Source organism: Planctobacterium marinum, assembly GCF_020687805.1.
In the GTDB taxonomy this organism is placed as follows: Bacteria; Pseudomonadota; Gammaproteobacteria; order Enterobacterales; family Alteromonadaceae; genus Planctobacterium; species Planctobacterium marinum.
Map to the genome: position 1 here is coordinate 57672 of NZ_JAJEWQ010000004.1, position 115343 is coordinate 173014.

General features: G+C 48.6%; 101 protein-coding genes (2 of these 101 cut by a window edge). 50 read left to right on the forward strand and 51 right to left on the reverse strand.

All coding sequences use genetic code 11. The features are described from left to right. Positions 1-96, forward strand: partial view of a cytochrome c oxidase assembly protein gene (locus LJ740_RS13840; RefSeq protein WP_229529702.1) — the end only. The gene continues 465 nt to the left of window position 1, outside the view; only the last 96 of its 561 coding nucleotides appear in the window; its start codon lies off the left edge, out of view; its stop codon occupies positions 94-96. An 11-nt stretch (positions 97-107) separates the two neighbouring features. Then, positions 108-989: a cytochrome c oxidase subunit 3 gene (locus LJ740_RS13845; protein ID WP_229529703.1), complete on the forward strand. Its 882-nt coding sequence runs from the start codon at positions 108-110 to the stop codon at positions 987-989. A 56-nt stretch (positions 990-1045) separates the two neighbouring features. Here the strand turns inward: LJ740_RS13845 and LJ740_RS13850 are convergent, their stop codons facing one another. Then, on the reverse strand, positions 1046-1255 hold the full coding sequence (locus LJ740_RS13850) for a DUF2909 domain-containing protein (RefSeq protein ID WP_229529704.1): 210 nt from the start codon (positions 1253-1255) through the stop codon (positions 1046-1048). Between the two features lie 28 nt (positions 1256-1283). On the opposite strand from LJ740_RS13850, the gene LJ740_RS13855 reads away from it, so the two are divergent. The 5 genes from LJ740_RS13855 to LJ740_RS13875 are packed head-to-tail and all read left to right on the forward strand — an operon-like array spanning position 1284 to position 5098. After that, a complete protein-coding gene (locus LJ740_RS13855; RefSeq protein WP_229529705.1) occupies positions 1284-2000 on the forward strand; it encodes an SURF1 family protein in 717 nt (238 codons plus the stop codon). Further along, positions 1975-2541 carry a hypothetical protein gene (locus LJ740_RS13860; RefSeq protein WP_229529706.1) on the forward strand — a complete coding sequence of 189 codons (567 nt, stop codon included), beginning with the start codon at positions 1975-1977 and terminating at the stop codon, positions 2539-2541. Before LJ740_RS13855 ends, LJ740_RS13860 begins: the two co-directional genes overlap by 26 nt. 10 nt (positions 2542-2551) lie before the next feature. Further along, positions 2552-3529 carry a COX15/CtaA family protein gene (locus tag LJ740_RS13865; protein WP_229529707.1) on the forward strand — a complete coding sequence of 326 codons (978 nt, stop codon included), beginning with the start codon at positions 2552-2554 and terminating at the stop codon, positions 3527-3529. A 4-nt stretch (positions 3530-3533) separates the two neighbouring features. Continuing rightward, entirely contained in the window at positions 3534-4448 is a 915-nt protein-coding gene (cyoE, locus tag LJ740_RS13870) for a heme o synthase (RefSeq protein ID WP_229529708.1), read from the forward strand. Continuing rightward, positions 4445-5098, forward strand: a complete 654-nt coding sequence (locus LJ740_RS13875; protein WP_229529709.1) for an SCO family protein — start codon at positions 4445-4447, stop codon at positions 5096-5098. Before cyoE ends, LJ740_RS13875 begins: the two co-directional genes overlap by 4 nt. Here the strand turns inward: LJ740_RS13875 and LJ740_RS13880 are convergent. Further along, positions 5095-6135 (reverse strand): polysaccharide deacetylase family protein, encoded by a 1041-nt coding sequence (locus LJ740_RS13880; RefSeq protein WP_229529710.1) that lies wholly within the window; start codon positions 6133-6135, stop codon positions 5095-5097. The two genes, LJ740_RS13875 and LJ740_RS13880, sit on opposite strands and share 4 nt — an antisense overlap. A 50-nt stretch (positions 6136-6185) precedes the next feature. Between LJ740_RS13880 and LJ740_RS13885 the strand changes: the two genes are divergently transcribed. From LJ740_RS13885 to LJ740_RS13900, 4 genes are all read left to right on the forward strand, one after another. Continuing rightward, complete coding sequence (locus LJ740_RS13885; RefSeq protein WP_229529711.1) at positions 6186-7484, forward strand: MATE family efflux transporter; 1299 nt, start codon at positions 6186-6188, stop codon at positions 7482-7484. A 125-nt stretch (positions 7485-7609) separates the two neighbouring features. Next, on the forward strand, positions 7610-14182 hold the full coding sequence (locus LJ740_RS13890) for a response regulator (RefSeq protein ID WP_229529712.1): 6573 nt from the start codon (positions 7610-7612) through the stop codon (positions 14180-14182). A 23-nt stretch (positions 14183-14205) separates the two neighbouring features. After that, positions 14206-15114, forward strand: coding sequence for a diguanylate cyclase (locus LJ740_RS13895; RefSeq protein ID WP_229529713.1), 909 nt, complete (start codon positions 14206-14208; stop codon positions 15112-15114). 5 nt (positions 15115-15119) lie between these two features. After that, positions 15120-16991 carry a response regulator gene (locus tag LJ740_RS13900; protein ID WP_229529714.1) on the forward strand — a complete coding sequence of 624 codons (1872 nt, stop codon included), beginning with the start codon at positions 15120-15122 and terminating at the stop codon, positions 16989-16991. A 15-nt stretch (positions 16992-17006) separates the two neighbouring features. Here LJ740_RS13900 and LJ740_RS13905 read toward each other — a convergent pair whose 3' ends face one another. Continuing rightward, on the reverse strand, positions 17007-17264 hold the full coding sequence (locus tag LJ740_RS13905; RefSeq protein ID WP_229529715.1) for a hypothetical protein: 258 nt from the start codon (positions 17262-17264) through the stop codon (positions 17007-17009). A 12-nt stretch (positions 17265-17276) separates the two neighbouring features. Beyond that, complete coding sequence (gene nfuA, locus LJ740_RS13910) at positions 17277-17852, reverse strand: Fe-S biogenesis protein NfuA (RefSeq protein WP_229529716.1); 576 nt, start codon at positions 17850-17852, stop codon at positions 17277-17279. Positions 17853-17998: 146 nt separating this feature from the next. On the opposite strand from nfuA, the gene LJ740_RS13915 reads away from it, so the two are divergent. Beyond that, a complete protein-coding gene (locus LJ740_RS13915) occupies positions 17999-20584 on the forward strand; it encodes a M14 family zinc carboxypeptidase (RefSeq protein ID WP_229529717.1) in 2586 nt (861 codons plus the stop codon). Here the strand turns inward: LJ740_RS13915 and LJ740_RS13920 are convergent. Beyond that, the gene (locus LJ740_RS13920; RefSeq protein ID WP_229529718.1) at positions 20565-21269 is read right to left on the reverse strand and encodes a ComF family protein; all 705 of its coding nucleotides are present in this window, start codon (positions 21267-21269) and stop codon (positions 20565-20567) included. The two genes, LJ740_RS13915 and LJ740_RS13920, sit on opposite strands and share 20 nt — an antisense overlap. A gap of 59 nt (positions 21270-21328) precedes the next feature. Here LJ740_RS13920 and bioH point away from each other — a divergent pair, with 59 nt between their 5' ends. The 3 genes from bioH to LJ740_RS13935 all read left to right on the forward strand — a co-directional run bounded on the left by bioH (position 21329) and on the right by LJ740_RS13935 (position 23558). Continuing rightward, on the forward strand, positions 21329-22099 hold the full coding sequence (bioH, locus tag LJ740_RS13925) for a pimeloyl-ACP methyl ester esterase BioH (RefSeq protein WP_229529719.1): 771 nt from the start codon (positions 21329-21331) through the stop codon (positions 22097-22099). A gap of 109 nt (positions 22100-22208) precedes the next feature. After that, a complete protein-coding gene (locus LJ740_RS13930; protein WP_229529720.1) occupies positions 22209-22529 on the forward strand; it encodes a hypothetical protein in 321 nt (106 codons plus the stop codon). 21 nt (positions 22530-22550) lie between these two features. Next, entirely contained in the window at positions 22551-23558 is a 1008-nt protein-coding gene (locus tag LJ740_RS13935) for a putative metalloprotease CJM1_0395 family protein (RefSeq protein ID WP_229529721.1), read from the forward strand. 61 nt (positions 23559-23619) lie between these two features. Here LJ740_RS13935 and LJ740_RS13940 read toward each other — a convergent pair whose 3' ends face one another. The 3 genes from LJ740_RS13940 to LJ740_RS13950 form a co-directional block, all read right to left on the reverse strand. Further along, a complete protein-coding gene (locus LJ740_RS13940; RefSeq protein WP_324255626.1) occupies positions 23620-25941 on the reverse strand; it encodes a Tex family protein in 2322 nt (773 codons plus the stop codon). 110 nt (positions 25942-26051) lie between these two features. Beyond that, positions 26052-26543: a transcription elongation factor GreB gene (gene greB / locus LJ740_RS13945; RefSeq protein WP_229529723.1), complete on the reverse strand. Its 492-nt coding sequence runs from the start codon at positions 26541-26543 to the stop codon at positions 26052-26054. Positions 26544-26892: 349 nt separating this feature from the next. Next, on the reverse strand, positions 26893-27660 hold the full coding sequence (locus tag LJ740_RS13950; protein ID WP_229529724.1) for an FKBP-type peptidyl-prolyl cis-trans isomerase: 768 nt from the start codon (positions 27658-27660) through the stop codon (positions 26893-26895). A gap of 131 nt (positions 27661-27791) precedes the next feature. Here LJ740_RS13950 and LJ740_RS13955 point away from each other — a divergent pair, with 131 nt between their 5' ends. After that, a complete protein-coding gene (locus LJ740_RS13955; protein ID WP_377307066.1) occupies positions 27792-28793 on the forward strand; it encodes a WD40 repeat domain-containing protein in 1002 nt (333 codons plus the stop codon). Between the two features lie 31 nt (positions 28794-28824). Continuing rightward, a complete protein-coding gene (locus LJ740_RS13960) occupies positions 28825-29025 on the forward strand; it encodes a SlyX family protein (protein WP_229529725.1) in 201 nt (66 codons plus the stop codon). Positions 29026-29044: 19 nt separating this feature from the next. Here LJ740_RS13960 and LJ740_RS13965 read toward each other — a convergent pair whose 3' ends face one another. Continuing rightward, positions 29045-29254 (reverse strand): YheV family putative zinc ribbon protein, encoded by a 210-nt coding sequence (locus LJ740_RS13965; protein ID WP_229529726.1) that lies wholly within the window; start codon positions 29252-29254, stop codon positions 29045-29047. A 75-nt stretch (positions 29255-29329) separates the two neighbouring features. On the opposite strand from LJ740_RS13965, the gene LJ740_RS13970 reads away from it, so the two are divergent. Genes LJ740_RS13970 through LJ740_RS13985 form a run of 4 tightly spaced genes read left to right on the forward strand, consistent with a single transcriptional unit; the run spans position 29330 to position 32984 of the window. Next, positions 29330-31234 carry an ATP-binding cassette domain-containing protein gene (locus LJ740_RS13970; protein WP_229529727.1) on the forward strand — a complete coding sequence of 635 codons (1905 nt, stop codon included), beginning with the start codon at positions 29330-29332 and terminating at the stop codon, positions 31232-31234. Beyond that, the gene (locus LJ740_RS13975) at positions 31212-31670 is read left to right on the forward strand and encodes a TIGR02444 family protein (protein ID WP_229529728.1); all 459 of its coding nucleotides are present in this window, start codon (positions 31212-31214) and stop codon (positions 31668-31670) included. The genes LJ740_RS13970 and LJ740_RS13975 overlap by 23 nt, the downstream gene beginning before the upstream one ends. A gap of 24 nt (positions 31671-31694) precedes the next feature. Next, complete coding sequence (locus tag LJ740_RS13980) at positions 31695-32675, forward strand: hydrolase (RefSeq protein WP_229529729.1); 981 nt, start codon at positions 31695-31697, stop codon at positions 32673-32675. A gap of 57 nt (positions 32676-32732) precedes the next feature. Beyond that, entirely contained in the window at positions 32733-32984 is a 252-nt protein-coding gene (locus tag LJ740_RS13985) for a YheU family protein (RefSeq protein WP_229529730.1), read from the forward strand. Here the strand turns inward: LJ740_RS13985 and LJ740_RS13990 are convergent. Genes LJ740_RS13990 through nudE form a run of 4 tightly spaced genes read right to left on the reverse strand, consistent with a single transcriptional unit; the run spans position 32981 to position 35352 of the window. Further along, positions 32981-33361, reverse strand: coding sequence for a VOC family protein (locus LJ740_RS13990; protein ID WP_229529731.1), 381 nt, complete (start codon positions 33359-33361; stop codon positions 32981-32983). The two genes, LJ740_RS13985 and LJ740_RS13990, sit on opposite strands and share 4 nt — an antisense overlap. Before the next feature lie 41 nt (positions 33362-33402). After that, the gene (locus LJ740_RS13995) at positions 33403-33963 is read right to left on the reverse strand and encodes a YceI family protein (RefSeq protein WP_229529732.1); all 561 of its coding nucleotides are present in this window, start codon (positions 33961-33963) and stop codon (positions 33403-33405) included. Next, on the reverse strand, positions 33953-34789 hold the full coding sequence (cysQ, locus tag LJ740_RS14000; protein WP_229529733.1) for a 3'(2'),5'-bisphosphate nucleotidase CysQ: 837 nt from the start codon (positions 34787-34789) through the stop codon (positions 33953-33955). The genes LJ740_RS13995 and cysQ overlap by 11 nt, the downstream gene beginning before the upstream one ends. Continuing rightward, a complete protein-coding gene (gene nudE / locus LJ740_RS14005) occupies positions 34786-35352 on the reverse strand; it encodes an ADP compounds hydrolase NudE (protein WP_229529734.1) in 567 nt (188 codons plus the stop codon). Before nudE ends, cysQ begins: the two co-directional genes overlap by 4 nt. Before the next feature lie 54 nt (positions 35353-35406). On the opposite strand from nudE, the gene yrfG reads away from it, so the two are divergent. Beyond that, positions 35407-36087 carry a GMP/IMP nucleotidase gene (gene yrfG / locus LJ740_RS14010; RefSeq protein ID WP_229529735.1) on the forward strand — a complete coding sequence of 227 codons (681 nt, stop codon included), beginning with the start codon at positions 35407-35409 and terminating at the stop codon, positions 36085-36087. A 1-nt stretch (position 36088) separates the two neighbouring features. On the opposite strand, the gene LJ740_RS14015 is transcribed toward yrfG, so the two are convergent. The 12 genes from LJ740_RS14015 to gspC form a co-directional block, all read right to left on the reverse strand. Continuing rightward, a complete protein-coding gene (locus LJ740_RS14015; protein WP_229529736.1) occupies positions 36089-36838 on the reverse strand; it encodes a type II secretion system protein N in 750 nt (249 codons plus the stop codon). 12 nt (positions 36839-36850) lie between these two features. After that, positions 36851-37339, reverse strand: a complete 489-nt coding sequence (gene gspM, locus LJ740_RS14020; protein ID WP_229529737.1) for a type II secretion system protein GspM — start codon at positions 37337-37339, stop codon at positions 36851-36853. A gap of 13 nt (positions 37340-37352) precedes the next feature. After that, entirely contained in the window at positions 37353-38546 is a 1194-nt protein-coding gene (gene gspL, locus LJ740_RS14025) for a type II secretion system protein GspL (protein WP_229529738.1), read from the reverse strand. Beyond that, positions 38546-39520, reverse strand: coding sequence for a type II secretion system minor pseudopilin GspK (gene gspK / locus LJ740_RS14030; RefSeq protein WP_229529739.1), 975 nt, complete (start codon positions 39518-39520; stop codon positions 38546-38548). The genes gspL and gspK overlap by 1 nt, the downstream gene beginning before the upstream one ends. Continuing rightward, entirely contained in the window at positions 39520-40146 is a 627-nt protein-coding gene (gene gspJ, locus LJ740_RS14035) for a type II secretion system minor pseudopilin GspJ (RefSeq protein ID WP_229530168.1), read from the reverse strand. The genes gspK and gspJ overlap by 1 nt, the downstream gene beginning before the upstream one ends. 10 nt (positions 40147-40156) lie before the next feature. After that, on the reverse strand, positions 40157-40537 hold the full coding sequence (gene gspI / locus LJ740_RS14040) for a type II secretion system minor pseudopilin GspI (RefSeq protein ID WP_229529740.1): 381 nt from the start codon (positions 40535-40537) through the stop codon (positions 40157-40159). Beyond that, positions 40534-41142, reverse strand: a complete 609-nt coding sequence (gene gspH / locus LJ740_RS14045) for a type II secretion system minor pseudopilin GspH (RefSeq protein ID WP_229529741.1) — start codon at positions 41140-41142, stop codon at positions 40534-40536. The genes gspI and gspH overlap by 4 nt, the downstream gene beginning before the upstream one ends. Positions 41143-41170: 28 nt before the next feature. After that, the gene (gene gspG, locus LJ740_RS14050) at positions 41171-41596 is read right to left on the reverse strand and encodes a type II secretion system major pseudopilin GspG (RefSeq protein ID WP_267498292.1); all 426 of its coding nucleotides are present in this window, start codon (positions 41594-41596) and stop codon (positions 41171-41173) included. A gap of 14 nt (positions 41597-41610) precedes the next feature. Then, on the reverse strand, positions 41611-42825 hold the full coding sequence (gene gspF / locus LJ740_RS14055; RefSeq protein ID WP_229529742.1) for a type II secretion system inner membrane protein GspF: 1215 nt from the start codon (positions 42823-42825) through the stop codon (positions 41611-41613). Beyond that, positions 42826-44370, reverse strand: coding sequence for a type II secretion system ATPase GspE (gspE, locus tag LJ740_RS14060; RefSeq protein ID WP_229529743.1), 1545 nt, complete (start codon positions 44368-44370; stop codon positions 42826-42828). It lies immediately after the preceding gene. Between the two features lie 3 nt (positions 44371-44373). Then, entirely contained in the window at positions 44374-46371 is a 1998-nt protein-coding gene (gspD, locus tag LJ740_RS14065; RefSeq protein WP_229530170.1) for a type II secretion system secretin GspD, read from the reverse strand. 68 nt (positions 46372-46439) lie between these two features. Beyond that, on the reverse strand, positions 46440-47381 hold the full coding sequence (gspC, locus tag LJ740_RS14070) for a type II secretion system protein GspC (protein ID WP_229529744.1): 942 nt from the start codon (positions 47379-47381) through the stop codon (positions 46440-46442). Positions 47382-47631: 250 nt separating this feature from the next. On the opposite strand from gspC, the gene hslR reads away from it, so the two are divergent. The 3 genes from hslR (at position 47632) to LJ740_RS14085 (ending at position 50885) form a co-directional block, all read left to right on the forward strand. Continuing rightward, positions 47632-48051, forward strand: a complete 420-nt coding sequence (hslR, locus tag LJ740_RS14075; protein ID WP_229529745.1) for a ribosome-associated heat shock protein Hsp15 — start codon at positions 47632-47634, stop codon at positions 48049-48051. 36 nt (positions 48052-48087) lie between these two features. Next, the gene (gene hslO, locus LJ740_RS14080; protein ID WP_229529746.1) at positions 48088-48963 is read left to right on the forward strand and encodes an Hsp33 family molecular chaperone HslO; all 876 of its coding nucleotides are present in this window, start codon (positions 48088-48090) and stop codon (positions 48961-48963) included. Between the two features lie 377 nt (positions 48964-49340). Next, a complete protein-coding gene (locus LJ740_RS14085) occupies positions 49341-50885 on the forward strand; it encodes a phosphoenolpyruvate carboxykinase (protein ID WP_229529747.1) in 1545 nt (514 codons plus the stop codon). 38 nt (positions 50886-50923) lie between these two features. Here the strand turns inward: LJ740_RS14085 and envZ are convergent, their stop codons facing one another. From envZ to LJ740_RS14100, 3 genes are all read right to left on the reverse strand, one after another. After that, complete coding sequence (gene envZ / locus LJ740_RS14090) at positions 50924-52225, reverse strand: two-component system sensor histidine kinase EnvZ (RefSeq protein ID WP_229529748.1); 1302 nt, start codon at positions 52223-52225, stop codon at positions 50924-50926. Positions 52226-52267: 42 nt separating this feature from the next. After that, a complete protein-coding gene (gene ompR, locus LJ740_RS14095; protein WP_229529749.1) occupies positions 52268-53008 on the reverse strand; it encodes an osmolarity response regulator transcription factor OmpR in 741 nt (246 codons plus the stop codon). Between the two features lie 168 nt (positions 53009-53176). Further along, positions 53177-54079 carry a phosphoribulokinase gene (locus LJ740_RS14100; RefSeq protein ID WP_229529750.1) on the reverse strand — a complete coding sequence of 301 codons (903 nt, stop codon included), beginning with the start codon at positions 54077-54079 and terminating at the stop codon, positions 53177-53179. Between the two features lie 287 nt (positions 54080-54366). Between LJ740_RS14100 and LJ740_RS14105 the strand changes: the two genes are divergently transcribed. Both LJ740_RS14105 and LJ740_RS14110 read left to right on the forward strand, forming a co-directional pair. Continuing rightward, positions 54367-54969 carry a 3'-5' exonuclease gene (locus tag LJ740_RS14105; protein WP_229529751.1) on the forward strand — a complete coding sequence of 201 codons (603 nt, stop codon included), beginning with the start codon at positions 54367-54369 and terminating at the stop codon, positions 54967-54969. Next, positions 54970-55407: a nucleoside deaminase gene (locus LJ740_RS14110; protein ID WP_229529752.1), complete on the forward strand. Its 438-nt coding sequence runs from the start codon at positions 54970-54972 to the stop codon at positions 55405-55407. A gap of 726 nt (positions 55408-56133) precedes the next feature. On the opposite strand, the gene purD is transcribed toward LJ740_RS14110, so the two are convergent. Then, positions 56134-57417 (reverse strand): phosphoribosylamine--glycine ligase, encoded by a 1284-nt coding sequence (gene purD, locus LJ740_RS14115; RefSeq protein WP_229529753.1) that lies wholly within the window; start codon positions 57415-57417, stop codon positions 56134-56136. 269 nt (positions 57418-57686) lie between these two features. On the opposite strand from purD, the gene hemC reads away from it, so the two are divergent. The 5 genes from hemC to LJ740_RS14140 all read left to right on the forward strand — a co-directional run bounded on the left by hemC (position 57687) and on the right by LJ740_RS14140 (position 63808). Next, positions 57687-58610, forward strand: coding sequence for a hydroxymethylbilane synthase (gene hemC / locus LJ740_RS14120; protein WP_229529754.1), 924 nt, complete (start codon positions 57687-57689; stop codon positions 58608-58610). Between the two features lie 3 nt (positions 58611-58613). Further along, positions 58614-59336 (forward strand): uroporphyrinogen-III synthase, encoded by a 723-nt coding sequence (locus tag LJ740_RS14125; protein ID WP_229529755.1) that lies wholly within the window; start codon positions 58614-58616, stop codon positions 59334-59336. Further along, positions 59333-60535 (forward strand): uroporphyrinogen-III C-methyltransferase, encoded by a 1203-nt coding sequence (locus LJ740_RS14130; protein ID WP_229529756.1) that lies wholly within the window; start codon positions 59333-59335, stop codon positions 60533-60535. Before LJ740_RS14125 ends, LJ740_RS14130 begins: the two co-directional genes overlap by 4 nt. Further along, entirely contained in the window at positions 60535-61701 is a 1167-nt protein-coding gene (locus LJ740_RS14135; RefSeq protein WP_229529757.1) for a heme biosynthesis HemY N-terminal domain-containing protein, read from the forward strand. The genes LJ740_RS14130 and LJ740_RS14135 overlap by 1 nt, the downstream gene beginning before the upstream one ends. Positions 61702-61849: 148 nt before the next feature. Further along, a complete protein-coding gene (locus tag LJ740_RS14140) occupies positions 61850-63808 on the forward strand; it encodes a class I adenylate cyclase (protein ID WP_229529758.1) in 1959 nt (652 codons plus the stop codon). 53 nt (positions 63809-63861) lie between these two features. Here LJ740_RS14140 and maoP read toward each other — a convergent pair whose 3' ends face one another. The 4 genes from maoP to LJ740_RS14155 all read right to left on the reverse strand — a co-directional run bounded on the left by maoP (position 63862) and on the right by LJ740_RS14155 (position 67561). Beyond that, complete coding sequence (gene maoP, locus LJ740_RS14145) at positions 63862-64209, reverse strand: DUF413 domain-containing protein (protein ID WP_229529759.1); 348 nt, start codon at positions 64207-64209, stop codon at positions 63862-63864. A 136-nt stretch (positions 64210-64345) separates the two neighbouring features. Next, entirely contained in the window at positions 64346-65854 is a 1509-nt protein-coding gene (locus tag LJ740_RS14150) for a carbamoyltransferase C-terminal domain-containing protein (RefSeq protein ID WP_229530171.1), read from the reverse strand. A 61-nt stretch (positions 65855-65915) separates the two neighbouring features. Continuing rightward, entirely contained in the window at positions 65916-66050 is a 135-nt protein-coding gene (locus tag LJ740_RS23155; RefSeq protein ID WP_267498295.1) for a hypothetical protein, read from the reverse strand. Between the two features lie 104 nt (positions 66051-66154). Then, positions 66155-67561, reverse strand: coding sequence for an aminotransferase-like domain-containing protein (locus tag LJ740_RS14155; protein WP_229529760.1), 1407 nt, complete (start codon positions 67559-67561; stop codon positions 66155-66157). A gap of 108 nt (positions 67562-67669) precedes the next feature. Here LJ740_RS14155 and ccoG point away from each other — a divergent pair, with 108 nt between their 5' ends. The 8 genes from ccoG to nrtS all read left to right on the forward strand — a co-directional run bounded on the left by ccoG (position 67670) and on the right by nrtS (position 73051). Further along, positions 67670-69058, forward strand: a complete 1389-nt coding sequence (gene ccoG, locus LJ740_RS14160) for a cytochrome c oxidase accessory protein CcoG (RefSeq protein ID WP_229529761.1) — start codon at positions 67670-67672, stop codon at positions 69056-69058. Between the two features lie 239 nt (positions 69059-69297). Continuing rightward, on the forward strand, positions 69298-69774 hold the full coding sequence (locus tag LJ740_RS14165) for a YHS domain-containing (seleno)protein (protein WP_229529762.1): 477 nt from the start codon (positions 69298-69300) through the stop codon (positions 69772-69774). Positions 69775-69780: 6 nt separating this feature from the next. Next, complete coding sequence (locus tag LJ740_RS14170) at positions 69781-70107, forward strand: thioredoxin family protein (protein ID WP_229529763.1); 327 nt, start codon at positions 69781-69783, stop codon at positions 70105-70107. A 14-nt stretch (positions 70108-70121) separates the two neighbouring features. Then, positions 70122-70409 carry a BufA1 family periplasmic bufferin-type metallophore gene (locus tag LJ740_RS14175; RefSeq protein ID WP_229529764.1) on the forward strand — a complete coding sequence of 96 codons (288 nt, stop codon included), beginning with the start codon at positions 70122-70124 and terminating at the stop codon, positions 70407-70409. 23 nt (positions 70410-70432) lie between these two features. After that, complete coding sequence (locus tag LJ740_RS14180; RefSeq protein ID WP_229529765.1) at positions 70433-71329, forward strand: DUF692 domain-containing protein; 897 nt, start codon at positions 70433-70435, stop codon at positions 71327-71329. Then, positions 71326-72087, forward strand: a complete 762-nt coding sequence (locus tag LJ740_RS14185; RefSeq protein WP_229529766.1) for an HvfC/BufC family peptide modification chaperone — start codon at positions 71326-71328, stop codon at positions 72085-72087. Before LJ740_RS14180 ends, LJ740_RS14185 begins: the two co-directional genes overlap by 4 nt. Before the next feature lie 240 nt (positions 72088-72327). After that, positions 72328-72846 (forward strand): TlpA family protein disulfide reductase, encoded by a 519-nt coding sequence (locus tag LJ740_RS14190; protein ID WP_229529767.1) that lies wholly within the window; start codon positions 72328-72330, stop codon positions 72844-72846. 19 nt (positions 72847-72865) lie between these two features. Then, a complete protein-coding gene (gene nrtS / locus LJ740_RS14195) occupies positions 72866-73051 on the forward strand; it encodes a nitrate/nitrite transporter NrtS (RefSeq protein WP_229529768.1) in 186 nt (61 codons plus the stop codon). A 36-nt stretch (positions 73052-73087) separates the two neighbouring features. Here the strand turns inward: nrtS and LJ740_RS14200 are convergent, their stop codons facing one another. The 5 genes from LJ740_RS14200 to LJ740_RS14220 form a co-directional block, all read right to left on the reverse strand. Further along, a complete protein-coding gene (locus LJ740_RS14200) occupies positions 73088-74071 on the reverse strand; it encodes a hypothetical protein (RefSeq protein ID WP_229529769.1) in 984 nt (327 codons plus the stop codon). A gap of 15 nt (positions 74072-74086) precedes the next feature. Further along, on the reverse strand, positions 74087-74563 hold the full coding sequence (locus tag LJ740_RS14205) for a DoxX family protein (protein ID WP_229529770.1): 477 nt from the start codon (positions 74561-74563) through the stop codon (positions 74087-74089). A gap of 104 nt (positions 74564-74667) precedes the next feature. Next, positions 74668-75549: an AraC family transcriptional regulator gene (locus tag LJ740_RS14210; protein ID WP_229529771.1), complete on the reverse strand. Its 882-nt coding sequence runs from the start codon at positions 75547-75549 to the stop codon at positions 74668-74670. Positions 75550-75638: 89 nt separating this feature from the next. Next, positions 75639-76118 carry a nuclear transport factor 2 family protein gene (locus LJ740_RS14215; RefSeq protein WP_229529772.1) on the reverse strand — a complete coding sequence of 160 codons (480 nt, stop codon included), beginning with the start codon at positions 76116-76118 and terminating at the stop codon, positions 75639-75641. Positions 76119-76154: 36 nt separating this feature from the next. Next, complete coding sequence (locus LJ740_RS14220) at positions 76155-76697, reverse strand: carboxymuconolactone decarboxylase family protein (RefSeq protein WP_229529773.1); 543 nt, start codon at positions 76695-76697, stop codon at positions 76155-76157. Positions 76698-76806: 109 nt separating this feature from the next. On the opposite strand from LJ740_RS14220, the gene LJ740_RS14225 reads away from it, so the two are divergent. Next, positions 76807-77733 carry a LysR family transcriptional regulator gene (locus tag LJ740_RS14225; RefSeq protein WP_229529774.1) on the forward strand — a complete coding sequence of 309 codons (927 nt, stop codon included), beginning with the start codon at positions 76807-76809 and terminating at the stop codon, positions 77731-77733. Between the two features lie 27 nt (positions 77734-77760). Here the strand turns inward: LJ740_RS14225 and LJ740_RS14230 are convergent, their stop codons facing one another. The 6 genes from LJ740_RS14230 to LJ740_RS14255 all read right to left on the reverse strand — a co-directional run bounded on the left by LJ740_RS14230 (position 77761) and on the right by LJ740_RS14255 (position 86406). Beyond that, complete coding sequence (locus LJ740_RS14230) at positions 77761-78906, reverse strand: alpha-hydroxy acid oxidase (RefSeq protein WP_229529775.1); 1146 nt, start codon at positions 78904-78906, stop codon at positions 77761-77763. A 99-nt stretch (positions 78907-79005) separates the two neighbouring features. After that, entirely contained in the window at positions 79006-80301 is a 1296-nt protein-coding gene (rhaI, locus tag LJ740_RS14235; RefSeq protein ID WP_229529776.1) for an L-rhamnose catabolism isomerase, read from the reverse strand. A 10-nt stretch (positions 80302-80311) separates the two neighbouring features. After that, entirely contained in the window at positions 80312-82504 is a 2193-nt protein-coding gene (locus LJ740_RS14240; protein ID WP_229529777.1) for a bifunctional rhamnulose-1-phosphate aldolase/short-chain dehydrogenase, read from the reverse strand. Between the two features lie 565 nt (positions 82505-83069). Continuing rightward, positions 83070-84566 carry an FGGY family carbohydrate kinase gene (locus LJ740_RS14245; RefSeq protein ID WP_229529778.1) on the reverse strand — a complete coding sequence of 499 codons (1497 nt, stop codon included), beginning with the start codon at positions 84564-84566 and terminating at the stop codon, positions 83070-83072. Positions 84567-84568: 2 nt separating this feature from the next. Next, the gene (locus LJ740_RS14250) at positions 84569-85570 is read right to left on the reverse strand and encodes a transketolase family protein (protein WP_229529779.1); all 1002 of its coding nucleotides are present in this window, start codon (positions 85568-85570) and stop codon (positions 84569-84571) included. Further along, positions 85567-86406, reverse strand: a complete 840-nt coding sequence (locus LJ740_RS14255) for a transketolase (RefSeq protein ID WP_229529780.1) — start codon at positions 86404-86406, stop codon at positions 85567-85569. Before LJ740_RS14255 ends, LJ740_RS14250 begins: the two co-directional genes overlap by 4 nt. A 289-nt stretch (positions 86407-86695) precedes the next feature. Here LJ740_RS14255 and LJ740_RS14260 point away from each other — a divergent pair, with 289 nt between their 5' ends. The 3 genes from LJ740_RS14260 (at position 86696) to ribBA (ending at position 89753) form a co-directional block, all read left to right on the forward strand. Further along, positions 86696-87487, forward strand: a complete 792-nt coding sequence (locus tag LJ740_RS14260; protein ID WP_229529781.1) for a DeoR/GlpR family DNA-binding transcription regulator — start codon at positions 86696-86698, stop codon at positions 87485-87487. Positions 87488-87522: 35 nt separating this feature from the next. After that, entirely contained in the window at positions 87523-88506 is a 984-nt protein-coding gene (locus tag LJ740_RS14265) for a TIM barrel protein (protein WP_229529782.1), read from the forward strand. 119 nt (positions 88507-88625) lie between these two features. Continuing rightward, positions 88626-89753 (forward strand): bifunctional 3,4-dihydroxy-2-butanone-4-phosphate synthase/GTP cyclohydrolase II, encoded by a 1128-nt coding sequence (gene ribBA, locus LJ740_RS14270; protein ID WP_229529783.1) that lies wholly within the window; start codon positions 88626-88628, stop codon positions 89751-89753. A 25-nt stretch (positions 89754-89778) separates the two neighbouring features. Here the strand turns inward: ribBA and LJ740_RS14275 are convergent, their stop codons facing one another. The 4 genes from LJ740_RS14275 to LJ740_RS14290 form a co-directional block, all read right to left on the reverse strand. Beyond that, positions 89779-90654 carry a sugar phosphate isomerase/epimerase family protein gene (locus LJ740_RS14275; protein WP_229529784.1) on the reverse strand — a complete coding sequence of 292 codons (876 nt, stop codon included), beginning with the start codon at positions 90652-90654 and terminating at the stop codon, positions 89779-89781. Positions 90655-90789: 135 nt separating this feature from the next. Beyond that, on the reverse strand, positions 90790-92034 hold the full coding sequence (locus LJ740_RS14280) for an MFS transporter (protein WP_229529785.1): 1245 nt from the start codon (positions 92032-92034) through the stop codon (positions 90790-90792). A 62-nt stretch (positions 92035-92096) separates the two neighbouring features. After that, the gene (locus LJ740_RS14285) at positions 92097-94052 is read right to left on the reverse strand and encodes a glycoside hydrolase family 127 protein (protein ID WP_229529786.1); all 1956 of its coding nucleotides are present in this window, start codon (positions 94050-94052) and stop codon (positions 92097-92099) included. Between the two features lie 349 nt (positions 94053-94401). After that, positions 94402-97908, reverse strand: coding sequence for an alpha-L-rhamnosidase (locus LJ740_RS14290; RefSeq protein WP_229529787.1), 3507 nt, complete (start codon positions 97906-97908; stop codon positions 94402-94404). A gap of 512 nt (positions 97909-98420) precedes the next feature. On the opposite strand from LJ740_RS14290, the gene LJ740_RS14295 reads away from it, so the two are divergent. From LJ740_RS14295 to LJ740_RS14310, 4 genes are all read left to right on the forward strand, one after another. Further along, positions 98421-102029: a family 78 glycoside hydrolase catalytic domain gene (locus LJ740_RS14295; RefSeq protein ID WP_229529788.1), complete on the forward strand. Its 3609-nt coding sequence runs from the start codon at positions 98421-98423 to the stop codon at positions 102027-102029. A 7-nt stretch (positions 102030-102036) separates the two neighbouring features. Next, the gene (locus LJ740_RS14300) at positions 102037-104907 is read left to right on the forward strand and encodes an FAD-binding and (Fe-S)-binding domain-containing protein (RefSeq protein WP_229529789.1); all 2871 of its coding nucleotides are present in this window, start codon (positions 102037-102039) and stop codon (positions 104905-104907) included. 108 nt (positions 104908-105015) lie between these two features. Next, a complete protein-coding gene (locus tag LJ740_RS14305; RefSeq protein WP_229529790.1) occupies positions 105016-106737 on the forward strand; it encodes a DUF5060 domain-containing protein in 1722 nt (573 codons plus the stop codon). 146 nt (positions 106738-106883) lie between these two features. Beyond that, the gene (locus tag LJ740_RS14310; protein ID WP_324255613.1) at positions 106884-107711 is read left to right on the forward strand and encodes a phosphogluconate dehydrogenase C-terminal domain-containing protein; all 828 of its coding nucleotides are present in this window, start codon (positions 106884-106886) and stop codon (positions 107709-107711) included. Positions 107712-107824: 113 nt separating this feature from the next. Here the strand turns inward: LJ740_RS14310 and LJ740_RS14315 are convergent, their stop codons facing one another. From LJ740_RS14315 to LJ740_RS14325, 3 genes are read right to left on the reverse strand one after another with little or no spacing between them, the layout of a single operon-like run. Then, positions 107825-108604 carry a 3-keto-disaccharide hydrolase gene (locus LJ740_RS14315; protein ID WP_229529792.1) on the reverse strand — a complete coding sequence of 260 codons (780 nt, stop codon included), beginning with the start codon at positions 108602-108604 and terminating at the stop codon, positions 107825-107827. Beyond that, the gene (locus LJ740_RS14320; protein WP_229529793.1) at positions 108605-110293 is read right to left on the reverse strand and encodes a GMC oxidoreductase; all 1689 of its coding nucleotides are present in this window, start codon (positions 110291-110293) and stop codon (positions 108605-108607) included. Positions 110294-110302: 9 nt separating this feature from the next. Then, a complete protein-coding gene (locus LJ740_RS14325) occupies positions 110303-110830 on the reverse strand; it encodes a gluconate 2-dehydrogenase subunit 3 family protein (RefSeq protein ID WP_229529794.1) in 528 nt (175 codons plus the stop codon). A 592-nt stretch (positions 110831-111422) separates the two neighbouring features. Between LJ740_RS14325 and LJ740_RS14330 the strand changes: the two genes are divergently transcribed. Together LJ740_RS14330 and LJ740_RS14335 are read left to right on the forward strand one after the other, a co-directional pair. After that, complete coding sequence (locus tag LJ740_RS14330; protein WP_229529795.1) at positions 111423-114362, forward strand: TonB-dependent receptor domain-containing protein; 2940 nt, start codon at positions 111423-111425, stop codon at positions 114360-114362. Positions 114363-114495: 133 nt separating this feature from the next. After that, a protein-coding gene (locus LJ740_RS14335) for a ribulose-bisphosphate carboxylase large subunit family protein (protein ID WP_229529796.1) crosses the window boundary here: on the forward strand, positions 114496-115343 show its 5' portion. The gene runs 412 nt beyond the window's last position; 848 of the gene's 1260 nt are visible here — the first part of the coding sequence; the start codon lies at positions 114496-114498; its stop codon lies off the right edge, out of view.

A 115343-nucleotide genomic window follows, 5' to 3' on the forward strand; every position in this document is an offset into this window, starting at 1 on the left:
CCGGAGCTTCCAAAAAACATTAACTTTTTTACAGTGCAATATACTTTGTATGACGTAACTTCGGATGCGCAAGAAATTGCCATGAACCGTGGTTAAAGGAGATTAAAATGAGTGAACAACAATACGAAAAATACTATGTTCCTGATCAAAGCCCCTGGCCATTTGTGGGCGCTGTTGCCCTATTTTTAATGGCGCTTGGCGCGGGTAACTTCGTCATTGAAATGAAAAAAGGCACTGACGGCAACGGCGCTTTGATGTTGCTGGCGGGATTTGTAGTCTTGCTGGTTATGCTGGTCGGCTGGTTTAAGAATCAGATCGATGAATCCATGTCAGGTATGCACAGTGCCCAGTTGGGACGTTCATACCGGCAGGGGATGTCCTGGTTTATTTTTTCCGAAGTGATGTTTTTCTTTGCATTTTTTGGCGCGCTCTTTTACGCCAGAGTCATTGCTGTTCCCTGGTTAGGAGGTGCTTCAAACAACGCCATGACCAACGAAGTCTTGTGGCCCACTTTTGAAGCAATCTGGCCGCTGGTGGAAACCCCGGGTGGCACAACCACGGAAGCCATGCCCTGGACCGGATTACCCCTTTACAACACTATTATCTTGTTGGTTTCATCAGTTACAGCTCACATCGCACATGTTGCCCTTGAAAAAGGCGAAAGAGGTAAGCTTAAGTTGTTCCTCGGAATCACCATCTTACTGGGTTGTACGTTCCTGTATCTTCAGGTAGTGGAATATATTCACGCTTACCAGGATATGGGGTTAAAACTGGATTCAGGCATTTACGGCAACACCTTTTTTATGTTGACCGGATTCCATGGATTGCACGTAACTCTGGGAACCCTGATGCTGATCATCATGTTTGGTCGGGTATTGAAGGGGCACTTCTCACCCGATAATCAATTCGCTTTCCAGGCCACAAGTTGGTATTGGCACTTTGTTGATGTCGTCTGGGTGTGTTTGTTTGTGTTCGTTTATATTCTTTAAATAAGGCTTGCTGCTCCTGGTTACAGGTATACACAACACCGGTTAACAGGCTCTGTTTAATAAGGGCGGGGATTAGGCGTAATGATCCCCGTCGCCACTGCGATAATCAGCAAGATGATGATAATTGCAGAGGTCATCACTCTTCTACCGATAAATTTCGTCATAGAGCCTTGTCCGGGCTCATTTTTTAACATTATCATCATGGCTCTGAACAGATTGTAAATCATAAAAAGTAAGAGCAGTGCTACAATAATTTTAACGGTCATTCAGTGCCTCTTTTACTGTAAATATTTAATGAGAAAGTTACCCCTTATCCCTACCTTAATCACTTTTATAGCGCTTGTCATCTTATTGAAACTTAGCGCCTGGCAGTTTGCACGGGCACAGGAAAAACAAACGTTGATGGAGCAGGATCTCGCTTCAACTCAACAGGTTTATGGCGACCTGCTGACCGCGCTGGCAGCACCTGGTAACAACAACTTTAAGCGGCTTATGCTTTCCGGAGTTGTTGATAGTGAGCACCTGTTCTATTGGGACAACCGGGTACTGGAAGGCCGAGTGGGATATGAAATCATCGCTCCCGTGAAAACCGCAGCAGGTGATATATTGGTTAACTTTGGATGGCATGCCGATACCGATTTTCGCCGGACATTGCCGCAAATAAATCTGCCTGAAAGGGTGCAGCAATTGCGGGTTGTTCTGTATTTGCCTGGCCTGAACAATCTGATTCAGCAAAGCGAATCTCAGGGCAACTGGCCAGCTTTGATTCAACAACCGGATATTCGGTTAATGGGGCAGTGGCTCAGTCGTGATTTCGTTCCCGTAATGGGGTATGTTGAGCCGACAGAACAGTTTGCACTGGAGAACAATTACCGTCCGGTAACTTTGTCTCCGGAAAAACATATTGCATACGCTATACAATGGTTATTGCTGGCGATTGCCTGCATTCTGGTATTCATCCTGGCATTGAGGAAAAAGTGGAAAGATGAGCGACAACAACAAATCGAATAATCGCAAAACATTAATTATCTTTGTTTTAGTTTTTTTAGTACCGGTTGTACTGGCCTGGTTTGCATTGCAAGGCGACTGGTTTAACAAGGGGGCGACCAACAAAGGTGAATTGCTCAATCCCGCTATCGAAATGCCGGAGTTATTGCGCGGAGAAAAGCCATTTTGGCGCTTAGTGTACGTCTTACCCGCCAATTGTGATGCCCGCTGTAAAAATGCGATTTACAGTCTTAATCAGGTGTGGATAGCCGCAGGAAAAGAGCAGGACCGCATTGTTCCTACTGTCCTGATTATGCCAGACAGTGATACAAACGCGGTGGAGTCGCTTTCCGCTGAGTCACACTTTGTGCTGCTGAACACGCAATCTGACTATTTGGATAAGGTGTTTAAAAAGCAAACCGTTAGTGGTATTTTTATTGCTGATACGCTAGGAAACGTAATTCTTCGTTACCCTCTTAGCTCCGAACAACAACAAGCGGTATTAAATAGCCGCGATATACTTGCCGACTTGAGGAAGTTACTGAAACTTTCCCGAATCGGGTAGAGCCAATTTTATGAGAAATCTCGTCAAAGTTAGTATTTTTCTCGCCCTGGTGGTCATCGTGCTTGGGGCTTATACCCGGTTGTCAGATTCCGGACTGGGCTGTCCAGACTGGCCAGGCTGTTACGGTCACATGGTTGTGCCCAAGGCCGATGATGCGATTGCCAGGGCTGAATCTGCCTTTCCCGACCGGCCTCTGGAAGCCCGCAAGGCCTGGATAGAGATGGTACACCGCTATTTTGCCGGTACACTAGGCTTATTGATTTTGGCGATTGCTATTCTGGCAATTAAAAATCGCCGCCAACATACCCCCGTCAAACTCCCTTTTTTAATCCTGTTGCTGGTAATTTTTCAGGCGGCCCTGGGGATGTGGACAGTGACCATGAACTTATTGCCGGTGGTGGTAATGGGGCATCTGTTAGGCGGTTTTACCCTGTTGTCCTTACTCTTTCTTTTGCATCTCAGGCTGAAACCCTACCGCATCCCAGGGGGAGATCCCAGGGTACGACGTTTTGGTAAATATGCGTTGCTGGGTTTAGCTATTCTGGTGATTCAGATTGCATTGGGGGGCTGGACCTCGGCGAACTATGCGGCGTTAGCCTGCACTGAATTACCCGTCTGCGAAGGGGCCTGGTACGAAAAACTGAACTTTTCCGGTGCGTTTAGTGTGCCGGAAGCAGACAATTACGAATTTGGTGCGCACCCTTATGACGAACGCATGACTATGCATATCGTACATCGCTTTGGTGCCCTGGTGACTTTCATTTATTTATGTTGGCTGGGCGTACGCTTGTACACTGCCGCTATTTCTGACCGTATTAAAAATCAATCAGTGGTGATGATTTCAGTACTGGTCTTGCAGATTGGCCTGGGTGTCTCTAATGTGGTGTTTAGTCTGCCCATAGTGGTGGCCGTGGCCCACAATGCCGTTGCGGCGTTATTACTACTGACACTGATTTTATTGAATTACACACTCTACAGAAAGACCTGAGTTTATGGAAAAAGTAGCGAAAAATGGGTCTCCTGCAAATGCCTGGCAGGGCGCAGGTTGGCGAGATTATTATGAAATGACAAAACCCAAAGTGGTTTTGTTGTTGTTACTGACTGCATTGGTTGGGATGTGCCTGGCCGTAGAGGGGGCGTTGCCTATCGTGCCGTTAGTGGCGGGTCTGTTGGGGATTGGGATGTTGTCCTCATCCGCAGCGGTAATCAACCACGTTGTGGACCGGAAAATCGATGCCAAGATGGCCCGTACCTACAATCGCCCTGTACCGAAAGGCAAAGTAACCCCGCAAAGAGCGCTGATCTTTGCCCTGTTATTGTGCCTTGTCGGGTACGGCATACTGGAAGTGTTTGTTAATCGGCTGACAGCGGTGCTGACGTTTGCCAGTCTGGTGGGTTATGCCTGTATTTATACCATGTACCTAAAGCGTGCTACTCCACAAAATATCGTGATTGGTGGACTTGCCGGAGCGGCACCACCCCTGTTGGGTTGGACCGCCATGACAGGCGAAATTCACGGTAACGCGCTGTTGTTGGTGCTGATCGTCTTTACCTGGACACCGCCGCACTTCTGGGCATTGGCCATTCATCGCGAAAAAGACTATGCCAAAGCCGAAATTCCCATGTTACCGGTAACTCACGGTATTGAGTTTACCAAAACGTCAGTGTTGGGTTACACGGTGCTGCTGGGACTGATATGTCTGATGCCGTACCTGGTGGGCATGACCGGATTGATCTATCTGGTAGGGGCGACATTGCTCAACGTTGCATTTTTGGTTTATGCCTGGAAACTGAAATACGCCGCCAAAGACGAAACCGCCATGAACACCTTCAAGTTTTCTATTCTGCATCTGATGCTGTTGTTCATTGTTTTACTGGTGGATCACTACTTCAAGTTTGTATTATGAAACAACCTGTCTTTTTGGGAAGCATCGCGGTAATCGCGTTAGTCGCTGGTGTCTGGTTAGCGCTGAACATCGCGCCGCCTTCAGTATCTGAACCTGCCTATGCTCAGATGTATCCGGCACCCAGAATGCTGAATGACGGCGAACTGAACGGTCACGACGGTTCCACAATTACGCCGGATTGGTTTAAAGACCAGTGGACTCTGGTGTTTGTGGGCTATACCTGGTGTCCCGATATTTGTCCCACCACCCTGGCTGAACTCAAGCGCATTTACCCTCAGCTGACTAAGTTAAGCGAACACCCTCCGGTCAAGGTCTTGTTTATCTCTGTCGACCCGGGCAGGGATGATACGGCCAGGTTGAAGCAGTACATTGAATTTTTTAATCCTGATTTTTATGCCGCCACGGCGGAGCACAAGCAACTATTCCCATTTATTCGCAGCATGGGCATGGCTTACGCTATTGCAGAAAGCACGGATAAACCCGATTACCTGGTGGATCACAGTGCCTCTATGGTGATTGTCAATCCGGATGGACACGTAATTGGGCGATTCAAGCCGGACCATAAGCCCGGCCAGTTGGCCATCAGTGATGCTCAGCAAATTCTGGCAGATATGCCGCTGATTATGGCCCGTTACCAGGCCAGGGATTAATCCAGCCAATTACCTTCTGCTGTGGCCACAAACCAGGGCTGCGAATGCCAGTAGTATCTTCCTGAATGCGTTTTACTGGGCGCAGTGCAATTGACTCTGGAACGGCCTGGCTTAAGTATCTTGTCGGCTGAAATGCTGACCTGATTACCCTGCCACTCAGTGGCGATTTTATCGCCATTGAAATAACAACTAAACAGCGCGGGATTGAAGTCAGAGGTATCGATTTGCATCTGATATGTTAAGCCAGGTGGCTGATAAAATACCGGGTCGTTGATGGATATTGAGGTTACCGGCATGGCAAGAGACTTCAGTTTGGTTTTCAGCGTTGCCAGATTACTGTAAATACCAGCCGCCGGATAGCGCGGGATCTCCTGCAGATCCGAAACAAATCCTGCTGCACCGGAGTGTTGTGCAAAGCCAATGATATCTAATTCTTTCAGAAGACCTTTCACGTCGGCGTTAAATTCGCCAAAAGGGTAGGCCAGAAACCCCGGGCTATGGCCTATGTGCTGTTTTATTGCCGCTTCGGTATCCAGAATATGTTGCCTGGTTTCGGCCAGCCAACCGGGTTGCCTGGCATTTTGCAGCAGGTGGCGGTGATCCCAGTAATGGTTGGCTATGAGTACTCCGTCTGCGGATAACTGTTTGAGCTCCTCCCAATCCAGATGACTGGGGCCGACACCCACTTCCGAAGGGTTAATAAAAATCGTGTAGGGGAAGCCGTACTTTTTCAGTATCGGGTGGGCGTTTTCTTTGATATTGCGAAAGCCATCATCAAAGGTAATTGCAACGGCATTGTCCGGAAATGGCTGGCGTTTTATCAGGTTGTTCACCAGCTCGTCTAAGCTGATCACCTTGTGGTTTTCGTGCAGATAGGCCATGTGCTGTGAGAACTTTTCCGGGGTAATCGTAGTGGAAGGTGGGGTATCATGGCTGACGTGATGATAAAGCAATATACTGGCGTTCTCATTGGCGGACAGGCCGGTCCATTGAAATACACAGAGTAAAAGCATTGCTATTTTACGTTTTATGGTCATTTGTTGTTTCGCCCCTTAATATTCCTGCTCAGAAAAATAAGAGTAACAGTTTGACTTTTTATTACGCAATACGTTATTTCACCGCATTGGCGGTGCCGATGATTATCAGCAACATTTTCACGCCGTTAGTGGGGTTGGTTGATACCGCGATAGTGGGCCATTTACCGGGTACTCACTTTCTGGCAGGCGTTGCGCTGGGCGGCATCATCATAACCCAACTCATTTGGGTATGCGGCTTTTTGAGAATGTCTTCCACCGGATTAAGCGCTCAGGCATCAGGTCGTGATAACAGCGAAGAAGCCGCTTCGATACTGAATAACGGTATTTTGCTGGCGTTGCTGCTGGGGGTTTTAATCTGGTTGTTAAGCCCGGTACTGTTTCAACTGGGCGAGTATTTTTCCGGCAGCAACCCTCAGGTGGTGTCGGTGGCGCAAGCGTATTTTTACATACGGGTTTTTGCCGCTCCCGTGTCATTGGCAAATCTGGTACTGATGGGATGGCTGTTGGGGCGTAAACAGCATAGTAAAGTGATGTGGATTCAGTTGATCGCCAATCTGCTGAATATTGTTTTGAGTTTGCTGTTGGCCATCGGTTTGTCTATGCATGTCACTGGTGTGGCTCTGGCCACTGTGATCAGTGAATGCGTGATACTGGTGTTGTCTCTGTTGTGGATAGCGAAAATATTTCCACAGTGGCGTCACCATATCTGTCTTTGTCAGAATAAAGTTAAGGCGTTTTTGTCGTTAAATCGCGATGTGTTTCTCAGAAATGTGTTTCTGCAACTCTTCCTGGCGATATTTACCTTTATGGGTTTACAGTTGGGCGAGTTAACCGCGGCTACCAATGCTTTGCTCATGCAGTTTTTTGTTTTGATTGCGCTGGGTCTGGATGGCGTAGCTTATGCTGCCGAAGCGCTGTTTGGCGAAGCGATCGGAAAACAGCAACGCCACAGGGCAAGGCAATGGACGCATATCAGCTTGTTGGTTTCTACCGCGTTTGCGGTGCTTTACACCGGCATTTTTTGGGGATTTTTCTATGAAATCAGCCAATTACTCACCAATTTAACAACAGTAATTCAGAACCTTCAGGCATTTAAAGTCTATATTGTATTGTTGCCTCTTATCGCGCACTGGAGTTTTTTGTTGGATGGCTTATACGTGGGTATGACCAGGGCAAAACCAATGTTTGTTACTATGGTGATCAGCGTAGTGTTGGCCATCTGTTGGCAGCTACTGCACCTGGACGCGATGAGCGCCACCGTGCTATGGCAAAGTTTCATGATTTTTTTACTGGCACGAGGACTGTTGTTAGGGACGCATTTTTACTACCGGATTTATCGCCCATCGTAACAGTCAGGTGCCTGTGTTGAGCTGAACTAAGCCTTTGCCAGACACACAGGTGTCGGCGACGTTGCAAGAATGTAAGTACTGTTCTTTACTTCATAACAGGACAGCAAGGACCAGAGGATATCACTGTGCTATCAGAGCTTGAACAACTGGAAGAATTTACAAAGCTAAGTGGTGATCTGTTTCTCACCCAGGTCAGGGATGCGCAACAAAATCTGTATTGGCTAAAACAGGCCAAAGGAGCAGTGTCTGTTACCCATCATCCTATAGAAATCGAAACCACACAGTCACACGCTTTACCTGATGAGGCCATCGCGCCGGCCAGACGATTTACTGAGGGAGAGGATGTTTTCGCGCTTTACCCCGCAGTGTCAGGTAGTGTGACCTTTGCACAGCTTCTGGAGCAACACACCTGGAATACTGAAGACAAGCTAAGATTAAGTCTTGCCCTGACTGAGTTTTTAACCAGTCTCCATCACCATAACCTGATTTGCGGTTACGTCGACCCGGATACGCTGATCGTGGATGAAACAACATGGGGGGTGACAACAATCAGTAGCTGGCACCTGCTCAATGCAGCGGCCCTGAATAATACTATTTTGGAGACGTTGAAAAACCATGCCAACCTGTTGACGGTATCTCCTGAAATCACCGGGCGTACTGAAAGGCTCCCGGATGTTTCGTCAGACTTGTACTCTCTGGGCACAATTTTCTATCGCATTTTTTTGGGGGAATACCCTTACCAGTATTCTGATCCGCTGACTATGATCCATGCCCACATTGCCCGGCCTGTTGAGTTTGACCCGGGCAAGGTGTTTGCGATACCTGAAATGATATTAACTATTATCAGCAAATTGCTAAACAAGGCACCGGAGAGCCGTTACCGTGATGCCCGGACATTGCAACAGGATCTGCAGGAGTGTTTAAATCAATGGCGGGAAAATGGCGATATTGCGCCTTTTACCATTGCCCGCTCTGACAAAAGTACGGCGTTGTTGTTCCCACAGTTCCTGTACGGCAGAGAGTCTGAGCTGGAACGGCTCAATGATTGGTATGGGGCGCTGTTAAAAAGCCAGCAGATACGCTGTGTTGTGGTGAGTGGCAAAGAGGGCGTGGGCAAATCAGCACTGGTGGAGGAGTTTATCTCCCGGATCACCGACGCGGGCAGTGCCTATGGGCTGGCAGCCGCAGAAAAAGTCACCAGCGCCTGGCAACAGTCGGCAATTCATCGGGTGACAAATAACCTACTGGAAAAATCCCTCTTGCTCGGTGACGAGCATTTGTCCCTGCTGCGCCAACAACTGTCAACCTTACCCGACGACACACTTCAACCACTTTTGACTCTGTTTCCCAGTTTGCAGGTCATTTTAATGCAGGACGCTGAACCGCTGACCGAGGTTGCTGGCCAGTTTGATAAAAAAGTCATGGAACTGTTGTTTTGCCTGTCTGAGGTGATGCACGGCATGATGCTCATTTTTGAAGATGCACAATGGCTGGACAGTATCAGTGAAGACCTCCTGACTGACGTCCTGCGAGCGGCACGCAAAGGACGTTTTGGGGTGCTGTTGTTGTACAGAGAACCAGAGACGAGCTGCGCTTCGGCCACCCCCTTTTGTACTGAACTGCAGAAGCCTGATTCTGAATTACTACAGGTTCCGTTACATCCCTTAACTGCGGAAGCAGCTAAAAACCTGGTTGAAGACACATTCTGGGAGACCAATTTTAGTCTCGAAGAGCTGGCCGACAGGGTATTTCAAAAAACACAGGGAAACCCCTATTTCGTTAAAGTGTTTTTGCAGCAGCTGGTCGACGATGGCGCTATTTTTGAGGACGAAGAGCACATCTGGAATTGGGACCTGGACAAGATCAACGCGTCTCATATTACCGAGAATGTTGCGGATATTGCGATCACCGGATTGTCACAGTGGTCACCGCAGCAGTGTTTTATTCTTAAAGCCGCTTCTTTTTTCTCGGGTCAGATTGACATGGACATCCTGCTCGCCATCAGCGAGTTGAGTAACCGGGCAATTGGAGCCTTTACTGAGGAACTGATTGCCCAGGGTATCTGGCGTAACACTGAAAGCGACGATGGTACAGTTCAATATCAATTCTCCCATTTCAAAATTCAGATGGCCGCCCGACAACTGGAAACGGAGCATGACGAAGCAATGTTCCGAAATTTGCTGACCAAAACCTACCTCAGGATAAAGTCCAAAGCGTGGCTGCGTGACAACGTATTAAACTGGATTGACCTTGTCCCCGATAATCCGGTTAACGAGGGCCTGGCAGATGGTGCTGAATTTATCGATTATTGCTGGCAGGCAGCCAGTCAGGTAACAGATGACGAGCGTCGTTTGGGATATCAGTTACAGGGTATAAATGCGCTGAACCCTGACATCTGGCACAAACAATATACACGCTGTTTTGGTTTGTTTGACGAGGCGATAACACACCTGCTGTTAAAAGAGGACAGTACGCAGGTGGCGCATTTGCTTAACCTGTTAACACAGTTCCGTCTGAATTCGGCTGACAAGTTAAAAGCGGTACTCTGGCAGGTGCACAACCTCACGTTGCAGGCACAGTATCAACAGGCATTCAACACTGGATTGACGGTTGTCGGGGCGATATTCCCGGAGGTTGATTTAGACAATATAAAACAGACGTATTTGCAATGTGAAGCAGACTATCCAACCTCGGCTATCATTGACCTAGCACATCGCCCCTTTTGCGATGAATCGCTGCATTTACACCATTGCCAGCTATTGTCGCTGTTGATAAACGCGGCGAAGGAATTGTCAATTGTGCCATTGATGCAGGTGCTGGCGGTTGCCATTAAACTGTCATTACTCCGGGGAAATTCGACCTATGCGGCACAATTTTTTGCACAGCATGCACTTATTTTAGCCAGGGTTTATCAGCAGTATGAGTCAGCATTTGCCTTTGTGAACGTGGCACAAACGCTGGCACAAAAAAATACGGAAAATAACCGCAGGCAAGCAGAAATCAGCTATTTAAATTATGCCTTTGTTGCTCCCTGGAGCTTACCGCTACTTCACTGTCGCGAGGCGTTGCAGGAGTTGGGCGCTGATAGCTTTGAGCAGGACCAGGGGAGTGTTATTTCGCAGAGTATGCTGTGTAATGCGGTTTACTCAATATTCACTGACAGCGCGTTAGATAAACCAGCGCAGTTGTTTGAATCGCTCGCGGCTTTGCTACAGGAGCAAAATCTGGACGCTGTATCCACGGGAGCGGCACCCTGGCTGGAATTGTTGCGATACCTGAAAGATCCATCACCGGATAGCCCGGACGTAAAGTCGACTGACGAGAAAATAGGTAATACCGCTAACCTGCAAACCCACATGGTTACCCTTGGCTGGCATTTTACCCGGCTATTGCAGGCCTATTGGGATAATGATGCGGTGGCAGCAGTCAACTATGCAACTCACTGGCGAGAGGTGAGTGAGGATTTACTGTGTGTGCCCTGGTTGGTGGATTATATCGCGTTGTCGGGACTGGTATTGCTGCGACAGCCCACAAAGAGAACAACCGAAACTGAGCTGCAAAGTATCGAAAAGCAATTAGCCACCTGGTCAGCCCTGAATCCCGATAATTTTCTGACTCAGTATCAGTTGTTTTGCGCAGAATGGCGGGCCAGTCAAGGTGAAAAAGACGCCTGGTGGCATTATCGTCAGGCGATTCAACAGGCACAGCGGCAAGGACAGTGTCTTTGGTTAGGCCTGGCCAGAGAAGCTTATGCCAGTTACTGGCTGGCTATGGATGATGAGGTACAGGGGTTTGGCCAACTCCAGGCTGCATTGTCCTGCTACCGGCAGTGGCAAGCTCATGGCAGAGTGGCACAACTATCAGGCGAATATCCGCAACTCAGTGATCAGCCGGAACTCCCCACCGGGCAGCCGCTTCCTGCAGCAAAGTCCGAAAAAAACCTCGATTTAATGTCGGTGCTGAAGGCGTCAGAAACCCTGAGTGGCTCCATCGATTTGAACGCGTTTCTGATCCGAATGATGACCATTATTGTGGAAAATGCCGGCGCACAGCAGGGCTGTATATTGTTTCAGGAAGACGACAGTTTCCAGGTTCAGGGAGCGTACCCTAAACCTCTGACGCTGGAACAGGTACCACAAACCTTGCTCAACTACGTGGCCAGAACAAAATTACCTTATGTGGTGGATGATAGTGCTACAGAGCCTAAGCTAACGGCAGCGAATCGCAGTTTACGTCTTTTGCCGCGCTCCATGTTGTTTATTCCGCTTATTGTAGCGGGTAAATTACGCGGCGTGCTCTATTTGGAGCACAGCGATTTTACCGGGTTTTTCACCTCTGACAGAATTGATGTACTGCAATTACTGGCCAATCAGACCGCTATCCTGTTTGACAATGCCAGCCTAAATCAACAACTGCTTATCAATAATCGCGACCTGGAGCGCAAAGTTGATGAGCGCACCATTGAACTGGCTGATGCAAAATTAAAAGCTGAAGAAGCCACGGCCGCCAAATCTAACTTTTTGGCGAATATGAGCCACGAAATTCGCACCCCAATGAATGCGGTAATCGGCCTGTCGAAGTTAGCGCTCAGAAAACAGATAAATCCGGAGCAACGAGATTATCTGGAAAAAATACAAAGTTCTTCTGAGTCGCTTCTGACGTTGATCAACGACATTCTGGATTTTTCAAAAATTGAAGCGCAAAAACTCACCCTGGAAACCATACCTTTTAGTCTGGAAAAATCGCTTCGGCGGGTGGTTAATCTCAATAATCACAAAATGCACGAACAGCACCTGGAGTTTGTTTTGTCGGTGGATAGCCGAATCCCGGACAGTTTAATCGGTGATCCGCTGCGCATTGAGCAAATTATTATTAATCTGGTGAGCAACGCAATCAAGTTTACCCGACAGGGGTATGTGCATTTAAACGTCGCCAGGGTGTCGCAACAGGGTGAGACTTTGGTTCTGGAGTTTAGTGTCAAGGACAGTGGCATCGGCATGAGTGAAGAGCAAACCCGACGCCTGTTTAAATCCTTTAGTCAGGCAGACAACAGCGTTACCCGTCAATATGGGGGAACGGGGCTTGGTCTGGCGATCTGTAAGCAGCTCTGTGAACTGATGCACGGCTTTATTGCGGTAAAAAGTGAACCGGGTATGGGGTCAGAGTTTACGTTTACCATCCAGTTGCAGGTGGCAGCCGGAGATTTGGCCCCGGCCAGTCACACGGATGTGTCGGATTTACATGCGCTGGTGGTGGATGATATGGAAGTTGCACGCGCAGTCATGAGCGATGCCCTGGATGCCCTGGGCATAAAGTCTGATACTGTCTCCAGTGGTGAAGAAGCACTGCAACTGGTCAGCAAAGCAGAAAAAAGACAGCAACCCTACGACATCATCCTGATGGATTGGAAAATGCCCGGTATGGACGGTATCACAGCATCCAGGAAAATCAGGGAGCATATCAGCGGAAAAATACCTCATATCCTGATGATCACCTCCTATGATAAGGAAGCATTGAAAGCAATTGATGTTGATAACATTATCGACCGATACATTGAAAAACCGGTGAATCCGACGGATCTAATCGACGCCATTCAACAGTCATTGGGTGCCAATAGTCGTGATGACGCGGCTCTGTCCGCCAGTGAGCAGATACCTGACTTCAGTCACGCCAGCGTGTTATTAGCCGAAGACAATGAGCTGAATCAACAGGTTGCTTTGGAGTTTTTACAGGAAACCGGCATTCAGGTGGATTTAGTTCAGGATGGTCAGCAGGCAATCAATGCCGTTAAACAAAAGCAGTATGACCTGATTTTGATGGATATTCAGATGCCGGAAATCGATGGTCTGGAAGCCACAAAACGGATCCGGCAATTTAATTCGGACATCCCAATTTTAGCCATGACCGCCCATGCAATGGCAGGAGACAAAGAGCGCAGTCTGGCGGCAGGCATGAATGCGCACATCGCAAAACCTATCAACCCGGTGGAGCTGTACTCAGTGATGAGTGAGTTTATCACCGGTAGTGACATAAAAACCGTGCGTGCGAGCGCGCCCCTGGAGCACCAGGATACGGGTCAGTCGGAAAACGAAAAGTATGCGTTGGCGCTGTTCAGAGAAATTACTGCGCTGGACCTGGACACTGCGTTAGAGCGTATTCAGGGGCGCAGCAAACTGTATTGTAACCTGGTGCAGGATTTTGTCCGGGATTATGACGGCGTCGATGAGCAACTGATGGCACACTTCGCCGCCTCCGAGCGACAGAAAATTTATCGCATTGTCCACTCCCTGAAATCCAACATAGCCTACATTGGGGGATTCAGGCTGTCTCACCGATTGGCTATGATCGAGCCGCGAATTCGGGAAGGGGACGATTTTATTCTGGAACTTGAAAGGGTGATGGCAGAAGTGATGGAGCTGCACAAGGGGTTAGCAGAAAAGCTTCAGCAGGTAGACTTGCATGCCGCGAACTTTTACAGTGAAAATAACAAAGAGGGCAGTTTTTATCCCGAGTCAATGCTACCCTTATTAAAAGCATCGGACTTTTCTGTCGAGGCTAAAATTAAGCAACTACACCAGCAATGCAGTACTGAAGCAGAGCGTCAAATGTTGCATAACATTGATGCACTGATTGCTGAAATGGAATTTGAGGAAGCGGCTGACTTTTTACAAGTGTGGCTGCGGGAAAATAAACGTTAACGGACTGTAGAGCCAGAAAATATATGTTGTCCGATAAGCCAAAAATACTCATCGTCGATGATGAAAAGTCGAATCTGAAGATCCTGTCCGAGTTTCTTGGTGGTGATGGGCAAATCATGCTGGCCAAAAGTGGAAAGCAGGCGCTGGAAAAGGCTGCCAGGGCGTTACCTGACATCATATTGTTGGATGTGGTAATGCCGGATATGGATGGTTTTGAAGTCCTGAAACAGCTAAAAGCCGCGCCCGGCACCCGACTGATCCCGGTTATTTTTATAACAGGATTAACCGATGTAACGTTTGAAGAAAAAGGCCTGGCGCTGGGTGCCAGTGACTATATTATCAAGCCGATACACGAGCAGTTGGTCAGAGCAAGAGTAAAACTGCATCTGCAGTTAGTGAAACAACAAAGGTTGTTAGAGCAGGTGGCCTTAATTGATCCGTTGACGGGCTTATGCAACCGAAGAAAGTATGAAGATGTGTCCAATATTGAATGGCGAGCTGCGGTGCGTTATGGCGGTGACTTCTCAGTGGCGTTGTTAAATCTGGATGGATTTAAGGCGTTTAATGAAATGCACGGTTATGCCACGGGAGACGAGCTACTGATACAAGTTGCCAGCCAATTGGCGCAACAAATACGCCGTGCCAAAGACCTGGTCGCGCGTTTCAGTGGACAGGAATTTGTATTGTTAATGCCGGGTACAGAGCGCCAGGGAGCGCAAACAGCTGCAGAAAAATGCCTCAGCGCCATTAGCGGCCTAAAAATGCCGGGCGGGACGGGCAGAGTCGCTGGTGTAACGGTCTCCGTGGGAGGAGTTACCGCGCGGGCCAGCATGTCACTTACTCTGGATGAGGTTATGTTGAAAGTTCGGCAAAAACTAAATCAGGCACAGCAAGCGGCAGATACTGCCGTGTGCTGGGAACAGGTTGAGTAACGCTTATGTCAATCACTGAGCCTTTGGAAAGACCCAGAATCCTCATCATAGATGACGAAAAGTCCAATCTTAAAATTTTGTCTGATTTACTTAGCTCGGAAGCTGAGGTTGCCGTGGCCAAAAGCGGTACACAGGGTTTGTGGAAAGCCAGCAAACTAAAACCAGATTTAATCTTGCTGGATATCGTGATGCCGGAGATGGATGGTTTTGAGACGCTGAAACAGCTTAAGCAGGATGAACAGTTAAAAGACACCTCAGTTATCTTTATTACCGGTCTGGATACCGTAGACAACGAAAAGTACGGCCTGGATCTCGGTGCGCTGGATTACATCCGCAAACCTTTTAACGGCGCAGTAGTAAAAACCCGCATTGCTACGCATCTGAAATTAATTCGTCAAACGAAGGAACTGCGGGCATTGTCGGTTAAACTCAGAGAGGCGGATCAGGCGAAAAGCCGGTTTTTAGCGAACATGAGTCACGAAATTCGCACGCCGCTTACGGCAATTATTGGCTATACCGAGCTGTTGCAAAATGACGAATTGTCCGGCATGGATAATGACCAGGCAATAGATATCATATCTAACAGTGGTAAGCACTTACTTAATTTAATCAATGATATTCTAGACTTATCTAAAATCGAAGCTAAAAAACTCCAGGTAGAGTGTGTTGAGTTTTGCTTACCTTTACTGCTGGAAGAGCTCATTTCCCTCATTAAACCTAAAATAGAGCAGCACAATCTTGCCTTTGAGTTGGGCCTGCAATTTCCTTTGCCTTCCCACATTGTCAGCGATCCTACCCGCCTGAAACAGGTGTTACTGAATCTGCTAAACAACGCCGTTAAGTTTACTGAAGAAGGCGTGATTCGGTTGCTGGTGGCAGAAAGCGATGGTGCGTTAAAGTTCAACGTGATTGATACTGGCGTGGGTATCAGTAAAGAACAACAAACACGCATTTTTAGTGCTTTTGAGCAGGCAGATGTGTCAGTGACACGGCGATTTGGCGGCACCGGATTGGGCCTTAATATTTCCAAATACCTGGCCCAAAAATTAGGTGGTGACCTGGTAGTCAGCAGTGTCAGCGGTATTGGCAGTGACTTTTGCGCCAGTATCGCGTTGCGCACCGGAGAAAATGCTGAGCCGGTCAGCGACGAGCTTTGCTATGCAAACGTCATTCACTGTCAAAAAGCCCAAAAGCCGGTGCAACCGGTACTGACGGGCAAAGTGTTGCTGGCGGAAGATCAGAAAGAATTGCGTCTGTTGATCACCATGATGCTGCACAAATTGGGACTTGAGGTAGTGGCTGTGGAAAATGGTTTGCAATTACTGGACGAAGCAACAGCGAATTCGTTTGATCTTATCTTAACTGACATACACATGCCCGAGATGGGCGGGGAAGAAGCGGTTACCCGGTTGCAGGAAGCCCACATTGACATCCCAACCATTGCATTAACAGCTAATGCGATGAAACATGAAGTGGAGCAATACATAAGTAAAGGATTTACGGATCATCTCAGCAAACCTATTCAGCGCGAAGAGTTTAGTCGAAAGCTGGCTATGTATTTACCGGAGCTGACACCGCCTTCAGCTGGCAGGTCCTCACATCAGAGTGAAAAAGCGCGTTTTATTGAGCAGTTCAAACGCGATCTGCCGGAGCGACTGGAGGTGATGGAAAATGCGTTCTTTAGTCAGGACTGGCGCCATGTGGCATTGTTGGCCCACAGTCTGAGTTCAACCGCACGTTCCTTCCAGCTGGATGCGATCACCAGGGTGACTGCTGAAATTGAACGTCTGGCAATGGATACTATCGCGGACAGTGAGCACGCCAATGAGCTGGCAGCCGTTATTCTGTCATTAAAAGCGCAACTTGAGGCTGACTGATCGCGCTTGAAACGATTATGGAGAGTCGTCGGTTTTTGATTTGCTGCGAAGAGAAAAGGAAGCTATCAATCGGAAACGCAATATGCCGGTATAGCCATAGATGGCAAAAGCCGCACCAGACAACATCAGTAGCGCTGCGGGGACCTGTAACCAAATCCACCATAAGTAACCGGCAAAGAGCAACAGGCTACCAGCTACAAATTGCATCAACCCCTGAATAAACCGGGTCCAGTACTGGTGCAGTGCAATGCGTTGCTCAGCTGTTAACGACATGCCACCGATAACTCAGTAGTAAGAGTGCTCTCCGGATTCGTGTTCAGTGGCATCTTTAACCCCTTTCAGCTCGGGAAATTGTTGCAGCATTTGTTTTTCAATGCCTTCTTTCAGGGTGACATCCACCATGGAGCAACCATTACAACCACCGCCGAATTGCAATAGGGCAATACCGTCATCAGTAATGTCCATCAACATTACCTGACCACCATGACTGGCCAATTGCGGGTTGATTTCTGATACCAGCATATACTCAATGCGCTCTTTAAGGGGAGCGTTTTCAGCGACTTTTCGGGCTTTTGCATTGGGCGCTTTTAAGGTAAGCTGCGAACCCATTTGGTCGGTGACAAAGTCGATTTCGGCTTCTTCCAGGTACGGGGCACTTTCTAAATCGACAATGGCTTCAAAACCGTCAAAGGGCAAATGTTGGTCGGAATCTTCTACAGCATCCGCCGGGCAATAAGAAACGCCGCATTCAGCCGAGGCAGTACCTGGGTTGATTACAAATACCCGGATGTTGGTGTTTTCCGGTTGAGTTTCCAGTAATTTGCGAAAATGAGCTTGTGCAGACTCGGAAATATTTATCATAACGGGAACCAAAATATAAACTGATGAGAATTCTAACAAAAAATACTTGAGTAAAACACTCAAGTAATCGACTCTTTTAGACAATTTTTGCCTATCGGCAAAGTTTCCCTTATGGTTAAGGCAATGACTTAAAGGCTTAATATTCAATGACAATACGTTTTTTATCCTGTTTCTTTTTACTTCTGGTGACCGGTGCCGCAAGTGCCGATATGTCTCGTATCTACAGCCATGATTTGGAATATCTGCCCAAAGATGTCAGTTATGATCCGGCTATCCCTTTACCTCAGGAGGTACTGGGACACACAGTAGGAGAGTGGCATGTCAGGCATGACCAGTTACTGGCTTATATGACATTGTTGGCTGAAAAGTCGGAGCGGGTGCAATTGCAGGAAATCGGTCGCACCTATGAAGGGCGTAAATTAATTCATTTACATATCAGTAATGCGAAAAACCTGGCTGACATTGAGAGCCTGAGAACCACCCACCTGAAAAACTGGCAATCCCACGAGGAAAAAAGGGATCTCAGTGGTTATCCACTGGTACTATGGATGGGTTACAGCATTCATGGTGACGAACCCAGTGGTTCCAATGCTGCACTGTTGTTGGCCTATTATCTGGCGGCCGCGCAGGGCGAGAAAATCGACCAGCTGTTGGACCAAAGTGTGGTTATTCTTGACCCGTCATTAAACCCGGATGGGCTGGCCAGATTCGCACACTGGGCGAACTCTCACAAAAGTCTGAATCTGGTGTCTGATCCGCAAAACCGGGAACACCGCCAGGGGTGGCCGAGTGCCAGAACCAATCACTACTGGTTCGATTTGAATCGCGATTGGTTATTACTTACTCACCCGGAGTCAAAGGCCCGCATTGAGCAGTTTCACCAGTGGCGGCCCCATGTCTTAACCGACTTTCATGAGATGGGCACCAACAGTACTTACTTTTTTCAGCCGGGAATTCCCTCCCGGACCAATCCGCACACACCACTAAAAAATATTGAACTGACCAATGCCCTGGCCGGATTTCACGCCAAACAAATGGATTCCGACAAGCGCCTGTATTTTACTCAGGAAGCCTTTGACGACTTTTACTACGGCAAAGGGTCTACCTATCCGGATGCTCACGGAAGTGTCGGAATCCTGTTTGAACAGGCCAGCGCCCGTGGACATTTGCAGGAGTCTGAAAACGGTCCGTTGGCCTTTTCACAGGCAATTCAGAATCAGTTTAATTTGTCACTGTCCACTTTTGCGGGTGCCATGGCAAACAAACATGCCATGTTGGATTTTCAGGATAGCTACGGACGTGATACGGCCGAAGAAGCTCTGGACGATGATGTGGCAGGCTTTATGGTAACTCCGGGTGAAGATGCCAGCCGGTTTAGTTATTTTCTGGATGTTTTGCAACGGCATCAGGTGAATATCTATCCACTGTCGAAAAACGTCAAAATTGACGATACCACCTTTGTGGCCGGCGAGAGCTTTTTTGTGCCGGGCAGACAAGCCCAGTACCGCCTGATTAAATCACTGTTCTCAACGCAAAAGCGCTTTAAAGACAATACCTTCTACGACGTATCTAACTGGAATATTGCACTGGCATTCAACTACGATTTCACGCCCATTGAGAAAAGTCGCTGGCGTAAAATTCCATTTATTGCCCAGCCTGTTACACAGTTGCAGGTAAAATCACCAGACTATAATGCTGATGCTGTGGCCTGGGCGTTTAACTGGCAGGATTCTGATGCGCCGGCATTATTGCAGTTTCTGCTGAAAAAAGGGGCTTTGGTGAAACAGTCGGTCAAAGCCTTCACCGGTGTAACGCAGGACGGCGAGTTTATCTTCCAACCCGGTGCAGTGTTGTTACCCATGGGATTGCAGCAACCGGACAATATTGCACAGGAGCTGATCGCCAGAGCGGCGCAGCTTAATGTGAAGTTGCATGGTTTGATGTCCGGCATGACACCACAAGGTGTTGATCTGGGCAGTCGTCACGTTGCCGTAGTCAACAAGCCGGAAATTCTGTTGCTGGGTGGTGCTGGCGTGTCTCAATATGAGGCTGGCGAAGTGTGGCACTATCTGGATCAATATGTCGGCGTTGCTCCTAGTATTATTGACATACAGCGTCTTTCAGGCACCGACCTGAGTCGTTACAGCCACATTATTGCGGTTGATGGCAACTACCGAAGCATCACCGACAAGAGCAATGAAAAAATCAAAGTCTGGCTGGAGCAAGGTGGCGTGTTGATCACGCAAAAGCGCGCTGCAGAGTGGGCCGCAGAGCAAGACTGGTTAAAAGCCAAATTTAAAGACGATGACGCCATTGATGCCGCTTTTGATACCAGCAAGCTGGGGTTTGCCGATCAGGAAGCCTTGTCGGGGAAAAAGCGCGTAGCCGGAGCCGTGTTTAATACCAATGTAGACTTGAGCCACCCCTTATTATTTGGCTTTGATAAGACGACTCTGCCGGTTTTTCGCAATAGTACCGTGATCATGCGCAAAGCCTCGGAGCCCTTTGTAAGTCCGGTTATCTATCAAAAGGCACCATTGTTGGCGGGTTATGCCTCCGATGAAATTGAAAGTCTGATTGCGGATTCATCGATGCTTATTGCCCACACTAAAGGTGATGGCCGGGTGATCGCGTTTTCTGACAATGTCAGTTTCAGAGGTTACTGGCTAGGTACCCGCAGATTGTTGAGCAATGCGATATACCTGAGCCACTTCATTGATGTGGAAGGCTGACCGATAAACTCCACAGGTCAATCTTAATCCCGGGATTGACCTCGGTGAGTCGGTCACAGAGTCGGCGCATGGTGGTTCCCGTAGTAATCACATCATCAAGGATGGCAACGTGGTTCAGCTGGCGTAGCGTTTGTGCCTGAACCACCCGGTACTGTCTGGTGGATACCAGACGGCGTTGTCTGCCATCCAGCCCGGCCTGTGCTTTGCCCACAAAGCGTTTCTGTATGAGCCGCGTTAATACCGGTACAGACAGCGACGAACTCAGATGCTGTGCAATGAGTTCTGTTTGATTGAATCCCCGGCGCCCCCTTTTTAAAGGGTGCAGTGGCACAGGTATTAAGGCTTCCGGGAGCGGCAGGTTGGCATAGCAGCGCTGAATCCTGGTGAGCAGCAACTGACTCAGGCAGTTGGCAATCTCCATTTTATATTGGTATTTCAGCAAACTGATCAGTCTTTGTAATACCCCATGATGTGGACCAATACACAGGGTATCCAGGTGGCTTAATTTGGGGAGATACCGGGAAAACCTGGGTTGTACATTGAGAAAATCAAGGTCTTCTTCAGGGCTTCCAAATGCCGCAATTGTTTGCCGACAAACCTGACAAACCGCATCGCTGCCCGGTTGTTGGCATAAGTAGCAATGGTTGGTGTGTTCACGCATTCGCGTTATTATTTTGGTCAGCATAAAATGTCAGTCCCTGAATAGGCTCAGGGTTCAATATTACACTATCAGCAGGCGCTATTTTGCAGTTAAAAGTACAGGATTTTCACCCTCAACCGCGACTGGTTTTTTTGCATGGATGGGGGGTGAACAGCGGTGTTTTCAGGGGATTACTGCCCCAGTTAAGCGCGCATTATGCCGTGAGATTTATCGATCTGCCGGGGTTTGGTAGCAATAACCACATAGAGGTGCAGGAGCTGAGTTTTGAGCATTACTGCAGGATGCTTATCCCCTGTATTCCGAAAGGTGCAGCGCTGGCTGGTTGGTCGATGGGGGGGCTTGTCGCACAGTATCTGGCATCTCATCCCGAATGCCACGTGCAGCGCCTGGTTGCGATTTGTAGTACCCCCAGTTTTATGCAGGAAAATCAGTGGCCGGGAATTAAACCGCACGTGCTGGAGGGATTTCAGGTGCAACTATTGCAAAACTTTGAGAAAACCCTGGATCGGTTTTTAGCTATTCAAGCCATGGGTAGTGAAACCGCCAAACAAGACCTTAAAACCATCCGGCAACAGGTACACGCTGGTGGCATGGCCAATCATGGTGCCCTGGCACAAGGGTTAGATTACCTGCACAATGTAGATTTGCGCCCGTTACTGCCATCGAAGTTGCCCAAAACCTTGCGTATATTCGGCAGTCAGGACAGCTTAGTGCCCAAAGCCAGCGCGGCACAAATTCAGAGGCTGGACCCTGATGCAATCGTCCACATCATCGATAAAGCATCGCATGCGCCTTTTATCTCCCATCCCCGGCAGTTTTTGGAAATCTTTAATCAATTTATGGCCGATTTTTAGTCAAAAATATTATAACCGCGCTGCAGCTAATCTAAACATAGCCTAATCAAAGGATTTATTTCTTTACTGATTTGTATAATAATTAAACATGAGGTAATAGGAGTAGTGTATGTCTTTTGATGTAAGAAATAGCGTCAATTCCGCTATCTTGTCTGGTGTGTTGGGGGTACAACGTGCCTCAGACAATATCGCCGGGACATCGATTAGTTTGGCGCAAAAACAGGCGTCTTTGCGCACCACCAGTGATTTATTGTCTGATGTGGCAACGCAACAACTGGGTGGCGTGTCGAGGTTATTGCCCTCGGGTGGCGACTCAATGACCGGTGATTTACTGTCTTTGGTGAACAACCTGAATAATGCGCAGGCTTCCACCAAGGTGTTGGATGTTGCCAACGAGACCGTTGGTCGAATCATCAACGAAATCGCCTGATAATTCATATTTGAGCTGAGTATGAATATCGTTACGCCGGTGCCAACAGCTATCCCGTTCACTACATCCAATGTGAACACGGAATCTGCGCGCCGTGATAATGTGCAGCGGGAAGTGATACCGCAATTATCACAACCGGAAAACTCATCGGCAGAAGCCGGTTTGGGTTCAGAATCAGATCGTCTTAAACAATCGGCAAAATCAGCTCAACCCGCCCAGGCACCCACTTATGAACGTCCGGTTGTACAACAAAACCCCAATGCAGACACCAGTGGCTTAAACAATACCGCAGGTGATACACCGGATAATGCTAAGCAGGAAAGTGCCGGTAAAGAAGACGCTGAAGAACGCCAGAAGCAGCAAAAAGAAGCAGCCGATAAGCAGGAACTGGAGCGTCTGAAAACGCGGGATCAGGAAGTTCGGGCACACGAACAGGCCCATGCGGCTGTTGGGGGTCAGTATGCCGGTTCACCCAGCTACGAATTTGAAACTGGACCTGATGGGCAGCAATATGCGGTGGGCGGTGAAGTCTCTATCGATATTTCAAAAGAGTCCGAGCCCGAAGATACGCTGAATAAAATGCAGCAGGTTAAAGCGGCTGCGCTGGCACCCGCTGAACCTTCACCACAGGATTTTCGGGTAGCCAGTGAAGCGACACGTATTGCGGCTGAAGCCCGTGTTGAAATAGCACAGGACGAGATAGAGCAGCAAAAAGACGCCCAGCAGGAAAGTATTGATCGGGTCTTTGGTAGACAAGACAACAGTGCCGCAGAGGCAATTGAAGAGACTATTCCTGAACTGGATGAAATCGTCGACCCAGGTGATGTGGGCGCTCCCACCCGTTCTCTTGAGCGGCCAGAACAATTTGTCGACAATGCCCTGAATGCCTTTTTATCTCAGCAAAATGGTGAGGAAACCGAAATCAACTCACAACGGGACGAAGAGATTACTCAGCGCGCGTTGAGAATCGCCAACTTCTACCAACAAACTTCTACCCCACGTACCGAAGGCTTTCAGCAATTCGCCTGATGGCTCTATTGCAGATGGCCAGGCAAATTGCCCGACCTGATACTGCATCTGATATTACAGACTATTTCTTCGCTTTAGCAAAGGCTTCTGCAAACGCATTGCCCATAGCGCTGTTGCCTGCTTTGTTGTCCTGACGTGGTGCGCGCGTCGGTTTATTGGTGCGCTGTTCATGGCGTTTCTGAGGCTTACCTGCGCCCTGGCTTTGTACCGGTGCTTTGTCGTCCAGGCGCATGGTCAGCGAAATACGCTTACGTGCCACATCCACTTCAGTTACTTTCACCTTGACGATATCACCGGCTTTTACCACTTCCCTCGGGTCAGAAATAAATTTATCAGTGATGCAGGAAATGTGTACCAGACCGTCCTGGTGCACTCCGATGTCCACAAAGGCCCCGAAGTTCGCCACGTTGCTGATGACGCCTTCCAGAATCATACCGGGCTTGAGGTCATTAATGGTATCAACCCCTTCCTTAAACTGGGCCGTTTTAAATTCCGGACGCGGATCGCGCCCCGGTTTCAGCAGCTCTGCCAAAATGTCTTTGATGGTGGGTAAACCAAAATGCTCATTGACGAAGCTTTCCGGCATGATCTTTTTGATAACGTCGGCATTTCCGATCATTTGTCGCACGTCACAACCTGCTTCCTGTTGCATTTGTTCTACAACGGGATAAGCCTCAGGGTGCACCGCTGAGCTGTCCAGCGGCTCACTGCCATTGTTAATACGCAGGAATCCGGCACATTGTTCAAATGCTTTCGGTCCCAGGCGCGCCACTTTAGTGAGCTCTTTGCGGCTGTTGAAGGCACCATTTTGATTGCGATATTCCACAATGTTCTGCGCCAGGGTTTTATTTAATCCGGAAATATTGGCCAGAATTGCCGGTGAGGCCGTATTTAAATCTACACCAACGGCATTTACACAGTCTTCGATAACCGCTTCCAGTGATTGCCCCAACTGACTCTGACTGACATCGTGTTGATACTGGCCAACACCAATGGCCTTGGGTTCGATTTTCACCAGTTCTGCCAGCGGGTCCTGTAAACGTCGGGCAATGGAAACCGCACCGCGCAAGGACACATCCATGTCGGGTAATTCCAGAGAGGCCAGTTCAGAAGCGGAATATACTGAGGCTCCTGCTTCACTGACGATCAGTTTGGTGAGTGTTAAATCAGGCTCGCTTTTCATCAGCTCGGCCACTAACTTATCCGTTTCCCGGGAACCGGTACCATTGCCAATGCTGATCAGTTCTACCTTGTGCTGTCGGCAGATATTGGCCAGAGTCCGCAAGGACTTGTCCCAATGGTTTTGGGGCGCGTGCGGGTAAATAACCTGCGTAGCCAACACTTTGCCGGTCTGATCCACTATTGCTACTTTTACCCCAGTTCGCAAACCTGGATCCAGACCCATGGTAACTCGCGGCCCGGCAGGCGCCGCCATCAGTAAGTCTTTCAGATTGGAGGCAAATACATTAATCGCTTCCAGTTCGGCTGATTCGCGCAATTGGCTGAACAGTTCATTTTCCATGTACATCAGAATTTTGATGCGCCAGGTCCACTGGATTACGCCGGTTAACCATTTACCGGCTGCTTTTTGCGACAGGTGCTGACTGGCCAGGCCGGTATGGTCAGCAATAATGGATTCGCAATAAGAGGTTTTGTCGGATTCTTCTTTTTCCGGGTCGGGTTCCAGAGAAACCTGGAGAAAGCCTTCATTGCGGCCCCGGAACATCGCCAAAGCGCGGTGCGATGGGGTCGTGGTCAGCTTTTCACGGTGCTCGAAATAATCACTGAACTTAGCGGCCTCTTTTTCTTTTCCAGGTACCAAAACACTTTTGATAAAGGCATTTTTTTGCAGGTGTCTGCGTATTTTCTGCAGCAAATCGGCATCTTCGGCAAAGCGTTCCATCAAAATGAATTTGGCGCCGTCCAGGGCGTCTTTGGTGGTGGCTACTGCGTCATTGAGGAATTGTTCAGCCTGTGCTTCCGGGTCTAACGAGGCATCGTTAAACAGTGCGTCGGCTAAAGGTTCCAGGCCGTTTTCGATGGCGATCTGGCCCTTGGTACGTCGCTTGGGTTTATAGGGTAAATACAGCTCTTCCAGCTCAGCTTTTGAAACACAGGCATTGATTTTATCGTTCAGGGTATCGGTGAGTTTGTCCTGTTCACTGATGGATTTAATGATGGCTTCTTTGCGTTCCCACAGTTCCCGCAAGTAGGTTAATCTTTGCGACAGGTTACGCAGTTGTGTGTCATCCAGCCCTTGTGTGGCTTCTTTTCGATATCGGGCGATAAACGGCACGGTTGCGCCGCCATCCATTAACTCTACCGCTGAGGAGATTTGCGTTGCAGAGATGTTCAGTTCCTGACTGAGTTGAGAAAATATAATTTGATTAGCCATGCTTGCTTCCATCAGGGAGTGACATTAATTCGTTAGATATATTCCAGGCAATATGAGGCCTGAGCGCAACTTTACAATGTTATTCGTCGGTTTTCCTGTTATTCGGCTGTCGATTGCTTGTCCGGGTAGTCAATTTCAGTGATATACCAGTGCTTTTTACCTTCCGGTGTCGCAACCACAATCTCATCATCAACACTGTGTTTGGGCAAGGCTCTGGCCATGGGACTGTCTATGGATATCACATCTTTTCGGGCGAATATTTCATCATAGCCAACAATCTGAAACTGGCGTTCATCACCATCGTCGTTTTCTACACTCACCCTGGCGCCGAAGAATACTTTGCCTTCTTGCTGAGGTGCATAGTCGACAATCTTTAATGCTTCCAGGCGTTTGCTCAGGTAGCGTACCCGGCGATCTATTTCCCGTAGTTTGCGTTTGTTTTCTTTGTAATCTGCGTTTTCGCTTCTGTCCCCCAGACTGGCGGCCCAGGTAACTTTCGCGGTAATTTCAGGTCTTTCAGTTCGCCACAGGTAGTCCAGTTCGGCTTTGAGCTTGATGTATCCGGGGCGGGTGATCAAAGGTGTGCGCATGATGATAAATAGTTCGTAAAATTAAATTGTTCGTAAGTTCAATAAGTTGTGTTTTTTGTCCCACAAAAGTGCTTTTTTTCCAGGAAAAAAAACGCTTTTGAGCTAAAGTTATATTAACAAAAACGCTGAAAACGGAGGTATAACATTTTTTATCTCTCTACAGGATTGAACAACAACGACAGTCCTGCAACGTTTTAAATCAGATTCTGCTAATGCAGACTTATTAATATTGCCAGGCGCAATACCATTCGAAAATTCCGATGAGGACGTGGATCGGCAAGGAAAGTCGAACAATAAAAAACTAAAAAAGCCGGGCTGTTGCCCGGCTTTTGCTATTCAAAGTCTAAAATTACTTAGATTCGATAGAAAGCAATTCCACATCAAATACTAAGGTAGAGTTTGGCTTAATTTTGCCAGTAGCGCGCGAGCCGTAGGCCAGTTCGCTGGGAATGTGGAAACGGTACTTAGAACCCACATTCATCAGTTGCACACCTTCGGTCCAGCCTTTGATAACGCGATTGAGCGGGAATACCGCAGGTTCGCCGCGATCATACGAGGAATCAAACACAGTGCCGTCAATCAAGGTACCGTGGTAATGCACCTTAACGGTATCTTCAGCAGAAGGTTTTTCGCCTTCACCTTCTGTCAGGACTTCGTATTGGATACCTGATTCAGTTTCCATTACGCCTTCACGCTGTTTGTTTTCAGCCAGGTATGCCTGGCCTTCTTCCAGTGTTTTTTGACCTTCCACTGCGGCCATTTCCGTCTGCTTTTGCTGTGCAGCGGCTTGCAGGGCCTGGATTAATTTAGTGGATTCTTCGTCGGTTAAAATGGCGTTACCGTCGATGGCGGCCATAAAACCTTGTTTTACATGTTCAGCACTGAAGGTCATACCAAACTCAGCGTATTGCTCTGCCTGTGCTGTTACATATTTACCCATGTTCTCACCCAGGGCGTAGGCTTGTTTTTCTGCTTCAGGTAACTGATTTACCTGTTCAATAGTCATTGTCATTGCTGCTGCCTTATCAGTATTGGCGTTGTTAGAAGATTGTTCCTGTTGACATGCGCTCAACCCAATCACACTAGCAAGTGCTATCAAAAGTGATCTGTTTCTCATGAATTGCTCCGATTTATTGGTTTTGGAATTTGTTTGAAAAAAGCCAGAAATTGTGGCGGGCAGTTTCCACGCAAAGCGCATATACTAAACAGAGTTTTACTATTTCGAAACCATAACCAAGAAATAAAAGGATGATCAGACTAAAAAGTAACCAACTCGTTCGTTTTTTCCTGTACTTATCCGGTATTTTCGCACTTCTTTCCTGCGGTACTTATCACAAAGAGCCGGCCTTAGAGTTTCAGCATGCTGAAGATGGCGCCATGGCTGCTGATATTTCCCGGGACGCTAAAATCAGTGTGGTTTCCAGTATCGATTTGGGCTTATTGGTTTGGGACCTGGAATACAATCAGAAAATATACCAGTGGGCCTACAAGGGTGATGGCGAGACAATTAATCTGGTATCCATGGTGCGCATCGCCAATGACAACTCTTATGTGGTAAGCGCTGATCGCGACGCTTTTGCAATCTGGAGTCTGAACACCGGCGAACCGGATGGCTTCTGGCGTATCGATGAATCCACTATTCGCGACGTGGCGATAGCTGATCAAGGAACAACTGTTCTTGTTGGCAGAAGTAACGGTAAAGTGATGATGTTAGAGCCGTTTACCGGCAGACGATTGGAGTTTTTAGGCCACACTGAACGCATTAACAGCGTGGATATTTCTCCCAATGGTTATTATGCACTGACGGGCGGTAATGATTACGTGGCTTATTTATGGGATACCCGGACCGGGCAGGTGGTACATCGTTTTGATCATCCCAGCCGGGTGACCAAAGTGTTGATCGATCCTAAAGGACGCTATTTGTTTACCGCCGACAGTCAGAAAACAGCCCGTATCTGGGATGCCCAGACCGGGGAAGAGGTCTCCCGTTTGCAGTTTATACAAAGGCAAATGATCTTCTCCTCAGTGGTGTTTTCTGACGATGGCAGCCGATTACTGACGGGCTCCCCAAATCGGTTGTTGGCACTGTGGGAAGTGCAAAGTGGCAATCAGATAGAAGGTTGGCGGGTCAGACCCAATGAAAAAGCGGTGGGCAACAGTGCCATTGTGTATGGGGTTGGCTTCTACAATGAAAATCAGGTGATTTCTGAAAGTAGTAGTGGTTGGGCTGAGGTTTGGGACGTACAATAGGCGCCGGTTTATTTGCAAACAGGCAACACAATTGAACGAGATTGAACAGCTACAGATTAAAGTCGCTTATCAGGAAGACACCATAGAAGCACTGAATCAGGCATTGATAAAGCAACAACGTCTCATTGATGAGCTGCAGTTCAAAATGCAGCATGTCACCAATAAGTTGAAAGAGATGTCTTCCAGTAATATAGCCTCCCTGGATGAAGAGACACCCCCGCCACATTATTAACCGCAGAGGTTTGTGCGCACTAGTTAGAGGGTTTAAAGATACCAATTACGTTTTCATTGCTTCGGGTGCTTTTTTCTGTCTGGTCATCCAACTGGGTTTTGTGATAATCGCAATAAACACATTCAACTTTTTCTACATTGTTTTCCATGTATAGCATCAGACTGTCGCTGGCCTTACAATGTGGACAAACGGCGCCTGCGATAAAGCGCTTTTTAATTTTTTTAGTCATCAGGTTATCAAAGGTCAATGGGCTACAATAAGCACCATTTTATCCGGCCTGGGTAGCAAAAATAAAACGGAAATTATGATTTTACTTAAACAGCTTGCGTTAATGCAGGGTGGGGAATACTTATTACGTGATGTCAGCCTGCAATTCAACACCGGGCAAAAGATTGGCATCATCGGGCGCAATGGTTGCGGTAAGTCCACGTTATTCAAGGCTATTTTGCAACAATTCCCGATTGAAGAAGGTGAACTGTCAGTGCCTGTGGAGTGGCAAATTGCCCACGTTGCTCAGGAAACCCCATCTGTGCAACGAACCGCGCTGGAATATGTACTGGACGGTGAAGTGCGCTATCGGGAGTTGGAAGCACAACTCGATGCCGCCAATCAGGCCAATGACGGAATAAAAATCGCTGAACTTCATGGTCAGTTACAGGATATCGGCGCAGACACGCTGGAAGCCCGGGCAGGCATTATTTTAAATGGTTTGGGTTTTGCTCAGCAGCAACACGCCTTGCCCGTAAGTCGTTTTTCCGGCGGTTGGCGTATGCGCTTGAATCTGGCACAGGCGCTGCTCAAGCGTTCTGATTTACTGCTGCTGGATGAACCTACCAACCACCTGGATTTGGATGCCGTGATTTGGCTGGAATCCTGGTTGCGCAGTTATGAAGGCTGCCTGATGCTAATTTCCCATGATCGGGATTTTCTGGACGCCGTAGTAAACAATATTGCCAGCTTTGAAAGTAAAGTACTGCGCCACTATGCAGGTAATTACAGTGCCTTTGAAAAGCAAAAAGCGGAACGCCTGAGATTGCAGGAAGCCACTGCCCGCAAGCAACAGGAAAAAGCCGCGCACCTGCAAAAGTTTATTGACCGCTTTGGTGCCAAGGCTTCTAAAGCCAAGCAAGCACAAAGCCGCAAAAAACAGCTGGATAAGCTGGTGCAGATTATTCCTGAAACCCAAGAATCTTCATTCTCTTTTGATTTCTTTGAGCCAGAAAAGCTGCCGAACCCCCTGGTTCACATGGAAAAAACCGAAGCCGGTTACGGCGATATAAGTATTCTTAAGAACATTCAACTCAACCTGGTGCCAGGTAGTCGAATTGGTCTGTTGGGTCGCAATGGCGCGGGTAAGTCTACCTTAATCAAATTACTGGCGGGCGATCTTGCCCCCCTGAGTGGCGAATACAGCACCAGCGCCGGTTTAAAAGTAGGTTATTTTTCCCAGCATCAAATGGATAAACTGCAACCTGATATGTCGGCTCTGCAACATTTTCAGGTGCTGGACCCTAAGGCAACAGAACAGGCTTTGCGCAATTACCTGGGCAGTTTTGGTTTTCACGGTGATGATGCTTTATCACCGGTAGCCCCCATGTCCGGTGGTGAAAAAGCCCGATTGTCTCTGGCGTTGATTGTGTATCAAAAACCGAATTTGTTGCTGCTGGATGAGCCCACTAACCACCTGGATATGCAAACCCGGCTGGGTTTGACCCTGGCTCTGCAGTCTTTTGAAGGGGCTATGGTGATTGTTTCTCACGACCGCTTTTTAATTTCGGCAGTATCGGATGATTATTACCTGGTGGATGAAGGGCAGGTGAGTCGGTTTGATGGTGATATCCATGATTATGAAAAGTGGGTGTTGAACAAACCTGGTACTGAACCAAAATCCTCTGAATCCGCTAGCAGTAATGTATCCCGTAAAGAAACAAAGCGACTGGAAGCGGAGTTTCGCAAAACGGTGCAACCGCTGAAAAAGCAAATCAGTGCTGGTGAAAAACAAATGGAGCAGTGTCAGGCACGTCTTACAGAGTTGCAGGAGACACTGGCCGACACTTCCTTGTATGAAGCGCATAACAAAGAGCAACTGAAAACGTTGCTGGCAGAACAGGCCCAGCTCACCGGTCGTTTAGAGGAAGCAGAGCAAAGTTGGTTGGAAGCACAGGAAGCATTGGAAGAGGCCGATCATGAGTTTAGACAAATGCTTTGATGCCAGTACCTTTTGGCAATATTCCTGTGAATTGTATGCGCAACCCGGGGTTAAAGCGTTGTGCTTAGAAGGACAGGAGCGCTTTGGGCTAAACGTCAACCTGGTGTTATTGTGCCACTGGCTGTACCAACAACAATGCACCCTGGAGACAGAGGGTTTTAATAACATAAAAGATGCGATCAGGGTCACCGGGGAGCAGGTGATTAGCCAGCGACGCAAACGACAGGGGTTGGCAAAAGCAACGCCGGAGTACAAACTGTGTCTGGCCCGTGAACTGGTACTGGAAAAACAGCTGCAGCAGGACATTATTAAGGCGCTGAACGAACAAACGGTTACCCTTGCCGACAGACATAGCCTGCCACACTATCTGGCCGCAGAAAAGGTAACAGCAGCAGACTGGATGAATAACCTCCTGAACTGCTTTAGCCACCGTTGAGCGGTGCCACATTATTGAGTTTCTATGATTGTAAAATCTTCGTTTAATCCTCCTTTCTGGGCCAGAAATCGCCATGTGCAGACGATCTGGCCGCGGTTTTTTGTCAGAAAACCGAAACCCGTCTTAAGCTGGGAAAAGTTTGATACGCCTGACGGAGACTTTGTGGAGCTGGCCTGGAGTAAGAATGAACCTTCTCAAAATGGGCTGGTTGTGATATTCCATGGACTGGAAGGTTCCGCAGAATCACATTATGCGGCACATTTAATGGCTATGCTGGAATCCATGGGCTGGCGTTACGTGTTGGTGCATTTTCGCGGCTGTGGCCCTTCTCAAAACCAGACGGCACGCTCTTATCACAGCGGAGAGACAGATGACAATCGCCTGGTGCTGGAGGCGCTCAAGCAACGTCATCCGGGTATACCTCTGATCGCCATTGGGTACTCGTTGGGTGGTAATATGTTATTGAAATTATTGGGCGAAGCAGATAACAACGCTTTGTTGCAGCAAGCCGTAGTTGTCTCACCACCTTTTGATCTGGCCCGTTGTTCAGCATCGATTGCACTGGGGTTTTCCCGGATCTACCAAAAACATTTACTCAACAGTATGCGTCGTAAGTTCCGGCAAAAATATGTACGTTACGATTATGCAAAACTGTTGGGTTTGCCGCTTGATGAGTTACAGGGATTGCGCAGTTTCTATGAGTTTGATGACCGCATCACCGGACCCTTGCATGGCTTCAGTGATGCACAGGACTATTATACCCGCTGTAGTGCTAACCGTTATATGCACAATATTCGCGTTCCGACTCTGGTGCTACACGCTAAAGACGATCCCTTTATGTCGCCAGATATTGTCCCCACTGCCGAGCAAATCTCGCCAGCGGTTACCATAGAATTGAGCGAAAAAGGAGGGCATGTTGGCTTTTTACACGGTCCGGTTTGGCGGCCCAGATTCTGGGTTAATGAGCGCATTGCAGTCTTGCTCAGCAGCCTGTCAAAAGGTTAAAATTTAAGTAAGTTAGTGCTTGCACCTTTATATTTTTTAAGATAGTTGGAATTAGTAATGTCTGTCGTAGTGCCGCTCAATGAAATACCGGAAGAAAGTCTGCGTAACCTGGTTTCAGGTTTTGTATTAAGGGAAGGTACGGATTACGGAGAGCAGGAGGTTTCACTGCAGGCTAAAGTTGAGCAGGTACTGGCTCGCTTAAAATCCGGGGAAGCTGTGATTGTTTATTCTGAACTGGAAGAGAGTTTCGATATTGTGAGTCGTGATAGTTTGTCTCTGATGGAAGCGCAATACCGGCAAGACTGCTAACCCTGAGCACTTACCCGCCAGGGCGGATTCAGACGATTTTCACCCGCCCAATACAACTTGATCTTGTTGCCCGAAGGGTCATGGAGTACCGCTTCTTTCCACAAATAACGCTGCTCTGTCGGAGGTTGGTCAAAGGTAAGACCACGTTGGCAAAGTTCAGCATAGAGTGTGTCCAGTTGCTCATGCTCAAAATACATTATTGCGCCATTTGAGAATGTTTCTTCTTCCAGGGACAGGGAAAAGCTGCTGTCGCCATCAGGAGCCGCGAAACGTGCGTAGTGGGGCGTATCTACGATAAGCTGACAACCCAATAACCGGTAAAAGTCCACCGCTTTTGCCATGTCATTTACCGGCAAGGTTATCTGATTCAGCTCCATTGCTGACAGGGTTCCTGAAGGCCTTGCTTGCTTATCCTGTTCTATTTCTTGTGTAATACGATATTGCCGGACACAGGAATGGCATTGGCAATAGATTTTAACCCCGCCACTTCACGCAATGCTTCAATGCCGGGCACTAAGTCATAGTCCGCAGCATTAATAATCAGCGGTTGCAGCAATGTGCCTGTAATACTGGTGTCAGTAGGGGTTAACAACAGCGACAACTGCACAGGTTGGGATTTGCCATGCAGGCTTAAGGTGCCTTCTGCGTTTACTACTGTAGTGCTGGTGAAGTCATCAATTCCCTGTGGTAATGCCACTGTTAAGGTAGCATATCGAAAATTGGCGACATCAAACAACATGGCTTTCATTCGCTCATTACGAATTGGAATGGCGGTTTCTACCGAACTTAAATCCATGTTGAGTACCAGTTTTGAGTTACTTTTCAGTTCAACTTCAAATTCGGTTATCTGGTGAATTTCCTGGATGTGAGTTTGTTTCGTGGATACGAAATTGATGTTGGAATTGTCGCGGTCTAATTGCCAGCCAGCGAAACTTGTGCTGCTAAAAAATAAGAGGGTAATCAGTAGTTTATTCATCATTTTTACTCACCAGTTGATACAAGACTATTTGTTCCCAATCTACCCGTTGGTCGCCTAGTACCACAAAATCCGGGTTGATAAGACTTGTTCGTTGATTGTAGGTTAATGGTTCAAAATCTGCAGCTAATACTTTGCCGCCTGCTTCGGTAACAATACATTGTGGGGCACCGGTATCCCATTCACCGGTAATGCCGATGCGCAAAAACACATCCGCTTTGCCTTCGGCAATAAAACAGGACTTCAGTGAGCAGCTACCCAGGGGGATAGTGCTGTAGATTCTGTCTTTGGTCATACGGGACATAACCCTGTCACGGGGTTGTCTGCGGCTGATGGCCACCAGTACTTCACCATTTTGAGGATCGTCTAACTGACGGACCCAAATCTGCTTGTCTTCGTTCGGACTTTCTTTAAATGCGCCATGGCCCTTGCTGGCAAAATACAGGGTTTCACCTACGGGCCAGTAAATTACGCCAATGGCAGGCTCGTTGTTTTCGATCAGCGCAATGTTAATGGCAAAGTCACCGCTTCGGGCGATAAATTCCTGGGTACCATCGATAGGGTCGATGAGCCAGTACCGTTGCCAGCGCTTGCGTACTTCCAGCGATTCATGCTTACTCTCTTCCGACATAATGGGAATATCCGGTGCATGCTGATCCAGGTAGCGGGTAATGATCTCATTGGCTTTATAGTCTGCGGTGGTCACCGGCGAGTCGTCGGATTTACTGTAGCTGGTGAAGTCACCGCTGTCGTAAATTTGCATAATTTCAGCGCCGGCCTCGAGTGCCGCGGCTTTAGCGATATTGAGTAATTCTTGATAGGGATTCATCTGTTTTGCAATAACCTCCTGTGAGCCAGCATCAGGGCTGCGATACATCGGGCTTCGGTAAAATCAGAGCGGGCCAGTAAGGCGTCCATGTCATCAAATGACCACTCTACAACTTCTAAGGGTTCTGGTTCATCACCAGGTAGTTTTTCAGGATAAAGACCACTGCCCAGCATGATATGCATGTGGGCACTGAAAAAGGTCGGGGCCATGGTAACCGTAGAGAGTGATTCGAGCCGATCAGCACCATAGCCGACTTCTTCTTTTAGCTCTCTGTTTGCGGCCTGTACAGGCGTTTCTCCGGGGTCGATCAGTCCTTTCGGAAAGCCCAGTTGATATTCGTGGAGTCCGGCAGCGTATTCTCTGACCAACAGGAAGCGTTTGTCATCTATCATGGGCACAATCATGACAGCTCCTTTGCCTGAGCCTGCCATGCGTTCAAATACGCGTTTTTCGCCGTTGGAGAATTCCAGGTGAACTTGTTCGAGCCGGAATAGCCGACTCCGAGCTACGATTTCCCGATCATGGATGACAGGTAGTTGTTTCTCAGAATCTGGTTTACTCACTCTGGTGCCGCGTTACAATATGTCAAAACCATACTATAACGCTTATAAATTCAAATGCCTACGTTACATTGGAAGGAAATCGACACCGTTTTATTAGACATGGACGGTACATTACTGGATTTGCACTATGACAATCAGTTTTGGTTGCATCATTTGCCCCTGCGATTGTCACAAAAACGCGGCATTTCCTATGAGCAGGCACAGCAGTTTCTGAGCGATGAATATCAAAAAGTATTCGGTACGCTGGACTGGTATTGCCTGGATGTGTGGGCAAGAAAACTGGATATGAATATTGTGGAGGCAAAACGGGAAATTGAGCATCTGATCTCAATGCGTCCCGATGCAATTCCCTTTCTGGATGCCCTGAAAAATACCGGACGAAAAGTCTTTCTGGTGACCAACGCACATCCGGATTCTCTGTCCCTGAAAATTGAAAAAACTCAGCTGGATAAACACATTGATGTTTTGTATTCCACCCATCAATTTGGTGTCACAAAAGAATCTCTGAGCTTGTGGCAAAAACTGCAGTCGGAAATTGGATTCGACAGCGACAGAACCTTATTTGTGGATGACAGCCTGGGGATTCTGGCAACGGCCAAAAGGTTTGGTATTAAGCACTTACTTGCCGTTGCAAACCCGGATAGTAAAAAGCCAGCTGTGAAAGTCACGGATTTTGAATCCATCAGCGACTACCGGGACATCATTGCGGATATTCAGGCCGCCACTTTGAATTAGGTTACAATTTTATCTGATAAAACCCTTGTTCGTCCGGTGCTCCGAAAAATTTAGCGGCATCGTGCACTTCTCTGGGAAGGGCGTCGGATACCTTAAATTGTCCTTCGACACTGAACTTACCATTGTGATGAATCAGTGTTGCGGCTGCAAGATTCAGCGAATTATCGGGCCTGGTGGTGATTTTAATCGGCCCCTGATCACATTCCAGTGTTGCCTCAAAGTTCCCCAGATTAACCTGACCATTAAAACCAGCAACCCCCGCGTTTAACCAACTGCCTGTGCCTTTGAGAGACTGGCAACCGGTTTCCTTGTGGTAGCTGAAGGTTTCAACTTGCACCCGCGCCCGACCGGCCGCATCGACGGCGATAGGTAACTGTACCTGAGCCATTAACAGAGGTGTCGGGGCAAATAATGTGGTGTTCTGGGCGCTTATTCCTGAAGGCGTAAGTGTGATATCACCCTGCAGCGAAATTTGATCACTGTCACGGGCACTGCCTGCATCTATGTGCACTGTTGCTTTACCCAGCAGCAATGGCAAAAAGGCCAAATCCCAGTTTACGTTGGACAGGGCCAGCCCTTGCACTATCACCTGATCGGCATGGCCTGCCCACAAGGTGCCACTGACCCCAATGACACTGACTTCTTTGGGGAGTGTCACCCTGGCTATCACCTGACTGGCGGGCAGATTAGCCACTAAAAAAAAGAGAAAAAGACCAATAGCGGCGAGCGTAATACTGAGTTGTTTTTTCATAGCCCTTTACGATTATACTTTGCTGAGTCTGAGGCGGCGTATTTTGACATTGCCGACACTGTCGCCTTCTGCAATATCCGCCTCAATGATTTGGACACCCATGTGTTCCAGTGATTGTAGCCAATTGAGTACATCCTCAAAGCGAGCATTGTCGATCCATACCTGAATATCGTCGCCCTGCGGTTGCATCCTGGAAATACTGATGTTGCTGTTATTCGCCGTCTGATTAACGGCCTGAGGCAAGGAGCCATTGAACTGCTCGCCTTCTCCCCCGGATTGTCTGAGCTGAATAGCGCGATTGGCATTATGACTTACCCAGGTCAGCAGTTCTTTTTGGGCGTTCAGCGAAGCGCTGTTCTTTTCAATACTGGCCTGCATGGGGGCATAGATAAAAAAGTAGATGCCACCCACCAATACCACAACCGCTGAGATTAGTACCATTTTTTGCTCGCGTTCAGTCAGTTGCTGAAAGCGCTGTTTGAGTTCATTGAGATATTTCATATTTTCTGGCCCGTTAACTTCTGATGGCCAAAGAACCAACAACCTGATCATCACGGTTGTTTATGGCACCTTGTTCCACGGTAAATCCCTGCTGTTCGGCCAGACGTTTGAAGGTTTCTAATGATTCGTAACCGTCGGCGACAGCCTGCATGCGGATCTCAGAGCGACTGCGATCAAAGCGCATTGTTTGTGGCTTGATTTGACTACTGGCAAAGGCCTGCTCCAGCACCGACATCATCGCCAACATGGAAACTCCGCTGCTATTTTGATCCAACGCGTCCATTTTTTGTTTCATCTGGCTTCTGACATTCACAATGCGACGGGTTTCTGGAAATGCGCGCTTAAATTCGGCCTCTATTTGCTCCTTCAGGGCGTCATTTTGATTGCTCAGTTGGGTGGCCTGAATGCCTTTGTCTACAAAGGTGGTTAGTATGGCAACGCCGGCCAATACGGCCGCCAGGCGCCATTGGCTGGTGGTTTTTTTGCCGCGTTTTTTGGCTTTGTACTGTTCCTGCCGTAAATTGAACGAGCTGGCAACCGCCTGCTGTGCCAAGGTTTGCATAGGCAACGGACCCGCCTGATAGGTTATCTCGATATTAGCCAGGTTGTGCAGGGTGGGGTCACTACTGAATTCTATTGAGACTTTCTGTTCTTGTTTTTTGGCAAATAGTTCAATGGCTGCTGACAACCAGTGAGCTTCTCCTGTGATACCTTGCCACTCGGCCTGACGAATGATCACCTCATCTCCCAGCGATAAGGCATGCCAGTTTTCTTCGGGAACTGGCAGGCACAGGGTATCCGGTACGATTTTGTCGCAGTGTAATCCGGCATCTTGCAAAGTATCCAGCCAGAATTGCATTTTGGCTTTGCTGACTATGGCCACCTGTTGGGCTTTTTCGGTTTGTTTATGCCAGGCGAAAAACAGCTTTTCAACGTCCTGTGACAACTCATCTTCCAGCATAAAGGGAACTGCGCTGAGTAATTTGCGGCTGGCTTTACCCGGTAAAGTAACGGTTTTCAGGGTGATCTCACTACCTGGCACAATCAGAATGGCTTCATCTTTACCGGTGCGCTCTGGCAAAGAGGAAATCTGTTCCAGGTTATCCAGCACACCCGAGGCGATGATCTCTTGTTCGTCGGCAGACCAGACTAACCAGTTGATCTGACTGTCTGGCATGCCCGGCAGGCGAATGACCAGTTTTTCCATTAAAGTTTTCCTCCAAACTCGCGTCTGACTAGGTGTACACTGTTATCTGATGCCACTTTGAAAACTGATGACATTTTAAATGTGGCGTTATTATACGTAGTTTTAACGTGCAGTATAAAAAATCGCGTTGTCACGTCAAACAGCTCTTTTTGTTGGTCCGTCAGGTTCATGTTATTCACTGCCGGATCCGCTAAAAAAGCGTTTTTGTCGGCAAAAGGGATACCGCTAATAACGCTTTCTGCAGTGGACACATCTAAACCGGTCATAGCGGCCAACAGTGGTGCTTTTTCAGCCGTCAGCGTATTGACATTAAGCTTCAGGGCGGTCTCTCCCGGGATCACGCACACCAGCGGCATAATTTTGTGTAACCAGGCCATTTCCACCCCTTTTACCAGGCGCAGTTCAGACTTGGAGGCCATCAGGCTATTGGCTGCCAGATAGGGATGCAGCAAAGATTCGTAATCTGAATCCTCTGCGCCGTAATTCCCGCTCAATATACTGTCATCGTCCAGCCAGTCCACCAGAGAGTCCCGCAGGGTTTCCTGGTTCAGCGACGGGATATTAAACGCCTGGGTATTGAGCAGGTTTAAAAAGGCATTGCGAATTTCTGTTTGATTGTTATTACCTGAGCTGTTACCGGACTGGTCCTGCAGCGCGTTGAGGTTAAAGCAGGATTGCAGATCTTCCAGTGTGGCTTCAATCATGCCACCTTCTACAGGGAACTGAATATCCTGTTGTGCCCAGGGTTCATTAATATGAATAGTATCATTGCCTTCCAGAATCAGTTGAGCCAGAGTTTTTTGTGCAAACTGCTCTGCTGCGACGGCGTACCAAAAGGCCTGGTTATTGTCCTTCAGGCTGATGCTGCGCTTAACCTGTAACTGCAGGCGTGAGCCCATATCAGCGGCGCTGATAGAAACCAGGGCTACCACCAGTAAAACCACGATTAAAGCGACGCCTTTTTGCTGATTCATTAAGGGACCCCCAGTCCGGTGGCCAGTGAAAATTCCCGGCGGATTAAACCAAACTCGGTGCTGACAATTTCGATCGTGATGGCGTAGGGGAGTTGTGAGCCGGTATAGGTGTCCTGCCATTGATTATTGTTATCGTCACTGGCTTTTTCTCTGGATATCCGAAACTGGAACTGCAGATCTTCTATGTCTTGCAGTAGTACCCGTACTTTGGGCTCTGCACCTATGACATTATCCACATAGTTGCTGTACACCCGCTGTAATTCGTCACCCTGCAGGCGATACCCGACGGTTTGCAGCGTGCTTCTTGGTAGCACCAGCTTTGGGTTTGCCCAACCGGCTCTGACAAATGCCAGGCCGTCAGCATCACTTTCAAAGGCATTGAGTCCACCACTTATAACGATATCGCTGGATTCACCTTCAATTCTGATTTTCCGCTCAACCGCTTGTTGCAGATCGCGTTCAATAATGGTCATTGCCCGCTGCAAATCCCGCAATTTATCAAACCGCTCGCCGGATAACTGGTCGGTGTCCAGCACTGTGTTCAACACGCTGTGGGAGGCCAGCCCAATGAGTGTAAATACAAACAAGGCGATGAGGATTTCCAGTAAGGTAAAACCAGAGTGAATACGCACCGGGCTACCCCACAGGTGCCGGTGAGGGGTTGGCAATATAGGTAATAACTGAGGTGATCACCGATTCCATTTGCTGGTCCTGGGCCACCACGACTTCTACCTGACGAAACTCTTTATCCTGGGTTTCGGACACCAGGTATTGATAATACCAGGTTCTGCCAGCCAGTTCGGTGTTGCCTTTGAGGTTGTTCTCTGGCGGCCAGCGACGTTCGGTGACTAACTTGTTGAGTTCGTTATTGGCAACCCAGGTGGCCATGGTTATATCTTCCAGGGTACTGATGCCGCGAATGTGTTCACTGGCCGCTTTCATGATTGAAGTCGCGGTTAGGGCAAAAATAAACAGTGCCACCATCACTTCCAGCAGTGTTAAGCCTTTGTTGTTCATAGTGAGTCCAACGGGCCTTCAACAATCAGTGGCGTGTACTCTTCACCGTTTACCCGGAAATACACCGGAAAGGCATCGCCAAACTGAGGTTCAAATTTAAATATCAGGCTAAAGGGCGTAAAGTCACCGCTGGAGAAAATAAATACCTGAGGTGGCTCAGGTTCCTGCTCTTCTTCTTTGCCAATTTCAGTACTTTCATCTGAGACTGATAATTCTTCATCAAAAATACCGGCATCGAACAGACTGTCTTCCTGTACCCAGGGGAGGTCGTCCAGTTCCAGCTCCAGCGAATACTCCTGCTCAAATTCCTGCACTGCGAAGAGGTCTTCTCCCTGAATCGGACGCCACTTATCTTCGTCATTGAGGAACATGAAAAAATACTGATTCTTTTCCGGCTCTATTCGCAAACCCAGTTGCACCTGATTGAGTACCGCGTAATCAGAGGCCATATCGAATACTATTTGAAAGCGCCTGGCTTTCTTTTGTAGCTCTTTGTCTAGGTCGTTGCCGGAATAATTCAACACCACAACCGCGACTGACAGGCCAATCATAAACAGCACCACCATCACTTCAATCAGGCTAAAGCCGTTAGTGTTTTTTCGCATTGAGGTGATTGCAGCCTGCATAAGTTGCTTAGTTCAGGAAATCGTTGATGTTCCAGTTGCCGATATCGTCGTCGCTGCCTGGTTGGCCGTCAGGACCATTGCTGAAAATATCAATGGTGCCCATTTCACCGGGATTCAGTAACTGGTAATCATTGCCCCAGGGGTCCTGCGGTAAACGTTTGATAAATCCATCAGTGGGGAAGTTGCGCGGTACCGGCTCAATGTTTGAGGCCGTGACCAGGGCTTCCAGCCCTTGCTCTGTAGATGGGAAAACATTATTGCGTAATTTATACATCTCCAGTGCACTTTCCAGTTGCTGGATATCAATGGCGGCCTTTTTCAGTTTGGCCTCTTCGGTATTACCCAGAATATTCGGGGCAATAATGGCAGTCATAATACCGATGATCAGAATGACCACCATAACTTCGATTAAACTAAAACCTTTGTTTTTCAATGTTCTTACTCCTGTTACACAATCGAATTTAGCGACACTATAGGTAGCAAAATTGCAATTACGATAAAAAATACAATGCCCGCCATCACCAGTATCAACATGGGACTTAAAATACTGAGGGCGGCACTCACCTGCATTTCAAACTCCCTGTCCTGATTGTTGGCGGCTCTGCCAAGCATTTGTTGTAATTCACCACTTTTTTCGCCTGATGCAATCATGTGCATCATCATAGGGGGGAATACTTTGGTTTTGCCCAGAGCCACTTTCAGGCTGGAACCTTCCTGCACCATTTCCGCGGCTTCTAAAATCAGCTTTTTAATATAATCGTTGAGCAGTACCTGACCGGAAATACGCATGCCCTCCAGAATGGGCACAGCACTGGCAGTTAAAATACTTAGGGTACTGGCAAAGCGGCTGGTATTCAGTCCTTTGATCACCTTGCCAAACACCGGAAAAGACAACATGCGTCGGTGAACCTGCAGCCTGAAGGCGTCTTTTTTCATCAGGTGCTTAAACAGTATAATGCTCACCAGAATAAGCCCTATGGTGTGGAATATATAGGCTTTAACCCAGTCACTCAGGTTGATCAAAAACTGGGTTACACCGGGCAGATCCTGACCCATGGTGTCAAACTGACCGACAATTTTCGGTACTACGTAGGTCAGCAACAGGGTGACGATCACCAGTGCCACCACCACCATGATAGTGGGATAAACCATGGCCTGAATAATGATGCTGCGGGTATGTTGTTTTTTCTCGGTATAGTCAGCCAGACGATTCAGGACGGTATCCAGGTGGCCGGATTTTTCCCCTGCTGCCACCATAGCCCGAAAAAGTTGGTCGAATACATAGGGAAATTCAGCCATGGCGTCTGCCAGTGAGTGACCTTCTACCACTTTGCTGCGCACCGCCATCATCATGTTTTTCTGACGCGGCTTTTCGCATTGTTCCGCTACCGCCAGTAACGCTTCTTCCAGGGGTAACGCCGATTCAACCAGGGTGGCCAACTGGCGGGTTAGCAAAGCGAGATCGCTGGGGGATATTTTGGGCTGAAACAGTTGCAGTCCTTTGGACAGCTTCTGTTCCTTTTCTGCGGCTTGTCCCACTTCCAGTGGAATTAACCCTTTTTCCCGCAATTGTGAGCGAATCTGGCGGGCGTTGTCACCTTCCAGAATACCGCTTTTATTGCGCCCGTTGGCATCAATGGCTTTGTAGGAATAGGCCGCCATTTATTCTTCCCTTGTTACGCGTAACACTTCTTCCAGTGTCGTTGCGCCCTGTAATACTTTGCGGCAACCATCTTCTCTGATGCTGGGGGTGGATTTGCGAATGTATTTTTCGATGGCCTGTTCACCGTGACCATTGTGTACCAGTTCACGGATGTTTTCGTCTACCAGCAACAATTCATGAATACCTGTTCTTCCTTTGTAACCGGTATGATTACAGGCCACACAGCCGCCAGCGGCATAAACATTATGTTGTTCTAACTGTTCTTCAGAAATGCCCAAAATGTGCAATTCCTGACTGGTAGGATGGTGTGGTACCCGGCAATCTTCACACAAGGTTCTCACCAGGCGTTGCGACAGTACCGCCAATAAACTGGAAGACAACAGAAACGGCTCTATGCCCATATCTTCCAGACGAGTAATGGCACCTGCGGCTGTATTGGTGTGCAAGGTCGACATCACCAGGTGGCCGGTTAAACTGGCCTGTACACCAATTTGTGCGGTTTCCAGGTCCCGTATCTCACCTACCATCACCACATCAGGGTCCTGGCGCAAAATCGCTCTCAGGCCACGGGCGAAGGTCATGTCTACTTTGCTGTTTACCTGGGTCTGGCCGATCCCGGGTAAATCAAATTCGATGGGGTCTTCTACCGTCAGTATGTTGCGATCTTTGGAGTTAATTTCGCTAAGACCGGCATACAAGGTGGTACTCTTACCGGAACCTGTTGGGCCTGTAACCAGGATGATGCCGTGAGGTTTGCGAATAAGATCGGAAAACTTATCCCGGTTGGCCTGGGTCATACCCAGATCTTCCAGATTCAGGCGGGCGTTGTTCTTGTCTAACAAACGCAGTACCACGCGTTCACCGTGTCCGGTGGGCATAGTACTGACCCGCACATCCACGGCACGCCCGGCAATGCGCAAGGTAATACGACCGTCTTGCGGTACCCGTTTTTCGGCGATATCCAGCTTGGCCATAACCTTTATACGGGACACCAGCATAGAAGCCAGTTTACGGTTGGGTTTGAGAATCTCCCGCAATACGCCATCCACCCGAAAGCGCACCGTTAACTGAGTTTCAAAGGTTTCGACGTGGATATCGGACGCACCTTCTTTGATAGCTTCACCCAGCATGGCATTAATCAGTTTGATAATGGGCGCATCATCTTCGCTTTCCAGCAAATCTTCGGTTTCAGGTAGCTCTTCGGCCAACGAAAACAGGTCGCTTTCATTGCCGATGTCTTCCATCAGTTGTTTGGCTGCGGAAGTGTCGCGCTGGAATGCATCGGTAAGCAGTTTTTCAAAGCGATCGTTATCCACTTCCTGCAATTCGAAGGGGGCACCTAAAAAGCGACGTACTTCCTGAAATGCACTCAGTGCAGTGTCAGCGGTGTGGTACAGCTGAGCGGGTACAGCAATGCTGTCCAACAGTACCCGATGTCGCTTGGAAAAGCCAAAACTCAGTTGCGAAGGAAGTTGCGCCTGTTCCTCCGGCGAAAGAGCCTGCTCTTCCGCTTCTAATTGTTCCGCAATAAGCTCTTCACTCATGGATTAATCTTTCTTGTTCTTTTCTTTTAAATATTCTTCAAAAGAAGGTGGCAGAGCCAGTTCGTCATTCCATTCCGGTAGCGTTGGCGTATCGGTAAATGGCATCAAAGCAACGCCTTCTTCTTCGCGCTTGATTTGTTCTGCGCGAATGAAGTTGTATTTCTTGTGACTGATCTTATTCATGGTAATACCATCGCGAATGATGGTGGGACGAATAAACACCATCAGGTTGCGCTTGCGCTTGCTGGTGGTGGTGGATTTAAAAATATTACCCAGGTAAGGGATATCACCCAGCAGTGGCACTTTCGAAATACTCTCCTGCACGTCTTCGTCAATCAGGCCACCCAGAACAATCGTGCCGCCATCATCGGCCATCACGGTGGTCTTGATCTCACGTTTGTTGATAGAGATATCTACCGACGTGGCACCACTGACGCTGGATACTTCCTGTTCAATGACTAACTGCACGGCGTTACCTTCGTTAATTTGCGGTGTCACCTTGAGTTTAATACCCACTTCCTTTCGTTCTACTGTCTGGAATGGGTTGGCATTATTAGAACCGGTGGAAGAACCGGTAATGATGGGCACTTCCTGACCCACGATAAAGAAGGCTTCTTCATTGTCCATGGTGGTCAGGTGTGGCGTGGCCAGAATGTTTGAGTTGGTATCAGTGCTGACAGCCTGAAGTACTGCGCCCCAGTCGTCTTCTACTGCCCCCACTAAAAAGCCGTTTACTGTGCCTAACAGATTCGCTAACAACGAAGGGTCGCCCTGCTCAGTTGAGGTGCTGTTAACCACAATCGGTGTTCCGTCGGTGACATTGGTATTGGTGGTTGTGGTCGTGGTAGTACGATCCTGAGCCTGATCGTAACCCACAGCCAACGAACCGATGGGGACAACCCCATTGGTAAATTGCTGACCGCCGCCGGCTTCTGTGGCCCACTGAATACCCAGAGTTGTGCCGTCGCCTTCAAAGACTTCTACGATAATGGCTTCTACCTGTACCTGAGCACGACGCACATCCAACTGGCGAATCACTTCTTCCAGTGATGACATCATGTCTGGTTCAGCAGTGATAACCAGTGAGTTCGAATCCATGTGAGCATCGATGCTGACGTCTCTTGAGGAGTTGCGACGGGCGTTGCGATTGTTTTGTGTGCCCTGTTCTTCCTGAGCAATACTGGCACTGACACCCTGTAATACGTTAACCAGGTCTTCCGCTTTGGCATACTTGAGGAAAATAACGCGGGTATTACCGTTGGATTCCAGTTCTTTATCCAGCCGGTTAATAAGAGTAATAATGCGCTTTCTGGCTTTAATGTCACCGCTGACGATAACGCTGTTGGTGCGGTCATCGGCAACTACTTTCGGCTCCAGGTTATCCGGCGTTGTGCCTTTGCCCTGGGAATTGTTGATGCTTTCTAAAATGCGCACCATTTCACTGGCGGAGGCGAAGCGTAATTTAACGATTTCAACTTCCCGGTCACCGGCTTTGTCTACCCGTTCAATAATCTCAGTGAGGCGATTCACCACCGCCGCACGACCGGTGATCATCATCACGTTTGATGGGTCGTGACTGATGACGTTACCGCCACCTGCCTGGTCGTTGAGTTGTCGTAAAATGGGCGCTAATTCTCTTACCGGTACGCTGTAAACCGGCACAACCCGGGTGATCATTTCGTCGCCGTCGAACAACTGACCATCAACAACCGGAATGTTAGAGGACTTGGCATCTTTATCCCGTACTACTTTTAGTACGCCGCTGGGCATTTCCACCACCGCAAAACCGTAGACCTGTAGCACGTTCAGGAAAAACTGATAATACTGATCTTCGCTTAACAGATCGTAACTGCGAACGGTGATTTTACCCCGCACGTTAGGATCGACTATGATGGTCTTTTGCAGATTTTTACCGACAATATTAATAAACTCGGTAATTTCTGTACCTTTAAAGTTTGGCGAATATTCTGCGGCAAACGCCGGAGAATTGAGGGCTATCATAGACGCGATAGAAGCAGCCAGCAGGCCTTTTATCAGCGGACGAAATTTCCTCATAAGTCTTTCCTTTTTTAGTTTCCGGCAGAGGCGGGTAGTTCAAGATCAAGTGTGGTGACTGCCCCGTCTCTGGACAGCTTAATTTGTAAAAACTCGGCAGAACGCAGCATTTTCATTGCTTCCATCGACTGTTGTATGTCGGTGAGGTCCAGGCCATTAATTTCAGTCAGGATATCATTTGCTTGTAAACCGGCAGCTTCAAACAACGCCGGATCTTTTCCTGGGTTCACCTTATATCCGGCAATTTTGCCTTCTTCCCGGTGAGGCTGGATAGCAATGAAATCAGTAAATTTAGTGGGAGATTCGCGCAAGGCTCTTGCCGCATCAGCGGTACTTTTGTCAAAGGTTTGTATTGCTGGCTTTCTCAGTCTGTCTTGTGGCGCGTTCACCGGCCCCTGACGTATCTGGCCGGCGGATTTCACTGTGGCAGAGGCCTGTTTAAAATCATGGCCATCCAGCATCAGGGTCTCCATGCGACCACCGTTGTCTATGATGATGCGATCCGGCATCACTTCTTTGACTACCGCCCGGGTGCCATCGACTTTCTCACCGATACCATAGGTGTTTTGTTCACCGCGATTTTCAATAATGGCTGCACCGTCTTGTTCTTCGGTACTGGCTACCAGGCCAGTCAGGGTCAGATTCAGCTGTGTTTCAGGGGCATCCTGTACCACCTGTTTAACTTCTTCTTTTACTGCGCCTGGGTCTCCAAACAATTTAAGACGTTTAATGGCATCAATGTTGGTTTGTTGTTTTTTGCTGTTGCTGCTATTGAGCTGTGTGACGGCAACCTGAGAATGATCTGATTCTGGTTCAGGAAACAGACGCCAGAAAAGCTCAGCCGCATAGGCAAGCAAATAAATACTGAGCAGGATCACTACCAATAAATTAATGGTTTTTTGATGCTTTTGCCAAATTGACCATAGCTGGTCTGTCGTTATCTGTGCTGTTGCCATTTAAAAATTTCGTTGCTTTAGGCTCTTTATAGGGCGTTTAATTCTTATTGAGCTTTTATTTCGGGGGACCATCATAGTCAGTCGCTTAAAGCCGTACAACTCTAATTGCGATTAATTACAAAAAAATTAATACCCGGGTCATCCGAAAATGATGTGTTTGTAGCAGTTTATGCAACTTGTCTAAATACAGACTGAATAAACCCCTATATTTTACTTGAATTCATACCCTCAGGCCCTAAATTAGGAAGCTATGCAAAAAAACAGTAACAAAACCCAGCATCAGGACAATCAGGAAGCCGCCGTCAGGTTGGATAAATGGTTATGGGCAGCCCGTTTCTTTAAGACCCGAAGCATTGCCAGAGACAATATCAATGCCGGGAAGGTTCATTATAACGGGGCCAAAGCGAAGCCGGGCAAAATCGTGGAGCCAGGGGCTTTGATCAAAGTACCACAGGGCTACGACGAAAAGATCATTACTGTTTTACGCGTCTCAGAACAACGGCTATCGGCACCACTGGCGCAACGACTTTACGAGGAAACCCAACTGAGTGCTGAGAAGCGTGCACAAAATGCTGCAGCCAGAAAACTCAACGCGTTCCATAGTCCGCGACCGGATCATCGCCCTGACAAAAAGCAGCGGCGCGACATTATTAAACTGAAACACAGCTAAACTAAAGCCCTAACGTGTTTGCTATTGGAGCCCTTCATGGACCAAATACAACGATTTTTATTTGACAACATCAATGTGCGCGGTGAGATAGTCAGATTATCTGACACCTTTGACGCCTTATTGTCCGCACAGCCGTACCCGGAATCGGTGCAGGTTGTGTTAGGAGAAATGGCGGTGGCAGCTTCCATGTTGGTGGCGACCCTGAAAATCAAAGGTGAAGTGAGTTTGCAGGTGCAGGGTAATGGCGCCGTAAAATATGCGCTGGTAACCGCCAGTGACCGGCAGGAAATGCGTGGCATTGCGCGCTGGCAGGAAGAACCCCTGCAACCTGGTTTTGTGGATATTTTCAAAGGGGGTATTTTTACCATCACTATAACGCCGGAAAATGGTCAGCGTTATCAGGGAATAGTGGCCATTGATAAACCCACATTAGCGCAATGCCTGGAGGCGTATTTTGTGCAGTCGGAACAGCTGCCCACCCATATTGAACTCAGAGTAGATAGCAACAGCCGACAAGCTGCTGGTTTATTTTTACAGGTGATCCCTGACTCGGCGGAAAGCTCAGTGAATAAAGATAACGCAGAGTTTGAACATCTGACTAAACTGGCGGAAACCCTGAAAACAGAAGAACTGACCGGGTTACCTTTTGAGCAGGTATTGCATCGCTTGTTCCACGAAGAAGCGGTACGCCTGTTTGAGCCTCAACCGGTACAATTCAAATGTACCTGTAGTAAGTTGAAAAGTGCACTTGCCCTGAAAAGCGTGGATAAGCAAGAACTACTGAGCCTGATTGAAGAGCAGGGCCAGATAAAGATGAATTGCCAGTTTTGTCACTCCGTGTATCTTTATGATGCGATGGATGTGGAGGCTATTCACGCCGGCACTTTTGAACAGTCGCAGGCCATTCAGTAAGTTCCTATATTCATCAAGAACGTCGGGTTTTGGGCGGTTTGTAGCATAAAGTTGACATAACCCGCCCCAACATCTCACAATTTTTCAAACATCCTTAAAAAAAATACTTATTCATTCCATTTTTCTGAAATTTGCCATTCAGACTTTCAGCTCAGGTTACAGTTCCGCTAACTCCTTTTAAAACAATAATCTACGGTTTTTCAGTTGGTTTATTTTGTAGGCTTATTTGAAATATAAATACAGTAAATATGAAAGTTTAGTCAGCTCTGTGGTACTTCTATGGGCTGGCGACTTGTTTAAGCGCCTGAATTGAGTAGAATTGCGCCGGTTTTTAAAGTGTAGTTCATCCTGAAAGTTTACTCAGAGGCAAACAAAAAATGACGGCATCCCCGAAAAATCAACTTATCGACTTAACTCCATCTGAACTTCTGGAGCGCGCCATGCTGGCGGGCGAAGGTCAGTTTGCAGCAAACGGCGCCTTTGTCGTAAAAACCGGGGAACGCACTGGTCGCTCTCCTAACGATCGCTTTTTGGTAAAAGAGTCCAGCACTGAACAAAACATTGATTGGGGTAAAGTCAATAAACCGGTAGATGAGGCCGTTTTTGATGCCTTATGGGACAAGGCAGAGCAGTATTTGTTACAACAGAAGCACTATTACGCTTCGCATCTGGAAGTTGGTGCAGACCAACAATTTAGTTTACCGGTAGTGGTGCGCACAGAAACCGCCTGGCAACAGCTATTCGCCCGCAATTTATTTATAGTACCAGAGCAGTGGAATATACACGCGAAAACACCGTGGCAAATCATCAATGTTCCTGGCCTTAAGTGTGATCCGGCTGTTGATGGCACCAATAGTGACGGTGCGGTAATGATCAATTTCAAACAACAAAAAGTGTTGTTGGCGGGGATGCGCTATGCCGGTGAAATGAAAAAAGCCATGTTCTCGGTGCAAAACTACCTGCTGCCGGAGCACGATATTTTACCCATGCACTGTTCTGCAAACGTCGGAACGGATGACAGTGTAACCTTGTTCTTTGGTTTGTCAGGAACTGGTAAAACAACCCTTTCCGCCGATCCGGCCAGATTCCTCATCGGTGATGATGAACACGGTTGGGCGAAAGGCAGTGTATTCAACCTTGAAGGGGGTTGTTATGCCAAGTGTATTGATTTGTCTAAAGAAAAAGAGCCGGTGATCTGGAATGCCATTAAGTTCGGCACCATTTTAGAAAATGTCCACCTGGATAAAAACCGCGTACCTGATTATGCCAACACTGACTTAACCCAGAACTCCCGTGCTGCCTATCCGTTACAACACATCGAAAAGCGCAAGCCGGAAAACCGTGCCGGTGAACCGCGCTCTGTGGTGTTTTTAACTTGTGATGTCAGTGGTGTGTTACCGCCTGTGTCTGTGCTTTCTGATGAGGCAGCGGCTTATCACTTTTTGAGTGGTTATACCGCCAAAGTCGGTTCTACCGAAATCGGCTCAACGGCAGCCATCGAATCCACATTTTCCACCTGTTTTGGTGCGCCGTTCTTCCCCCGTCCGGCAAGCGTGTATGCTGAGCTGTTGATGAAGCGGGTACGGGAATTTAACAGTAAGGTGTACCTGGTCAATACCGGTTGGACAGGTGGTCCATATGGCGTAGGTCAACGTTTCGATATTCCCACCACACGGGCCATTATTACGGCAATTGTCGAAGGTCAGTTAGACGGTGTTGAAACCCGTCGTCTGTCGCAACTGGGTCTGGACATTCCTGTCGCGGTGCCCGGTGTTGACAGCAAGTTGCTGGATCCGCAGCAAACCTGGCAGGATCAGGCTGAGTATCAAAAGTATCTGGAAAAACTGATTGCTGAATTCACTGCAAACTTTGACAAGTATGAGGTGTCAGACGCCATCAGAAATGCCGGTCCAAAACTATAACAGACTGTACAACAGACAAGGCCCGGTATCTACCGGGCTTATTTTTTTGTGGACAGGGTTACAATGGCCTGCAAGCCACCCTGCGGATGATTTTCCAGGCGCACCTTGCCGCCATGCATATCCACGATGCGCTTGATAATGGCCAGTCCCAACCCCGAACCCAGAGAGCCCCGGGCTTTGTCACCTTGCTTGAAAGGTTGGAACAGATCCTCAATGTCGGCATCGGGGATACCTTTACCAAAGTCTCTGACGCAAAACGTGACGGTTTGCGTTTTCTTACTGAACTCTGAACTGATCAAAATATTATCGCTGCCATAGCGAAAGGCGTTTTCAATCAGGTTATCCAGTACCCGCTTGATGGCCACTTTACGCACCAAAATTAGCGGTAGTTCAGATAGCTGAAGCTCAATATTGTGATGCTCTTCAATATTTCTGGCCAGCACCGCATCATTAATCAATTCGTTGATATCGGTCGGTTCGCGTTTTTCCGATTTGTCCTGGCGCACGTAATCAATAAACTGATCAATAATATCGTTCATGTCTTCAATATCATGGATGATGCCTTCTGATATCCAGTCCTGGTCCTGTGGCAACATCTCTGTGGCGATGCGAATGCGGGTGAGCGGGGTACGCAGGTCGTGGGAGATACCGGCGGTTAGTAGTGCTCTGTCGTCTTCCAGTTGTTTAATGCCCTTGGCCATCTGGTTAAACGCCTGGGTAACGGCGATGATTTCCGTTGATCCTTCCTCCGCTAACGGTGGAGGGATGTCGCCTTTACCCACTTTTATCGCGGCTTTTTGTAATGCCAGTAAGGGCCGGTTCAGACGCCGCACAAACAGCCAACCCCCGGCCACACTCAGTACCCCAATAACCATTAAAAAGAAGGTCAGTGGTGAAATGTTGGGATCATTAACACTGCTCAGGGGCACGGTGATCCAGAAATTGGGTGCCTGTGGCGGCTGGATCCAAAAAATGTTTTGTCCTTCCTCAGTAACTCTGACCCGCACTTCGGCTGGTCCGCCCAACTCCTGAGACATTTCACGGGTAAAGAACTGATAGTAAGTGGCGTCGTTCAGGCCGTTTTCCAGTGCGCGCTCTTCACTGTAAATGCGAATGCCGGTGGCTTCAAAAAAGCGCTGATGAAAAATGGGATCGCGATGGTCCATACCATCAATAAATAACACTTTGATCTGAGTGGCCAGCAGACTGTTGATTTGCTTAAAACTGGGACCGATAAAGTAATAAGTGACTGATAAATAAGACACGACCTGGTTGATCAACAGCAGTACGCCTATGAGCAACACTGTTTGACCAAAAGCACTTTGTGGTTTTATGCGCATGAGAACTTCTTTGCGGACCGGGTTCAGCAGAACCCGGTTAACTTATTGATTCGCAGCCGCCGGAGCACTGTCACCATCGGGCACAAATACATAACCCAATCCCCAAACCGTTTGAATATAACGTGGATTGGCCGGGTCTTCCTCAAGCATGCGTCTTAGTCTGGATACCTGCACGTCGATACTACGCTCCAGAGCACTGTAGTCACGGCCACGGGCTAGATTCATTAACTTGTCGCGAGAAAGTGGTTCGCGGGGGTGTGTTACCAGCGCTTTTAATACCGCAAACTCACCGCTGGTCAGCGTGATGGCTTCGCCATTTGCCAGCATTTCCCGCGTGCCTAAGTTCAGACTGTATTGACCAAACGATACCACCTGTTCTTCTCTGGAAGGCGCTCCGGGTGCCTCACTGGCATTGCGTCTTAGCACGGCTTTAATGCGGGCCAGCAACTCTCTGGGGTTAAAGGGCTTGGGTAGATAATCATCGGCGCCCATTTCCAGCCCGATAATGCGGTCTACTTCATCGCCTTTTGCGGTGAGCATGACGATTGGCAGTTTGTTCTCTTTTTGACGAAGTCGACGACAAATCGACAGGCCATCTTCGCCAGGTAGCATCAGGTCCAGCACCATCAGGTGGAAATTTTCTCTTTCCAGAAAACGATCCATTTGCTCAGAATTAGCTGCACTTCTTACCTGATAGCCTTGCTCCACCAGGTAGCGCTCTAAAAGACTGCGTAACCGCATGTCATCATCTACCACCAAAATTTTCGGGGTTTCTTGTCCCATGATGCTTCCAATTGTTGTTTGCACTTATCAACAATATAGGTGAACTGGGCTAAAAATAAACCGTTGGGATTGTAAGCAGAGGGCTGAAAGTGTTTCTAATTGTTACAGTAGAGGCTTAATGACCTGCGGTCATTTAAATTGTAACAGGCCCGGTGTACGTTAATTGCGCTAATTGTCGGCAACCCAGTCCATCTGAAAACTGGAACGACGCTTTTTGTCCATAATTTCTTCGATAAGCGGCGTGAGAATTAATTCCATGGCTAAACCCATTTTACCACCGGGCACCACCAGGGTATTGATACGAGACATAAAAGCGCCATCAATCATTTGTAACAAGAATGGAAAGTCTACATTCTTCATTTCCCGTCGGAAACGCACCACCACAAAGCTCTCGTCAGAAGAAGGAATCGTTCTGTGGCTAAAGGGGTTGGAAGTATCCACTGTGGGCACCCGTTGAAAATTTATGTGAGTCTGACTAAATTGCGGGGTGATAAAGCGAAAGTAATCTTCCATGCTGCGCACGATACTGCCCATCACAGCTTCGCGGCTGTGGCCTCGTTCTGAGGTGTCACGTACAATCTTCTGGATCCACTCCAGGTTGACTATGGGGACCATGCCAACCAATAGGTCCACCTGACGGGCAACATTGATCTCTTCGGTTACGACACCGCCATGCAATCCTTCATAAAACAGACAATCTGTGTTTTCTGGCAAATCCTGCCAGGGGGTAAAGGTACCCGGCATCTGATTGAAAGGAACCGCTTCGTCAAAGGTATGCAGATACTGGCGACTTTTGCCCTGGCCCGTTTCACCGTATTCTTTGAACGTTTTTTCTAACATTTCAAAGTCGTTGGTTCTGGGACCAAAATAGCTGATATGACGACCTTGTTCCTGGGTCTTTCTGATTTCCACTTCCATTTCCGGGCGTGTAAAACGGTGGTAGCTGTCGCCAGATACCATTGCCGCATTTATATTCAGATTCCGAAAGATGTGTCTCACGGCATTGGTGGTGGTCGTGGTGCCGGCGCCGGATGAACCGGTAATGGCAATAATTGGGTGTTTAACTGACATAATTAATTTGCGTATATCGACCTTTGCTTAGATGAATGAGTTACATGGGCCTGTTGGGCGAAACATGTAAATTACGGGTGGCGTTGCCACCGGCCTGATCCAGTGAGTTTTGGTAATCTACATTTACTCTGTTCAGGCAATGAGCAATAGGCTCGTATCTGATTGCGAAACACTGTTATAGGCATTTGTGGATCTAAGGTCAAGCAGCGCTGTAAATAATTATGCCTGCTTCTGGGGTAAAGATTTGCTATTAATAGAGCCTGGATCAAAGATAACAGGCTCAGCACATGGCAGCGTTAATCATTTACGATACTGAATTCACAGCATGGCCCGGTTCAAAACAGCGGCAATGGTCAGGTGAGGGGGAGGCGCGTGAGATTATCCAGTTGGCTGCCATCAAAGTGACCATCGATAACCAACAACTGAAGACAGTGGCCTCCTTCAACGTGCTGGTTAAGCCACTAAAAAATCCACAGCTGAGTGACTATATTCAGCAGTTAACGGGGATCCAACAAAGTGTGCTGGATGATCATGGTGTCGATTTTGTTTCCTGTGCCGAACTGTTTTATGAATTTACCGAAAATGCCAGTTTGCCTTGCTTTTCCTGGGGACCAGATCAGCAGGTGCTGATGGAAAATTTCAGAATTAATCATTTGACCTGGGACCATCAAAAGCCGCATTTTGTTGATCTGAAAAGTCAGTTGTTGACATTAAATCTGGATTTTAAAGATTGTATTAGCGGTGAGTTGGCCGCATTTGTGGGTAAACCATTATCGGGGCACAAACACAATGCCTTGTTTGATGTGAAGAATATATTAGTGCTGCTGCAGACGTTACTAAATGACAAGCGTTTAGACATTGCAGACATTCTTGAGATGAGAGGAGAATAAATGGACAGGTTTTTAGATGAAGCCATTCTTGAAGCAAAAGCCGGGTTAGAAAAAGGGGGCATCCCCATCGGTTCTGTTATTGTGCATGATGGAAAAGTGATTGGCCGCGGCCACAATCAGCGGGTACAAAAGGGTAGTTGCACTTTGCACGGTGAAATGGACGCCCTGGAAAATGCCGGGCGACAACCTGCCAGCGTTTACCAGAATAGCGTTTTGTATACCACCTTGTCGCCCTGCTCTATGTGTTCCGGTGCCATCTTACTCTATGGTATACCCAAGGTTATTGTAGGTGAGAACCGCACTTTCATGGGAGAAGAAGCCTTGCTTAAGAGCCGGGGTGTTGACGTCGTCGTTGTAGATGACGAACGCTGCGTTAACATGATGCAGGATTTTATCTCTGCCAGGCCGGAACTTTGGAACGAAGACATCGGCGTCTGACAGGTCGGTGGTATTTTTTAGCCAAAAATGAAGCTCCTGAAAAGGAGCTTTTTTGTTTTTTCAGCTTTTTAGCCTGTTTAAAGTCGAATGAACGCATTAATGTAGGGCTTTTTATTGAAAGTGAGTGCTTGCTGGGTGGGGTTTTTTAGTGTTTTTTCGTATGCCTTAAACGGTTAGATAAATGTAAAAGAAGAAAAAGTCATGTGGTTTTCTGAAAAATTTTAAGGTGCTAATTTGTCGTCTATGTGGTGTTAAAAGTGTCGAAAGTGCTGACAAAGTGTTGGTTAGTCTTTTCAGGACGTCGTTCGGTTAATGTGATTTTCTTAAAAAGTCAGGTTTTACCCTGAAATCGCTACCAACTACCTGAAACTCTGATTTATTGCAGCGCTCATCAGAAGCTGATAAGCAATTGCTCTGTCATATTTGTAGGAGATGAGTGAAAAATGAGCGATTTTTTAGGTTGGTGGGTACTCACAAATATTTCCTGGATTTTTTGCACCCGGTAAAAACGGACTGATGTGGGGTTCAACGTAGCTTATTTCGCTGATTTTGTACTATAAAGTCGCTATTTTTCATACAGTTAGGGAAAACCAATGAGCCAAATACAAAAAAATCCAGGCATTTGCCTGGATTTTTAATATAGCAACAAACGATCGGATAAAATGCAGCTAAAATTTCTGATTAAGCAGCTAAATTAATCGAACAGGTTTGCAAAATGCTGTTTAGTTAAGCTTCACGGGCAATGGCACGCCACGCGATATCGTTTCTGAAGTACATTTCTTCCCAATTTATATACTTCACCAGTTCATAGGCTGATTTTTGTGCTTCAGTAACGGAATTTCCCAGTGCAGTTGCGCATAATACGCGCCCACCGTTAGTAAGTACAAACTCACCTTCGGTTTTAGTGCCGGCATGAAAAACTTTACCCGGATGTTGTTTTGCTGCGTCTAATCCGTTGATTTTTTGCCCTTTTGCATAGGCTTCAGGATAGCCACCTGCCGCCAAAACGACGCCAACCGCTGCCTGCTCTGAAAAGGAAATGCGGGTGGTGTGTAGTGATTTATCTAACGCGGCCAATACTAATTCCACCAGATCAGATTCCAGGCGCATCATGATTGGCTGCGTCTCCGGATCGCCAAACCGACAGTTAAATTCGATTACTTTCGGGGTACCCTCCTTCGTGATCATTAAACCCGCATACAAAAAGCCGGTGTAGGGCATGCCGTCCTGAATCATGCCGTTAATGGTAGGGTTGATCACTTCATCCATAATGCGCTGGTGGATCTCAGGTGTTACCACGGGGGCTGGTGAATAGGCGCCCATGCCGCCGGTATTGAGGCCGGAATCACCTTCGCCAACGCGTTTGTGATCCTGGCTGGTGGCAAAAGGCAGTGCGGTTTTGCCATCGGCCATCACAATAAAACTGGCCTCTTCACCTTCCAGAAATTCCTCGATTACCACTCTGGAACCGGCAACACCAAACTTATTGTCTGCCAGCATGTCCTGAATTGCGTTGATCGCTTGTTGTTCGGTTTCCGCCACTATTACGCCTTTACCTGCCGCCAGTCCGTCGGCTTTAACAACAATAGGTACTCCCTGGGCTTTGACATAAGCAATGGCCGGTTCAATTGCGTCAAATACCGCGTACGCTGCGGTAGGGATTTGATGCCTGGCCAGAAAGTCTTTGCTGAACGATTTTGAACCTTCCAACTGGGCTGCCGCTTTACTTGGACCAAATATCTTTAACCCATGTTGTTCAAACAGATCTGAAATCCCTAATACTAAAGGCGCTTCAGGGCCAACAATGGTTAGTTCAACCTGATTAGATTGGGCAAATGTCAGTAATCCCTGAATATCTTCCGCCGCGATATCGATGTTTTGACATTTGTGTTCTTCAGCAGTGCCGGCATTGCCCGGTGCAACGAATACCGTTTCCACATCGGGAGATTGTGCCACTTTATAGGCTAAAGCGTGTTCTCTTCCGCCACCGCCAATTACCAGTATCTTCATCATAGTTGTCCTGTTGCTCTAATAAGGAGTTGTTTAAAAACCAGTTTTCAAGTCAGTGGGCTTAGCGATGTAAAATGTTTTGCTAGTTGCGTACACGGCTAAGCCTCTCGAAGTAAAAAATACCGGGGCGCAGTATATCAGAGAGACACCCCGCGCGCATGGGATTGTGTATTATTTCCGGAGGGTGTGAGTACCGGAAAATTCAAACAGGCGACTGATAAAACCAGGAGTGATAGACTAGCCAAATCGGGGTTAACCAGTAAGTAATCATGACGGTAGAAAGAGTAATAAAAATAGCGACCCGCAAAAGTGCCCTGGCGCTTTGGCAGGCAGAAGATGTGAAAGCCAGGTTGGAGCAAGCCCATCCGGGTATACAGGTGGAACTGGTTCCTATGGTGACCAAAGGCGATCAGATCCTGGATTCCCCCTTGTCTAAAGTCGGTGGGAAAGGGCTGTTTATCAAAGAACTTGAAATCGCCATGATGGAAGGGCGGGCGGATATTGCAGTGCACTCAATGAAAGACGTGCCCATGGAGTTTCCCCAGGGATTCGATATTTTTGCGATTTGCGAACGGGAAAACCCGGGAGACGCTTTTGTCAGCAATAATTACACTTCGCTTGAAGCATTGCCTGAGGGTGCCGTATTAGGGACTTCCAGCCTGCGCAGACAATGTCAGATAAAACACTATCGTCCGGACCTGGTAATTAAAGACCTCAGGGGCAATGTGAATACCCGTTTGCAAAAGTTAGATGATGGTCATTACGACGCCATTATTTTAGCCAGCGCCGGCTTGATCAGGCTGGGCATGGAAGAACGCATCAGACAAACGTTGCCCTATAAACTGAGTTTACCAGCGGTTGGACAAGGCGCAGTGGGCATTGAATGCCGCACCGATGATGCACAACTGATTGCTCTGTTAGCGCCATTGAATGACGCAGATACGGCCCGCAGAGTTCAGGCTGAGAGAGCAATGAATAAGCGTCTGGAGGGGGGCTGTCAGGTACCGATTGCAGGGTTCGCTCAACTGACGGAAAAGGGGATTTATCTGCGCGGTTTAGTGGGCAGCCCGGACGGTGGCACTTTGCTACAGGCAGAAGCGTCCGGAACCGATGCGCAGGCACTAGGCATAAAGGTGGCTGAACAGTTATTATCCAGGGGTGCCGCCGAACTATTAACGGCGTTGTATAACTAGTTTATGACCGAAACTCTGCTCATTGTTAAAACCCGGGAGGGCTCCGCCGAACTCAATGCGCAGCTGGCGTCTTCAGGTTATGGCACACTGCTGGCGCCAGTGCTTAAAATATCTGCGCTGGCGGTGAGTCCGCAATTGATTGCCAACCGGTTTCGCGACAGTGACCTTATTATTTGCCTGAGCAAAAATGCGGTAAAACAATTGCATTTTTATCAGGGGCAGTTGCACCACCGCGGCGCAGTGTGGGCAGTAGGGCGCAAAACAGCCGACAGGTTATCCCGGTATACCGGCACAGTGGCATCTCCCGGGGTAGAATCCAGTGAAGGGCTGTGGCAGGCCATAAAGCCCATGATCGCAGCAGGAAAACGGGTCACCATTGTGAAAGGCGTAGGAGGGCGGGATTATCTGTCTTCTCATTTATCAGCAGCAGGTGCCGAAGTGCGTTACCTGAATCTGTATCGCCGACAGGTAAACGCCATTAACTCACAAGAAATTGCACAAGCTATTGATGATTGTGCTGTGAATACTGCTATCATCGGTAGTGAAGATTTATTTCAGGCGGCCTATGCAAATTGGCCGAAAAAATTAACGCAAATGACGCTGATAGTGCCCAGTGAACGGGTCGCCCTGGCGGCTAAGCGACAGGGTTGTAATAACACATTAATTGCTAATGGCGCGACACCAAAAGCCTGGCTTGAGGTGCTGCGGGACAGGAAAGGTGCATGACGAATTCAGAAAAAAACACCAATGGCGCAACGTCTGTTCAACCGGACAACAAGGAACAAAGTGCTGAGACGGCACAAATCCCCTCAGCGAGCCCGGCAACGGCAGAACAAACCAGTCAATATAAGCCCAGTCCTGCCAATAGTCGCAAATCACAACGCAAAATTACCCGCCCTCAAAAAACCGAAGTCGCCAGGCCTGCGCGGCGCACTAATCCTGCTATCTGGTTTTTAGTGTTGCTCAATACCTTGTTGATTGCCGCGTTATCCGGTGGTGCCTGGTGGGGGTGGACTCAGTGGCAGCAGCTACAATCTGTGCAAGACGAACAGGCACAGCAGCGCAGTGTTTTCAGGCAACAATTAGAAACCGAGTTCAGCGACAAGACACGCTCTGTTCAACAGGCAACTGAGGCTGAACTGGCCCAAACCCGCCAAGCCCTGTCGGCACTGGAACAACAGGTCAGCAATACTGTCACTACGTTAAAAGCCGATGTCGCAGAACAACTGGCAGGCGCGGAACAGGATCTGGATTTGTCTGAAATCAGTTATCTGATCCGCATGGCGGCCCGCAAGGCGAATGTCGAGAAGGATATTGCTTCAGCACTGGCGTTGTTGCGGGAAGTGGAAGCCGTACTATTGCGCAAGGCCGATCAAAATCTGCTGCCGTTGCGGGAAATGCTGGCAGCAGATATCCGCGCTTTGAGGGAACTGGAACAGGACAAACCTGAAACCATGGCCTTTGTCATTGGGGCGATGTTGCAACGGGTGCCAGAGCTGACTTTCCCCACGCCGGAAGCGCACTTTTCAGCGGAACCACTGCAGCCTTCTGATGATACCGCGCAATGGTGGAGCAATCTTAAAATACTGTGGCAAAATCTGGTGGATGACTTTTTAACGATAGAAAAACTGGAACAGCCGCTTACGCCCTATCTGTCCGTACAACAACAGGCGCTTACCAGAGCTTCGTTAAATTATCAGATGTTAACCATGCGCCATGCGGTGCTGCAACGCGATGAGGCCCTGTATCAACAGGCCCTGCAACAGGCACAATCAACCCTGATGGAGTTTGACCATCAGGGACAGGTGTTTAATACCCTGCAACAGGATCTGGCAGAACTGGCCAGGCAACCGTTCCCTAAGGTGGTTACTATGTCATTTATGTCGGTAAGGTACGTGAATGAACACCTGGTCGGGGAAAGATAATGAGCAAAACCATTATTCTGATATTGTGTTTGATTGCTTTGATAGCGCTGGGCTTGTTTTACAGTTCAGCGATTGCCGAAGACACCGGCTATGTTTTGATCAGCATAGGCACCTATAAAATTGAAATGACAGTGGTATCGGCCTTGATCCTGCTGCTGGGTACGGCGCTGGTTAGCTGGATAGGCCTAAAAATGATTCGCACCTTTACGTCTATGGGAGCTTACTCCTGGCATTGGTTTACTGATTTTGGCAGTAACCGGCAAAAGGCCAATTACGACAAAGCACTGTTGGCCTGGATTGCCGAGGACTTTGATACAGCAGAAAAACACCTGAACAAAGTAAATATCAGTTACCAGGATGGCCTGGTGTTGTTGATGCAGGCAAAAATTGCCGCCAGCAAGGCTGATTTTGACGGGCAGAAAAAGGCCTTGTTGCAGGCGCAAAAGTTTGAAAAAACACAGCAATCCGCAACCTTGCAATTGGCGGATTTTTACCAGTCTCATAACAATCCCGACGAAGCCGCTGCGCTGTTAACAGACTCTTCTCATAAAATGGCGCTGCACATTAAACTCAATGCCTTGTCTGGTGGTGGCAAATGGCGCGAAGCCATGACGTTACTGGAAGCCAGCAAACGGCAGTTGAGCAAACAGGATTTCAATGACTGGAAACGCAAACTTGCGATAGGCATTTTTAGTGAGGTTGCCAGTAAAGAAGGTGCAGAAGCACTGCTTGAATATTGGGAGCAACAGCCGGGAAGAGCGAAAAAAGACAGCAGTTTACAAAGTGCCTTAATTGCGCAATTGATTGCACAAAATTACCATCAAAAAGCCGAAACTTATCTGGTCAGATTTCAACCTAAAGCGCCGGTACCAGAATTATTGCCCTATTTCAGAAAATTAAAGTTAAAACAGCCGATAGAGAGTAAAAAGAAACTGGAGTTTTGGTTAAAGCAAGATGAAAATAATGTGGATTTGCTTTCGACATTAGGGGAATTATCCTACAATTGTGGAGATATTCCGCTGGCTGAGAAGGTTCTGCAAAAGGTCATCAGGCTCAACAATAATGCCCACGATATTCAGTTGTTGGCCAGGGTAAAAGAAGCGGTAAATGATAAGGACCAGGCGCTACAGCTATATAAACAGGTAACGGAATCACAACATCCATAGCGATTTAAAACACTAAACGTTAATTTTATTGGCATTCAAAGCTGCACTCAATACAATGCCTGCTTTACGTTTAACACACTGCATGTAATTAAATTATCTCGGGCATTTTGCCTGATGACAGAGAAAGTGACTGAGTCCCTGAGCAATGGTGAATGTACAACAAAATCTTAAAATTCGACTTAAGTCAGTTTTAAAGTACAACAAGCTTCGCACCGACAGAGCGATAGCCCTGTTACCCGAGAGCAAGCAGCCGTTGTTTCACGTTCTCCCCTTTCTGTTACACATTAATCACAAAAACTTTCCCGGCTTTATTGAAACCGAAAATGTGCCTTACGGGCTGACCAACTTTAACTTTAAAGATAAGTTAAAGGAGGCGTTGCTGACACTGTTCCCGGAAAGCCGGGAAGTGATTGAACAGGTACGCGACATCTGGCCTAAAAAACGGGCTATCGATTCGATTTTGTTAATGGGCAGTATTGGCTCGATTGGACAATCGGCAAAGTCTGATTTTGATTACTGGGTCTGTATTGATGGTGCCCGGTTTAGTGCCCGTGAAAAAAAGCTGCTGCAGCAAAAACTCATCCTGGTTGAACAGTGGGCAGATGAAGTACACGATATTGAAGTGCACTTCTTTTTGTCTGAAATCGAAATGGTGAAAAACAACGATTTTGGTGAGGCCAGTGGTGAGAGCGCAGGCTCAGCTCAGGCGGTGTTTTTAAAGTCGGAGTTTTACGCCACTAATATTATGATTGCCGGCAAAGTACCTTTTTGGTGGCTGGTGCCTGAGTCAACCACAGATGTGCAATATGGCAAATTGTGGGGCATTTTGCAGGCAGGCTCTGAACCTGATCCCAAATGGTTCATGGATTTGGGCAATGTGGAGCGACTGGTTAAAGCGGAAATTTTTGGCGCTGCCATCTGGCAAATCAGTAAAGCGATGGATTCGCCCTTTAAGTCCGTACTGAAAATGGCCAAGTTAGAAGTATTTCTGGAAAATATTGAGCAGGAACGGCCACTGTGCAATATTTTGAAAAAGCGGGTGCACTTCTTCGAACGCTTTAGTGACGATCCACGGCTGGTGGATCCCTACGCCATGATGTTTGATCAGTTGATCGAATACTATTCCAAAGCCGGGCGAGAAGATGTGGTCGAGCTGCTTAAAAAGTGTCTTTATATTAAAAGTGAGTGCAAACTATCAGAGCCAACTTTAGCCAGGGAAGTCAATTTTAAACGGCAAATTATCGAAGGGTATGTGACTCGCTGGAATTGGAATAGTCCCCGTTTGCAACATCTGGACAATTTAAAACACTGGGACTTTTCTGAAGTTTCATCGCTGGGGCAGCAGATTCACAACTTTCTCATTGGTTGCTATCGACGCCTGTCAGCCAAGATCCAGCAGCAGGAACAGTTGGTTAAGATTGAAGATTCCACCGTCATTGGCCGAAAGCTGGATTCCTTCTACACCAAAAAAGAAGGTAAGATCGTTTATCTGAAACGCGCCTTTGATGAAGGCTTACTGCTGTCTGATATCACCATTCGTTCCGAACTGGATTTAAGTTCCCCCGGTAAAAAGCGCTGGACTGTGTACCGTGGGGAAATACATCACTGGGATGACAAAGACATTGAATCTTGCTTTTTAAAAGAGAGTAATGACCCAATGGATCTGGTGTTGTGGTGTGTATTCAATCGCATCATAGATGCCCGCACTAATATTCTGGTTACCCGAAATTGTGAGCCTATCACGGCCGAGTCCCTGTTGCAGTTTGTTACCCAATTGCAGGAAATGTTTCCGCCTATTCGTATTTCCGATATTCCCAGAAATAAATTGCTGGCACCGGCGCGTATTATCAAGTGCTTAACGGTGATCAATTTTGAAAGTTGGCCAAATATTGCAGAAGTTCAGACCGTCAGAACCGCCTATCAAACCAGTTGGGGAGAGTTGTACAGTGTGGCCGGTTTTGAGGCCCTGGAAGATTTAAGACGGGATTTGTTTCACACCCGAAGAAAGCCTGAAATTTACGTGAAAACCCACGAAAGCCCCCACAAGTCTCGTATCTTTGAAGAATTCAAAGAACGCACTCAGATGGACTTTGATAATCTGCTTTGAGTCAGGACAGCATTGTGGCCGGACTATCAGGCCCGGCCTGCCCAGTCTGATTATTACAGTTCGTCGCCCAATTCTACCGGGCCGACATCTTTTCCATGAATGCGGCTACAACCGTGTAGCGTGTGAAAACGACGGGTGGTGGTGAGTCTCAGATATTTGCGCCATAAGCGTTCAACATTCGTTGTTGGCTCACGGAAGGATAAGCACATTTCAACAAAGGCTTCTTCTACCTGATTCTGTGGCTCTACAATGCCTTGTTCCAGTTTAGACAGGCGGGAACCTAAACTAGCCAGTAAACGCGCTTCGTTAATCGAAAAGTCACCACTTTTACCAAAGCCGTACGGAAAGTTAACTTGATCCCTAAAGGGTTCTGCTACGACGAAACCTTGTTCTAGTTGCATGTTAGATCACCTTAAATCAAACCGAAATTGGTTACTTGCGGAGTATGAGCTGTGATGTTTTTTGAGTACAACAAATAGAATTTATCGTGACGATTTAAGAGAGTTATTGTCAATTTGGGCGGGCAGGGAGGCGAGCTTAGTTCTGGCCTGTTGATTGTTTCCTGATGATATAGTTCTCCATCACCAGTGCGTCAAGTGCACTGTTCAGTAATAATCCAATAGCTTCTTCGGGCGTTTCTACAATAGGTTGGCCTCGTTGGTTTAAACTGGTATTGAGTAACACGCTAAAACCGGTGATGTTTTTAAATGCCTGCAGCAGCTGTGCAAATTTGGGATCCTGCTGGTGGTTTACCGTTTGAATGCGCGCAGAGTTATCCCTATGGGTAACATTATGCAGTTTATCTTTGTACTGAGGTCTGGTGAAATCAACTGACAACATGTAAGGGTTAACGGAGCCATTCTCAAAGTAAGTGCTTACATCAGTTTCTAATACCGACGGTGCAAATGGACGAAAGTCTTCTCGTTTTTTAATATTATTATTAATATGGCGGTGTAAAGATGGAATGCCCGGATGGGCCAGAATACTTCTGTGACCAAGCGCTCTGGGACCAAATTCGGAACCACCCTGAAACCAGCCCACCACCTGGCCCTCGCTGAGCATGCCGGCACATTCGCTGAGCATTTCCGGTTCACTTTTTAAGGTGTATTTAATTGCGTCTGCCACTGCCGGATTGGTGAGCGCCGCGATAATGTCTGTTTGCTGGTATTTTCGTCCAAAACAGGTGCCCTTGTTATGCGGTATGGCGGGTTTGTTAAAGTATTCTAACCAGCCATAAAACGCACAGCCCAGTGCCAGGCCGTTGTCACCGGCAGCGGGTTCCACATACAGCGAGTCTACCACGCGATTGGTTAGCAGCTTACTGTTCGCCACAATATTCAGGGCGACTCCACCGCTGTAACAGAGCGTTTTATTTTTGCGCCCTCTCATGCGCTTTTTCACTAATGTCAGTACCGCGTCTGTTACATTTGCCTGGGCCCATGCGGCGATATTGGCGTAGTACTCAAAGTGCTGTCGCATGTCATGGTGGTCGCTGGCAGGTCTGACCAAAGGTCTTGACCATTGCGGATGCATCAGCAGTCGGTCACCTTCGAACTGGAATGCGGTTTGGGTAATTTGGGTGGGGTCGCCAAAAGGCGCTAACCCCATTAATTTCCCAACATCACTCATATCGCCAAAGATGTGGTGACTAACCGCGGCATAAAACCCCCCGATGGAATGCTGTGTTGTCGGCATTGGGGCGGCAAGGCCTGTTGCACTAAAATCCTTACAAAGAGGAGTGACTTTGCTGCCATCAAAGTAATAAAAACTGTCTTTTTCACAGACCAGGTTTGAACGTGCCAGATCATTGATATTCGGCGTAATAATGGCATTTTCAGGTTTGTCGATGACCTGCTCAAAAGGACTGCCACATCCGTCTACGACCAGAATGTGGGACTCCTCAAACGGGCAGGTTCCGGCTGCACTGTAGGCATGTGCCAAATGATGAGAAATATTGATAACCGGAAGCGCCTGATACTGTGCGAATAACCTGGGGCCACCAAAATTGTTTCGATCCGGATAGACAAAATTTTCGCATTGCACCACCAAATCAATATCTTTGAGTGTTATACCTGCCGCCTTTAAACAATATTGGATGGCTAAGGTGTCATTGCCACCATCGTGTTTTTTTTCGACTTAAGCGCTCTTTTTCAATGGCGGTGTGTACATAGCCATCTTTTAATAGCACGCAGGAGCCATTGTGAGAGAGACCGGTACCGATGATATAGACAGGTTTGCTCAATGGCACATTCCTTTGTTTGATGCAGGTGACTGTTATTTCATAATATTATTTAAAAAACAAGCATCAGGCAGCGGCTTATTTTGGCAATTCGGTGGCATGGGCTGTTAGCAATTTTGGATAAATTGTCCCACGGTGCGCAGTGCTTTCATTCGTGGTTTATCCAGGGTATGAGCAAAACTCAATCGCAGATAATTACGGAACCCTGTCTGACTGGAAAACAGTACACCGGGCGTAATTGTAATACCTTGCTGCAACAGAGGCTGGTACATTTTGTGCGTATCAATATGATCTGGCAACTTTACCCATAGTGTCAGACCTCCGTCGGGTACGCTAAAACCCTGATGGTTACACCAGTTGTTGTTCAGGGCAGTAATCAGGTTGTCACGCCGCTGTTTCAGGCGTTGGCGATATCGGTTCAGAAGGCGTCGGTAATGGCCTTCAGCCAGAAACTTAGCGACTCCGGATTGTACCGACTGACTGCCAGACAGTTGATTAACCAGTTTCAGGTAAGTCATTTTTTCATGCAGTTTGCCACCACTAAACCAACCGATACGCAAATCCCGTGACAGTGATTTGGAGAAAGAACTGCATAAAATCACCTGCCCCAGTTGATCAAAATGTTTCAGTGGCTCTGGCTGCAGGCTAAACCCCAATTCTCCATAAATATCGTCTTCTATGAGGAAAAACTGGTGTTGTTGTGCCAATGCCACCAGTTTTTGTTTTTCATGATAAGGCATGCAGGCACCGGTAGGTGTGCTGTAACTGGGGGTAACGACACAGGCTTTCACAGGCCAACGGGTGATCACTTTACACAGTGCCTCGACACTCATCCCGGAACTGCTGGAACAAGGGATCTCGAGTACTTTTAAGCCCAGTTGTTGGGCGATTTGTAACACCCCATAAAACGCCGGACTTTCAATTGCTATGGTGTCACCAGGCTGACAACAGGCTGTTAACGCGATAAACAAGCTGTTCTGGCAGCCAGAGGTAATACAGATTTCGTCTACATCCAGGGCACAGTTGCGGGCCTTATATTGTTTTTGAATTTGAGCCCGTAAGGATCTGTCACCTTCAGGCGGACCGTAATACAAGGCGTTTTCCTGAGCCCGCTGTCGCTGTGCCCGGCTGATGTCGCGATGTAATATTTCAATGTGGGGCGGATGATCGTGCAGAGGTGCCGATGGAAACACATCAAATGCTGCACCGCGTGCCATTATTTGTTGAAAAATATGAGGCACATCTACTAACTCAGGAGGGCTTTCATATGCCATTCCCGGTACGACTTGCTGTTCTTTTTCGGCAGCTTTGACGTAATAACCTGAGCGTGGTCGCGCTTCCACCAGACCTTGTGCCTCCAGGTAGTGCAGGGCATGTTGCACAGACACTTTGGCCAGACTGAATTCCTGGCTGAGCTGCCGAATGGAAGGCAACTTGTCGCCTGCCTGCAAGATGTGTTGTTCGATGCGCTTGCTCAATAGTCTGGCAAGCTGCTGGTATTTAAATTCGCTCATACCGTTCAGTATAACAAACTGTACCTAATTTAAGTTAATAAACTGTATCTACTAATGACAGAGTGGCTGCATACACTGTTACACCATGTCTTAAGTGTGGAGAGTGTGGTGAAGAATTCCTGGGTGGCAGAGCAGAATGTTATCATTCGGACAGCTGTTTCCGATAGCAAGGTTGCAGCTGGCAAGATTTATATTCGCGAACAGTTTGGTCAGTTTCAGAGACTGCGGCGTCGACTGAATAGCCTGCTCCTGGCCGCTTTCGTGTTATTGCCGTTACTGCGTTATCAGGGCCAGCAGGCAATATTGATTGATGTCGCCCGCCAGCGCATGGACATTTTTGGCTTGTCGCTGTTTCCTCAGGATTTACTGATACTGGCATTGCTATTTATGTTGGCGGCCTTCGTATTGTTTTTTGTGTCAAAACGATATGGCCGGGTGTGGTGCGGTTATACCTGTCCGCAAACCATCTGGACACTGATGTTTAACTGGATAGAAAGACGGGTTGAGGGAACGCATCATCAAAGCCAGGTGTTGGACAGACAAACCTGGAGCCACCAAAAAGTCACCCGAAAACTCTTAAAGCATCTGCTGTGGGCAATGCTTTCTTTACTTACAGCACTGGCCTTTATGGCTTATTTTGTGCCATCCGACGCCTTATATCAGGGGGTTGTTGGGTTCGAATTGTCTCCATTGATCACGGGCTGGGTTGCCTTTTTTACCTTGTGTACTTATCTCAATGCCGGTTTTCTGCGGGAGAAAATGTGTACACACGCTTGTCCTTATTCCCGTTTTCAGGCAGCGCTGTTCGATGCTTCTACCAAACTGGTTGCCTATGATGCCATTCGTGGTGAGAGTCGTGGGCCGAGAAAGCGCAATACCCCGAAAGCCACAGGGCTGGGTGACTGCGTAGATTGCAAGTTGTGTGTTCAGGTTTGTCCGGTGGGCATTGATATTCGCGATGGTTTGCAATACGACTGCATCAATTGTGGTTTATGCGTAGACGCCTGTGATGCCACTATGGCCCGTTTTAACTACCCCAAAGGCTTAATCAGATACGCCAGGCAGGCCACGCCTGTCAAAGCCAACAGACTAAACCTCGGCTACGCGCTTACCATATTGTTGACCTTGTCAGCAATGGTGTATTGGGGCATAAGCCGCAATACGTTTGAGGTTAATTTACTGCGAGACCGTCAGGCTCTGTATCGCATCAATACCGCCGGAAAAGTCGAAAACACCTATCTGCTGAAAACGCTGAATAAGAGTCAGCAAGTGCGCAACTACAAGGTGTCTGTAGATAACAACCCGAACTTCAGCATCAGGAGCAGCCAGGTTTTTAGTGTCAAACCTGGTGAGTATCAGCTTACCGCTTTACCCGTTTCTTACCAGGGAACGCCGCAAAGTACTAAGCAGACTATTGCCTTTACTGTAGTAGATTTGCAATCCGGTGAAACACTGAATAGAACCTCATCCTTTTATTCAGGTACAGGTGCCTGGTAGCGTTACGAATTGTTATTAAACCGGCGAATTCGCCGCTATTGATTGGCAAAGCAGGTAATAACCGGTCAGGAATAATAGCCAGTTACCCGCAATCAGCTTGCCTGGACGAATGGCATCAATATGTGTCGCATCTGTTGCCTGGCGCTCCCTGAAATTTCATACCTTAAGTGACAGGAAGTTTGAGAGTACAACTTCCCAACGGTTTTAAATTAACTTGAATAACCCTCTTAGGAAAAATTATGAAAATCTCAAAAACGTTAAAATTTGCAGGTGTCGCTGCGTCTTTATTGATGAGCAGTCTGAGTTTCGCGTCTTCAATCAATCTGGGTGAAAACGATGTGGCCATTCATGGTTATGATCCGGTTTCATATTTCACTCAGCACAAAGCGGTTGAAGGCAATGCAAAATACACTGCAACTCATGATGGTGCCATTTACCGCTTTTCCAGTGCTAAGAACCGCGATCTGTTCAAGGCAAATGCTGATAAATATGCGCCTCAATTTGGCGGCTATTGTGCGATGGGCGTGGCGTTAAACAAGAAGTTGGACGTTGACCCGGATGCTTTTTATATCAAAAACGACAAGTTGTATTTGAATCTGAACAAAACCGTTCAGAAAAAGTGGATGGAAGATGTACCTGGAAACCTGAAAACCGCCTATCGGGTATGGGACGGAATTGAAGGGTTGACCGTTGCCGAAGCCAATGCTGAGGAGTAATGGTTGATGCAAACCAATGCTCTGGAGTTGCTAAGTAATGGCCACGGTTACCCGGAGCCATTATTAATGTTGTGGTTTAGTGCTGAGTGGTGTGGCCCCTGCAGACAGCTGGAGCCCGTCATCAGTATGCTTTCACAAACGTTTGCAGGCGCTGTAAGGGTGGTGAAAGTGGATGCTGACAGAGAACAGGCACTATCCCAGCGATTTGGTGTGCGAGCCATCCCCACCTTAGTTTTGCTCAGTCACGACCAAACGCTGGGCACACAGGTGGGGTTATCCAGTTATCTGGAAATCAGTCAATGGTTGGAATCCAACCTAACCCCCGCTATTTAATTGAGGAAATATTTATGAATCGCAAACATGCAATTGCAGCTGCTGCTCTGGCGGTTGCGTTAACTACACTTGCTGCACCGGCACAGGCTGGTGGCAAAGAAAAATGTTACGGCATTGCCGCAGCAGGACAAAATGACTGTGGGAATCTGGCTGGCACGCATTCTTGTGCCGGTCAGTCAACGGTAGACAAGGACCCTGGTGAATGGAAATTAGTCGCTAAAGGCACCTGTGAAACCATGGGTGGCATGCTCAAAGCTGAGGCTAAAAAACGCTACAACGAAAGTAAAGCTGGAAAAAGCTGATTAATATGACCAGGAGAAAGTCGATGTTTGTAGAAAATCTGGCAAAACCACCTGTCGCCGGGCAACCGGCTGTGGGTGTAGGGTTGCGGTTTGAGCATTACCAGGATGTTTTGCAGCAAGCATCGCTCTCTGTGGATTTCTTAGAAATTCATGCAGAAAATTTTTTTGCAGAAAGTCCGGCGATAACTGAGTTTTTAGAGCAGGTTATCGCCAAAACGCCTTTGAGTATTCATGGTACATCAATGGGGCTGGGTTCTGCCGCCGGGGTTGACGGTCAGTATCTGAAGAAGTTTGCCAACCTTGTTAACAAAGTGAATCCAATTTATGTCTCTGAGCACGCCTGTTTTACCTGGGGGCGTATCAATAATTCTCTGGTTCATGCCGGGGATTTACTGCCCTTGCGCTTTGACAAAAGCACGCTGCAAACTTTGGTGTCGAATATTGATCGGGTACAGCAAATACTGGGCAGACAAATTCTGATTGAAAATATTGTGTCTTATCATCGTTTTAAACATCAGGAATACAGTGAAGCCGAGTTTCTTACTCAGGTCGCTGAGCAGTCGGGGTGTGGATTACTACTGGATCTCAACAATATTTTAATTAATTTGCACAATCATGATTCGGGAAATTTGGCTGAAAAAGCCAGAAACTGGTTAGATATCATTCCGCAAAATAGCGTGGGAGAAATTCATCTGGCTGGCGCCAGCCCGGTGTTGCAGGGGAACTTATTGATAGATGATCATAGTCAGCCGGTTTCTGCGCAGTGCTGGGAACTCTTTCAGTATGCCAATTATCGTTTTCCACAAGCGGCAGTGCTGGTGGAATGGGACAATGATATTCCACAGTGGGGCGTGTTATTGGGTGAAGCCAATAAAGCGCGCCGGATTATCGATAACCTGGTGGAAGTCGAGGCAATATGACGAATCTGACGTCTTCGGTCAGCGACTATCAGACACAGTTGCTGCAGGATATCTTTGGCGTCGAGAATACGGCATCAATAGAGCCACGTGCGCTGCAAATCTATCAGGACAATGTGTTGTTGACGGCTGCCCGAAGTTTATCACTCACCTATCCGGTACTGGATAAAATGATAGGTAGCGACGCGCTTTTGGTGTTAAGCCGACGGTTGTTAAAGACTGAGCTACCGGATTCCGGGGATTGGGCAGACTGGGGAAGTCAATTGCATAGCTTACTGGAACAGAGCGAGTTACGGAGTGAATACCCCTATTTGCAAGACATTGCGCGACTGGAATGGCTGGTGAGCCAGGCGTCCCGCAGTCCGGCGACCCCGTTTGTGGCTGAATCACTGTCGCAGTTGGAGCAGCCAGATTTAAGTCAGGTATTTATGCAGCTTTCTCCCTCACTGTCATTGCTGGAAAGTGAATATCCCGTCTTACCCATGTGGCAGGCTCATCAAAATCTGGCCAAAGGACAGGAGTTACCGGGGAGTGCTCTCGCTGCCATTGCTGAGATGGGGAGGCAAAACAATTATTGTGTTGTAGTTCAAACACCTGTCCGGCCTGACATCCACAGTCTGGATGCTGCGGAGTTTCAGTGGTTGAGGGGAATCACAGCAGGTTTAAGTGTTTCGGCGTTACTTGATACTTACCCCGGCGTTGACTTTGTAAAGTGGCTTTCAATCGCTATTGAAAAACACTGGCTGTTGCGTTTCTGTTAAGTGTTCGAAGCATCGGCATCAACAATCATTTCATCTCACATCCCATTTCCCTATAACTATTCCACTTTATAACGAGGCTCTCTGCGGGGTATACGCACTTCGACCTTAGAGCATTGAAACAAACGCTGAGTGTGTGAACATTTCAAGGTTTCGGTTCAATAAAAAAGAGTATCTGCGCTTTTCTGCGGTATCAACTCACTATCATTACTGCTATTACATTGAATAGTGAGAACAATGCCTATGCGAGTACGACCTTTTTATGCCCTATTACTCAAGGGTTTTATCTTTTCTTTGTTGTTGACTGTGGATACTGCAACCGCACAGTCTGACGTTGAGAAATCTTTTTTGGCACCGGATTTTGTGTTTCAGTCAGGATCAGGCGAAGTGTTTAACTTTTATGATCGCCTGCAGACTCAGAAGAAACCAACTCTGGTGTATTTTTGGGCGACATGGTGTCCCTATTGCCGAAAAGCAACACCAAAAGTTGTGGCATTACATCAGCACTTTTCACAGGCCATTGATGTCCTGGCTATTAACGTTGGGATCAATGATTCGCCGGAGCGAATGGCAGAATATGTGCATTCATATCAAATGGACTTTCCGGTGATGTTTGATAAGGACAGCGAAATCAGTCAGCAGTTTCATGTGTTCGGTACCCCTGTTTTTGTCATTGTTTCTGATAGCGGTGAAATCATGTATCGCAGCCATCGCTATCCTGCGGGAATAGAAGACGCACTTTCACCTCCCGCACAGCAGTAATCAGAAGGAAATGAGAAAAATGTTGTCCTCGAGAATGTGGCAAGGTATTAAAACTGCACTGGTGGTGGGTACGGTTTTGTTGTGTATTAATCAATATGAAGTTTTATTGGGGCAGGCAAGCATCCAGCCGGTAAAAGCCATTTTGGGATATTGTGTGCCCTTTCTGGTTTTTCTTTACGGTACTCACGCCACATCGTCACGTTAATCAGGGCCGCTGTTGATGTATATCAATCCACAGCGGTCAATCCGTTAACAACGTCGGATAGAATCCATCCAGTGTGCCAAATTCATATAGTTTTGTCTGAACCTTACGGGCCTGACTACCGGAAACGGTGGGAACGCGAGACTGATCAACCTGGGCATTTAGTTGCGCCAAACTTTGTGCTAACTCCGGATTGCCTTGTGCGGCGCGGGTGCGAAGCGAGAGTGATGCAAGGGCTAATATTGATATCCCGGTACTAAATCGATTGACCTTTTGAAAGCGAAAATGCTCAGCAACATACGCGTCGCTTGCTGCGATCAATGCATCCACAAGTAAGTGTAAAAACACATTAGGGCTGGCTGATGGCAGGATAAGTGTCAGAATTTGTGACGTGTGTAGTGACAGGTGGATATCCTCTTGCTCCGGGAGCCGCAGGTCTAACAGGATTTGCGTGTTGCGCCGTTTTTCAATATTCACCATTTGGATTGGCTTGCCATCAAAGGTCAGATTTTTTGTCAGTATTGTTAAATGCTGTTTGAAGGCTGAAAACGAACAGTCTTCATCACGGTGGCTTAACTGGGCTGCGTGTTTTGCGATCAGGGGGAGATCCTGATGGGTACTAAACGGCGCGCTCCACTTGCCGTTTACCTGCAGTTTTAATAGTTCCCGGATTTCGTGTTCGCGCGCTTTTTTGACAGCTAAAAACAGGGTCTGAATAATTTCCGATGTGGGGGTTTGCGAATCGACGCGCCATTTACGGCCATATACGATCTTTTTATTGCCGCGTTTGTAGGTATCGTAACCTACGATCCCCACCTGTAGGTAAAGACCCGTAGTTTCATCTTCGCCCACGAAGAATAGGTAATTCTTGTCAAAACTACATTCCGCGACGATTTTTTCAATGGAGGATTTGGAGTGGGTGTAGCGCAAATAGTGCTGTGGAATACAATAATCCCCTTGTCCCAGTGGAACAAGGGGAGCATGTGGGATTGGGGATTCACCATCATTCATTGCATTAATCATGACAACTGATAGCGCTTAAGCCAATGCGCAAGAAGACGAAGAACGGGACATTTTCGAGCGAACTATATGGTCAACCGACAACTTGCCTGCACCCCAGAAGGCAACCTGCAATAATAGCATTCCCCAGATTACATGACCGTTGAAGGCCGCCGGAGCCATGTCTTCAAGACTGAGCACGGCGACCACATTCACCACACTCAAAACGATTGCGTTAAAGCGACTGGCGATCCCCAATGACAATAAAACCGGTGCTATCAGTTCGGCGATTGTTGCCAGGTATGCGGCCAGAACAAAATTCAGCAGGGGAACCTGGTATTCGTATTCAAACAAAAACAGGGTTGACTCCCAGTCATCAATTTTAGTTAAGCCGGATGCGAAGAATACCCAGGCCACATAAAATCGGGCAAACAAGGACAAAACGGGTTGCACCGGTGTTAGTAGCGATGACATCGATTCCAGGGATTTGAGTGTAGTGCTAATTAAACATTTCATTTGATCTATACCTCAGTAGCAGTTTTTTGGGGTTTAACTATTCAATAGCGATGCAATCAATGTAGCTTTTTGACATACCGGTAATGAACCCATATGTCTTTTGTTTACAACCTTTCGTTTTCCGGCAAGCTCAAGGCATGGTTCTTTGCATCAAATAGCGATTCTTTATTCTTACTGGATTTGAGCCAGTCTCTGGGAGCCTGGCCAAGCTTTTTTCGGAATATTCGGGCAAGTGCAGAACCGTGTTCGTAGCCCACTAAATTGGCAATGAGGTTTATTGGTTTTTCCTGAAGCAGTAAATCCTGAGCCAGAGAAATTCGAATGTCAGTGAGGTAGTCATTGGGGGTGATACCAATCACACTTTTAAAGGTAGCAGCAAACCGGGAGCGTGACATTGCCGCTACATCAGCGAGGCTTTCAACAGTCCAGTTAACTTCGGGTTGTTCATGCATGGCACTGATGACTTTGGCCAGCATGGGATGAGTCAATGCGGCGAGGGTACCGCTTTTGACCAAATTTCGCTCCAGAGAATACCTGAGCAACTGGAGTAAAAAAATCTCACTGAGTTTGTCGATGATCACCTGACGGGCAATGGAATGACTAAAGGCTTCTTCAAACAACCATTGTGCAGTTCGACTAAAATCAGGCAATTTCCCCAGTGGCAGACAAAAGATGTTGGGCAGTGCTTCAAGCAGTAAACCCCGGTGAATGGTGTCAATCGTGACAGTGGCGCACACCAGTTGTGCGGTGGAAGATTGATCCGCCAAAATTCTGTGCTCACTTGGGGTTGGGATGAATATTAGCGTAGGCTCACTGGCCACAACTTTTTGGCCATTGCTCATCAGAATGGTTAATGTACCTTCGCGCAGCAGGTGCAGGTGGCCTTTATCCTTAGAATCAAAGGTTTGAATACCGCACAATTTTCCACTGAAAAACACTTCAGCTTTGATGGAAATTCGCCGTAAGATATTGTTGATATTTACCATGTTGTCACCTTTAGTTCAGTCATATAAGAAAAAGCATGAGAGAGAAAGCCGGCACCTTTTCTGCCTGCGGCAGTCAAGGTGCGGTTGCGTTAGAGTCCCAGGTCGGACAGCGATGGATGGTCATCAGGGCGACGTCCCTGCGGCCACCTAAACAGACGTTCCGCTTCCTGTATGGGTAAATCATTGAGGCAGGCAAAGCGATTTATCATTAAACCCTGGTCATCAAACTCCCAATTTTCGTTACCGTAGGAACGAAACCAGTTGCCTGAGTCGTCCCGCCATTCGTAGGCGTATCGCACGGCAATGCGGTTGTCTGTGTACGCCCACAATTCTTTGATAAGTCGGTATTCCAGCTCCTTGTGCCATTTTCTTTGCAGGAACTGACGGGCTTGTTCGCGTCCCTGAATAAACTCGCTGCGGTTTCTCCATCGGGTGCCAACGCTGTAAGCCTGTGCTACAACATCCGGGTTTCTGGAGTTCCACCCATCTTCAGCGAGACGGACTTTCTTTTCTGCGCTTTCGCGGGTGAAAGGTGGCACCGGAGGCCGGTATTCTTCGATAGCATGCATGGTTAATTTCCTTGTGTAAGGCGTTAATGTGGGCAGTTAAAAGGGTTGTACTAATGGGAAATCAACCTCAGTTTTCGCCACATTGTTAATGCTATTCGTCCAAACATTTAACGCTACATGAAGGATAATTTCGATAATCTCAGCGTCACTAAATCCAGCTGCTTTTACCTGTTGCACCGATTCATCTGAAACCTGCCCCCGCTGCTGCATCACCTCTACGGCAAATTCCAGGGCCTGTTGGGTTTTAACGTCTTTTGACAGTGCTTTGCGGTTAGCGATAATTTCTGCGTCTTCCAGTTTTGCCAGCCCTTTGCCTAAATAGGTATGAGCCGACAGGCAATACTCACAGCCATTCGCTTCAGCTATGACAAGTGCAATACCTTCTTTCAACGCAACTGACAGCAAGCCCTTGTTCAATGCGCCTGACAAGCCGAGATAACCTTCCAGTGCTGCCGGGTTGACGGCGACCAATTTAAACAGGTTAGGAACAACGCCAAGTTGTTGTTCTACGGCTTTAAGTAATGGCTGAGATTGTTCCGGGGCAGATTCTATTGTTGCCGGGGTAATGAGTCGTGACATAAATTTTTCCTCAGTAAGTGTTTTTCACGCCGCTAAACTGTATGCTCGACAGATACCTTCGTGTAGTGGTCAAAAACGTTTAGCACCTAGTCATTTTTTGGGGGAATTGATGGACAGGCTTAATGCAATGGACTTGTTCGTGACGGTGATGGAATGCGGCAGCTTTTCCGCGGCAGCCAGAAAACTGGGCAAACCGCAAACCACAGTAAGCAGACAAGTCAAAGAGTTGGAAGACTATCTCGGTGTCCAGTTGGTGCGTCGTTCAACCCGAAATTTAGTGCTCACCGACGCCGGGCGAACTTATTTACAATCCTGTCGTGACGTGTTGTCCATGGTGTCGGATATTGAACGGGATGCGAAGGGGGAGTATCAGGACCCCAAAGGGTGTCTGACAGTAACCGCGCCCAATATTCTGGGGCGAATGCATATTTTTCCGTTGATTACGGAATACCTGAAACTCTATGCTGACGTCAGTGTTAAACTCATACTCACTGATCAAAACCTGCACATGTATGAGGATGTGGTGGATATTGCATTTCGGGTTGGTGAGTTACCCGACAGTGAATTGGTCGCAAGATCTCTGGGGAGTGTGCAGAAAATACTGTGTGCCAGCCCCGAATATTTGGCTGCTCATGGCACGCCTGCTTCCCCTGAAGCATTGTCATCACACCAATGTATCTCATTTGAAGGATTAGATCTGGCCAATCAGTGGCGCTTCAATGTCGGGGCAAAGGAAGTTCTGGTTCCCGTGTCCTCAAGAGTCAGGGCCAATTCTATTGATGTGTCTTTGCAGGCTGCCCGTGAGGGGTTGGGCATTGCCCGGGTGTTGTCATATCAGGCGTTGCCCTGGTTACTTAGCGGGGAGCTAAAATTGGTTCTGCAAACTTACGCCCCGTCAGTATGGCCGGTGAGTTTACTCTATATTCAGCAACCGGTTTTACCCTTAAAACAGCGCAGTTTTATTGATTTTATAACGCCCCGTCTGCAATCCCGCTTTCAGCATCTTACCCAGCAGTGGGCCACTGTTGTGCAATAAGTTTTGGCGGGAAATGGTTAACGCGAATTAGCGAAAGCGCACATGGTCGCGATTTAAGTCACTAATTTTACTGCAACCCATTAAGCGCATGTCTCTTTCAATTTCTGCCACCATCTGGCTCATGGCACGCTCCACACCTTTTTGACCGGCGGCTGCCAGGGCATAGAGGTAATAGCGGCCCAAACCCACGGCTTTTGCGCCCAGGGCCAGTGCTTTTAAAACATGAGTGCCGCGCTGAACGCCACTGTCGAACAGCACGTCAATTTGATCACCCACGGCATCAACTATTTCCGCTAAATGATCAAAAGAACTGCGGGAGCCATCCAGTTGACGTCCACCGTGGTTGGAGATCACAATGCCGGTACAGCCAATATCCACAGCGCGCCGGGCATCGTCGGCGCTCATAATGCCTTTTAAGCAAAACTGACCATCCCAGAATTTCACCATCTCGGCCACGTCCTGCCAGTTCATTGACGGGTCCAGCATGTTGGTAAAATAATCCCCTATTGAGCTGGTGGCGCCTTTCATTTTAATGTGCGCATCCAACTGAGGCAGGGCGAATTTCTCATGAGTCAGGTAGTTTATTCCCCACGCAGGCTTACTGGCAAATTGCCACAATCCGGCCAGGTTAAGTCGAAACGGAATGGAAAATCCGGTGCGTAAATCCCGTTCCCGATTACCGCCGGTAATGGAGTCCACGGTCAGCATCATAACCTGAATGCCTGACTCTTTGGCGCGCTCCATCATGGCCTTGTTGAGGCCGCGATCTTTGTGAAAATAGAACTGATATACCTGTGGTGTGGCGTATTGTCTGGCTATTTCTTCCATGCTGACGGTGCCCAGCGATGACACGCCAAACAGGGTGCCAAACTGTTCTGCGACAGCAGCCACAGCGCGCTCACCCTGATGATGGAACAAGCGTTGCAGGGCGGTTGGTGACAGATAAACCGGCAGTTTTAATTCCTGCCCCATGACGTTCACACCCAAATCAATATCTTTGACACCAGTGAGTACCCGGGGAATGAGATCACAACTTTGAAATGCGTCTGTATTGCGGCGCAGTGTGGTTTCATCATCCGCCCCGCCATCAATATAGTTGAAAATCGGGCCGGGCAAGCGTTTACGTGCCAGATTGCGAAAATCATGGAAGTTATAACACTGGCTTAATCGCATGGTTGTTTTCCGTTTTTGTGTTTCACCAGGCTGCCGCCAAAAGGAAGCTGCCTGCAAGGAAACCTGCGGTACATACCGCCTGTCATAAACAATTTCAGATTACACAATACCAGAGCCGGTGGCATTCGGGTCACGGGGTCGCAACTCCGCCATGGCCGCGCGATACCCGGCGCTGCGATACACACCTAATGGATTGATCGCGGCCCCTTTTTGGTAGCGGGCCATTGCCAGTATCGGTGATACGTCCAGGTTAAACGCATTTTTTAGCTCCAATGAGGCCATCAAGGCATCGTTTTCTTGCTGATAACCGTACAGTGCTTCGCGGTTTACCAGTAAAGCTTTGACATAGGAACGTTGCACTTCAATCGCTGAATTTATCAAGCTTTCTGCCGGGTCGGTGACATTGTGTGACTGGTCCAGCATGTAAGCGGGATTGAACTCAGCTTGCTGACGGTGCTCAGCATCCACCAGTTCATTGAAAATCAAAAATTGCTGGTACGGGTGCAATGAGCCACTATCCAAATCGTCATCGCCGTATTTACTGTCGTTAAAATGAAATCCGCCCAGTTTTTTAAACTGAATTAATCGCGACACGATCATTTCAATGTTGGTATTGGGCGCATGGTGACCCAGATCCACCAGGGATTTGCATTTAGGTCCCAGGTGCATCGCGGCCAAAATGTTAGAGCCCCAGTCCTGAATAATCGTGGAATAAAAAGCCGGCTCGAACATTTTGTGCTCGATGTGCATTTCCCAGTCATCCGGCAGGCCTTTGTATATCTCCTCCATGCTGGCGAGGTAGCGTTCAAAGGCCCGTTGGAAATGTTGCTGACCAGGGTGATTTGAGCCATCACCCACCCACACTGTCAGGCTTTTAGCGCCAAGCTGTTTCCCGTATTCAATACAATCCAGGTTGTGCTGAATGGCAAGTTCACGGGCCGCTTGTTGGGTATTGCTCAGGCTGCCGTACTTGTACGACACTGCCTGTCCTGGCTGGTCCTGAAAGGTATTTGAATTTACCGACACCCATTTTATGCCGTATTCATCCGCTTTTTGTTTAAGCGCTGAGAAATCCTCAACGTTATCCCAGGGAAAATGTGGTGAGACACTATCGGTACAGCCCGACAACTCATTGATCACCGCGCAGTCTTCCAGCTTTTCCCAGATATTTCGCGGCTCACCTTCACCCGGAAAACGGGCGAAGCGGGTACCACCTGTGCCGGTGCCCCAGGAGGGCACTGCAACCTGAAATTTGCCTGCCAACGCAGTAATCGCATCAATATCGATATTGTTCCGGGCAAGCTTATCCCCCAGTGCGGCATAATCTGCATCCAGTGCCGCTTTCTGCTTGTTATTGTCATCGCTGATTATGACTGCATCAATTCTTCGTAACATAACTTACCTCTTATCTCAGGAATGCTTCATGCAGACCACCGTCTACACTCAGCACTTGCCCGGTTGTTTTGCTCAGCTGACCGGAGACCAAAAGAAACGCCGCTTCGGCTTGATCATCTGGTGTAATAGGTTGTTTGGTCAAGGTACGCTGAGCATAGAATTCTGCTAATTTATTCCGCAAGGCTTCAGTACTCTCATCGGTATTATGACTGATATTGTACTTCCTTAGCGATGAAATCACCCGGTCCCGAGGGAACATGTTACTACCCTGAACAACGGTTGCCGGCGCCAGCGCATTGACATTGACCAGTGGTGACAGCGTTACCGCCAGCTCACGTACCAGGTGGTTGGCTGCCGCTTTACTGGTATCGTAAGCCAGTGACCCTTTTTTGGATACGGCACCATTGACACTCGTGGTTAGTACCATTGAGCCTTTTAGCCCTTGTGCTTCCCATATTTTCTGTGCTGTAGAACCTACGACATAGCCACCCTTAACGTTAACGCTGAAGCTCAAGTCGAATATTTCATCGTTTTTCGCCAGATCCGGCCCCTCAGCAATAAATACACCCGCTGTGACAATCAGCTTGTCTATTCCGCCATAGGCCAATAACACCTGAGTAAACATCTGCTCGACGGTTTGTCGTTTAGTTATATCAATTTCTAACGCAATTGCCGGACCGCAAGCTGAAATTCCGCTCCCTGCAACACCAATGCCCTGCCCATAGATATCAGTCAGTTCTTTCGCGGTGCGTTGTGCATTTTCCATGTTCAGGTCAGCACACACGACATGAGCCCCTTCTTTTGCTACGCGATGCGCCGTTGCTTTACCAATGCCATCGCCTGCGCCGATAATAACCACCACATCTCTGGCTAATGGTTTTTCCGGTGGCATACGTTGCAATTTTGCTTCCTCCAGCGCCCAATACTCAATGTCGAACGCCTCCTGGGGAGGTAAAGCGGTATACTCAGATATGGCTTCGGCACCCCGCATAACTTCAATTGCACAATTGTAAAATTCTGCGGTAACACGTGATTCACTCTTGTTTTTACCCCATGCAATCATTCCGATACCAGGGATGAGTACTACTGTGGGGCTGGGGTCACGCATAGGCGGAGAATCCGGGCGCTTGCAGGCTTCGTAATAAGCCGTGTAGTCTTCGCGGTATTTTTTCAGTCCCGTTTTGAATTTTGAAATCAGCGCTGCAACGTCATCTTGCTGGGGATCAAAGTCAACCAGCAAAGGTTTGATTTTTGTGCGCAAAAAGTGGTCAGGACACGAGGTTCCAAGCTCAGCCAGGCGCGGCGCGTCTGCGCTGTTTACAAAACGAAGTGTCGCATCATCGGTTTGCACCGTGCCAATAAATTTTACTTTGTTGGAGATTAGGCCCCGCGCAACCGGCAGGAATTCTGTGAGTAGTGCGGTGCGCGCGTTTTCGTCCAGTGACTGATATTTTTGACCGCCAAATGTCAGTTCACCTTTGTCCTGTTCATCGATGAATCGGGCGGCTGTTTCAATTACCCAAAGCGACGTTTCATAACAGCTTTTACTTTCAGAAGACCAGTTGGTGTGACCATGCTGACCCAACAGGATCCCCCAGATGTCGGGATTGGCAGCATAAGTGTCTTCACAGAGTTTGGCCGCTTCCCAACCCGGACGCATCCAGGGAACATAAGCCAGTTTGCCTCCCCAGATGACTTCTGTGAGTTCTTTTTGTGCCTTGCATGATGCAACTGAAATCACCGCGTTGGGATGCAGGTGATCAACATGTTTTTCATCAATCATGGAGTGAAGCGGTGTATCGATTGAAGATGCCCTTGGATTTAAGCAAAAATTGCAGTGCTTAAACATGCCCACCATGCGGTCTTCACCCGCTGATTTATAACCTTTATCCGGGTAATTCTGATAAACATCATCCAGTGCATTCAGTTTGTCCTGATATAAAGAAGAGAAGTTCTCTTTTTCTGAGGTGCGCAGATCGCCGCCCGAGCCTTTTACCCAAAGTACTTCCACTTCTTTTCCGGTCAGTGGATCAACTTCAGTTAACTTTGCTGACGTATTGCCTCCGCCGGTATTCGTAATTCGCTGATCTTCCCCCAGCTTGTTGGAGCGATATACCAGGTTTTCAACGGGGCTGAGTTGATCGGCCACCTCGTCTTCCCATAGGTATTTTACGTGTTTGTATTCATCTGGCTGATAAGGCATGTATGAGCACCCTGTGATGTTAAATAATTGGAACTGGAAAATTGTGAGAACTACAGTTCATTTGTGACTCAATATACATCCAAATCGGTCTTTGTCAATCATATTCAATCATAAAGGTGGCAAAAATTTACATTACATTCCCAAATATTTTACAATTTCACGGGCTGTGATTCAGGGATTGTGTCTATCGAAACAGGATGTAGCGCAAAACAACAGGGGTATTGCACTGATTTTCCGGTCTGGCAACTGATCTCCGTATCGCCGCGACTTTTTTTAACAAGAAGGAAAAGCAATCTGGCTGGTGGTGTATTGCATGATAAATAGGCAGGTTAAAACACAATGTACTGAGGTTAATCCGATAAATAACCCTGTGAAAAAGCGGAAAAATCAACTCATATTCAGTCAAGGTGTGGTCATATGATTAAATTTGAGCGAAAAGCCATTTAACTGCTGCTGATATCTGCTTATTCTGTTAACCGGGGCGCTGAACCGGGCAGGGAGTTGAGGCCTGACCGGCCAGAGTGGGTACCACTGCCAAGCGATAGTGAATGGCAGCGGTAGGCAGTTAAACTGATTTTTTACCGGTTAACACCTGAGCAACAGCCGCGCGCCAGCCGGCCAGCATGCGGTTGACGTCGGTTTCAGACATGCGGGGTTGAAGCACGGGCTTGTTAAACCCGGTATCTGAAAACGCCGTTACTGACGGGTATATTTTCAGTGCCAGCAATCCCATCATGGTCGCTCCCAACGCAGAGCATTCGGGAGTGGCTGATACCTGCAGGTCTGTGCCAATCATATCTGCAGTAAATTGCATGAGTTGCTGGTTGGCCGTTGGGCCGCCATCCACTTTTAGGGTCTGCATGGCAATGCCACTTTCGGCCTGCATCACATCAAGTACGTCCCGCAACTGATAAGCGATAGAATCAAGTGCGGCTTTTGAGACATGGCGCCGATCTGAGTGACTGGACAAGCCGACAATAGCGGCCCGCGCACCGGGCTCCCAGTGGGGCAGTCCCAGCCCCGAAAATGCCGGGACCAGATATACACCGCCGCTATCTGACACCTGCGCAGCAAGCTCTGCAATTTCCGCAACGTCTTGCGCCAATCCCAGTTGTGTCTGTAGCCAGCTCAGGGTTGACGCTGAATTGATAATGATGCCTTCAAACGCGTACACAGGTTCATTATCCTGGACCCAGGCCAAAGCAGTGAGCACGCCCTGGTCTGAAAAACGTGGCTTGTTGCCGATATTCAGCAATACTGACGAGCCCGTACCCAATGTTGCTTTTGCATCACCGGGAGCAAAACACTGTTGTGCGAACAGCGCAGCCTGAGAATCACCCATAACACCCGCCACAGGCAGTGGTTTGTCGATGATGCCGGCAAAATCAGTTTCGCCGAAAAAGGCGCTGCTCTCTCTGACTTCCGGCAGGGCGTTCATGGGAACCTGCCAAAGCGAGCACAGTGCTTCATCCCACTGAAGATCATGAATGTTGTACAGCAGCGTTCTGCTGGCATTGGTTGGATCTGTGGCAAACACCTGACCCTGCGTAAGCCGGTAAATCAGGTAACTATCAATGGTGCCAATCAAGGCTTCACCGCTCTCAAGTCTGGACCTGAGCTGCGGATGATTGTCCATCATCCACAAGAGTTTCGAGCCGGAAAAGTAAGGATCCAGCTTCAGGCCACTGCGCTCGTGGATCAGCCTGTCATGCCCGGCGGCGCTTAGAGATTCACAAACCGGCTCACTGCGTCTGCATTGCCAAACAATGGCTGGGTATAGTGGCTTGCCGGAGCTGCGCTCAAATATCACCACCGTCTCACGTTGATTGGTGATACTCACGCCAACAAGTTGGTCGAGGCTGTTGTGATGGCGCTGCAGCAACTGTTTTACGGTGGCCAGGGTATTTATCCAAATTTCTTCGGCATCATGCTCAACCCAACCCGGTTGCGGGTAGTGCTGTTTGTGCTCCCGTACCGCTTTATCTAACACCGCGCCTGAACTGTCAAACAGCAGTGCTTTGGTGGCAGAGGTGCTTTGGTCCAGTGTAATTATCATCGACATAGTTAATTGTTCACGAGTCTTAGCATGGATTCGGCAAGGCCTTCCATCGACATGCCATAGTGGCGAAAAATATCAGCCTGGCTTCCTGTTACCGTGTATTCATCCGGAATACCCATGATTTTAAAGCGCGGCTTATAGCTGGACTGGGCAATGATTGCGGCGCAGGCTTCGCCCAATCCACCATTGACCATATGCTCTTCAACTGTGAGTATCGCGCCACACTCCTGGGCACAACGCAGAATAGCGGCTGAGTCCAGCGGTTTTATCGTCGGTACGCTGATCACCCGGCATGATATGCCTGCGGTTTGTTGTAAATGCTCAGCTGCCAGTAAAGCGTGAATGACAGTTTCTCCTGTAGCGATAAATGCAGCGTCCTGGCCGTCTTTCACCACCCGACAGCGACCAGGCACAAAGGGGTCATTTCCGGGCAAATTAAACAACGGTGCTTTTCCTGCCCGGATATACACCGGGGATGCCAGTTGCGCCGCCGCTTTAACGGCTTCCTGCATTTCATAGTTATCTGCAGGCGACATAATGGTTATATTGTTAACTGCCCGCAATGCTGCAATGTCGTGTAGCGAATGATGCGTTGAGCCCAACGCACCATAGCTGACGCCGGCACTGATACCCACCAGAGTAACCGGATTATCTGAGTAGGCAATATCATTTTTAACCTGTTCAAATGAGCGCGCGGTTAAAAAGCAGGCAGGAGAGACGGCAAAGACGTTTTTGCCTACTGATGCAAGACCGGCAGACACACCCACCAGATTTTGCTCGGCAATGCCCACTTCCACAATTTGTTCTGGTAGTGCCTGCCCGTAAGGAGCCAGTTTACCTGAGCCCCGGGAGTCACTGGTGACGGCCAGGATATGCCTGTCCTGTGTAGCCAGATCCTGTAGTGTGGCGGCAAAGATTTCCAGGTTGGCTTTGCCCATCGACAGGCCGAGATTTTCGGCGGTTTGTTTCGCTTTTGGGGAATACATTGACGGCGCTGGTGCACTCATAAAGAACCCTCCGTGAGTTTTGCTATCGCGGTTTCAATTTCTTTCAGTGCCATGATTTGTTCTTCGTCCGATGGCACGCCATGGTGCCACTTGGGAATGTCTTCCATAAAGCTCACACCTTTTCCTTTGATTGTCTTCGCAATAATCATGCTGGGCTTACCGGCCTGTAGTGGTGCGGCCAATGCTGCACTGAGTTGCGTTAAGTTATGACCATCGACTGTGCTGACCGCCCATCCGAAGGCGGCAAACTTTTCGGCCAGTGGCTCGTTGTTCATCACCTCAGAGGTGCGACCGGAGATCTGCAGACTATTGCAGTCAATAATGGCGGTTAAATTATCAAGCTGATAGTGAGACGCTGCCATGGCGGCTTCCCAATTAGAGCCTTCCGCCATTTCGCCATCTCCCAATAGCGTAAATACCCGAAAGTTACGATTGTCTTTGCGCGCTCCTATGGCCATTCCCGTTGCAATGGGCAATCCATGACCCAGGGCGCCGGTGTTTTGCTCTACACCTGGTACCTTTCTGGTGGGATGGCCGACAAAATGCGACTGATAGGCGCACAAGCTTTCGAGTTCTTTCTCATCGTAAAAACCCTGGTCTGCAAGTACCACAAATAGTGCCTCAACCGAATGTCCTTTACTTTGCACAAATCGGTCGCGATCCGGTGATGTGAAGGTGTCCGGTGACACATTGAGAATGCGGTTATACAAGACGTTTAATATGTCTATGCAGGAAAGACTCCCCCCTGTATGCCCGGCACCCGCACTTTTAATCCAGCGCAAAATATTGTGCCGATACTGCAGTGACTTAAGGGTTAGCTGTTCGTTTGTGTACATAAAATACCCTTTCAAACTTTGATTTACAGTTACTGTTCTATATTCAATATATTCCGAAAATAACCTTTGATCCAGATGTATCGTAAATAAATAACTTTCGAATACTTGCGTTTTTCGCAAATGGGTGTTTAGATGTAGGCATGACGCGTAAACAGGTTTACATTTAGGCTCGCAGGATTATCCAAACCAAAATCAATACGCGCTGTCAGGGCTGTGCTCTGCTGAAGCGGCGTTGAATGCTTCGGAAGCGATGTAATAAGAGCGAGTTAAAAAATGGGAACTGACGTTCATGAAAGATAAAAAAACAAAGAGCAGGGGTTTAGGCGAAACCCGGCGCAAGAAAATGCTGGAATGGCTGCGGGAAGAGGGCAGTGGTCGGGTGCAGGTACTGGCGAAAGCCTTCGGGGTTTCAGAGGTAACCATCAGGCAGGACCTAGAAAAGCTGGAAGCGGAAAACCACGTGGTGCGGGAACACGGTGGCGCTTACCTGAAATCAGTTCCTGAACAGGTGCGGGCGATGACCCTGGAACACCAGGAAAACCGCGAAGCCAAACACAAAATTGGCCTGGCTGCCGCAGCGTTAGTGCAGGATGGTGAAACCATCATTCTGGACTCCGGCTCAACCACAACGGAAGTTGCGGCAAATTTATTTGGACGAAAAGAGATCACGGTGATCACTAATGCACTCAATATTGCTCTGATGTTGGGTGGCGACCGCAACTTTGATGTGCACATGACAGGCGGGCATTTTAAAGCGCCTACCTTGTCGTTAAGTGGTGAACGCTCGGCTGATTATTTTAATGGCTTGTATGCCAGGCGTTTATTTTTGGCCACGGCCGCGCTGGATATAAAACACGGTCTGTCGTATCCCTCGTTGTCGGATATTGCGGTGAAACAGGCCATGATGAAATCCGCTGAATCCATTTGTCTGGTGGCGGATTCAAGCAAAATCGGTTTGCGTTCATTTTGCGTACTCGGGGGGCTGGAACAGGTCGACATGCTGGTAACTGACAGCGGCATTACCCGGGAGCAGCAACAACAAATTGAAGACATCGGGGTGGAAGTCATTATTGCATCCTGACCCGGTTACAACTTGATATGTATAAGGATACAAAAATGAAGACGAAGCAAAAATTCGGTGCCGGTATCTGGCACTTTGCAACCTATGTTGACCGCTATGCAACTGATGGCTATGGCCCGGCACGGGGCCTGCTTGAAATGATTGATTTGGCGGGGCAGGTGGATGATTTATCCGTTGTGGATATCAATTTCCCGTTTGTTGATAAGTCTTTGTCCTTAGACAAGGTTGAAGCGGCTTTAAAGAAAAACCACTTATCAGTGGTGGGCATTACCCCGGAAATATACACCCGCCAGTTTGCCAAAGGGGCTTTTACCAACCCTGATGCAGGCATCCGTCGTCTGGCAAATGACATGGTTAACGAGGCCGCGGATGTGGTCAGACGTTTTGGCGCTGATTATGTCAAACTCTGGCCGGGACAGGACGGCTGGGATTATCCTTTTCAGGTGGATCACAAAGAAATTTGGCAGCTCAGTGTCGAGGGCATCGCTGCCGTTGCCAGTGACAACCCGGATCTCAAGTTTGTCATTGAGTATAAGCCGCGTGAACCGCGCGCGCATATGAGCTATGACAGTGTTGCCAGAACATTGTTGGGCATTGAGAAAATGGGCTTGCCGAACGTGGGTATCTTGCTGGATTTCGGTCATTCCTTATACGGTGGTGAGTCACCTGCAGATGCAGCCCAGTTGGCCATTGATCACGGTCGCCTGTTTGGTATGGACGTGAACGATAATTTCCGTGCCTGGGACGATGATATGATTGCCGGTTCTGTGCATCCGATGGAATTGTTTGAGTTTTTCTACACCCTGAGAAAGAACAATTGGGAAGGTGTCTGGCAATTGGATCAATTCCCGTTTCGCGAAGACCCGGTTGCGACTGCAAACAGTGCCATCAGCTTCTTAAAACACATCGAGCAGGCACTCGACAACCTGGATTTCGAAGCCATGAAGGACGCACAAAAGCGCCAGGACGCCGTTACTGCTACCAATATTGCCAGAGACGCTCTGTTTCGTTCTTACTAATAGTAACCACAGTTTATCGACTCAGCAACAAAGCGAATAGAAACGACTCCGGTGTGTGCACCGAAGTCGTTTTGCGTTTGGGCTTCTGGTAACGGGTATTATTTCTCAACAGGATACTTATGCAACTCAATAGTTATGCCGAAATCATTGATGACTTTCGCCAGGGAAAGATGGTCATACTGATGGACGATGAAGACCGTGAAAACGAAGGCGATATATTAGTCGCCGCTTCTTTTGTCACAGCCGAACAGATTAATTTTATGGCAAAATATGGCCGTGGCTTGATCTGTTTAACCTTGACTGAAGCGCGTTGTCGCCATCTGGCATTGCCGTTAATGGTGCAAAATAACAAAAGTCAGCACAGCACAAATTTTACCGTCAGCATTGAGGCGGCAGAGGGCATTGATACCGGGATTTCCGCCGCGGATCGGGCCCGCACTGTTCAGGCCGCCATTGCACCGGATGCAACGGCGCAAGACCTTGTGCAACCCGGGCATATCTTTCCTGTTATGGCCCGTGCAGGGGGCGTACTTAGCCGGGCTGGTCACACGGAAGCGGGTTGCGACCTGGCACAACTTGCCGGCCTTGAACCGGCAGCGGTAATTGTTGAAGTGATGAACGATGATGGCTCCATGGCCCGCCGCGCCGACCTTGAAGTGTTCGCTAAAACCCATGATATCAAAATCGGCACTATCGCAGATCTTATTCAACACCGTATACATACGGAGCGCACGATAGAATGTGTGCGCGAGCGAACAGTGCAGACGGCGTATGGGGAGTTTTTACTGAAAACCTACCTGAATAACGCCACCAATGAACGCCATTTTGCCTTTGTAAAAGGTGACATCAGTGCACAGGACGTGACGTTAGTGCGGGTGCATGTCAGCAATGCAACCCGGGATATTTTCGCGCTGCAAGGCGTTGATGACGATGGCACGGCCTGGGATTGCCGGGCGGCCCTGGCCCGCATCAGTGAAGAAGGTTCGGGTGTACTGGTTTACATAGATCATGCCCAAACCAGCTCTGATCTGGAAGGTGAAATAGAGCGGTTAGTGAGTGGCCAAAAACGCCGACCAAATCAGGAAGCAGGCTACAAACTGGTGGGTACCGGTTCGCAAATTTTGCGGGATCTGAGGGTTAACAAGCTGCGCCTGCTCAGTGCGCCGGTGCGTTTTATGGCGCTGTCGGGATTCGGGTTGGAAGTGGTTGAATTTATTCCTCACGGCGATCCCTGCACAGCAAAATAGCCAGAAAAAACACCGACACGGGCGCTTAATCTCTACTATGGTGCCCGTTCTGGCGAATTGCCGCTATTGCGTTATCCACGCCGCGCTTTGACAGGGCCACACTCGCCAGCGGCGTTAAATTGTCCGGATATTCTTCCTGCTCAACAACGAGCCATTCTATGCCGCCGTAGCGAATACTATCCCGCAGGATCGAATTCCAGTTGAGATCGTCTTCCCCGATAATGGGGCGCTTGTCACTTGAGGGGGCATTGAGTTTTGCCTTAAAATGCGCCAGTTGCATACGCCCGGAATATTTTTTGATCATCTCTGAGGGTTGCAATCCGGCGCGATTGACCCAGCCGATATCCAGTTGCAGGATAAACGCGGGGTCGGTATTTTGTGCGATCTCATCCCAAAAGGTGTGTTGCTTATATTGGGTAAATTCCCGGTCGTGATTGTGAAAGCCAAAGCGCATACCGGCATCTGTTAGCTGACCGTGAATTCGGTTAAGTTCATCGATAAAGCGCGTTATATTCTCTGCATCGTCAGAACGCTTGTCAGATGGCAAAATGAGGGTATCTACACCTAAGCGCCGATATTTTTCGATCGTGGCGTTTATGTTTTGTGTACTGAGATCGGTGGTGCTGACGTGTGCCGAACTGATAACCAGCTTGTGTTTCGCCAGTAAGGCCAAAAAACCCGACGGATCATCTTCATAAGGACCGAAGTACCCCGCCAGTTCCACCCCCTGAAACCCCAGCTTTGCCAACTGAGCTATGGTGTTGTCAAAATCTTCTGTCAGTGGTGTTCTGACAGACCACAGCTGGACACTGACTTTGGGCAGGGATGAACGGGGTGAGTGCGATTGACAACTGCTCAGCAGCAGCGTGAAAAGCACCAGACTCAGGGATATCGGTTTCATATCAATCTCGATGTGGCTACTGTCAGCCTGTTAGTGCCAACCCCACCCATCAGAACAATGACGGGCAGGGGCCATTAAAGGGTTATCAGCCGTTTCCCGCTTGCCGGAATCAACTGTGCAGACATTAAACGCCAGTCAGGCGGCAGTGGCAACTTTAGTGTGATCAAAATCCTCACCTATGATGCCACCAATCAGGAAAAGCCCCGAACTACTGATAAAGCAGGCTGCACCCAGCAATAACGCAAAGTGATAATTGCCAAAGTAATCAAAAATATAGCCGTAGATATAACTACCGGAAGCCAGCGATGCTGCAAGAATGAACAGCAAAATGCCGAACAGTTTTCCATAGTTAACCAGACCAAAGTACTTGGGTACCAGATAAGCCATAAAGTCCACCTCTGCACCCTGAGCCAGGCCGAAACAAAACACTGCCGGCACACCTAACCAAAAGACTGCCGGTGCATCAGACAGGAAAATGAATATGCCCACTAAAGGGGTAAGCAGAAACAGGGCCGCGACTGCCGCAGGCCAGAAGCGATCCAGCAGCCAGCCGGAACTCAGTCGGCCAACAAAAATGCCGACAAAAAAGAACACCGCAAGACTGGCGCCTTCAGTGGAGGTGAATCCCTGATCGATTAGCAGGGGTTGCAATTGATGCATCATTCCGCCGACTGCCACATTTGAGGTCACTAAAGCGGCGGCCAATAGCCAGAATTTGGCACTGCGCAACGCGGCTTTCATGGCCATTCCACCGGTCTGAATATCATTGCCGCTGGTGTCTTGCGAGATGCTGGACAGGTACCCAGCAGGTGCCGGTTTAAGTGCCCAGGCCACAATCGGTAAACCAATTACCAAAGGAACCAGGGCAAAACACATGAAGCCGACACGCCATCCCCAGGTCTCGTTAACATAATTGAGCAGGGGGAACAGCACCATGCTAAACAGGGTGATACCCGACATAGTTACCCCCAGCGCCAATCCTCTGGAGGAGTTAAACCAGGTGTTTACGACTTTACTAAAAATCATTGGTCCGGTGGTCTGGCCCAGGAAGGTCATTGCCAGTAGCGTGGCGTAATAAACCCATATTGAGCCGGGCTGCAGACTTAGGGCGATATAACTTAACCCCAGGAAGCCCATACCAATGCAGGCCACCCGCCGACTGTCATACTTGTCAACGATCATGCCGAGTATTGGCAAGGTGAACAATGAAAGCACGCCAATGATATTGCTCAGCGCCATGTCGGCGCGCTCCCAGCCAAATTCCGCCTGCAGTGGAATAATAAAAATACTGTTCAGCATCGAGTACAGGCCGAGGCCCGTACCCATGCCCACTGATCCGGCTAACACAACACGCCAGCCATTTACCCATTCAGTTTTCATCTTGGTACCTGTAATTTAGTCATAGTACTAACAACGCTGTTCTGACTTGTTCAGCCCGGTGCTCAGTTTTGCACCGGCAAGATTGGCAGCCACACGGTCATTTCGCCCTTGTCTCTGTTATCCCACGCAAAATAGGGCACAAGGGTAACATCTACCTGTTTAAACGTTGGTGCCTGGTACTTTTTATAAAGCACCTCTGGCGAGTCGTTTCTGGGGTTACGGGTATAGAGTGTGCCTTTCAACACCCCTAAATCGACACCGCTGATGCGGGACTTTTCGAAACTGAATGCTGAATTGGGATCAATATGCAGGTCGGCAACGCTGCAACCTTCAGGAATGTCAGCACTTTCCAGACAATAGACAAGTGGTCCGCGCGTTATCGCGAGGTGGTTGCGGTTCTCTTCTACCAGGTTATGGCATTCGTTGAGTATCACCTCCATTGGCAAAGACAGTGCTATTTTATCACCCGTCTGCCATTGTCGGTTAATTTCGATAAAGCCATTGTGAGCCTGTTCCAGGTGCGTGGCTTGTTGTCCATTAATCTGCACCTGATAGGACTCTGCCCAGCCCGGGATACGCAGGTACACAGAAAAGGGAGCGTCAGCGTCAATGGATTCAATTTCAAATGCGATATCGCCTTGCCAGGGGTAATCGCTGCTGACTTTCATTGTAACTTTGCCGCCATCAGCCAGGGTCACCGCCGTTCTGCTGTCACCGTACATCAGAAATGCAATGCCATTTTCCCACACTACCGCGGCCTTATCTTGTGTTTCCGCAATGGTGCGCACAACGTTCGGGGGACAGCAAAAAGACGACAGGAAGTCCTCGCGATGACGGCTCCATTTCAGATCATAGGGCAAATCGTGGTCGTGAACACAACGCAGGGCATTGGTATAGAAATACTTGTCGCCATCCAGATTAATTCCGGAGATGGTACTGTTGTACAGTGCCCGTTCCATCTGATCTGCGTATTTGCCGTGCTGAAACGCATTCACCATACGATAGGCCCATAAATAACTACCAATACTGGCACAGGTTTCGTTGTAACCGTTGATGTTTGGCAGCTCATACGCCCGACCAAAAGACTGATGGGTGCGCTGGATAGCGTCATAGTCATCACCGCCGTACGGCGACACACCATCATATAGTGGTGCGCAACCCCCGGTGATATAGGTTTTTTTGGACACCATGTCCTGCCACACTGCCTCCAAAACGGCGCGATAATCTTCGTCGCCTTTGCCCAAATACAGGTCGGTCAGTCCGGCATAAAGATACGTGGCGCGCACGCCATGACCCAAGATTTCACGATGTTCTTTGAGCGGGTGCCTGTCCTGATTATCATCGGTACCGTCAGGCACCATATCTCTTAACAAAATCAGTTTTTCCAGCAGGTTGAGATACTGCTCGTCGGCGGTTGCCTGATATAGCTCTGCAAGGCCCATGTAATGAGACGGACAAACCGCTGTACGCGGAGTCGCTTCTTCAAGGTTGTCAAATTGGGTCTTCAGCCAGCCAGCCGCCTTTTTGGCAAGGTCCAGCAGTTTAGTCTGGCCGGTCATTCTGTAGTGTATAACCCCGGCACTCATTAAATGCCCCATGTTAAACACTTCAAAGTTATTGATATCTTCCAGCGGATTGGTTTCCCCGGTTCTGGCGCGTTCAATGGCTTCCATGGTAAAGATATAGCCATCGTCGCGCTGTACTTTGGCGATGGTATCGATAATGTAGTCGAGGCGCTTCAGCCATTCTTCATTGTCTGAATTGGCATAGACCCTGATCGCCGCTTCCAGCCATTTGAACAGATCACCATCCCAGAAAGGAGGGCCAGAGTGTCCGCCTTCATTGTCTGATTCACCCACCGCCAGCTGGAAGTTTTCCCAGCAGTGGCTGACTTCCCTGTTGTCCAGAATGCTCCACATATGCGGGACCATTTTGTCCCGACAAAAATTCCATCTTTCTTCCCAGAAACCACCGGTCCATTCGCTACTAATTTCGCCTTTTGGTAAAAGAGCATTCATTACATACCACCTTAAATTCAGATTTATACTGTAACTGGTTCGCCTGAGCACGGGTAACGCCAGTCGCTTTCGTGCTGTGCCTTTTTGCATTGGAGCAAGGCCGGAAAAACCAACCTGTTACTTTGTTTAATGTTGCTGACTTGTAACTCTGAGTGATTACTGTCGTACAACAGGGTCACATTTTATTAACATCAGATTTAACATTATCATTCACTCGCCGCTCATTCAACTCAAAAATAGACAAAGTAACTCATAAGTTTTCAAAATAGCTCACAAAATGGTAACAAATCCTTTACCACAAGTTGAATTGTGGGTTTTAGCAGGGCGAATGTCGGGGGTTTTTGCGCTGTTAGGGTTTTGTAGTGTGTTGACAGTTAAAGTGATACTCACCTGATTGCAATTGCATACTGATAAAACCATTACAGTGTTGAATAGCAGAAATGCCCGCGCTGTCTTGTAATACAGTGCCGCTTTCGGTGATTGTCTTTATGTCTGTTACCGGCAGATGCAGGGTGGCTGTCGTGTTGGCCGGCACTTTTGTTTTATAGTGCAATGCGTTGTCCTCTATCCACCAGTGACTGGTAATTTTGCCATAGGGTGACTGGTACCAGGCGTCTACCGCTGAGATTTGACCGTTGCCGTCGATTTCGGGCCGAAGCGCAAAGGTTTTAAATCCTGGTGTTGCCCGCTGAATGCCTGCTGAGTGACTCATCAGCCATTGTCCGACGGCGCCAAAGGAGTAATGATTGAAAGAATTCATGCTGTTGTTTCCGGCAAAACCATGTTCAGTGGTATAGCCGTTCAGGCGCTCCCAAATTGTTGATGCTCCCTGACGCACTGAATACAGTAATGACGGGTATTGATCGTTCAGGAATAACCGGTAGGCAGTATCACCGTAGCCATGGGCGCTCAACGCATCTCCTATCCATGCCGTGCCGATAAACCCGGTCATCAGGGAATATTCCGGTCGCACTATGCCGTTGTCGTCACTGGCTTGTCGCGTTACGCAGTTATTGAGCCTGGCCGCAAAACGGGCGGTATCCTGGTCTTCAAAAACGCCAAGGGCTAATCCAATGGCATAAAAACTCTGTGTGTCGGCAGTATCTGCCAACAGGGTATTGAGAAATGCTTTGCGCTTGTGGTAACGCCCTTTCAGGGAAGCTGCATCCTCTTCGTGGCCCAGCAAAGCAGCAGTTTTGGCGACGATGCCCAAAGCATACACATGATAAGCCGTCGCCGGAAAGGCCGCTCCTAATTGTTGGTTTTGCGGTCCCAGCCAGTCGCCCAGCTCCTGATCGCGGCTTAGTCCGGTGGCCGGGTCGAGTGTGGTATCCAGGTAATTCAGGTAGTTCAACATGGCGGTATAGTTTTCTGCCAGTATCCCAATATCATTAAATTGCCAGTAGATTTCCCATGGCAATACGATACCGGCACAGCCCCATAACAGGCCGCCAAAACCGCCATCAATCGGCGCAATATCCGCATAGCGCCCGTTGTCAGACTGGGTATCGCGCATACTTATCAAATGTCGGCGCAAGAACTGAGAACAATCACTGATGTAAGACGCCGTGCGGCTAAACACGCTGATATCTCCCGACCAGCCCATTCGTTCATTGCGTTGCGGGCAATCGGTGGGCACAGATAAGAAGTTATCAATATTTGACCACACAATGTTTGACCATAGTTTGTTCAACCCGGTGTCAGAGCTTTGATATCCGGCGGTTAATTCGGCAATGGAGCTGATCACAACCCCCTGCACAGCTGTCAGTGGCAGCGCAGTTTCGATGCCGGTTATTTCGATGTACTGAAACCCGTGGAAGGTAAATCGGGGCTGATAACACTGTTTGCCCGCCTTCATTATGTATATATCCTGACTGAGGGCTGCGCGGTAATTCTCGGTCAGAATCATACCGGCATTGGCGCCTGATTCCGGGCGGTCCGGATAACACATTTCTGCGTAACGCAGGGTTACAACCTGCCCAGCTTGGCCTTGGTTAAAGTCAATACGCGGCACTCCGACAATATTCTGCCCAAGGTCGTAAACAAATACCCCGGGGCGCACCTGCCGGACTTCCCGGGCGCTGATTACTTTGAACTCACGGGCCGGCTCCCCTATTTGCCCAATCAGTGCCTGTTGAGTGAAGTCTAAATGTTGTGGCTTTTTCCTGAGATTCGGATGTGTCCCCTGCGTCACTGTGCCTGTTAGCGGAACTTCGTGGGCGCGTGTCCAGCGTGAGGTATTAAAACCCGGCTCGCTCCAGCCGGCGACTGAGTGCGCTTTGTTTGCGTCATACACTTCACCCTGTATCAGGCTGCCGTACACTACCGGACCTTGGTTAAAAAATTGCCAGTGCTGATCATCTGAAACCTGCACATCGCGGCTGCCATCCTGATACTCGACAACCAGTTTTACCAACAATGATTGCCGGTCGCCAAAGCCATGCCAGGTGTTGCCAAAGCCCAGCATCCCGCTCCACCATCCCTCGGCCAACTGAGCCCCCATTGCATTGCTACCGGCGCGGAGAAGATCGGTGACATCATAGCTTTGGTACAGATGCGTGCGGTTGTACTGGGTCAGCCCCGGGTTGTAATAATCGTTGCTTATTCGCTGGCCATTAATGAAAAACTCATAGATACCTCTGGCCGTAACATACAAACGAGCTTTGGTGATTGTCTGCGCTTTTAGTGCAAACTCCCGGCGTAGCATAGGCATACTGTTGCGGCTGGGATTCGCCAGTATACAAAGCCCGTCAACTCCACCAGTCAGCGCATAGTGCCCGTTTTCAATAACAAAAGATCCCGTCACTATCTGATCGGAAAAGATGCTTTGGTGTGGCGTCGGATGTTCTCTGAACAGGGTATTGCGCGGTGCGTGGACGTTGTTTATTGCAAGGTTTTTAACCTGGGCCTGCTGGCCCGGCTCTACTAAAAAGCCTATATGATTGAGCATGCCGTAGGTTATTACCCGATGATCGTTCCCGGCGGGATTCAACGGTGCTCTGGCACCCTGAAGCAGTGGCCTGAGTGGTGGAAATCTGGGATCGGCCGGTGGCTGTACGACAGTGTTGAGGAAGAAATCTGCCTGATTATTTAGCTGCACCGTCAAGGTACCATAGGCGTTATGGATCAAAAGATGATGAAACTGATGTTGGTTATGGTGATTAATAACCGAGGGTTTTACAACATAATCAAATAGCGGTTTGTCGGGCACATCATCGGCACTGTAACCGGCCCGATAAAAGCGCAAATGCGCAAAACCACCCCGACGGGATATCTCACCCACATCAAGCTCTACCCTGAAATAGCTTTGATTTACGCCATTGTGCAGTTGATAGATGTTTTTGTCTTTGTGACACAGTCGCGGATCATTGGCGGCCAGCAGTATTGAAGCCCGTGTGCTGCCGGGGTCAATATGCAAATCTGCCGACAGATTATACAGCGGCAGATAATCAGCGTATAAACACAAATCGCTGTCGTCACCACCAATCCACTTTGCACCTTCCCACGCGCTGATGTCCGAATTCATCAGGCCGGTTTCAAACCACGATTCGGCTTCAAGAGTGTCTGCATTTTGATCCCAAACCGTGACCGCCCAGTTGTAGGTTGTGCAAGCCTGCAGGGGCCAGCCCTGATAAACAATGTGTAAAGAGTCAGATGAGAACACCCTGCCGGAATCCCATGCGACTTCGTCATTGCTGTTTTTTACCAGGATGCGATAGGCCTGCTGATATTGGCCGCGTATCCCCCTGGCATTAGCCATTTGCCAACTGAAGCGCGGCTGAGTGACGTCAATACCCAAGGGGGTTTGACGGTATTCAACCTGCAAGCGGTGCAACGAGCCTTGACTGGTTTTCATGTTATCTCATTATTCTGTGACGACCCCCTGTGGCTTTTTTGAAGGTTTCGTCTGCTATCATAGATATCAGACTAGCGAGTCAGAATGTTAAAATCAATAACAATAATCAATATCGCTCATAAGGTGTCATTTGGTTTTGTTGTTTCATTTTCTTAACTGTCAGTTAAATCACTGTTTTTATCGAAGGTGGCGCTAATGTGGCGCAAGATAAAAATCTGTAGCAATGGGCTGGCGGCTTTTATGTCGGGGTGTTCAGGCTGTTTCTGGCAGGTTTTTAGGTACCTTGTGAGCAGCCATAAGTCTGAATTATTCTTGTTGAACTTTTTTCAATCGCATGTAATCAAAATGTTGCTATTTAAGTCATTTGTTGTAATATCCGGAGCATGGTGCTTCGGCAACAGGTGCAATATGTTGATAAAATGTTGCAGGTTGAGTGCCCTTGCAAAGATAACAGGTCCGGATACATTTTCTGATTCACGCAGGCTGATACCCAATATAAGAGCTTAGCGGAAGTGTTTTCTGGCGCAAACTGGACGTTGAGTAGTATGCAGCCCGATAATTTAAAAGTTGAGTACCAGGCGAACCCGTTAGGTATTGATGTACTGCAGCCACGCTTCAGTTGGCAGATGCGTCATCAACCAGGACGCCGCGGCCAGAAACAACTGGGTTACCGTATTACAGTGTGTAATGTTGCTGGTGTGCTGTTTTGGGACAGCGGTGAAGTAAGCAGTGATCAGTCGGTGCATATCCTTTATCAGGGCAAATCTCTTCAGCCCCGCAGCCGCTACCAATGGCGGGTGGCGGTTTGGGATCAGGATTCGCAAGTCAGCGAAACTGAATCCTGGTTTGAAACCGGTCTGATGAATTCGGATATCAGCGCCTGGCAAGGGGCACAGTGGATTGGCGGCGGTGAAAATGACAAGCCTTTGTATGCCGACTACTTGCCACTGTATGACTTGTCTGTGGATGTTGAAATTGCGCCGGGGAGCCAGTGTGCCAGTATTATATTCGCAGCCAATGACCCTCGTTTTCTGGACAAGTATAAAAACATCTATCAGCAGGAAAGTGCTCTCAATGAAAGTTATTTCCGTGTTGAGTTGGATATTGCCGGGCTGGATGAGGTGCAGGGTCATGCCCGGCTGAACATTTATCGCGCCGGTTATCTACCCGAAGATAACCCGGCAGTGCCTGTGGCGCAGTTCAGAATTAAACACCAGGTGATTAACCAGGACAACCGTTACGCGCTACACCATCTGTTTATCCATAATGAATATGGCACCCTGACCATACAGCTTGACGGCAATAGCGATTTTTATCTTGGGGCACAACGACCCAAAACGCCGGTACTGTTTTCAGAAAAAGCCCGTGCCCCCATGATGCACGGTGCCAGGGTTTGCTTAAATGAGGAAGGCGGCGATCACGATACGTTACCCTACGGGATGCTGAACGCAATCGGATTTAGGGTGGAGCCAGAGCAACACGCCAGCTTTAGTAATCTGCGGGTCAGCAATATCCATGCGCCCAACAACAATGTGTTTTCCGAATCCCTGAACTTGCCTTACAGCGGCATATTTGCGGCACATCAAGCATCCCCTCATTTCCGGGTTGAAAACCAGCGCTACCAGATTTCAGGTGGCACTAAAGGCACCTTCATCGTGGCAGATCCCAGCCAAAATGGTATGCCGATGTTGCGCTCTGAGTTCGATCTGCAAGGCAAGACAATCGCCAGGGCGCGTCTTTACGTTACTGCCCGCGGCATCTACGAGTTTTATATCAACGGCCATCGGATTGGAAACGACTACTATAATCCGGGCCTGACACAATACAATGAAACCCATCTGTACCAGACCTATGATGTGTCGTCCTATATTTCATCGGGCAATAATGCCATGGGTGCCATGCTGGCAGAAGGCTGGTGGAGCGGGCTGTTAAGTTACGGTAATACCTGGCATTGCTTTGGTGATCAGCAATCGCTGCTGGCGATGCTGGTGGTCACCTTAGCTGACGGTACCGAATTGGTGTTTAACACTGATACCCAGAACTGGCAGTTCTTTAATCAGGGACCCATTACCTACAGCAGTCTGACGATGGGGGAAGTCTATGACGCCCGCAAAGAAGCTGAAATAAGCAACTGGAGTCAGGCGGGATTTAACGCGGATGGTTGGGTACCTGCCCGGCAGGTGCCGTTGGAAAACTCTGCTACCTCTGGCAGTCGGCCCAGCATGATGATTGAAGCTCAGCATCTGAGCTATGAAAACATGGCCCTGGAGGGGCAGGTTGGTGAGCCAGCCAGGGTATTTAAGACGCTGAATGCGCAAAGTGTTGAGGAAGTCCGGCCCGGGGTGTTCGTCTATGATATAGGTCAGAATATCGTGGGTGTGCCACAACTTGATTTTGAGAATGGCAACGAAGGTCAGCAAATCACCCTGCGCTTTGCCGAAATGTTGTATCCGGATTTACCTGAATCCGGCCCCAATGTAGGCATGATTCTGACTGAAAATTATCGCTCAGCACTGAGTCAGGATATTTATATCATGAAGGCGGGGCCGCAACGTTTTCAGCCGCGTTTTACTTCTCATGGTTTTCAGTACATTGAAATTACCGGCATTGACGAGCCTTTGCCGTTATCTGCAGTTAAAGGCATTGTTATTAGTTCCGTGTCCCGATTGACCGCCAATTACACAAGCTCAAATAAAAACGTCAATCAGCTCTGGTCGAATATCGTCTGGTCCAATATTGATAATTTTCTGTCGGTGCCCACCGATTGCCCGCAGCGCAATGAGCGTATGGGCTGGACCGGCGATATTAATGTGTTTGGACGCAGTGCCACTTTTATCAGTGACTCTTCGCAGTTTATCCGGCGCTATCTCAAAGCAATGCGGGACACTCAAAGCCCTGCAGGCCGATACCCCGACATTGCCCCGATAGGAGGTGGTTTTGGCGGTATATTGTGGGGCAGTGCTGGTATTACTTTGGCCTGGGAAGCATACCTGCAATTCAACGATTTTGGCTTACTGGCGGAGCATTACGCGTCAATGCAGGCCTATATGGACTTTCTGGACAGCGTCACGGATGAAAACACCGGATTTATTACCGATGACGGTTTAGGCGACTGGCTTGGGCCGCAACATCAGCAGGTTGGTTCCGCATTTCTGGCAACCGCCTATCAGGTTTATATTTTGAATATCATGCAGCAGGTCGCCCGCATTCTTGGCGACGAAAAGCAGGCTGCAAGGTTTCATCGCCAACACCTGAACCGCAAAGCGTTCTTCAACGATACCTTTGTGTCTCCGGATAAAAAGGCGCTTGGCTGGCTGACTTACGGCAATATTTGGGAGCCATCGGATTGCACCCCTGAATTTAAGGAAGCGGATGTGCAAACCGCCTATGCAGTAGGGCTGGCATTGGGGGCATTTGACGACTCTTTGACAGCGACCATGGCGGCCCATTTGGACCGGACAGTAAAGTCTAAAAACAAAGATGATAGCGGCATAGAGCGCCCTGAATATTCTTTGATGACCGGGTTTATTGGCACTGCCTGGGTGGCTGATGCACTCACTGAAAATGGTTACAGCGATACTGCCTACCGGTTGATCCAAAGCGAAACCTATCCGTCCTGGCTTTATTCAGTTGTTCAGGGGGCAACCACTATCTGGGAACGCCTGAATGGCTATACCGTTGAACATGGGTTTGCCGGTAATAACGGCATGAATTCATTCAATCATTATTCTTTTGGCGCAGTCGCACAATGGATGATTTGTCATTCGGCGGGCATTCAACGAGACAAACCGGGCTTTAAGCATTTTTTGCTGAAACCCGGTATTGATAATCAGCGGAGCATCACACAGGTAGATGCTTACTATGACTCGCCCTATGGCAAAATCCAAAGCAGCTGGCAAACCGAAGCCGGACAACTGCGTTATCAGGCCAGGGTTCCGGCGAATACCAGCGCCACATTAGTTCTGCCCGTGCAGGATACTGAAATGGTTACCGAAAGCGGCAGGGCGTTAGATGAGTGCGATGGTATTTCCCGTGTAGAAAAACACCCTCAGGGCGTGAGTTTACAACTTTTGTCGGGCTGTTACTCATTTGTCTGTAAGCTGCCAGGTCAGGCGGACTGAAAACACAATGAACAAGTCGGCATACCAAATACTGTCCGCCAGGTTATCGAGGTTTCTACCGGCTGAGCGAATTATCAGTGATTATGCTCAGCGCCTGGCGATGGGAGTTGATGCCAGCTTTTACCGGTTAGTTCCCGAACTGGTACTTATACTGGATACGGAAGAGGAAGTCGTACGGGTGGTAAAAGCAGCAGCTGACATTGGCCTGGCTGTTACATTTCGGGCTGCTGGCACCAGTTTATCTGGTCAGGCCCAGTCCGATTCCATTCTGATTACCCTGACGAATCGCTGGCGCAACCATGACATCCAGGATTTGGGGCTGAAAATTAAACTGGGGCCTGGAGTCATTGGGGCTGATGCCAACAAGTACCTGCTGCCGTATGGCAGAAAGCTGGGGCCAGACCCCGCGTCGATTAACAGCTGTAAGATTGGCGGCATTGCGGCGAACAACGCCAGTGGCATGTGCTGTGGCGTCGCGCAAAACAGCTATCACACCCTGGCCAGTATTCGCGTGGTACTTTACGACGGTGCGGTGCTGGATACGGCAGACCAGAGCAGTATTACTGCCTTTCGGACATCGCACGCGGTATTGTTGCAAAGCATTGCAAACCTGGCGGAGGAGGTGCGCAACGACACTGCTTTGCATGCCCTGATAAAACATAAATACAGGCTCAAAAATACCACCGGATATGCCATCAATTCACTGATTGATTTTGTTGATCCCATTGATATTTTGGCACATTTGATGATTGGCTCTGAGGGCACGCTGGGCTTTATCTCATCCATTACCTATCACACCGTGCGGGAAGATAAGTACCGCGCATCATCCATGGTGTTTTTTCCGGATATTCATACAACCTGCCTGGCGGTGAATGCACTCGCTGAGGCGAACGTCGCCGCTGTCGAATTACTGGATCGGCGCGCTTTGGCATCGGTCAGTGACATGCCTGGATTGCCGGCGTTTATCCATGATCTTGATAATAACGTTGCCGCGTTACTGATTGAAACCCGTGCCGCAAATGCCGACAAACTGGCAACACAGGTGCAGGCGTTGCAGGCGTTGCTGTCCACCTTTAAACAAACCAACTGTATTGCCTTTACTGACGACAGCGAACGCTGTGCTCAGTTGTGGGCTATACGCAAAGGCACGTTTCCGGCGGTGGGTGCAGTCAGAGAAAATGGCACCACTGTGGTTATTGAAGATGTGGCCTTCCCCCTTGAGCGCCTGGCTGAGGGGGTGGCTGCGTTACAGGCGCTGTTTGAGCAATACCGGTATCACGAAGCCATCATTTTTGGTCACGCACTGGAAGGCAACCTGCATTTTGTGTTTACCCAGGACTTCGGTACTCAGGTTGAGGTAGATCGCTACAAATCGTTCATGGACAGCGTATGTCAGTTGGTTGCGGTGGATTTTGGTGGCTCCCTGAAAGCCGAGCATGGCACCGGCAGGAACATGGCGCCTTTTGTGGAGCTTGAATGGGGACCGAAGGGTTTGGCCATCATGCAAAAAATAAAGCATTTGTTTGATCCGCAAAATTTGCTTAATCCCGGGGTGATTATCAATGACAATCCGCTGGCACATATCACGCATTTAAAAGCGTTGCCTGCCGCCAACAGCATCATAGATAAATGTATTGAATGCGGTTTTTGCGAACCCGTCTGTCCTTCTAAAGATTTGAGTTTTACGCCGCGGCAACGCATTACCCTGTTCCGTGAGATCAGCCGTTTAGAACGCTCCAAAGAGAATAAAGCATTGCTCGCTGAACTGGGACAGGCCTTCGACTATGCCGGAATTGATACCTGTGCAGCGACGGGGTTGTGTGCAGACCGGTGTCCGGTGGGAATAAACACCGGGGATTTTGTCAGGGAGCGTCGGCAACAGCGAAATCACAAACACCAGCGCACAGCCAGCTTGTTAGCCAGACATTTTGCCAGGGTTGAAGGGGTTTCCCGCTTCGCGCTGTCGGTGGTATCAGCTTTGCACAAGGTGCTGGGCGATCGCGCAATGAGTTGCCTGACCGGCGCTGCAAGAACGCTGTCGTTTAATCAGTTACCAAAATGGAACAAATTTACCCCACAAAAGGCCCGGTATCGCTGGATATCAGAAACGACAGGCAATCCCCCGGCAGCGAAAACGGTGGTTTACATGCCCAGTTGTGCCAGCCGGACGATGGGCCAGGCAATCGGTGCGAAGGAGCAGCGCTCACTCACCGAGGTTACCCTGAGCCTGCTGCAAAAAGCCGGGTTTAACGTTATCAGCCCTAACTTTGACGGGGAGTGTTGTGGCATGCCATTCCAAAGTAAAGGCATGGCCCAGGCCGCAGCACAGAAACAGCAATCATTGCTGGCACGCCTGGAGACGCTAAGCCAACAGGGCCGCTATCCTATTTTAATGGATACCAGCCCCTGCAGGGCTATGTTGCAGGGCGATGCCAGCAGGCATTTAGCTATCTATGAACCGGTGGCATTTGTCTCAGAGATATTGTCAGCGCATCTTAATTTCACGCCGGTAGATGACACTGTCATGCTGCATGTTACCTGTTCAAGCCGAAAAATGGGCCTGGCTGAGCAGATGCATAGCCTGGCAAGGCAGTGCAGCCGCAACGTGGTTGTACCGGAACATATTTACTGCTGCGGCTTTGCCGGTGATAAGGGTTTTACCACACCGGAGTTAAACGCCAGCGCCTTGTCTGGTCTGCGGGAACAAGTGCCGCAAGGCTGTAGCGCAGGGTATAGCAATAGCCGAACCTGTGAAATCGGTTTATCTCACCATGCCGGTATTGATTACCAGTCGATTTTATATTTGGTGGATAAAGCCACCACCAAAAACAAAGGGAATGCAATCCCATCAAACGGAAGTGGCAGTCACAGTGAATAAACATCAACGCTTTAGCAGGCAAATAGCCGCTTTTGTGGAGGCAACTGCCTGTTGTTTTTTCCTGCAATGAAATTAAACGTCAACCCAATCTACAAGAGGAAACAGTCTATGCGATGCAAGCCTATTCGATATTATCTGGTGTCTTTGCTGCTGATTTGGCTAACCGGTTGCGGCGTAATGGCTGCTGAACCATCGGTAGGCAATCACCGCGTTTTTGAAGCTGAGATCATAAACAATAATTCATACGAGAATAAGTTTAACGATGTGCAGTTACTGGTTGACTATGTCGCCCCTTCAGGCAAGAAATGGCCATTTTGGGGGTTTTATGACGGTGACGGCCAGGGTGGCGGTGATAAACAAACCGGCAATGTCTGGAAGATGCGTTTTATGCCCAATGAAACCGGGCGCTGGACTTACAGCTATCGCTGGAGTGATGGCACCAAAGGGGGCGAAGGCAGCTTTTTGAGCACGGCCGAAAATGCCGGCAAAGGTATGCTTCAACCGTATGAGAAAAACCCCCGTTGGTTTGCCTACAATGGGACGGAGCCGGTCTGGTTGAAGTCCTATTATGAAACGGGGCACGGGGGCATTGCTCAGGACTTTGACTGGATGAGCGACAATGTGTTTCAGCCTCTGATCGATAAAGGCTACAACCACTTACAGGTCAACTGGTTGATGTCACTGTGTTGTTATAAACAATATTACCTTGACGGTCCCAAACCCGACACGCTTGACCTGACACTCTACGAGGAAGGCAAAGCATCAAGCACCATGAAGCTCAATGTCTGGAAAATGATGGAGCAACGTGTCGACTGGTTAAATGATCGCAATGTCGGGCTATATATGTTTATCGGCTTCGACGGCAGCCGCAATGACGGGCCGCGCTGGGAAAGCCTGAGCCAGGATGAGCAAGAGTTCTATGTTAAATATACCGTGGCCAGGCTGGGTGCCTTTGCCAATATCGCTGGCTGGAATTTTGTCTGGGAAGTAGACGGCGGGCGAGAAACCCACGAACTGGGGTGGGCAAAGCTGATGCAAAAATACGACATTTTCAATCATCTGCGCACCTATCAGGATGAAATGCCACGGGAAAATCATTTTGAAAAAGATGCCTACAACTTTGCTGCGGTAGAAAACCATTTAATCGTGGCGCCGGATAAAACCATGGAGCGTTACAACTATTGGCGCACCGCCTGGACTCACTACATGGCCGCATTGGTCGGCTATAAGGGTAAACCTGTGTACATGATGGAAGGAAATGCCTTGTGGCAGCGTTACTGGCATCCGCGTTCCGGCGCCAGTCAGGACGATCTGCGTCAGGCGGCCTGGGCCACCACAATGGCGGGCGCATCCTTTAACTGGAATGGTGCTGAATCGGAAAAAGGCTTGTATGCCCGTGGTCGCTATGGCCTGCCGGTTTTTGAAGAAAATCCCTTTTATTTATCGTCACAGTACGTGGATATCATCGCGCATGTAATGAATAACGAAGTGCGGTTTCACACAATGACCCCACAAAGTGATCAACTCACCGGCCACGATCCTTTCCGGGTGTTCGCGCTGGTGGAAGAAGGCGAACAGTACCTGGTGTTTTCCATGCACGGCGAGCCTTTCTCGTTGTTTTTAGCCGAAGGGAGCTATGACAATAACATCTGGATCAACGCAAAAACAGGGGAAACCCAACCGGTGAAACCGGTTACCGGTTACGGTGCCCTGGACATCAGCGCTAAGGGAAACAACAACCGTGAAGAATGGCCCCGGGCTGTGAGTTTTACGCCTCCTGATACTAAGACCGACTGGGCATTGGCAATTCGCAAACGACCTCAGTCCTGACCTTATCTGACCCGGCTGCCCCCATGCAATTGTGATGGTGGGCAGTGCGGGATAACTTATCGATATCTTTGAGGTTAGTGAGCAGGCAGAGCAAGGCGTAAGCTGCAAAGATATCGCGTATTGGGCATTCGCCTTTGGAGATGAAAATGAAGAAAGTAGCAATATTGGGCGCAGGTGGGAAAATGGGGATCCGCCTGAGCAAAAACCTGGCGAAAACGGATTTTGATGTACGTCATGTTGAGGTGGCTGAACCGGGGGTTGCCCGTTTAAACGCTGAAGTGGGCGCTACCCCGGTGGCCCTTGATGATGCCATCAAGGATGCGGAGGTGGTCATTCTGGCCATCCCCGATACCGTGATTGGCAAGGTTACACAGGTGCTGGTACCTAAACTGGAGACGGGTACTTTGGTCGTGATTCTGGATGGTGCGGCGCCGTTTGCCGGTCACCTGCCAGAGCGTGAAGACATTACCTATTTTATTTCGCACCCTTGTCATCCCCCCATCTTTAATGATGAAACTACAGAGGCGGGTCGCAAGGATTATTTCGGTGGAATTGCAGCGAAACAGGCTGTTGTAAACGCCTTGATGCAGGGCCCCGAGGAGCATTATGCCCTGGGGGATGAAATAGCCAGGGTCATTTATGCGCCGGTTTCCCGTACCCATCGCTGCACTGTTGAGCAGATGGCGTACCTGGAGCCCGGTTTATCTGAAACCGTTTGTGCCTCCTTGCTGATGGTGATGCGCCAGGCGATGGACGAGGTGGTGAAAAAGGGCGTTTCAGAAGAGTGTGCCCGGGATTTTTTACTGGGACACATGAATATTCTGAGTGCCGTTATCTTTAATGAAATCGAGGGCGCCTTCTCTGATGCCTGCAATAAGGCAATCGAATTCGGTATCCCTGCATTGATGCGGGATGACTGGAAACAGGTATTCGAGCGGGAGGAAATTCTGGCCAGTGTCGAGCGGATCACCTGACATTCAGTGGCTTGCTGGTCATTACCGGTCAGCAAGCCATTTATGCCACAACAGTAAAAATCTAAGACAGTAAAACTCACCTACAGCACTTGGTCCGGGGCGTTATTTTCGCACTAGGGCCGGGTGTGCTGTTTGCCAGACAAATCTAACAACTCAATGTCCTTAAACTGCACCGGATGACTTTCTGATTGCAGCGCTATGTAGCCACTGCTGAGTTTCGGGGCAACGGGAAACTCGTTGTCGGGATCATCCATGACCAGGTCGCTATACTGCATAACCTGTTCGCCATTTACCCAATGGGTAATCTGCTGGTGGCCTATGACTTCAAATTCCACCTGTACCCATTGCTCTGTGGGGTAGGTGTTTGAGCGGGAGTCAGTGCAGTGGTTAGTGGCTGGTTTACCTTCAAAAGTAACATTGGTGTTGGGCGTACAGACATTCGCTGTGGGTCGGGTATCGCCCTGGTCAGCGCCCAGCAATTGCGCTTCAATGGAATCCGGAAAAGCTTGTCTGAGGGACATGGTTTCCGGTGCCTGACTGTGCAACATGGCACCACTGTTCTTGTAGGCCCATTTTGGACCATCGGGAAGCTGCTCACCGATAAACCGGTAGCTGAAACGCAGCTTATAATGTGACAGTTTTGTCTGATAAAAGAGGTGACCAAATTGCTCGTTAAAATCCTGGTAGTGCCGGTAAGAAACGGTGAGTAAGCCATCCTGTACTACAAAGGTGTTTAACGGATCTTCATTCAGCGGATAGCCGCTGATCTTGGGGGTCCAGCCGTCGAGGTTTTTGCCGTTGAATATGGACTGCCAGTGTTCAATTTCCGCGTCTGCAGCGCAACCAATGCAGGGTAAAACTGAGATAGCAGCAGTAAGATAGTATCGCAACATTTATAGGTTTCCTGTTTTCATTTGTTTTACAGCATAATCCGCCGCTCTTGCTGTCAGCGCCATAAACGTAATTGAAGGGTTCACGCAAGATATTGAAGAAAACGCCGCGCCGTCAGTGACAAACAAGTTACTGACCTCATGACTTTGATTCCATTGGTTGAGGTAAGAGGTTTTGGGATCTTTGCCCATACAGGCACCTCCCATTTCGTGGACAAATCCGCCAGGTGAAACATTGTAATCAAAGCTCTCAACATTGTTCAGGCCTGCGGCGGTGAGCATTTCTGCGGCAGAGTGTTGAATGTCTTTTTTCATTTTTATGGCGTTTTCGCCGTAGGCGACATCGGTCACCAGCTGTGGCATGCCCCATTTATCTTTCAGGGTTTCATGCAAATACACTTTGTTGTTGTAGTCCGGCAATACTTCACCGTAACCGGCTAAAATAAATTTCCAGCCACCCGGTGAGCGCAGTTGCTGTTTCAGTTCTGCCCCTATACCTTGCTGGTTAATGCCGCGCCGCCAGTCGCGTCGCTCTGCACTGCCCTGAAAACCAAATCCCCGCAAATAGTCATTGCGCGGCGTTTCCAGATTGCGAAATCTCGGCAGGTAGACCCCGCCCGGGCGTCTGCCCTTGTAATACATGTCCAGGTGACCAGGCACATCGCCACGGGCACCCACGGCACCAACGTGATCCATAATATAATGGCCAAGCACCGTACTGCGGTTACCTATGCCGTTAGGGAAGGCCGCAGATCGTGAGTTAAGTAAAATTTGCACACTGGCCAGGGTTGAAGCGCACATAAAAATGATACGTGCCGATACCTCTATCCGCTTACCGGTTTTGGTATCCACATAGGCGACGCCTGTCGCTCTGCCTGATTGCTCACCATATAACACTTGTTGTACCTGGGCGTTGGCCCGCAGTGTCATATTGTTGGTTTTTTTCGCTGCCGCCAGGGCGCCGGACAGTGACGAATAATATCCGCCCCAGGAGCATCCGCGCTGGCATTCATTGCGAGCCATACACATACCGCGACCTAATGCGAGATGCTCGGGTTGCGGTTGCGTCAGATGGGCAACCCGGGCAGGGATCAGTTTGCGTCCGGGAAATGCGCGTTCCAGTTTCGCTTTTATTTCCCGCTCAACAGTATTCATTGGCAGGGGCGGAAGGAACTTCCCGTCCGGTAGCACTTCAAGCCCTTCTTCGCTACCGGCAATGCCGATAAACGGCTCGACGTAATCATACCAGGGCGCAATGTCGTTATAGCGAATGGGCCAGTCAATGCCGTGGCCATCCTGAGCATTGGCAGCAAAGTCCAGCGCATTCCATCGATAAGACTGACGTGCCCAAAGCAGTGATTTTCCGCCAACCTTAGCGCTTCTTATCCAGGTAAAAGGTTGGTCTTGCTGGTAGGGGTTATCTTTGTCATTGATAAAATGATGTTTGGTAAAATCGGTGAGGGCATAACTTTTTCTTTGTATGGGCTGTTCCGTGGCGAGCTCATCCTCCGGCACTCTTCCCCGATATTCCATCGACCAGGGCGGCAGAAATTCGGTTTTGTACTGGCCGTGCTCCAGTGGCTCGCCCCGATCGAGTACCAGAGTTTTATAGCCTTTTTCGCAAAACTCTTTGGCGGCGTACCCCCCGGACATGCCGGAACCGACTACTATAATGTCATAATCTGTATTCATGGGTTCTCCTTATGACCAGGCGCGTGCAATGTTTTTCAGTGGAATTTCGTTATAGGGGCCGGGTACCGGATCGTGCTGCAATTCAACACTGCCGCCAATTTCTGAGGTGTAATAGCCCACCAGGGTCAGCTCTTTGATGGTGCTGTAGAAGGGAACCTGGCCCAATTGCTCATCCAGACTCTTTACCGCTGCCAGTTGCTGTTCCTTCGACAAGGCATTAAAACCGGATTCCAGCTGGAACTTCCTGAATTCGGCAAGCCACTCTTGTGCCTCCATGCTGTGCACGCAACGGGACAACATCTGTTCTATAAAATCCGGAACACCTGCGGCAACCGCACCCGGTGTGTCGGTGGCGGGAATAATTATGTCAGTGATGATCGCAAGCGTGGTTTTGAGAGAACCGGACAGAAAAGTGTGTCCGGAACCGGACTGGCTATCTTCAATAGCAGCAAGCGCCAATTTGCTCAAAGGGGTAAGCGACACTCCCAGCAGTAATCCGCCCTGAATTAACAGTTGCCTCCTGTTTAAAACTTGCATCGCATTCTCCGTCTTTTGTGAACAAAAACGCTACAGAAAATTAACATTACTGTTTTTGCTCTAAGCATTTCGCAATCGAATTTGTTAAAATAACAATCATAAACACTCATAAATACTCAAATAGGTTGCTGTGATAATCTATTGTTGTTGTCAGAATCCTGCCTTTAAATGGGGTTTCTGGACATTAATCGCTCAGATAAGTGGCTGACTTTTGCCTGAGTCAGCATGATATAAGCCCAATGAATCCGCTGTTACCCGATTGGAAATAGGGTAAATCCGGGCGTTCAGGCTATTTAAATGACCTTAAATGATGGGTAACGATTATAAATGATTATTTAGGTGTTGCAACATGATTGTTAATGAGGTAAATTTTATGTTAATGGCTTTTTGCGCGATTAGACATGCGCATTTTTAAATGAGAAACCATGCAACAACTGATTAGCTGCCTGGTTTGTGCAACAGGGAGCTCAGCAGTAGTAAAGCGCACGTCCTGGAGACCCTCTGGATGATTCGTTTTTACTATAGCTTCAGTCGCAGAGAGCTATACATACTCAGCGTGCTGAGTCGATCAAAATATGGGGCACATATTATTATGAAAAAATTCAACAAATGTCCGCTGCGGACAGCAATTGTAGTCGGTTTATCGTCGTCCTTGTTTTTTACCGGACAGGCGTTCGCCCAGGAGCAGAATGAAAGCAACTCTGGTGAAAACCTCAGGGATGTTGAGAAAATCGCTGTTACCGGTTCGCGTATTCGCAGTGCCGATGTGACGGCGGCAACACCACTACAAACTATTGATGCTGAGTCGTTGCAAGACCAGGCTGTAATCAATGTTCAGGAAGCACTGCAATACAATCCGGCGTTTGGTATTGCCGGCGCCAGCAGAAGCACTTCCAATGATGATATTACCACGGTGGGTTCTGCGACCGTGAACCTGCGCAATCTGGGCGCAGACAGAACATTGGTACTGGTCAATGGCAAGCGGATGGTGGCCTCTTCTCCGGGAACTACCCAGGTTGATTTGTCCATGGTACCCACAGAATTTATCGACCGGGTGGAAGTACTTACCGGTGGTGCATCGGCGGTTTATGGCTCTGACGCCGTTGCCGGTGTGGTGAACATCATATACAAAAAAGATTTTGAAGGGCTTGTCTTCAACAGCCAGGCGGGCATTTCTGAAGAAGGTGATGACGAACAGTACAAATTTGATCTGACTGCGGGTCACAACTTTGATAATGACCGCGGTAATTTTATGATCAATGTTGGCTGGAGCAGACAAGGTGAAGTGAGATCAAGTGATCGCGATCGCACTTCAGAAGACTACACCAGCCTCGGTCATAACAACCGGGATCCTGCCACGGTATTTGAGCCTACCATTAGCCGCTCAGGTGTTATCGCGGGTGGGGTGGTTAACTCAGGTGGTGTTAACTATACCTTTGACAGTGCCGGTAATGCCGTGGTGTGGAATGGTACCCAGGAAGAGCGTTTTAATCGCAGACCTTACAAAACGATTGTATCGCCGGTAGACCGCTTTACCGTGGCACTGCGCAGTAGTTATGACGTCAGTGAAGACCATACACTGTTTATTGAATCCAACTATGGTTTGGTAACCACGTCAGGCTATGCTGAGCCATCGCCTTTTGTTGCAAACAACGATGTGCTGGGTATCGGTGAAAACATCAATGTGGAAAACTATATTCTAAACCCGGCGACGGGCGAAACCACACTGACGCAAAACCCGTTTTTGCCACAGATCATTATTGATAACGCCACTGACTCAAATAACGATGGCTTGCGGGACGTTGGTCTTAACCGTCGTCTGACTCAGTTTGGCCCAAATGGCCTGCGGGATACGCCTACCGAACGTGAATTGTTCCGGGTGGTACTTGGTTCGGAAGGTTATCTGAACGACAACTGGGAATACGATCTGCATTATTCTTATGGACGCACCACGCTAGACGGTCGAATGGATGGGCTTTTCCACGGCCCGAATCTGAAAGCCGCACTCACGGTGGCCCAGGACGTCTATGACCTGGACGGTGACGGCAGCACAACTGATGCAATCTGTGTCGATGCCGACGCACGCGGTCGCGGATGTGTACCGGTTAACTTCTACGGCGAAGGCACCATGACACCGGAAATGCTTGCTTATGTTGAGGGCAGCCTGTATCAGAATGCTGTGCAGGATATGCAGGTCATCTCTGCGAACGTCACCGGTGAAGTGTTCGAATTACCGGCCGGTGCCCTGGCCATCGCGGCAGGCATTGAATACCGCGAAGAATCAAGCGAGCACTATTTTGACCCGCTGACGAATAGCAATATGAACGGTTACATTCAGCACACTGATACCGCCGGGGAGCTGGATGTTTCTGAAGTGTATATCGAAGCCGTAGCGCCGGTGATTGACGGTGTAACCCTTAACGCGGCGTACCGCCTGTCAGATTATTCCACGGTGGGTGCTGTGTCTGCCTACAACGCGGGTATTGAATGGTCTGCTACTGAAGAACTGCGCTTCCGCGCTGTTTATGCTCACGCGGTTCGCGCGCCAAACATTGGCGAGTTGTTTGCTGCGGAGTCTGTATCCACAACATCCATTACCGATCCATGCGAAGGGATTACCAACGCCGACACCGGTGCGCTGGCAGAGAACTGTCGCGCCGCAGCGGGTGTACAGCAAAACATTGATGAGAACGGTTCGTTAACCCTCAATCAATCTGATGTACAGGGTGTCGGACTCTTGTCGACCAACAACCCGGGCATTAAAGAAGAAACGGCGAAAAGCTATACCATTGGTGCCGTGTATACACCCACCAGTGACCTTTCATTCTCTCTCGACTATTACGACATTGAGATTGAAGATGCGATTTCCCGTGTGAATCCATCGGTGATTCTTGATAAATGTTACAACGATGGCATTGCCAGCTTCTGTGAATTTGTTGACCGTCGTCCGGCGGCGGCCACGCCCTGGAGTGCCGGCTCTGTTGAACAGGTAACGGTTGGTTTGGTAAACAGTGGTGGTCAGTGGACCAAAGGCTTTGATGTCACCGCGCGCTACACGACCGAGATGTTTTCCGGTGATGTTTCGCTTGATTTCAGCTGGACGCACCTGCTGGAAAAAGGTCTTATCCCGCTTGAGGGCGAAGCAGCAGACCGTTCAGACGGCGAGGTGGGTGATGCGGAAAACAAGGCGTTTATTGCCATCGGTTACCAGCAAGGCGCCTGGAATATGAACCTGATCACGCGCTATATCGGCGAGTCATATCTTGACGATACTTACTGGATGGACCGCTACGGTGCAGACGCAGGCAAAGACAACTTCAAGATTGACGCAAAAGTCTATGCAGATGCTCAGGTTAATTACTTCTTTGATGAGAACTATACAGTGACATTCGGGATTAAAAACCTGTTTGACACCACTCCACCGCCCATCATTGGAGGTTTACCAGGTGGCAGCGCAGATACAGGCACAGCAGCGGGCGTTTACGATGCTATCGGACGCAGCTTCTACGCCGGTCTACGCGTCAGCTTTTAAGCACAAACTATAGTAAAAAAGGCATGTTGTGTGACGAACATCACGCAACATGCCTGTATTCGTTTAGATCGCGAAACTTTCACTCTCACTACAACGTTATCAGCGAGGAGTACTTAGCGTACGTTACAATGCCATGACAACAGATCGTATTTTAGCATCTTATTGGATCGAAACTGCTTACCCGCTGCAAGAGGCAGCAGACACAATGGCTGGAGAGCAATCAACGGGCACCTTTGTTCGGGTTCCTGGCGAAACCGACGAATTACGTGATGCACATGCCGCACGCGTGGAAGAAATTACCGACCTGGGCGAGGTGCAATCTGCCTCTTTGCCTGGCTCCGGTTTACCTAAAAACCGCAATGCCACACGGCGGGCCGCCAGGGTGACATTGTCCTGGCCCGTTGCCAATATGGGGCTCTCTTTACCAAATCTTTTAACCACCATCGCCGGCAATTTATCTGAACTAAAAGCGTTTTCCGGCCTGAAGCTGCTGGATATTAAATTACCTGATGCTTTTCTCGAAAATTATCAGGGGCCGCAATTTGGTGTTGCCGGAACGCGAAAACTGGCGGGGGTTTATGACCGCCCCATCATCGGTACTATTATTAAACCCAGTGTGGGATTTTCTCCTGAGGCGACGGCGCAGCAGGTAAAGCTGCTGTTAGATTCCGGTGTCGATTTTATTAAAGATGACGAGTTACAGGCAAACGGGCCACACTGTCCTTTTGAGGCGCGCGTTAAGGCGGTTATGAACGTGATCCGCGAACACCGCGACAAAACCGGTAAAATGGTGATGTATGCTGCAAACCTCACCGGCGAGATAGACGAAATGCTGTCCCGTCACGATGTAGTACTTGCTGAAGAGGGAACCTGTATCATGGCGAGCCTGAATTCCATTGGCCTGCCGGCCATGAAGGTACTTCGGGCACATTCACAATTGCCGATACACGGCCATCGCAATGGCTGGGGAATGCTGGCACG

Excerpts from the sequence above, each read along its gene's own strand:
- envZ (WP_229529748.1), bottom strand. The coding sequence starts at position 52,225 with ATGCGCATAAAACCACAAAGTGCTTTTGGTCAAACAGTGTTGCTCATA.
- LJ740_RS14135 (WP_229529757.1), top strand. The coding sequence starts at position 60,535 with ATGAGCAAAACCATTATTCTGATATTGTGTTTGATTGCTTTGATAGCG.
- LJ740_RS13920 (WP_229529718.1), bottom strand. The coding sequence starts at position 21,269 with ATGCTGACCAAAATAATAACGCGAATGCGTGAACACACCAACCATTGC.
- LJ740_RS14165 (WP_229529762.1), top strand. The coding sequence starts at position 69,298 with ATGAAAATCTCAAAAACGTTAAAATTTGCAGGTGTCGCTGCGTCTTTA.
- LJ740_RS14250 (WP_229529779.1), bottom strand. The coding sequence starts at position 85,570 with ATGAGTGCACCAGCGCCGTCAATGTATTCCCCAAAAGCGAAACAAACC.
- LJ740_RS14225 (WP_229529774.1), top strand. The coding sequence starts at position 76,807 with ATGGACAGGCTTAATGCAATGGACTTGTTCGTGACGGTGATGGAATGC.
- LJ740_RS14230 (WP_229529775.1), bottom strand. The coding sequence starts at position 78,906 with ATGCGATTAAGCCAGTGTTATAACTTCCATGATTTTCGCAATCTGGCA.
- rhaI (WP_229529776.1), bottom strand. The coding sequence starts at position 80,301 with ATGTTACGAAGAATTGATGCAGTCATAATCAGCGATGACAATAACAAG.
- LJ740_RS13955 (WP_377307066.1), top strand. The coding sequence starts at position 27,792 with ATGATCAGACTAAAAAGTAACCAACTCGTTCGTTTTTTCCTGTACTTA.
- LJ740_RS13880 (WP_229529710.1), bottom strand. The coding sequence starts at position 6,135 with ATGACCATAAAACGTAAAATAGCAATGCTTTTACTCTGTGTATTTCAA.
- ribBA (WP_229529783.1), top strand. The coding sequence starts at position 88,626 with ATGCAACTCAATAGTTATGCCGAAATCATTGATGACTTTCGCCAGGGA.
- LJ740_RS14215 (WP_229529772.1), bottom strand. The coding sequence starts at position 76,118 with ATGCATGCTATCGAAGAATACCGGCCTCCGGTGCCACCTTTCACCCGC.
- cyoE (WP_229529708.1), top strand. The coding sequence starts at position 3,534 with ATGGAAAAAGTAGCGAAAAATGGGTCTCCTGCAAATGCCTGGCAGGGC.
- LJ740_RS13995 (WP_229529732.1), bottom strand. The coding sequence starts at position 33,963 with ATGATGAATAAACTACTGATTACCCTCTTATTTTTTAGCAGCACAAGT.
- LJ740_RS14310 (WP_324255613.1), top strand. The coding sequence starts at position 106,884 with ATGAAGAAAGTAGCAATATTGGGCGCAGGTGGGAAAATGGGGATCCGC.
- LJ740_RS14265 (WP_229529782.1), top strand. The coding sequence starts at position 87,523 with ATGAAGACGAAGCAAAAATTCGGTGCCGGTATCTGGCACTTTGCAACC.
- yrfG (WP_229529735.1), top strand. The coding sequence starts at position 35,407 with ATGCCTACGTTACATTGGAAGGAAATCGACACCGTTTTATTAGACATG.
- LJ740_RS14245 (WP_229529778.1), bottom strand. The coding sequence starts at position 84,566 with ATGTCGATGATAATTACACTGGACCAAAGCACCTCTGCCACCAAAGCA.
- LJ740_RS13930 (WP_229529720.1), top strand. The coding sequence starts at position 22,209 with ATGTCTTTTGATGTAAGAAATAGCGTCAATTCCGCTATCTTGTCTGGT.
- LJ740_RS14260 (WP_229529781.1), top strand. The coding sequence starts at position 86,696 with ATGAAAGATAAAAAAACAAAGAGCAGGGGTTTAGGCGAAACCCGGCGC.
- LJ740_RS14280 (WP_229529785.1), bottom strand. The coding sequence starts at position 92,034 with ATGAAAACTGAATGGGTAAATGGCTGGCGTGTTGTGTTAGCCGGATCA.
- LJ740_RS14325 (WP_229529794.1), bottom strand. The coding sequence starts at position 110,830 with ATGCAAGTTTTAAACAGGAGGCAACTGTTAATTCAGGGCGGATTACTG.
- LJ740_RS14170 (WP_229529763.1), top strand. The coding sequence starts at position 69,781 with ATGCAAACCAATGCTCTGGAGTTGCTAAGTAATGGCCACGGTTACCCG.
- LJ740_RS13985 (WP_229529730.1), top strand. The coding sequence starts at position 32,733 with ATGTCTGTCGTAGTGCCGCTCAATGAAATACCGGAAGAAAGTCTGCGT.
- LJ740_RS14185 (WP_229529766.1), top strand. The coding sequence starts at position 71,326 with ATGACGAATCTGACGTCTTCGGTCAGCGACTATCAGACACAGTTGCTG.
- LJ740_RS14085 (WP_229529747.1), top strand. The coding sequence starts at position 49,341 with ATGACGGCATCCCCGAAAAATCAACTTATCGACTTAACTCCATCTGAA.
- gspD (WP_229530170.1), bottom strand. The coding sequence starts at position 46,371 with ATGATAGCCCTCAATTCTCCGGCGTTTGCCGCAGAATATTCGCCAAAC.
- LJ740_RS13935 (WP_229529721.1), top strand. The coding sequence starts at position 22,551 with ATGAATATCGTTACGCCGGTGCCAACAGCTATCCCGTTCACTACATCC.
- LJ740_RS13860 (WP_229529706.1), top strand. The coding sequence starts at position 1,975 with ATGAGCGACAACAACAAATCGAATAATCGCAAAACATTAATTATCTTT.
- LJ740_RS14015 (WP_229529736.1), bottom strand. The coding sequence starts at position 36,838 with ATGAAAAAACAACTCAGTATTACGCTCGCCGCTATTGGTCTTTTTCTC.
- gspK (WP_229529739.1), bottom strand. The coding sequence starts at position 39,520 with ATGAATCAGCAAAAAGGCGTCGCTTTAATCGTGGTTTTACTGGTGGTA.
- LJ740_RS13900 (WP_229529714.1), top strand. The coding sequence starts at position 15,120 with ATGTCAATCACTGAGCCTTTGGAAAGACCCAGAATCCTCATCATAGAT.
- LJ740_RS14240 (WP_229529777.1), bottom strand. The coding sequence starts at position 82,504 with ATGCCTTATCAGCCAGATGAATACAAACACGTAAAATACCTATGGGAA.
- LJ740_RS14100 (WP_229529750.1), bottom strand. The coding sequence starts at position 54,079 with ATGTCAGTTAAACACCCAATTATTGCCATTACCGGTTCATCCGGCGCC.
- LJ740_RS13915 (WP_229529717.1), top strand. The coding sequence starts at position 17,999 with ATGACAATACGTTTTTTATCCTGTTTCTTTTTACTTCTGGTGACCGGT.
- LJ740_RS13970 (WP_229529727.1), top strand. The coding sequence starts at position 29,330 with ATGATTTTACTTAAACAGCTTGCGTTAATGCAGGGTGGGGAATACTTA.
- LJ740_RS14330 (WP_229529795.1), top strand. The coding sequence starts at position 111,423 with ATGAAAAAATTCAACAAATGTCCGCTGCGGACAGCAATTGTAGTCGGT.
- gspC (WP_229529744.1), bottom strand. The coding sequence starts at position 47,381 with ATGGCAACAGCACAGATAACGACAGACCAGCTATGGTCAATTTGGCAA.
- LJ740_RS13895 (WP_229529713.1), top strand. The coding sequence starts at position 14,206 with ATGTTGTCCGATAAGCCAAAAATACTCATCGTCGATGATGAAAAGTCG.
- nrtS (WP_229529768.1), top strand. The coding sequence starts at position 72,866 with ATGTTGTCCTCGAGAATGTGGCAAGGTATTAAAACTGCACTGGTGGTG.
- LJ740_RS14175 (WP_229529764.1), top strand. The coding sequence starts at position 70,122 with ATGAATCGCAAACATGCAATTGCAGCTGCTGCTCTGGCGGTTGCGTTA.
- LJ740_RS14315 (WP_229529792.1), bottom strand. The coding sequence starts at position 108,604 with ATGTTGCGATACTATCTTACTGCTGCTATCTCAGTTTTACCCTGCATT.
- LJ740_RS14105 (WP_229529751.1), top strand. The coding sequence starts at position 54,367 with ATGGCAGCGTTAATCATTTACGATACTGAATTCACAGCATGGCCCGGT.
- gspE (WP_229529743.1), bottom strand. The coding sequence starts at position 44,370 with ATGAGTGAAGAGCTTATTGCGGAACAATTAGAAGCGGAAGAGCAGGCT.
- LJ740_RS13875 (WP_229529709.1), top strand. The coding sequence starts at position 4,445 with ATGAAACAACCTGTCTTTTTGGGAAGCATCGCGGTAATCGCGTTAGTC.
- purD (WP_229529753.1), bottom strand. The coding sequence starts at position 57,417 with ATGAAGATACTGGTAATTGGCGGTGGCGGAAGAGAACACGCTTTAGCC.
- LJ740_RS14305 (WP_229529790.1), top strand. The coding sequence starts at position 105,016 with ATGCGATGCAAGCCTATTCGATATTATCTGGTGTCTTTGCTGCTGATT.
- ompR (WP_229529749.1), bottom strand. The coding sequence starts at position 53,008 with ATGGGACAAGAAACCCCGAAAATTTTGGTGGTAGATGATGACATGCGG.
- LJ740_RS13980 (WP_229529729.1), top strand. The coding sequence starts at position 31,695 with ATGATTGTAAAATCTTCGTTTAATCCTCCTTTCTGGGCCAGAAATCGC.
- maoP (WP_229529759.1), bottom strand. The coding sequence starts at position 64,209 with ATGCAACTAGAACAAGGTTTCGTCGTAGCAGAACCCTTTAGGGATCAA.
- LJ740_RS14320 (WP_229529793.1), bottom strand. The coding sequence starts at position 110,293 with ATGAATACAGATTATGACATTATAGTAGTCGGTTCCGGCATGTCCGGG.
- LJ740_RS14190 (WP_229529767.1), top strand. The coding sequence starts at position 72,328 with ATGCGAGTACGACCTTTTTATGCCCTATTACTCAAGGGTTTTATCTTT.
- hslR (WP_229529745.1), top strand. The coding sequence starts at position 47,632 with ATGCAAAAAAACAGTAACAAAACCCAGCATCAGGACAATCAGGAAGCC.
- LJ740_RS14290 (WP_229529787.1), bottom strand. The coding sequence starts at position 97,908 with ATGAAAACCAGTCAAGGCTCGTTGCACCGCTTGCAGGTTGAATACCGT.
- LJ740_RS14210 (WP_229529771.1), bottom strand. The coding sequence starts at position 75,549 with ATGGTAAATATCAACAATATCTTACGGCGAATTTCCATCAAAGCTGAA.
- LJ740_RS13975 (WP_229529728.1), top strand. The coding sequence starts at position 31,212 with ATGAGTTTAGACAAATGCTTTGATGCCAGTACCTTTTGGCAATATTCC.
- gspI (WP_229529740.1), bottom strand. The coding sequence starts at position 40,537 with ATGAACAACAAAGGCTTAACACTGCTGGAAGTGATGGTGGCACTGTTT.
- cysQ (WP_229529733.1), bottom strand. The coding sequence starts at position 34,789 with ATGAATCCCTATCAAGAATTACTCAATATCGCTAAAGCCGCGGCACTC.
- LJ740_RS13850 (WP_229529704.1), bottom strand. The coding sequence starts at position 1,255 with ATGACCGTTAAAATTATTGTAGCACTGCTCTTACTTTTTATGATTTAC.
- LJ740_RS14180 (WP_229529765.1), top strand. The coding sequence starts at position 70,433 with ATGTTTGTAGAAAATCTGGCAAAACCACCTGTCGCCGGGCAACCGGCT.
- gspH (WP_229529741.1), bottom strand. The coding sequence starts at position 41,142 with ATGCGAAAAAACACTAACGGCTTTAGCCTGATTGAAGTGATGGTGGTG.
- LJ740_RS14255 (WP_229529780.1), bottom strand. The coding sequence starts at position 86,406 with ATGTACACAAACGAACAGCTAACCCTTAAGTCACTGCAGTATCGGCAC.
- LJ740_RS14110 (WP_229529752.1), top strand. The coding sequence starts at position 54,970 with ATGGACAGGTTTTTAGATGAAGCCATTCTTGAAGCAAAAGCCGGGTTA.
- LJ740_RS14130 (WP_229529756.1), top strand. The coding sequence starts at position 59,333 with ATGACGAATTCAGAAAAAAACACCAATGGCGCAACGTCTGTTCAACCG.
- gspL (WP_229529738.1), bottom strand. The coding sequence starts at position 38,546 with ATGGAAAAACTGGTCATTCGCCTGCCGGGCATGCCAGACAGTCAGATC.
- LJ740_RS13965 (WP_229529726.1), bottom strand. The coding sequence starts at position 29,254 with ATGACTAAAAAAATTAAAAAGCGCTTTATCGCAGGCGCCGTTTGTCCA.
- LJ740_RS13855 (WP_229529705.1), top strand. The coding sequence starts at position 1,284 with ATGAGAAAGTTACCCCTTATCCCTACCTTAATCACTTTTATAGCGCTT.
- LJ740_RS14200 (WP_229529769.1), bottom strand. The coding sequence starts at position 74,071 with ATGATTAATGCAATGAATGATGGTGAATCCCCAATCCCACATGCTCCC.
- gspM (WP_229529737.1), bottom strand. The coding sequence starts at position 37,339 with ATGAAATATCTCAATGAACTCAAACAGCGCTTTCAGCAACTGACTGAA.
- LJ740_RS13865 (WP_229529707.1), top strand. The coding sequence starts at position 2,552 with ATGAGAAATCTCGTCAAAGTTAGTATTTTTCTCGCCCTGGTGGTCATC.
- LJ740_RS13845 (WP_229529703.1), top strand. The coding sequence starts at position 108 with ATGAGTGAACAACAATACGAAAAATACTATGTTCCTGATCAAAGCCCC.
- nfuA (WP_229529716.1), bottom strand. The coding sequence starts at position 17,852 with ATGATAAATATTTCCGAGTCTGCACAAGCTCATTTTCGCAAATTACTG.
- LJ740_RS13950 (WP_229529724.1), bottom strand. The coding sequence starts at position 27,660 with ATGAGAAACAGATCACTTTTGATAGCACTTGCTAGTGTGATTGGGTTG.
- LJ740_RS14205 (WP_229529770.1), bottom strand. The coding sequence starts at position 74,563 with ATGAAATGTTTAATTAGCACTACACTCAAATCCCTGGAATCGATGTCA.
- LJ740_RS14155 (WP_229529760.1), bottom strand. The coding sequence starts at position 67,561 with ATGAGCGAATTTAAATACCAGCAGCTTGCCAGACTATTGAGCAAGCGC.
- LJ740_RS14220 (WP_229529773.1), bottom strand. The coding sequence starts at position 76,697 with ATGTCACGACTCATTACCCCGGCAACAATAGAATCTGCCCCGGAACAA.
- hemC (WP_229529754.1), top strand. The coding sequence starts at position 57,687 with ATGACGGTAGAAAGAGTAATAAAAATAGCGACCCGCAAAAGTGCCCTG.
- LJ740_RS13990 (WP_229529731.1), bottom strand. The coding sequence starts at position 33,361 with ATGGAGCTGAATCAGATAACCTTGCCGGTAAATGACATGGCAAAAGCG.
- LJ740_RS14300 (WP_229529789.1), top strand. The coding sequence starts at position 102,037 with ATGAACAAGTCGGCATACCAAATACTGTCCGCCAGGTTATCGAGGTTT.
- LJ740_RS13905 (WP_229529715.1), bottom strand. The coding sequence starts at position 17,264 with ATGTCGTTAACAGCTGAGCAACGCATTGCACTGCACCAGTACTGGACC.
- LJ740_RS14275 (WP_229529784.1), bottom strand. The coding sequence starts at position 90,654 with ATGAAACCGATATCCCTGAGTCTGGTGCTTTTCACGCTGCTGCTGAGC.
- gspF (WP_229529742.1), bottom strand. The coding sequence starts at position 42,825 with ATGGCGGCCTATTCCTACAAAGCCATTGATGCCAACGGGCGCAATAAA.
- LJ740_RS14125 (WP_229529755.1), top strand. The coding sequence starts at position 58,614 with ATGACCGAAACTCTGCTCATTGTTAAAACCCGGGAGGGCTCCGCCGAA.
- hslO (WP_229529746.1), top strand. The coding sequence starts at position 48,088 with ATGGACCAAATACAACGATTTTTATTTGACAACATCAATGTGCGCGGT.
- LJ740_RS14285 (WP_229529786.1), bottom strand. The coding sequence starts at position 94,052 with ATGAATGCTCTTTTACCAAAAGGCGAAATTAGTAGCGAATGGACCGGT.
- greB (WP_229529723.1), bottom strand. The coding sequence starts at position 26,543 with ATGCGCACACCTTTGATCACCCGCCCCGGATACATCAAGCTCAAAGCC.